The organism is Micromonospora sp. NPDC005252 (genome assembly GCF_042872475.1).
Taxonomy (GTDB): Bacteria; Actinomycetota; Actinomycetes; order Mycobacteriales; family Micromonosporaceae; genus Micromonospora.
In genome coordinates this window covers 459815-573494 of record NZ_JBIAKN010000002.1, presented here as the reverse complement: position 1 = coordinate 573494, position 113680 = coordinate 459815, and the positions used below count along the sequence as shown (strand labels likewise).

The window sequence follows — 113680 nt, the reverse complement described above, 5'->3', positions numbered from 1 at the left end:
GCTTCTGGCGCGATCGAGACCACTACACCCAGGATCGAGCACGATCTTGGCGCGGCGCGGCGCGGCGCGGCGCGGTCAGCGGTGGGCGCTCGGCGCGGCGGGCCGGGCCAGCCGGGTGCGTACGGCAAGTGCCACCGGCAGCAGGGCGGGACCGACCAGGCCGACCACTGCCGCCGTCGCGGCGAGCGTCGTCCAGTTCGGGGGGAACGCGGCCGGCATGCCGTCCGCGGCCCCGGCCAGCGGTTGCAGGACCAGCAGGCCCACCGGGGTGAGCAGGATCAACAGGGCCCAGCCGCCTCGGTGGTCGCCGCGCAGCGCCAGTCCCGCGGCGAGCAGCACGGCGACCGCGAGCACCGCCACGGCGGCGTTGTGCAGGGCCTGACCCGCCATCACCGCGCGGTAGGTCCAGGCGAAACTGGAAGGCGTCACGCTCGCCGCCGCCGCCAGACCGGTGACGGCGGCGACCAGCGGCGTCACCCGCAGCGACACCGGCCAATCGCGGGACGCGCCGAGCGCCACCAGCCCCAACCCGACCTGGGGGAGCAGTACGAACAGCGGCGGGCGGGGCAGGTCGGTGAGCGCGGCGGCGGGGATGAGCGCGACCGTGAGAGCCACCGCGAGCGCGACCGCGCGTCGGTGCCACAGGCCAGGTGTCAGCGCCTGCGCCGCCGCGGCGAGCAGCCAGCCGACCCACGCCACGATGCCGAGCGAGACGAACGGCCCGACCGACGGCTCACCGAAGCCCGGCGGTGCGGGGCGCAGTTCGAGCACCGTCCACATGCCGGCGAGCATGGCGGCGGTGAACAGGGCCACGGCGGCCGCGAGGCGTACGCCCGGGACCAGATGGATCACGCCGGCGGCGCGTACCCGCTGGCGGAGCCCGCCGCGCAGGAGGTCCGCGGCGTCCGCGGGCGCCGGCCAGCGGCGGCCCGGCGTGGCCAGGTCCAGGTACGTGCCGACGATCTCGGCGCCACGGGAGCGCCGGTACTCGGTGGGGTAGGCGAGCAGCAGCCACAGGTAACGTCGCTCAAGATCGGTCATGCCAACCCTCCGGCGATTCGCGGGGTGGCGGGCCGGGCGGTGCGGGCCCGCTCGGCCAGCCGCTTGGTGGCGGCCTCTACGTTGCGCCGGAGCCGCTCGGTCTCGGCGCTCAGGGTGGCGTCACCGGTGGGGGAGAGCCGGTAGTAGCGGCGCAGACGGCTGTCCACCACCTCCTCCCGGTCGACCTCGACGAGACCGGCGTCGACCAGCCGGTCGAGTGCGCCGTAGAGCGTCCCGGGGCGTAGCGACACGCGGTTGTCGGAGAGAACGGCGACCTCGCGGATCAGCCCGTAGCCGTGCATCGGCTCGGCGGCGAGCGCGGTGAGGATCAGGAAGGTGGGTTCGCGCAGTGGTGTATCCATCGCCGTAATATATCGGATGCGAAGGTATCCCGGTGGGCGGTCACGAAACGGGCCAGGCCGGCTCCGCGATCGCGGGGCCGGCCCGGCCGGTGGTGCGGGGACTGCTCAGCAGTCGTAGGCAGTTCAGCAGTCGTAGTACATGGCGAACTAACCGCGCTTGGCGGCTGACCTGGGGGAGTGGTCTCGATCAAGCCGCTGAGCAGGTCGTACGTCGTATATCAGCTTCCATCGTTATCCAGTGTTTCCGGGCGGCATCTGTACCCCTCGTGTACCTAACGATCTTGGGGTGGTGGTGTGTGCCGGTGGTTCCGAGGGGGATCGGTGCGGCATCCCGTCGCGCAGGCGCGGCCCGGCGCGGCCCGGTGGCCTCCGGTGTGCGACGGGTACCCGGTCGCGGCCGGGGCATCCCAGAGTCGCCGAGGGTCCGGGGCGAGTAGCCCCGGCCGCCGGAGGCCATCCCCGGGTCGTAGGGCCGGAGGCCCTGCCCGCCGGAGGCAGGTTCCCGAGGCGTGTTGCTTGGCGGCAACGCCGAAGAGCCGGAAGTCCGCCAGCGTGCGTCACGGCCTGGCTTGCGGCCTATCGGTGCTGGCGACGCTGGGCGCTCCACTGGCTCAGAAGGTGGGCAAAGAACAGGACAAAGAAGGCCAGCATCAGCACACCAAGGAGGTTGTGGGCCGATTCCTGCCAGCTTCGGGGCATCAACGCCTGCGCCTCGAAGAGGAGTCCGGCAAGACCGCAGCAGACGGCAGCCGACGCCCAGAGCCGAGGACGATGCACCACCCGACCGAATAACCTGGCAGTCTCGGCGCGTCGGCTGCGCACTAGAACAACACCGGCGAGCACGACCACAGCGACACTGCCGCCAACGACCAGCGCAATCATTACTGCCTGAGCCACATCCATGGTCGTCACGGCGCCAGGGTAGCCGTAGCACGCGATGCCCCAGGGTATGGGTGTCCCCGTCGTGGATCGTTGGTTCCGCGTTCAGCCCCGGTCACCTCCAATGAGGATGGCCGGGGCCTCGGCGTGTCCACTGGTCTCGCGGTGGCCACCGCCGGGCCGCGCCGGGAGCGAAGCGGCGAGGCGCGGACGGCCGGCGAAGGTGGCGGGCGAGCGGCCCGCAGGGCCGCCATGAAGACGTATGGAAAGTTCTCACGGGCAAGAATCCAGGCAAGATGTCCAGGCAAGAATCCAGGCAAGAATCCAGGCAGGACCACGCGGTCGGGACGGGGGGATCGACAGCGAGGCGAGGGGCACGCGGTGCTGAATCGCGCTCTTCGAGATCAAGGCGGTCCGCAAGCGGGCCGCGCCGGCCGGCCACGCTTCAGGATTGCCAGAGCCTTGAAGACCTCGGGGCTCCGCCCCGAACCCCGGCCCTCCTCAGAGATGCCGCCACGGATCACCCCGACGGGCACCACAAGGGCTACCAGCATCCCCGGACGGGGACAAGGTGGAAGCGCCCTACCGGACGAACGACCTTGGCCCCGTCCGGGGATGCTGGACGGTCTACGACTGCCCGACGAGGAGGTCCGCTCCACCTGGCCTGGCGCAGGTCGGTCCACTCCACCGCGTGTGGTCGGCGGCGGGCGGGATGGCCGCAGGCTCGGCACACATATGATGACGACGCCATCCCGTGACCAGCCGATCGGAAGCACGGCCAAATGACAGGTTTACCCGCTGCCGCACTGGTGTCGATCCTCGTTCTGCTCGCAGTGCTGGCCATCGACGTATGGGTTTACGCGGACGCCAAGGAGCGACTGAGGCGCGGGAACCCGGTCGCTGTCTCGCTTGGGTCTTTCCGACTGGAGACCCCGGAGGCGTGGTTCCTGGGCTGTCTGATCCTGTGGGTTGTGTTCTTCCCGCTCTACCTGACAGCCACGGGGCGGAACCCCTTCGCTCACAGCAAGGCCTGACAACAACAGGGTGCAGTCGTGCTGTGGGCCAGCAACGGTGCTGAGCCCGGTCGCGGCTGGGGACTAGGGGTCATTGCGGCGCCACCTACGACCACGCCTGCCGGACATCCCCCCGCTACGGAGCGCTACTTTCTCGCGGCCGGTTGCGGGCTGCGCCTGGGTGAAATCCTCGGCTTGGAGGTGGACGACATCGACTTCGACGTGCGGGAGGTGCACGTCCGACGCCAACTCAAGGTGCTCAAGGGCCGTAAGCCGTTCCTCGGACCGGTCAAGACCAGCACCAGCGCCCGCACCGTCGAGCTTCCTGATGTCGTCGCGGTGGCGTTGCGTCAGCACCTGGCCGACGGGTGCGACGCGGTCGAGGTCGACGACGACGACGACGACACGGACCGTCGCCGGCCGGTCCGCCGGGCCGCACGCCTGCTGTTCAAGGGTGTCGGCGGTGAGCCCGTCAACGCGGCGACCTTCTCGCGGACGTGGGCGAGCGCCCCGGGGAGCGGTCGGGCTGCCGGCGCGGTGGGGGATTCACGGACTACGGCACTACTACGCGACGGTCCTGATCCACGCGGGCGCATCGGTGAAGACGGTGCAGCTTGCGTTGGGCCACAGCACACCGACCATCACGCTCAACACCTACGTCCACGAGTGGCCGGACGTGCTCGACCGGACGCGGCTGCTCATCGACGATGCGCTCAGCCAACACGAAACGGCGGCCACGCCGGCTGTGAGCCGGGCATGACCGCCGTCCGTGAGGTTGTACCCAACCTGTACCCAAGATCAGTAGCGATCCTGTTGGTGCAGGTCAGAGCCTTGATCAGGCTCAGCAGTCGTAGTACATGGCGAACTCGTGCGGGGTCGGGCGCAGACGCACCGGGTCGACCTCGTTGGCGCGCTTCCAGTCGACCCAGGTGGAGATCAGGTCGGGCGTGAAGACGCCGCCGTCGAGCAGGTAGTCGTGGTCGGCCTCCAGCGAGTCGAGCACCGCCGGCAGCGAGCCCGGGACCTGCTTGACGTCGCCCCACTCCTCCGGCGGGAGGTCGTAGAGGTCCTTGTCGATCGGCGTCGGCGGCTCGATCTTGCTCTTGATGCCGTCCAGGCCGGCCATCATCATGGCCGAGAAGGCCAGGTAGACGTTGGCCGACGGGTCCGGAACGCGGAACTCGACGCGCTTGGCCTTCGCGTTGCTGCCGGTCACCGGGATGCGGGTGCAGGCGGAGCGGTTGCGCTGCGAGTAGACCAGGTTGACCGGAGCCTCGTAGCCGGGCACCAGGCGACGGTACGAGTTGACCGTCGGGTTGGTGAAGGCCAGCAGCGACGGCGCGTGGTGCAGCAGGCCGCCGATGTACCAGCGGGCGGTGTCGGACAGGCCGGCGTAGCCGGTCTCGTCGTAGAACAGCGGCTCACCGTTGAGCCAGAGGCTCTGGTGGGTGTGCATGCCGGAGCCGTTGTCGCCGAACAGCGGCTTGGGCATGAAGGTCGCGGTCTTGCCGTTGGCCCAGGCCTCGTTCTTCACGATGTACTTGAAGAGCTGGAGCTGGTCGGCGGCGTGCAGCAGGGTGGAGAACCGGTAGTTGATCTCGGACTGACCGGCGGTGCCCACCTCGTGGTGCGAGCGCTCCACGGTGAAGCCGGTGTCGACGAGCCGACGCACGATCGAGTCGCGCAGGTCGGCGTAGTGGTCGACCGGGGGCACCGGGAAGTAACCGCCCTTGTACGCGGTCTTGTAACCGCGGTTGCCGCCCTCCTCCTCGCGGCCGGTGTTCCACGCGCCCTCGACCGAGTCGATGTAGTAGAACGACTGGTGCGCCGAGGTCTCGTGGCGGATCGAGTCGAAGATGTAGAACTCCGCCTCGGCGCCGAAGTAGGCGGTGTCGGCGATGCCGCTCGCGGCGAGGTACGCCTCGGCCTTCTTCGCGACGTTGCGCGGGTCGCGGGTGTAGGCCTCGCGGGTGAACGGGTCGTGGATGAAGAAGTTGAGCGCGAGGGTCTTCTGCGCCCGGAACGGGTCGATGAACGCGGTGGCGACGTCCGGGAGCAGGAGCATGTCCGACTCGTGGATCGCCTGGAAACCGCGGATCGACGAACCGTCGAACGCGAGGCCGTCGGTGAAGAGGTCGTCGTTGACGGACTCGACCGGCAGGTTGAAGTGCTGCATCACGCCGGGCAGGTCACAGAAACGAACGTCGACGAACTTCACGTCCTCGTTCTTGAGGTATCGCAGCAGTTCCTCGGGATTGGCGAACACACATCCTCCTGGCACGTCCACGGGGTGGCTAGGCTCCTGGCGACGCTATGGCCGGGGGGTTGCCCGGCCATGTCTTGAGTGTTTCTGCCGTGTTACGTCCCTCGCGGAGCGTCAGCGACGCTCCTGTCCACGCACTCAGCCTGCGCGAACGCCGTACCGGCTGTGCCAGTGTAATGACACTTGATGCCATTGGCCCGAATCGGCACGCAGTGGTGACGGCGATCCGAGGCCCCGATTCGGACGCGGATACCCTTGATCGCTGTGACCAATCCGCACGTCCCGGCAGCGCCGGCCACCGATCCCACCTTCACCCCGCCGAGCCTGGGTCGACGCTTCGGAGCGTTGATCATCGACTGGGTGCTCTGCCTGCTGGTGGCCAACATCTTCGCCGATCCGGTACGCGACGGCTGGGCTCCGGTGCTGGTGCTGATCCTGGAGTACGGCATCTTCCTCGGCCTCTTCGCCCAGACGCCGGGCATGTACATCACCAAGGTCCGCTGCGTGAACTGGCACGACGGAGGCCGGATCGGCGTGCTCCGCGCGCTGGCCCGGGGCGTGCTGCTGGCGCTCGTCGTCCCCGCGCTGATCATGGACGAGCACCGTCGGGGCGTGCACGACCGCCTCGTCGACTCGGTCATCGTCGACGCCCCGCGCGGCTGAGCCGACCCCCGCAGGGCCGGTCCGCCCTCGCACGACCCGCAAGATCGCACTCGATCCTGGATGCAGTGGCATCCGCCGCGCACGAGGCCACTACATCCAGGATCGAGCACGATCATGGCCGGGAGCCGGGAGCCGGGTCATGAGGGGGTACGCGAAGGAGCCGGACCCGTGCGGGTCCGGCTCCTTGACGCGTACACCTGGGGTCAGCGACCCCGCGACTGGCGGGAGGCGCCTGGCGGCCGCATGTTCTTCGGGATCGCGCCCTTGGGCATCTGCGGACGGGCGGTGAGCGCCTTGAGTCGCTTGTCCAGGGCGTTGACGTCCTTGCCGCTGAGCGCGCGGGGCAGCCGCAGCAGCGTCGTGCGCAGCTTGCGGATCGGCAGCTCGCCCTCCTGCTGACCGATCACGTAGTCGTGCAGCGGGGCGGAGCCGATGACCTTGGCGAGCCGTCGCTTCTCCTGCCCGAGCAGGCCGCGCACCCGTTGCGGGTTGCCCTCGGCCAGCAGGATCACGCCCGGCCGGCCGATCACCAGGTGGACCATGTCCATCTGGGTGGTCGAGCTGACGGCAGGGGTGACCCGCCAGTCGCCGCGCATGTTGTCCATGATCTGCGCCGCCGCGCCGGGCTGCCCCTCGGCGGCGTTCATCATCGCCTTGTTGGACCGCAGGTTCAGCACGATCAGCACCGCGAGCAGGGCGAACAGGATGCCCAGCGGCAGCCAGATCCAGCTCCAGAGGATCACCGCGACCACGGTGAGCGCGAGCGGGATGAGCACCGCTGCGGCGACCAGCGGCGCGAACCACCGGTCCTGCTTGGCGGTGAACTGGAACACCATCCCGATCTGCTTCAGCCGCTGGCCGAACGAGACCTTCTCCTGGGGCTTTGCCATGCCGCTGAGTCTAGTGGTCCCCGCCGGCCGCGTTGATCCGCGTCCGGGTGCCGGCCGGCTGAGTACCTTACGTCGCCTCAGGCGCTCCGACCGGGCGGGTAAGGAGGGTACGGCCGGGCAAGATGAGGCGGTGTGCCCATGCCGAGCCGGGGCCTTCGCGCGAAGAGTCGTCAGCAGATGACGACGAGGCGACGAAGGAGCCCGACATGTTCGGCAACGACGTAGATTTCCTGCTCTCTGTGCACCGTACCCACGCCGCTGAGCTGCGGGCCGAGGCTGCGGCGCAACGACTGGCGCGGTCGGTGCCGCGCCGCTCGGGTCGTACCTGGCTGGGCCGCCGCCAGCCGGCCCGCCGCGCGGGTGACGACCGCCGGTGACCACGACCGCCGTACCCACCACGCCCAGCGGGCCCGGGCCCGTCCCACCGGCCGACCGGCACGACGGACCGGCGCCCGGGTCCGGGCCGTCGGCCGGCGGGCCCGGGTCCGGGGCAGCCGCCCTGTCGCCGCGGCGCCGGCCGATCGGCGGGGCCGGTGTTCCATCCGGTCATGGCATGCTCGGTCCCGTGACCGTACGTGCCGCCAGTTCCGTCCTCGTCGGCCGCCAGCGTGAGATCGCGACGCTGCGGGACGCGCTGGGCCGGGCCGGGAAGGGCGATCCGGCCACCGTGCTGGTCGGTGGCGAGGCGGGCGTGGGCAAGACCCGGCTGCTGGAGGAGTTCGCGGCCGGGGCCACCGCCGCGGGCGCCCGGGTGCTGGTCGGTCAGTGCCTGGAGTTGGGTGAGGCGGGCCTGCCGTTCGCCCCGTTCGCCGCGGCGCTGCGCGCGGTGTTGCGCGCCGACGGCGCGGAGGTCTTCGCCGGCTACGAGGCGGAGTTCGCCCGCCTGCTGCCGGAGTTGGGCCGGGTGCCGGCGGGGTCGACCGCGCCGAGCGCGCGACCACTGACCGACGCCCCCCGTGGATACCTGTTCGACCTGGTCGCCGAGCTGTTCCAGCGGCTCGCCGACGCCCGGCCATTGCTGCTGATCATCGAGGACCTGCACTGGGCGGACCGTTCCACCCGGGACCTGATCGGCTTCCTGGTCCGGGCCGCGCGGCCGGGCCGGCTGCTGCTGGTCTGCACCTACCGCACGGACGAGTTGCAGCGTGGGCATCCGCTGCGCCCGTTCCTCGCCGAGCTGGACCGGGCGCGGGGTGTCGAGCGGGTCGAGCTGGGTCGGCTGGACCGCGACGGCACCGGCGCGATTCTCGCCGACCTGCTCGGCGGCGAGCCGTCGCCCCGTGCCGTCGACGACATCCACGACCGTACGCAGGGCAACCCCTTCTTCATCGAGGAGCTGGCCGTCGCCGGCTCCCCGCTCGGCTGCGCGGCGCTGCCCGAGACGCTGCGCGACCTGCTGCTGGCCCGGGTGGACCGGTTGCCCGAGCCGGCTCAGCGGGTGCTGCGGATCGCCGCTGCCGGCGGCACCCGCTTCGCCCACGGTCTGCTCGCCGAGGTCGCCGGCCTGCCCGAGGCCGAGCTGGAGGACGCGTTGCGCGCCGCCGTCGCGGCCCAACTGGTGGTGGCCGACCCGGACGGCGACTACGAGTTCCGGCACGCCCTGGTGCGTGAGGCCGTGCACGACGAGTTGCTGCCCGGTGAGCACGCCCGGCTGCACGCGCGGTTCGCCGCCGCGATCGAGGCCCAGCCGCACCTGGTCGTCGCCGGCCGCGCTCCGGCCGAGATCGCCCACCACTGGTACGCGGCGCACGACCATCCCCGTGCCCTGGTCGCCGCGCGGGTCGCGGCCTGCGCCGCCGCCGACCGGTACGCCTACGCCGAGCAGCGTCGACTGTTGGAGCGGGCGTTGGAGCTGTGGGAGCTGGTGCCCGACGCGGCCGACCTGCTCGGCATGGACCACCTGGCGTTGCTGGAGCAGACCCTGGACGCGGCGGTGACGGCCGGCGACTTCAGTCGGGCCATCACGTTGACCCGCGCCGGCCTGGCCGAGGTGGACGCCGACGCCGCGCCGCTGCGCGCCGCCCGCCTGCTGGACCAGCGGGGCCGGCTGATGGCCCTGCTCGGCAAGAGCGACGGCAGGCGGGAGTTGGATGAGGCGTACCGCCTGGCGGCCAGCGGGCCCTTCGGGGTGGAGCGCGTCCGGCTGCTCGCCGACGTCGCCGCCCACCTGGTCAAGATCGATCCTGAGCAGGCGGCCCGGGTCGCCGCCGAGGCGAGCACGGACGCCGAGGCGCTCGGCGAGGAGCTGGCCCTGCTGCCGACCCGGATCGCCCTGCTCTGCCACCAGCAGCTGGACAACCGGTTGGCCGAGCTGGGCAGCGCCGAGGCCGTGGCCCAGGCGGCCGGGGACACGGCGGCTCTCGTGCTGGTCAAGGTGTTCCAGTCGGACGTGCTCTGCGAGCTGGGCCGCTACGCCGAGTCCGCGCAGGCGGCCGACGCCGGCCTGGCCGAGGCGCGGCGGGTGGGGATCAGCCGCTCGACCGGGGCGTACCTGCTGTCCAACCGGGCCGAGGCGCTCATCGCGCTGGGTCGGTGGGACGAGGCCGAGACGGTCTGCGCGGAGGCCGCCCGGATCGACCTGTCCGGCGTCACCGGGCTGCACTGGTTGCAGTTGGGGGCCGGTCTGCGGCTGGCGCGGGCGCACCCGGGGGCCGACGAGATGGTCGACCGGGCGTTGGCCTTCCTCGGCCGCCCCTACCTGTGGCCGAACCACCGACTGCCCCTGCACGAGCTGGGCATCGAGGCGGCGCTGGCCGCCGACGACAAGGTCGAGGCGGTCCGCGCGGCCCGGGTCGCGGTGGCCGACGACAGCCTGCCGCAGCTGCCCCGCGAGGGTTGGCCGGTGCTGAGCGCCGCCGCGCGTACCGCCGCCCGGGTGGGTGACGGGGAGCTGGCCGCCGCCGTCGGCGCGCTCGCGGCCGACCTGCCGGCGCGACACCCGGCCGCGCGGGCGCACGCTGCCCAGGTCAGCGCCCTGCTGGCGGCCGACGACGAGGCGTTGCCGGCGTGGCGGGCGGCGGTGCAGGCGTGGCGCACCGACGGGCAGCCGTACCCGCTCGGCCGGGCGTTGCTGGCGCTGGCCGAGGCCGCCGCCGCCGCGGGCGAGCGCGACGAGGTGTCGGCGGCGGTCACCGAGGCGGCCCAGACCGCCCGGCGGCTGGGCGCGACGCCGCTGGCCGAGACGGCCGCCACCCTGGCGCGGCGGGTCGGCCTGCGGGGGACGGGCAACGGCGGGGCCGGGGCCGATCTGCTGACGTCCCGGGAACGGGAGGTGCTGCGGCTGGTCGCCGAGGGGCACAGCAACAGCCGGATCGCCGAGCGGTTGTTCATCTCCCCGAAGACGGCAAGCGTGCACGTCTCCCGGATCATCGCCAAGCTCGACGTGACCAACCGCGGGGAGGCCGCCGCGCTGGCCCGCCGTCTCGGCCTGCTCGCCGAGCCCGCCGCGCCCCGCTGAGGGCGCCGCGGTCTCCTCAGCCGCGCGGCAGGTAGATCCGCCAGCCGTCGAGGGTGACCAGGTCGAGGTCGCCCGGGTCGGTGCCGAGCCGCTCGTCGAGCCGGGCCGCCAGCGGCGAGCCGGTCGGCGCGACCCAGGCCGGCGCCGCCGCGCGCTCCACCTCCCGGCGGTACGCGGGGTAGCGGTCGAAGCCGGGGCGCAGGGTGTCGTCGACGACCGCGCAGACGACGTCCTCGGCGCTCGCGAAGGTGAGGCGGTTGCAGGTCCAGTAGCCGGCGCGGACGTGTCGTACGCCAAGGTGGCGCAGCGTGGCCACCAGCTCGGCGTGCCGGGCCTCGGCGGCCCGGGTCGCCGGGGCCGTCAGCGCCGCCTGACCGGTGGCGTAGGCGGCGGTGAGCAGCGTGGCAACGAGGACGACCAGCGCCGCCGGCCGGGCCGCCGTCCACCCGGGGCCAGGCCGGGCCAGCGTCCAGACCGGCCAGAGCAGCGCCGGCACGGAGATGAGCAGGGTGGACAGGTAGCGCGCACTCTCCGCCGGGGTGAGGCCGGAGGAACTGCTCAGGGTGTACGCGCCGAGGGTGGCCACCGCGGCCAGCACGAGAGCCAGCCGCATGGCCGCCGCGACCCGGGGCGCCGAACCGTCCGCGCCGGGTGAGCCGTCCGTACCAGGTGAGCCGTCCCCACCGCCCGAGCCGGGTGGGCGGTGCAGCGTCCGCCAGGCCGTGCCGGCGGCGACGACCAGCAGCACCGGCAGCGCGTACGCCCACCACAGTTGCCAGCTGGCGCAGGATCCGGGGCCGCAGAACCCCATGCCGAGCGGCGGCCCGAGCAGCAGCCCGCCGTGCAGCCGGTCCGCCCAGCTCGCGGTGGCGTCCGCCCCGCCGGCGGCGAGCACCGCGTGCAGCGGGTTGCGGCCGGTCAGCAGGCTGTGCCCCAGCAGCGGGGCAGCCCCCAGCACGGCCGCCGCCCCGAGCAGCGCTCCGGCCCGCCCGCGCAGCTCCCGGTGGCGGAACCCGACCAGAACCGCCCCGGTCGCCACGACGTACGGCAGCACCAGCGGGTCGACCCAGAGCATCAGCCCGGCCAGGAACCCCCAGACCGCCCAGCGGGCGAGTCGCCACCCCGGCCGGCCGGCGGCCAGGTCGACGGCGAGCAGGGCGAGCGCCACCCCGGCCGCGTTCATCTCGGGGTAGCCGCCGCCGGCGATCAACTGGTTCTTGACCACCCGGTCGGCGCCGAGTGCCAGCAGCGCCACCGCCAGCAGGGCGAACCAGCGGTCCCCGGTCAGCCGCAGCGTCAGCCGCCAGGTCAGCAGCAGGAACAGCGCGTACAGCAGCAGGGTGGGCAGCCGCAGGCCGAACAGGGACGGGCCGGCCAGGGCGAAAACCGGCGCGGCCAGGTACGCCTCCAGCGTGCCCATGTACTGCTGACCGTAGAACCAGACCGGGAAACCCTCGCCCCGGGCGATGTGCAGCGCGGCCAGCCCCATGGTGGCCTCGTCGCTGTTCGTCGGGGGAGTGGCGTGGCCCAGCAGCCAGAGCCGGTAGCCGACCCCGGCGAGCACTGTCAGGGCAGTGAGCCAGCCGACCAGGCCGAGGCGCGAACCGGGCCGTGGACGCGGTCGACCCGCGCCGCGCGGCTGTTCGCGTACCCCGGCGGTCATCGCACGATCATGACACCCGGACGCCGCACGGCCCGTGCGGCGCTGTCGGCGGGTCAGCCGGCGGTGGCGACCGGGGTGGCGGCGCGGGCGTCGAGCGCCTGCTTGTAGAGCCGGCCGGCCCGGTACGACGAGCGCACCAGCGGCCCGCTCATCACCCCGGCGAAGCCGATCTCCTCGGCCTCCTCGCGCAGCTCCACGAACTCCTCCGGCTTGACCCAGCGGGTCACCGGGTGGTGCCGGGGGGAGGGGCGCAGGTACTGCGTGATGGTGATCAGCTCGCAGCCCGCCTCGTGCAGGTCGCGCAGCGCCTGGGAGATCTCGGCCCGCTCCTCGCCCATGCCCAGGATGAGGTTGCTCTTGGTGACCAGGCCGTCGGCGCGGGCCTGCCGGATCACGTCCAGCGAGCGGTCGTAGCGGAACGCCGGCCGGATGCGCTTGAAGATGCGCGGCACGGTCTCCACGTTGTGGGCCAGCACCTCGGGCCGGGAGCCGAAGACCTCGGCCAACTGCTCGGGCACGGCGTTGAAGTCGGGGATGAGCAGCTCGACGCCGCAGCCGGGCTGCAGGGCGTGGATCTGCCGGACGGTCTCGGCGTACAGCCAGGCGCCGCCGTCGGGCAGGTCGTCGCGGGCGACGCCGGTGATGGTGGCGTACCGCAGGCCCATCGAGACGACCGACTCGGCGACCCGGCGCGGCTCGTCGGCGTCGAACTCGGCCGGCTTGCCGGTGTCGATCTGGCAGAAGTCGCAGCGCCGCGTGCACTGGTCGCCGCCGATGAGGAAGGTGGCCTCCCGGTCTTCCCAACACTCGTAGATGTTGGGGCAGCCGGCCTCCTGGCAGACGGTGTGCAGCCCCTCGCGCGAGACGAGCCCGCGCAGCTGGGTGTACTCCGGGCCCATCTTGGCCTTGACCTTGATCCATGGCGGTTTGCGCTCGATCGGCGTCTCGGCGTTGCGCGCCTCGATCCGCAGCAGGCGACGCCCCTCGGGGGCGGCCGTTGCGGTACGCGCTGCCTGGCCGGTCGTCGGCGCGGAGTGCTCGATCGTCACGAAAACGAGCCTACGCCGGATGGCGGGCGTCTATGTGCGTCAGGCGACCGGCGTCACGCCCCGAACGTTGTGACGCCTGACACCGGCAAGCCGAAAATTGGCGTCACACGCGCAGGGTCTGGTGCTGCCGGCCCGTGCGCCACGGACCTGTCAACACTCGGCGAGCCGGTCGCGGAGCCGGGCCGACTGCGGGCCGTTGAGGTCCAGTGCGAGCGCCGCCCGGTACGCCGTGGCGGCCTCGTCGGCCCGGCCGAGGCGGTGCAGCAACTCGCCGCGGGTGGCGTGGAACCACGGGTAGCCGTCCAGCCCGACGATCGCTTCCACCAGAGCCAGCCCGGCGGCGGGGCCGTCCCGCTCGCCGACGGCGGCCGCCCGGTTCAGCCGTACCACAGGTGTGTCGTGCACGGTGAGCAGGACGTCGTACCAGGAGATCACCGCGTCCCAGGGCGTCTGGTCGTAGGACGGGGCGAGGGCGTGGCAGGCGGCGATGGCGGCCTGGACGACGTACCGGTCGGGATTGTCCGGGGTGCGGCGCAGCGCCTGACCGACCAGCGCGACGCCGGTGGTGATCGCGGCCCGGTCCCAGTGCGCGCGGTCCTGCTCGGCCAGGAGCAGCGGCCGGCCGCCGTCGTCGACCCGGGCCAGCCGCCGGGAGTCCTGCAACAGGAGCAGGGCCAGCAGGCCGAGCACGGTCGGCTCGTCCGGCATCAGCTCGACCAGCAGCCGCGCCAACCGGAGACCCTCGTTCGCCAGCCCGACCCGGATCAGGTCGTCGCCGGCACCGGCCGTGTAACCCTCGTTGAAGATCAGGTAGACGGTGGCGGCGACGCCGGCAAGCCGGCCCGGCAGTTCCTCGGCCGTCGGGACGCGGTAGGGGATGCCCGCCCGGGTGATCTTCTGTTTTGCCCGGGTGAGCCGCTTGGCCATGGTTGCCTCGGGCACCACCAGGGCGCGGGCCACCTCGGCGGTGGCCAGCCCGCCGAGGGTGCGCAGCGCCAGGGCCACCTGCGCGTCCAGGGACAGCGCCGGATGGCAGCAGGTGAAGATCAGCCGGAGCAGGTCGTCCCGGACGACCTCGGGCGAGTCCGGTGCGGGATCGAGCAGCGCCACGGCCTCGGCCTCCTTCCCGGCGCGGCGGGCCTCCCGGCGAATCACGTCGACCGCCCGCCGCCGTGCCACGACCAACAGCCAGCCGCGTGGGTTGTCCGGTACACCGTCTCGCGCCCACACCCGCAGGGCGCGGACGATCGCGTCCTGCGTGGCGTCCTCGGCGAGGTCGACGCTGCCGGTGACGCGGATCAGCGTGGCGAGGATCCGGGAACGCTCGGCCCGGATCACTCGCGCGGCCGCGTCACCGGCTGTCGCCGCCTCGCCGGTCAGGGTCACAGCGGGATGACGGGGCGTACCTCGACCGCGCCGTTCCAGGCCGCGGGCATCTTCGCGACCGTCGCCACGGCCTCGTCCAGGTCCGCGCATTCGAGCAGGTAGAAGCCGGTCAGGGCTTCCTTGGTCTCGGCGTACGGGCCATCGGTGGTGAGCACGTCGCCGCCCTTGCCGCCGGGGACCCGCACGGTGGTCGCGGTGGCCGTCGGGTAGAGCGCGCTGCCGCCGCGGATCACCGCGCGCGCGGCCTCGCCGAACTCCCGGTACTCGGCCATCTCGGCGGCCTGCTCGGGGCTGCTCCAGTCGACGTCCGCGGTGTAGGTCAGCGCGATGTAGGTGGGCATGTCCGCTCCTCGCGTCCGGGCCGGGCGGTGGACGCCGGCCTCAGGTGTCGAGTCGGCGCTGGTCGCCGACCCCACCATAGGGACGATCGGCCGGACCCTCCACGGGACACTCGGTGCGGAATTTCTGGTCGACGGTCGGCCCGCCGGCCGAAAGTTCAGACCTCGACGAGGGTGGCGAGTCGGCGTTCGACCACCGGGAGCACGTCGGCGACGCTGATCGGGCGGCCCAGTTCGGCGGTGAGCGAGGTGACGCCGGCGTCGCGGATGCCGCACGGGACGATCCGGTCGAAGTACGTCAGGTCGCAGTCGCAGTTGATCGAGAAGCCGTGCAGGGTGACGCCCCGGGCCACCCGGATGCCGATGGCGGCCACCTTGCGGGCCGGCCCCCGGTCGTCCTCGGGCACCCAGACTCCGCTGCGCCCCTCGACCCGACCGGCGGCCAGGCCGAACTCGGCGCACACGTCGATGAGCAGCTCCTCGGTGCGGCGGACGTAGGCGACCACGTCCACCGGGTCGGGCAGCCGCAGGATCGGGTAGCCGACGAGCTGCCCCGGGCCGTGCCAGGTGATCTTGCCGCCCCGGTCCACGTCGACGACCGGGGTGCCGTCCATGGGGCGGTCCCAGGGCTCGGTGCGCTTGCCCGCGGTGTAGACGCTCGGGTGCTCCAGCAGCAGCACGGTGTCGCCGCGCTCGCCCGCCACCACCGACTCGTGCAGGCGCCGCTGCTCGTCCCAGGCGGCCTGGTAGTCGAGCAGGCCGGCGCGGACGGCCGTCAGGCCGGAGGTCGTCGTCGTCACGGCGTCCAGCCTAGTCCCGTTCTCGGCGATCATCCCTGGTGAGCCGCCTCACCGGCCGCCCAGCGGTGCCCCCGGCTCAGGTGCTCGGCACGGGGTCGGCCGGGCGTCCACGGCGCAGGCGGCGGACGAGGAGGGCGATGGCGGCCAGCGTCGGCACGGCCAGCGCGAGGTAGAGCCAGAGCGGGGCGGCGAACGGCGACGGCCGGGGCTCCGGGCCGCCGAACGCGGCCCGAGCCAGCAGTTCGCCCGGCACCGCCAGATCGGTCGACCCGGGCGGTGCGGTGACCAGCACGTCCCGGCCGCCGCCGGGCGACACCGCGGCGAGAACGGCCCGCCGGTCGTCGCCGTCCGCCACGACTGACTGCTTCACCACCGGGTCGACCCCGCGCCAGCCGACGATCTCCGTGGTCGACGCGGCGACCGGCAGCGGTTGGCCGACGGCGTGGCCGGTGGCGGCGTCCAGGAACTCGATCCGCCAGGTACGTGCCGCCACCTGTTCGGAGGTGCAGCGGAGGCCGGCGCAGCCGTCGAAGGCGAGCAGCGCGATCCGCCGGCCGTCCGGGTGCCAGGCGGCCGGACCGGCCAGCATCCGCCGATCGCCCAGCTCGACCTGCCAGCGAACGCTGCCGTTGGTCGGGTCGACGACCACCAGCCGTTGTCGTTCGGCGATCGACGCGGGCACGTCGGCCGGGCCGGCCACCGCCACCAGATCGCCGCCCGGTGACCAGGCCGCCGCGGTGTGCGCGGCGAAGGTGCCGGCCGCGACCACCCGCTCGGTGCCGCGGTACGGGTCGAGGACGAGTAGGTCGTCGGGCTTCTCCGGGTCGTTGAGCTGCTGGTTGTCCGGCCCGTAGCTGATCACCGCGTCGTCGTTGCTGCGGGTGCTCAGGACCCGATGCCCGTCCGGCGACCAGGCCAACGGTTGCATCCCGGTGTGGATCGGGCGGTGCTGCTGCCCAGTGGTGAGGTCCAACAACTCGCCGGACGGCCGCAGGTAGTGCCGCCCGTCCGGGGAGAGCAGCCCGTGGTCCTCGCCGACGTGCAGGGGGATCAACCGGTAACCGCCGTCCCGGCCGACCAGCACGCCGGTCGACTCCAGGAATCGGGTGCGGCTGGTGAAGAAGACCAACGCGGCCGGCCCGGCCGGGCGCTGCTCGACGGTGGCCTGCCACAGCCACGGCTGGTGCACCTTCGCCGGCACCGTGCTGCCGGTGGCTGTGCTGCCGGTGGCCGTGGCTGCTGGCACGCTGAGCGCCACCAGCGCGAGCGCGACACCGACCGTGACCCCGCGCCGCAGTCGTCTGCCCGTCGTTCTCATCGCCCCATTAGAAGCCACGAAGACCGATGACGAAGCCCCGTCCGTCGTGCCGTTCCTATTGGTCAGCCGGTGGGATGCGCCAGAGCCACACGTCGTCGACCCGCTGCGGCTCGCCGAACAGGGCGGTGGCGGTACGCCGGACCGCCGCCTCGTCGACTCCGAACTTCGCGCCGTGCACCTCGTCGGCGAGGACCACCGTCTCGATCCGCCAGTGCCGCAGGTCGGAGCTGACCTCCCGTTTCGTGCCGTCGGTGATGATCGGCATCAGCCCGGTGCGGCCGGCCTCGTCCATGAGCGCGCTCAGCGTGCGCGGCACCGGCCCGATCCGGCCCCGCCCGTCCGGACCGCCGGGGCCGAGGAAGAAGCCGCCGGGGATCGCGAACTCGCCCTGCCGGTGCGACAGCGCGTACGCCTGCCAGCGCTGGCCGTCCGGGTAGACGTCGACGGCCAGCGGCACCGGAGTCAAGGTGTTGCCGTCGGAGACGTACTGCCGCCAGGCGCCGGACGTGATGAAGTGCGGGATGGGCTCCCGCTCCCGGGTCAACAGCGGGGTGGGCAGCAGCGGCAGCAGGGCCACCGCGAACCCCAGCGCCCAGGCCAGCTCCGTCGAACGGTGCCGGGGCGGCGCGGCCCGCAGCTGGTCGAGGGTGTACGCCAGCAGAACCCCGATCACCGGTGCCACCACCAGGGCCAGCCGGGCGGGCAGCGCGGCATTCACCACCGGCAGCTGCCCGAGCACGTCGAACGGCATCGGCAGGTCGGTACGGCGTCCGTCGATCTTCGCCACCGGCCCGAAGGACAGCACCGTGAAGATCACCGCGACGACGCCCAGCGCCCAGAGGACGGCCCGACGGCCGGGGTCGGCGCGTCGCCAGAGCGCGACGAAGCAGACCACGGTGAGCACGAGCAGCGGGATCCCGAAGAACGAGTTCTCCTCGGTGGGGTTCGGCGCCAGCGAGGTGCCCAGCCCGACCTCCCCGGCCAGTGAGCGGCGCGGGAAGGCGGCGAAGGCGGCGATGTCCTCGGAGTGGATCACCGGGTCGAAGCCGGTGCCGTGGAACCGCTGCGGCCCGGCGAAGTGCAGCCACAGCGGGTACGACAACAGCACCCCGGCGACCACCGCGGTCACGCCGAGCCCGCGGACGAAGGTGGGCAGGGCGGCTCGGGCCTCGGCGCGGTGGGCCGGGTGCAGCGCCCAGACGGCGACGAACACGCCGAGCGCGAGGGCGGCGAAGAACAGGCCCTCGGCGGCGATCGAGAAGGCCACCGCGACCACGACGCCGAGGATCACCCCGTCGCGCAGCCAGTGCCCGGGGCGGCGCAGCGCGAACAATCGCCAGATCAGCAGCGGCACCAGCCAGCCGGCGGTCCAGTTCAGGTGGGCGTTGGCGTGCGAGACCATGCCGGGGGAGTAGGCGATGAACAGGCCGCCGACACCGGCGGCGAGGCGGCTGCGCACCACGTGGCGCGAGAGCAGCCAGTACCAGGCCAGCGCGGTGGCGAGCAGGTTCAGCGTGAGGATCACCAGGAACGTCGCCGGTGGCCCGATGAGGTACGTGAGCGGGGCGAAGACCACCGCGTACACCGTGATCGAGGTGTTGACCGCGAGGTTCACGCCGTCCGGGACGTTGATCAGGTACGTGAAGAAGGGGTTCTCCCCGTGGGTGACCGCATGCCCGCCGAAGGCCAGCAGCCACTCGAACAGCGCCTGGTCGCTGGAGTTGACGGTGATCGCGCGCACGTTCGGGTCCCGCCACAGGCCGCTGGTCACCCAGACGGCGAGCGCGAGCGCCAGCAGCACGACGATCAGGTCGGCCCGGCGGTCCCGGAGGGCGCGCGGCGGCGACGCGGGTGCGGGCCCGGTGGCCAGCGACGGGGAGGACGGCACGCAGCGGACGTTACCAACCGGACCTGGACGAGCCGGTCAGACCGGCGGTTGTTGTCGGCTCCGCTGCCCTCGCGGTGGCCGTGGTTCGTCGTACACAACGGCTGCCGTGAATGTGTGAGTGGGCCCCATGTCATAGCTCCGACACATCGTCGTAACGTCTCGGCAACTCGACCGTGACCCAGTTCACAGTCTGCCCCTCTCAGGAGGCCGCCGTGCGCCGCTCCTCGTCCACCCTCAACCGGCTGCTCGGTGCGGTCGCCGGGCTCGTCCTCGCCGCAGCGGGCGCGATCACCCTCGCCACGCCCGCCCAGGCCGCCACCCTCACCCAGGTCACCGGCTTCGGCTCCAACCCGGGCAACCTCGCCATGTACGCCTACCGGCCGGACAACCTGCCGGCCAACTCCCCGGCCGTGGTGCTGCTGCACGGGTGCACCCAGAACGCCTCCGGCTACTTCGCCGGCTCCGGCTGGCAGAAGTACGCCGACCAGTGGAAGTTCACGCTGATCGTCGCCCAGCAGCCGTCGGGCAACAACGCCAACTCCTGCTTCAACTTCTTCGAGAGCGGCGACACGACCCGGGGTCAGGGCGAGGCGCTGTCGATCAAGCAGATGGTCGACCACGCCAAGGCGAACTTCGCGGTCGACGGTTCCCGCGTCTTCGTCAGCGGCCTCTCGGCGGGCGGGGCGATGAGCGCCGTCATGCTGGCGACCTACCCGGACGTGTTCGCCGCCGGATCGATCATCGCCGGCATCCCGTACCGCTGCGCCACGAGCATGGTCAACGCGTTCAGCTGCATGAACCCGGGCACGGACAAGACCCCGGCCGCCTGGGGCGACCTGGTCCGTGGCGCCTACTCCGGCTACACCGGCCCGCGCCCCCGGGTGGCCATCTGGCACGGCACGTCGGACACCACTGTCACCCCGCTCAACGGCACCGAGTCCCGCGACCAGTGGACCAACGTGCGGGGGATCTCGCAGACGCCGGCCAGCACGTCGTCGCTGCCCGGCAACACCAGCCTGGAGGTGTACGGCAACGACGAGGTACGCCTCTACCGGGTCTCCGGCATGGGCCACGGCACCCCGGTCGACCCGGGCTCCGCCGCGGACCAGTGCGGCACCGCTGGCGCGTACTTCCTGGACACCATCTGCTCGACGTACCGCGACGCGCTCTTCTTCGGCCTGAACGGCGGCGGCAGCACCCCCACCCCGACCCCCACGGCCACCACCACGCCGACCCCCACGGCCAGCCCGACGCCGACGCCGACCCCGACCACGCCGGCGACCTGCGTGACGGCGAGCAACTACGCGCACGTCACGGCCGGCCGGGCCTACCAGTCCGGCGGCTACGCCTACGCGAACGGCTCCAACCAGCGCATGGGCCTCTACAACACCTTCTACACGAGCACCCTCAAGCAGACCGCCCCCAACTACTGGGTAATCGGCTGCTGACCAACCCCACCCCCCGCCCGCCCCGCCCCCGCCGCCCCGGTGATCAAGAGGTTTGCGTCAGAATCCGGCCCCCGGATGACGCAAACCTCTTGATCACGCGGGAGGGGTCAGGGAGGGGTCAGGGGGTGAGGGCCGCCTGGAGGGCTTGCGGGAGGGTGGGGTGGTGGTACGGGTAAGCGGCCTTGGTCAGGACGGCGGGGTGGACTCTCGTGCTGGTCAGGGCCTCGTGGGCGAAGCCGCCGAGCGCCACCTTCAGGGCCAGGGCGGGGATCGGGATGATCGCCGGCCGGTGCAGCTGCCGGGCCAGCTCCCGGGTGAACTCGGCGTTGGTCACCGGATGCGGCCCCACCACGTTGACCGGGCCGGCGATCTCGTCGTGGGCCAGCAGGAAGAGTGTCGCGTCCAGCCAGTCGGCCATCGAGATCCACGGCAGCCACTGCCGGCCACTGCCCAGTCGCCCGGCGATGCCCAGCTTGAACGGCAGCAACTGCGGCTTGAGCAGCCCGCCGTCGCGGTGCAGGGGCAGGCCGGTGCGCAGTCGCACCACGCGTACGCCGGCGTCCTCGGCCGGACGGGTCGCGGCCTCCCACACCCGGCAGACGTCGGCCAGGAAACCCTCGCCGGCGGGCGCGTCCTCCTCGACGACCCGGTCGCCCGTGTTGCCGTACCAGCCGACGGCCGACGAGTTGAGTAGAGCTCGGGGACGGTCGGCGGCCGGCAGCCCGGCGATCGTCGTCGCGAGCGTGGTGCTGCTGTCCACCCGGCTGGTGCGGATGAGCCGCCGGTAGTCGTCGTTCCAGCGCTTGTCGCCGACGCCCGCGCCGGCCAGGTTGATGACGGCGTCCGCACCGGCGACCGCAGCCGGGTCGAGATGGCCGGCCGCCGGGTCCCACTGCCGCTCCCGCGGGTCGCGCGCCGGTCGGCGCACCAGCCGGGTGACCTCGTGTCCGTCGGCGGCGAGCCGGTCGCCCAGCCGGGTGCCGAGAAAGCCGGACGCGCCGGCCAGAAGGATCCGCATGCCCTTATCTTCGTCGAAAACGCCACCCCCGGATGCGCCCTGGCCCCACTCCTCGCCGATCTTGCACTTGGTGTCGTCGTTATGTCGAGCGAGGCCCGATTCGTCGCCACAGAAAGTGCAAGATCGACGATCTTGGGGGAGCGGGTCAGCCGTGGCGGAGGTCTTTGAGGAGGCCTTCCACCTCGGCGTACGCCTCCGGGGGGAGCGGGCCCAGGGTCAGGGTTGCCAGGTTTTCGTCGGCCTGGGCCACCGTGCGGAGGCCGGGGATCGGCACCGTGCGCGGGCTGCGGGCCAGCAGCCAGCCGAGCGCGCCCTGCGCGAGGGTCCGCCCGTCCGCGGTGAGCGCCGCGCGGACCTGCTCGACCCGTGCCGCCCACCGGGGCGTGGGCCGGCCGTCGGTGAACCACTGCAACCACTCGGGCGCGCGACCGCGCACGTCGTCCGCGCCGAGCGCCCGGGTCGACCCCGTGAGCAGGCCCATCGCCAGCGGCCCCCGGTTGAGGCTGGCCAGGTCGTGGCGGTCACAGACGGCGAGGACCGCCGCGTTGTCGCTCAGCACCGACTCGTCGTGCTGAATGGCGACGCAGCGCGCCCCGGCCGCCGCGAACGCCTCCGCCGAGGCCGGGTTGTCGGTGCTCCAGCCGTACGCCCGGATCTTGCCCTGGTCGACCAGGTCCTCCAGGGTGCCGACCAGGTCGAGCGCGGCGGGCACCGGCAGCTCGTTGATGTGCAGTTGGTAGAGGTCCACATGGTCGGTGCCGAGCCGCCGCAGCGAGTCCTCCAGGCTGCGCACGGCGAACGCCGGGCTGGCGTCGGTGCCGAGCGCCCGCCGGGTGGCCTCGTCGCTGACGTTGCCGAACTTGGTGGCGATCACCGCCTCGGCCCGGCGACCCGCCAGGGCCCGACCGAGGACGCGCTCGCTGTGCCCGGCGCCGTAGTTGCTGGCCGTGTCGAACAGGGTCACCCCGAGATCGAGAGCGCGGTGGATGGTACGGATCGACTCGTCGTCGTCCACCTCTCCCCAACCGAACGGCTGGCCGTCGTCACCCCAGAGCGGGCCGCCGATCGCCCAGCACCCCATCCCGATCGCGCTCACCTCGATGCCGCTGCGTCCCAGCGTTCGTGTCGTCGTCATGCGGACCAGCCTCCAACCTGGAGTGCGCTCCAGGTCAAGGGGTGGCTACCATGCCGAGACATGACCGGTTACGCCCCCGCGGAGGCCGCCCGGCGCAGCGGCTTCAGCCTGGACACGCTGCGGTACTACGAGAAGATCGGCCTGCTGGCCGACGTGGGTCGGACGGCGGGCGGCCGGCGCGTCTTCACCGACGACGACCTGAGCTGGCTGGTGCTGTTCCGCTGCCTGCGCGACACCGGGATGCCGATAGCCCAGATGTGCCGGTACGCGGCCCTGGCCCGCGAGGGTGAGCACACCGTCGACGAGCGGCGCGAGCTGCTGCAACGACACGCGGCGCAGGTCGAGGAGCAGATGCGCCTGCTCCAGCGCCAGTACGACCACCTCCGGGAAAAGATCCGCTTCTACGAGCGCCTGCCCGGCCCGGGCGCATCCGGCGAGGACCAGGCCGTCGTGCGGCCGGCGGGGTCAGGCCGAGGAGGTCCTCGGTCGTCCCGGGCCGGCCGGTGAGCGCGTTGAGCGCGGTGACGAGCCGTTTCTCCTCGTACCGGAAGTGCGACTCCAGCAGCGCGGCCAGCCCGTCCAGCTCGGCGCGTACCTGGGCGGTCGGCAGCGGCCGGTCGTCGCTGAGCACCTGCTCGATCCGCCCGAGGATCCCCGCCACCACCTCGTGGTCGGCGATCAGGTTGGCCAGGACCGGGCGCAGCTCGGGAACCTCGTCGGCCAGGACCCGGAACGCCCCGGCGTCCTCACCGGTGTGGTGGCGGCCGAGCGCGGCGCAGAAGGTCAGACAGTGGGCCCGCAGGTCCCGCGACGGGCGGGCGTCGCCGGTGGGGGAGTCGCCGAGGTCGGCCCGCAGGCGGGCCAGCTCCACGCCGAGCCAGAGGTGGATCTCGATCATCTGATTTCCGACGGCGGCGAGCCGGTCGGCGGGTGAACTGGTCGGGTGCACGTTCGTCCCATGCTGTCCCCGCGCCTCCATGCCCACGGCGGCCTTCGTGCCGGGTGCACCGCGACGCTGACCGCAGTCTAGCGTTCCGGTGTGCCTGGCTCGTCGGGCTCCGGGGGGTCGTGCCAGCGGGCCCGCCAGGCGGCCTCGTTGGCCTCGTGCGTCGTCCGTTCCTCGAACACGGCGGCCCGCAGCGCGTGCCGGGAGCCCGACATCACCAGCACCTCCACGGCCACCAGTCCGACGCAGATCACGGTGGCGAGAGCGAGCGCGCCCAGGGCCGGCAGGTGCTGGCCGACCGGCAGGGCGACCGTCAGCACCACGATCACGCCGACGCGGGTCCACGTGGCGGTGTGCAGGGTGCGGAGCTGGAACAGCATGTTGACGGCGAAATAGAAGATCAACCCACCGAAGAGCATGGGTACGGCGGGTCCCTCGATCCGTTGAGCGGGCCCGCCGGCCGGGTCGGTGACCTGGTGCAGGATCTCCTCGCTGCCGATGGAGAAGAGGATCACGGCGGCGATCATCGGTAGGTACAGGTACGCGTACGCGTCGCGGGCCATCGCCACGCGCGGGCCGCCCTCCGCCGCGTGCAGGGCGATCCGGGCGGCCGGCCCGACGAAGTCGAAGTGCGCCCACCACAGCGCGGCGGTGAGCACGATGCCGAGCGCGGCGGCCGCCACCGCAGGCCAGGTGACCGGTTGGCCGAGCAGGTTGCCGCCCACGCCCACGGAGATCACCGACTCGCCCAGCGCGATGATCAGGATGAGGTCGTAGCGTTCGGTCCAGTGTTCGGCGCTGGTCACCCCCCAGCCCCAGGTGCCGACAATGAAGCCGGTGGCGAACTGGACCACCACCACGGTGATCCACAGGCCGTCGCGGACCAGCGCGGCCCGGCTGGGGTCGCCGATCAGGGGCGGGAGGAGCGCGGCGGCCAGCAGCAGGACGATGCTCGCCGCCAACTCCGGCGCGAACCGGCGAAGCTGCCGGCGCTCCTGCGGGGTGTCGCGCACCACGTGCTGATACAGGATCCAGTGGATGCCGCGGACCACGACGTAGCTGATGGCCACCAGCATCGGGCCGGCGGCGCCCGCCTTCGGGTCGCTGAACGCCTGCGGCAGCGCGAGCGCGAACGAGAACAGGGCCGCCATCGCGATGACCATCAGCACCGGGACGTAGCCCTCGCCGAGGCGGACGCGGGTGGCGACCAGGCTGTGCACCACCCAGCACCACCAGAGCACGGCGAGCACCAGGCTGGCGTGCAGCAGCTGCCGGCCGGAGACGTTCGCGGCGGTGGCCCGGGTGATGATGAAGAACGAGAAGACGAAGACCAGGTCGAAGAAGACCTCGAACTTGTCCACCCGGGCGCCGGGGGCGATCGGGACGGCTGGTCCTAGTTGTCCACCCCGCCGGTAGCCGCCCACGGTCCCACTCTGGCAGCGTCTGGCCTGCTCGGAGGACGGAACGGGTCAGCCCGCGTCGCGGGACCGCAGACCGTCCATCAGCAGGTCGAGCAGCCGGTTACCTCCGGTCCGGGACGGGAAGACGCCTGGACCGCGGCCTGAGGCAGCCGTTCGCGGTTGCGCAGCGCGTCCGCCCGCACCGGGCGGGGGCTGGTTACCGGCGGGCCGACCGGCCCGCCCCACCCGGGACAAGGATGGATCATGACGACGAGCAACCCGATCACCACGTCGTTCGCCCATGACTCCACGGCCATGGACGTGATCCGGGGCGTGGACCTCGTCGGCCGGCGGGCGGTCGTCACCGGCGGATCGTCCGGCATCGGCGTGGAGACCGCCCGTGCCCTGGCCAGCGCCGGCGCGGAGGTCACCCTGGCCGTCCGCAACCCCGACGCCGGCCAGAAGGCCGCCGACGACATCACCGGCGCCACCGGCAACGACCGCGTCCAGATCGCCCCGCTCGACCTCGCCGACCAGGATTCGATCGCCGACTTCGTGGCCAACTGGGACGGCCCGCTGCACATCCTGGTCAACAACGCCGGCATCATGGCCGCGCCCCTGAGCCGCACCCCGCAGGGCTGGGAGATGCAGTTCGCCACCAACCACCTCGGGCACTTCGCGCTCGCCACCGGGCTGCGCCCGGCGCTCGCCGCCGCCGACGGGGCCCGGATCGTCTCGGTCAGCTCCGCCGCCCACCTGCGCTCGCCGGTGGTCTTCGACGACATCCAGTACGACCGCCGCGAGTACGAGCCGTGGCAGGCGTACGGGCAGTCGAAGACGGCGAACGTGCTCTTCGCCGTGGAGGCGACCCGCCGCTGGGCCGACGACGGCATCTTCACCAACTCGCTGATGCCCGGCGCGATCCGCACCAACCTCCAGCGCTACGTCAGCGAGGAGGAGCTGAATCGGTTGCGCGCGGGCAACGCGGCGGCGTGGAAGACCGTCGAACAGGGTGCCGCCACGTCGGTGCTGGTCGCCGCGTCGCCACTGCTCGACGGCGTGGGTGGGCGCTACTTCGAGGACTGTCAGCAGGCCGCCCCCGCCCGGCCCGGCGGACGCACGGGCGTCGCGGAGTACGCGCTGGACCCGGAGGCCGCCGAGCGGCTCTGGCAGGTCTCGACCGCGCTGCTCAAGGGTTGAGCGGCGGAGACGAAAGGGCGCCCCGGTCGACGACCGGGGCGCCCTTTCGGCGTTGGCGGGGGATCAGGCCAGGCCCAGCTCCGACTCGAAGTTGCCGGCCTCCAGCCGCTCCTTGACCGCGGTCAGGAAGCGCGCCGCGTCGGCGCCGTCGATCAGCCGGTGGTCGTAGGACATGGCCAGGTAGACCATCGACCGGACCGCGACGACCTCGCCCAGCTCCGGGTCGTTGACCACGACCGGCCGCTTGACCACGGCACCCGTGCCGAGCATCGCCGACTGCGGCGACGGCACGATCGGGGTGTCGAAGAGCGCGCCCCGGCTGCCCGTGTTGGTCAGCGTGAAGGTCGCCCCGGCCAGCTCGTCCGGGCTGACCTTGTTGGTCCGGGTCCGCTCGGCCAGGTCCGCGACACGCTTGGCGATGCCGCCCAGGTTGAGGTCGCCGGCGTTGTGGATGACCGGCGTCAGCAGGCCCCGCTCGGTGTCCACCGCGATGCCGAGGTGCTCCGCCTCCGGGTAGGTGATCGTGCCAGCCTCAAGGTCCATCCGGGCGTTGACGATCGGGTACGTCTGGAGCGCCTCGACGGCGGCGAGGGCGAAGAACGGCAGGAAGGACAGCTTCACGCCGTGCCGCTGCACGAAGGAGTCCTTCGCCTGTGCCCGCAGCTTGGCGACCCGGGTGACGTCCACCTCGACCACAGTGGTGAGCTGCGCCATCTCGTGCAGCGACTCGTGCAACCGCTTGGCGATGGCCTTGCGGATCCGGGGGAGCTTCTCCGTGGTGCCCCGCTTGCCGCTCGGCTGCGGCTTCGCGGCCGGCTTGGTCGCGGCCGGCGCGGTGGCGGCCGGCTGTGCGGCCGGAGCCGGCGCGGCCTTGGCGGCCTTCGCCTTCTCGGCCGCGTCGAGGACGTCCTGCTTGCGGATCCGGCCGCCCACGCCGGTGCCGTTGAGCGAGCCCAGGTCGACGCCGTGCTCGCTGGCCAGCTTGCGGACCAGCGGGGTGACGTACCCGGCGGCCTCCTCGCCGCCACCCGGCGCCGGGGCGGACGGGCGCTGCGGCGCGGCGGTCGGCCCGGACGGCTGAGCCGCCTGCTCGGCCTGCGCCGGCTGCGCCGAGGTCTCCGCCTCGGCGGCCGGCTCGTTGTACGACATGCCCGGGGTGGGCTCCTCGACCTTCGGCTCCGGCTTCGGCTCGGCCTTCGGCTCGGCCTCCGCCTTCGGCTCGGGCTTCGGCTCGGGCTTCGGCTCGGGCTTGGCCTGAGCGGGGGCCCCACCGGCGACGCCGATGATCGCCAGGTCGGCGCCGACGTCGGCGGTCTCGTCCTCGGCGACCTTGATCTCCAGCACCGTGCCGGCGACCGGCGACGGGATCTCCGTGTCCACCTTGTCGGTGGAGACCTCCAGCAGCGGCTCGTCGACCTCGATGGTGTCGCCGACCTGCTTGAGCCAGCGGGTGACCGTACCCTCGGTGACGCTCTCACCCAGGGCCGGCATCTTCACCGCGGTGCCCTCGCCCGACGACGCGGCCGGAGCCGGCGTCTCGGCCGGGGTCTGGTCCTGCGCCACCTCGTCGGCGGTGCCCTCGGCGGCGGCCGTCGGCTCGGCGGCCGGCTCCGCCGACTCGGCCGGGGCCTGCTCCTGACCGGCGGCCTCGCCGCCACCGGTCGACTCGCCCTCACCGGCGATGACGGCCAGCTCGCTACCGACCTCGGCGGTCTCGTCCTCGCCGACCACGATCCGGCTCAGCACGCCCGCCGCGGGCGACGGGATCTCGGTGTCGACCTTGTCGGTCGAGACCTCGAGCAGGGGCTCGTCGACCTCGACCGTGTCGCCCTCCTGCTTGAGCCAGCGCGTGACGGTGCCCTCGGTGACGCTCTCGCCGAGCCGGGGCATGGTGACCGATACCGGCATGTTCTCCAGACTCCTTCATTCCCCTGGGGGATCTTCGCCCGTCGCCGGACGCCGCGGTTTAAGTGATCAGGCGTGCGAGTGCAGCGGCTTGCCGGCGAGGGCCAGGTGCGCCTCGCCCAGGGCCTCGTTCTGGGTCGGGTGGGCGTGCACGAGCTGGGCGACCTCGGCCGGGTAGGCCTCCCAGTTGTAGATGAGCTGCGCCTCACCGATCAGCTCACCCACCCGCGCGCCGACCATGTGGACGCCGACGACCGGGCCGTCCTCGACCCGGACCAGCTTCACGAAGCCGGTGGTCTTGAGGATCTGGCTCTTGCCGTTGCCGCCGAGCGAGTAGTTGTACGCCTGGACCTTGTCGGCCCCGTACTGCTCCTTGGCCTTCGCCTCGGTCAGGCCCACCGACGCCAGCTCCGGGTCGCAGTAGGTGACCCGCGGGATGCCGACCTCGTCGATGACGGCCGGGGTCTGCCCGGCGATCTCCTCGGCGACGAAGATGCCCTGCTGGAAGCCCCGGTGCGCGAGCTGGAGGCCCGGCACGATGTCGCCGACGGCGTAGACGTTCGGGACGCTGGTGCGCAGCCGCTCGTCGGTCAGCACGTAGCCGCGGTCCATCGTGACGCCCTGCTCCTCGTACCCGAGGTTGGCGGTGTTCGGGCCGCGACCGACGGCGACCAGCAGCAGCTCCGCCTCAACGGTCTCGCCGCCGGAGATGGTCAGCTTGACGCCGTTCTCGGTCTTCTCGACCTTCTCGAACGGCTTGCCGACCTTGAAGTTGATCTTCCGCTTGCGGAACGCCCGCTCCAAAGCCTTGGACGACTCCTCGTCCTCGGCGGCCACCAGCCGAGGCAGCGCCTCGACGATCGTCACGTCCGCGCCGAAGGACTTCCACACACTGGCGAACTCGACGCCGATCACACCGCCGCCGAGGACGATCACCGACGAGGGGACCCGGTCCAGGGTCAGCGCGTGGTCGCTCGTGATGATCCGCTCGCCGTCGACCTCCAGGCCGGGCAGGCTCTTGGCGTACGAGCCGGAGGCCAGGACGATGTTGCGGCCGGTGTAGCGCTTGCCGTCCACCTCGACCACGTTCTTGCCGACCAGCTTGCCGGCGCCGGCCACGAAGGTGATGTTCTTCGAACCGCCCACCAGGCCCTGCAGACCCTTGTACAGCCGGGAGATCACGCCGTCCTTGTACGAGTTGACGCCGGCCATGTCGACGCCGACCAGCTCGGCCTTCACACCGAACTGCTCCGACTCGCGGGTCTGGTCGGCGATCTCCGCCGCGTGCAGCAGCGCCTTGGTCGGGATGCAGCCGTTGTGCAGGCAGGTCCCGCCGAGCTTGCCCTTCTCGATCAGCGCGACGGACAGGTCCAGCTGGGCGGCGCGCAGCGCCGCCGCGTAGCCGCCGCTGCCACCTCCGAGGATGACGATGTCGAAGGTCGCTTCGTTCGGCTCGCTCACGTCCAACTCCCAGGTCGCGTCACTGCATCGGGGGTCACGGAGGGGTAACACGGACACACCCCACCTCGGTCATCTTGTCACCACCGGGCACAGGGTGCGTAGTGAGGTGCCCAACGACACGTCATCGACACGTACCCTTGGCACCATTGTCGATGACATGACGTGGGGGAGCGGTTCGGTGGGGTTGTTCCGGCGCCGGAAGCAGGCGCGTGTGCTGAGCCACGACCGCGCGGCCGATCCCGGCGATCTGGACCATCTCGCGAACTTCATCCGCAGCCGGCGCGGCGTCGAGGCGTTCATCGAGCCCCGGACGACGGTCACCCAGACCACAGTCATCCTGATCGCCGACGACGGGGAGTGGACGCGCCGCCGCATCGACGGCCCGGACGGCGCGCGGCGCTTCGCGTACCGGATGGGCATCCCGGTGTACGACGTCCGGCTGATGGGCTACCCGCAGCGGATGCGCGACTTCAACGAGCGCCGCAAGCGCCGACCCGACCAGTACTGAAATGCCGAGGGGCCCCGCAAGGGGCCCCTCGGCATTACGTCCGTCAGCCGTTGGCGGCGACGTCCTCGACCAGCTGGACGAGCGTGCGGACCGGCACGCCGGTGCCGCCCTTGGTCCAGTAGCCGGTCGGCTCGCCCGAGTGGTAGCCCGGCCCGGCGATGTCGATGTGCGCCCACGCCACGTCGTCGGCCACGAACTCGCGCAGGAACACGCCGCCCTGCAGCATGTGCCCGGCCCGGTCCATCCCGGCGTTGACCTGCGAGATGTCCGCCACGTCGGAGTCCATGCCCTTGCGCACGTCGTCCGGCAGCGGCATCGGCCAGGCCGGCTCGCCGACCGCGTCGCCGACCGTCCGGACCCGCTCGCACAGCTCGGGGGTGCCCATCACGCCGGCCACCCGCTTGCCCAGCGCGATCACCTGACCGCCGGTCAGGGTGGAGGTCTCGAACAGGTAGTCGGTGCCGTCGGCGCACGCGCGGGCGATGGCGTCGGCCAGGACCATGCGGCCCTCGGCGTCGGTGTTGAGCACCTCCACCTTCTTGCCGCTGAACATGCTGATTACGTCGCCCGGCCGGTAGCTGGTGCCCGACGGCATGTTCTCGGCCATCGGCAGGTACGCGCTGACCGCCACCGCCGGCTTCAGCGCCGCGATCGCCAGCATGGCCGCGCCCACCGCGGCGGCGCCCGCCATGTCGGACTTCATCTCCCACATGCCCTGCGCCGGCTTGATCGAGATGCCACCGGTGTCGAAGGTGATGCCCTTGCCGACCAGCGCGACCCGCTTGCCGTTGCCGCCGTCCTGCGGCGTGTAGGTGAGCTTCACCAGTCGCGGCGGGGCCTCCGAGCCCTGCCCGACCGCGATGATGCCGCCGTACCCGCCCGCGGCCAGCGCCGCCTCGTCCAGCACCTCGACGCCGAGGCCCGCGTCGCGGGCGGCGGCGGCCACGGCGTCGGCGAACGACGGGGGCCGCAGCTCGTTCGGGGCGGTGTTCACCCAGTCCCGGCTGAGCCGGACCGCGCCGGCGACTGCCTGCGCCCGGGTGATCTCCGCCTGGGCGGCCGGCTCAGCGGCGTCCGGAACGGCGATCAGCACCTCGGCCACCGGCTCCCGCCGGGTCGGCTGCGGACGGGTCTTGTAGCCGGCGAACCGGTACCCGCCGAGCAGCGCGCCCTCGGCGACCGCGCGCAGCGCGGCCGGCGCGTCCGCGTCGTCGGGCAGCGGCATGCTCAGCGCCACCTTCGGCGCACCCGCCAGGGCCCGGACCGCCGCGCCGGCGGCGCGGCGCAGCGTCTCCGGCGCCGGGGCGGCGCCCGTCGGCTCCGGGCCGAGCCCGACCGCGACGACCAGCGGGGCGGTGACGGTGCCCAGCGTGGCCAGCTTGATGACCTCACCCGCCCCACCGGTCGCGCCGAGCAGCGCGAGGGTCTCGGTCAGCTTGCCGTCGAAGGCGACGGCGATGCTCTCCGCGCCGCTGGCGAGCAGCAGGTTGCCGGCGAGGCCGCTGGTGGCGCCCTGCTCTCCGGTCTGGCTGTGCACGCCGATCACGATCGCGTCGACGGCGAGCTCGGCCGGGTCGGTGTCGACCAGGCTCAGGTTGGTGGTGCGGGGTGATGTCACTGAAGCTACTCCGGGCGGGCCGGGCCGGTCGCGGCGTCGCGTACCAGCGGTGAAGGTCTCCGGCGGAACCTACCCGCCGGACGTCAGGGCTGTCCCGTCGATCACACCAACGGGGTCCCGCCGATGCTAACCAGCGGCGTTACCCCCGGTAAGTTGCCACCCATGACCGACGTGACCTCCGACGCCGCCGCGACCCGGCTGCGTCGTTCCCCGCTGCACGAGCGGCACACCGCCGCCGGCGCCAAGTTCGCCCCCTTCGGGGGCTGGGAGATGCCGCTGGAGTACGCCGGCGGCGGGGTGCTCAAGGAGCACGCCGCGGTGCGTACGGCGGTGGGGGTCTTCGACGTGTCGCACCTGGGCAAGGTTCGGGTGGCCGGCCCCGGCGCGGCCGACTTCGTCAACTCCTGCCTCAGCAACGACCTGCGCCGCATCGGGCCCGGCCGAGCGCAGTACACGCTGTGCTGCGACGACGCCACCGGCGGCGTGGTGGACGACATCATCGCCTACCTGTACGCCGAGGACCACGTCTTCCTCATCCCGAACGCCGCGAACACCGCCGAGGTGGTGCGCCGACTGCGCGCCGCCGCCCCGGAGCGGATCACCATCACCGACGAGCACGAGGCGTACGCGGTGCTGGCCGTGCAGGGCCCCCGCTCGGGCGAACTGCTCGCCGCTCTCGACCTGCCCACCGAGCACGGCTACATGAGCTTCGACGCCGCCAGCTTCACCGACAGCCTCGCCGAGGTGGAACTGACCGTCTGCCGTACCGGCTACACCGGCGAGCTGGGCTACGAGCTGGTCGTGCCGGCGGAGCACGCGGTGACCGTGTGGGACGCGCTGTTCGCCGCCGGCAAGGCGTTCGAGCTGCGCGCCTGCGGGCTGGCCGCCCGGGACACGCTGCGCACCGAGATGGGCTACCCGCTGCACGGGCAGGACCTCTCGCTGGACATCACCCCGGTGCAGGCTCGCTCGGGCTGGGCGGTCGGGTGGGACAAGCCGGCCTTCTGGGGTCGCGACGCGCTGCTCGCCGAGAAGGCCGCCGGCCCCCGACGTACGCTCCGCGGCCTGGTGGCCGTCGACCGCGCCATCCCGCGCCCCGGCATGACCCTGCACGTGGGCGACAAGCAGGTCGGCACGGTGACCAGCGGCACCTTCAGCCCGACCCGCAAGCAGGGCATCGCCCTGGCCCTGCTGGACACGGACGCCAACCTGGCCGACGGCGACGAGGTGCAGGTCGACATCCGAGGCCGCCAAGCCCCCCTGCGCCTCCAGAAACCCCCCTTCGTAACCCCCTCAACCCACTAACCCCACCCCACCCCTCCCCAACCCACCCCACCCCACCCCTCGACCTGGTTGATCATGAAGTTATTGCCACGACACGCCGATGCCGGTGGCAATAACTTCATGATCAACGCGGGTGGGGTGGGGTGGGGAGGGGGCAGGGGGTGGGGTTAGGGGGTTGGGGTGGTGGGGGGTTCGCCGGAGTCCAGGACTGCCTGGGTCCAGCCGCCTTCGATGACTCCGGTCGCGTTCAGGACGGCCCAGTCGACGACGTCGGTCGCTTCCACCACCACGGGGGTGCCGATGCGTACGCTCTCGTCGGTGTTGGCGTCGCTGGCGCTGACGCCGACGATCCGCTCCGGGGTCTCCCACGAGGTGACGCCCGCCCAGACGTACTCCGGGCCGTCGTCGCCCGGAAGGCCGTACTTGACGACCAGCTGCGACTCGGCCGGTAACTGGCCGGCGACGAAGCGGGCCCGCGCGTCGCCCAGGGCGGCCCGGGCGGTGGCGACCGCGTGGCTCATCGCGTCACCGGAACGGGCGTAGCGTACGTCCGGCTGGATGCCGGAGAACAACGTCGCGCAGGCGGCTGCGTAGTAGCGCCCGTCCGGGCCGGGATGCCCGGCCGGCGGACGCAGGCTCAGGAACGAGTCGGCCTCCGGGTCGGTCGCCGGGTCCAGCTCCAGGCGCAGCAGCACCGGGGCCGTCGCGCCATGCTGCTCCGGGTTGCCGTACGCCACCGCGATGTCGTGCCCGGTCACCGTGGCCAGCACCGGCAGCTGCACGAACGCGGGCACCTCCTCGCCGGTGAGCCCGTCGGTCCAGTCCCGCAGCAGCCGCCGGGCCGCCCCGGTCATCACCGCACCCCAGGCGCGGGTCAGATGGTCGGGCACCCCCTGGGTCTGCAACTCCAGCAGACCGAAGCGCCGCAGCCCCTTCGTGGTGAACCACAGCCCCTCGGTGTCCGAGGAGTACGGCACCAGCACCCAGTCGATCAGCCGGATCCGGCCCTGCTCGTCGGGGAGTGAGCGCAGCGCGGTCGCCGGGTCGAGGAACTGGAGGCCGAAGACGTCCACCACGTCGCCGTCGACGGACTCCGCCACCGCCGCCGCCACCGCCCGGGCCGCCCACTCGTGCGCGGGCGGCCAGCCCGGCCGGTACTCCGCCTGGACCACGACCAGGTGTGTCGCCGCGGCCAGCCGGGCCAACTGCGCCTCGGTGGCGCCGAACGCGGTGAGCAGATCCGGCGGGAGCGCGGGGAACTCGGCGATCGGCCGGGTGTCCACGCTCATCAGCGGGCTGTCCAGCATCTGGCGGGCGAGCCCGTGCACCGGCTCGGCCAGTCGGCCGGTCAGCGCCGCCACCGCCGTCTTCGCGCTGACCTTCGGCAGCCCCGCCATCGGCACCAGGTAGGTCGCGCTGAGCGACTCCGGCACCGGTACGGGCAGGAAGTCGTCCGTGATGAGCATGTGGGTTCCCCCGGTGGCCGTGCCGGTGCTGTCGAGCCGAACGCTACCCGGCCGGCCGCGCCGGCTTCAGGCGGACAGCACCACACCGAGGTAGACCAGCGTGGTGACCACCTCGACGGTCGCGCCGAGCACGTCGCCGGTGATCCCGCCGAGCCGGCGTACCACGTGGGCCAGCAGCGCGACCGCGACGGCGAGCGCGGCGCCGACGGCGAGCGGCCCCTGCCACGGGCGGCCCGGCACCGCGGGCACCGCCAGCAGCACGACGGCGACCGCGCCGACGGCCAGCGCCACCGGGCCGACGGTTCCCGCCACCAGGGCCCCCAGCCCGTCCGGCCGGGCCGCGGGCACGCCCCGTCGGCACGCCACCGTCACACCCAGCCGCCCGGCCGCGGTGGCCGCCACCACCGCCGCGAGACACGCCGGCCAGGACCGGCCGGCCAGGTCGGCGAGCGCCGCGGCCTGCACCAGGAGTACGACCACCAGCGCGACCACACCGAACGGTCCGACGTCCGGCTTCTTCATGATCTCCAGGGCGGCAGCCCCCCGCCGGTACGACCCGAGCGCGTCCACGGTGTCGGCCAGCCCGTCCAGGTGCAGCCCTCGGGTGAGCAGGGCGGCGGCGCCCACCGTCACGCCGGCGGCCACCAGCGGGGGAGCGAGCAGGCCGGTCAGCAGCAGGACGCCGCCCAGCAGTACGCCGAGCAGCGCGCCGACGGCCGGGGCGAGCGCCATCGCGGTACCCGCCACCGGGCGGTCGATCCGGCCGGCGCGTACCGGCAACGTGCTGAAGGTGGTGACCGCCAGCCGGGCGCCCGCGACGAGCCGCGACTCAGCCGGCACGCCAGCCCGACGCCGGCTGCTCGTCCGCCCCCGTGCGGGTGGGCCCCGGCCCGGCCGGCTCCGGCTCGACGAACTCCGGGTCGGTGTAGTCGGGCCCGGTGTACGCCGGCTCGGCGTCGTCGGGCTCGGCGTCGTCGGGCTCCGGGTCGGTCTGCGGCTCGTCGGCCCGGTCCGCGTCGGCGTCGCCCGCCAGCGACGGGTGCACCGGCAGCGCGGCGGCCAGTGCCAGCACCGAGCGCAGCAACGGCAGCGCGACCAGGGCGTTGGCGCCCTCGCCGAGGTCCAGCCGCAGGTCGAGCAGGGGCGTGAGGCCGAGCACGTCGGCGGCCAGCCGCACCGCCGGGTGCTGGCCGTGGTCGGCCAACAGGCACCAGTGCCGCGCCTGCCCGGCCAGGTCACGGCTGACCATCCCGGCGGCCAGCCCGACCGGCCCGTCCAGCAGCACCGGCACCCGGCGGGCGGTGGCGCCCAGCAGCACGCCGGTGGCCACCGCCACATCGCCGCCACCCAGCTCGGACAGCACGTCCTTCGCGCCGCGTGGCGAGCGGCGGGTGCGGTGCAGCGCGTCGCGCACCGCCGCGCAGCGGACCATCCAGGCCGCGTCGTCGATCTCACCGGAATCGGTGATCACCCGGCCCAGCACGGCCGGTGGTTCCGCGCCGGCCGTGGCCGCCAGCACCGCCGCCGCGGCCGCCTCGGTGCCGGCGCCGCACGCCCCCAGGACAAGCAGTTGTACGCCCGCGTCGGCGGCCTGCTCGGCCAGCCGCCAGCCGTAGCGCAGCGCCGACTCGACCTGCTCGCCGGTGAGCGCCGGCTGGGTCTCCATCGGCGCGGAGGCGGGGGTGTCCACCACCTGCAGGCTCGCGCCGCTCTCGGCGGCCAGCCGGGCCAGCGCACCCCGCCCGGCGCGGGCCTGTGCGGCCCGACGCGCCGACTCGCCCGCGACGGTGCCGGCCGACGCGCCACCGGCGTGGTCGCCGTTGAGCAGCAGCACCCGCACCGAACCCCAGGCGGCCGGCGTCGACGTGCCCTGGGTGGCGGCGGCGAAGCCGACCACCCGGTCCAGCACGCCCAGCCCGGCACCGGGTACGTCCAACGTGGCCAGCCGGTCCACCGCCTGCGGACCGGCGTAGTCGTCGGGCATCGGCAGCTCCATGCCCGGCTGGATGACCAGCCCGGTGGCCACCATCGGCAGCGCCATCGTCGGCGCGGCCCAGGGGTTGCCGGGCTCCTGGTTCGGGGCGACCGGCGGGGTGTGGGTCAGCACGTCCGGCAGTTGGACCTCGGGGGTGGGCTCGGCGTCGAGCAGGCTCGTGCCGGCCTGGAATGCGCCGGTCTGGCTCGCGGCCGGCGACACAGGGCTCGCCGACGCGCTCACGGTCGCGGCGGCGGCAGCAGCAACGGCGGTGGTGGGTGCCGGCTTCAGCCAGGCCGGTTGGCCCGCGACCACCAGCACCACTGCGTCGCAGGCATCGGCGACCGCGCGGTTGGCCGCGCCGAGCGCGTCGGTGAACGCCCGGCCCAGCGGGGTGGTCGGCACCAGCGACAGCCCCACCTCGGGGCTCACCAGCACCACCCGCGCCGCGCAGGTGCGGATCGCCTCGGCCAGCTCGGCGATCGTCGCCACGTCGTCGGCGGGCTGGTACTCCGGGTCGAGCAGCACGGTCACCCAGCCGCCCAGGTCGTCCACGAGAAGCGTCTCGTTGGGCTCGGCGGATTCGAGCACGTCCGCCAGCCGACGCGGCTCTCCGGCGGTCTCCTCGGTGGTCCAGCTGCCCGGTCGGCGGGCGCGGTGCGTCGCCAGCCGGGTCGCCCACTCGGTGTCCTCCGGGTCGCCCTCCGGCGCGGTGGCGATGTAGCGAACCACCGGCGCGTCGGCGACCAGGGACTCGGCGAACTCGGACTTGCCGGACCGGATACCGCCGAGCACCAGGACCGTGTTCCACCCGTCAACGGACATGTCCGTACCTTAGTTCTCATGCCCCGGGTCTGGGCACGTCGCCCCAGCCCTGCCGACGATCGAAAGTCCGTTCCGCGTCCATTGCAGGCAAGCGTCCGCTTCCCTCCTGCGCCGTCCGCAGCGCCCCCGCGAGCGCCGGCAATCTTGGACAGTTTCCGTCAGCTCGGAACGGAAAGTGTCCAAGATCTAGCCCGCCCCGGTGTCCGGGGGCGAGGAGCGTGGCGCAGCGTTGTGGGTGGTCAGCCGCAGTGTTCGAACCCGCTGCCGTAGCTGACCCCGCCGGTGGCGCCGCCCCACTTCACGCACGCGCCAGCGGCGGAGGCCCGCACCGGGCCCGCGTAGTAGTCGAACGAGCCGCTGTCGGTGCTGCGGGCCCGTCCCTGCACCTCCAGATACGCCGACGCCGCCGTCCTGGCCCCGACCGCGGTGTCCTTGAGGGTGACCACGCAGTTGTTGCCGTTGCCCGAGTGGTAGAGCAGGTAGACGCGACCCTGACGACGGCCGCCACCGTCGGTCAGCGTCGCCGAGTCGATCACCTGATAGCCGCTGCCGCACGCCTGCGCCGCCGTGTACGGGTTGGGCCGGCCCGCCGGGCTGCCACTGGACGTCGGTCTGCCGCTGGCCGCCCCGGTCGGCGTGGTCCCCGGTGCCGCGCTGCGGGTGACCGGGCTGCCGCTGGCGGGCGTACCCGATCGGTCGCCGCCGGTCGGTGTGGCGGTCGCGGTCCGGTCGGCGCTCGGCGTGCCACTGGCCCGGGGTCCCGGGGTGGTGGTATCCGCGGTCGGCAGCGCGACGCCGGTGCCCGACGTCGACTCACCCGTCAGCGCCGCCGGACCGGTCGTCCTGCCCGGCCCGGCGTCCGGCCGCAGCGCCGCCACGGCACCGCCGACGAGCGCGATCAGAATGATCGCGCCCACCCCGACCAGCAGCGGCCCGCGTCGCCGGCTTGACGACGTCGGCAACGGATCCTCGCGGGTCGGCCCGGTCTCGGTTGGCCGGATCTGGACCATCCCGGCCCGGAAGGCCGGTGGCAGGGCCGGATCCGTGGTCGGGACCGGCGGCGTCGGCGCGCGGGTCGGCACGGGCGGCGTGGGACTCGAAACGGGCGGAACCGGCGGCGCGACGGGCGGCGGGGTGGTGGCGCCCACCACGGGCGGGGCGGGTGCGGCCACCGCCCACGGAGGGCGGGCGGAGGGCGGGATGCTGGCCAGGGTCGCGTCGCGGGCATCAGCGGCGGCAGCGGCCAGCTCAGCGGCGCTGGCGTACCGGTCCGCGGGCCGCTTGGCCATCGCCCGCGCGACCACCGCCGCCACCGCGGGCGGCGTGTCCGGCGGCAGCGGGGCCGGCTCGTCCTGGGCGTGCCGCAACGCCACCGCGAGCGGGTTGTCGCCGTCGAACGGTGGCTGCCCGGCCAGGCAGAAGTACGCCACCGCCCCGAGGGCGTAGAGGTCCGTGGCGGCGGCGACCGGCTGACCGGTGGCCTGCTCGGGAGACATGTACGCGGCGGTGCCGAGCACCATGTTCGCGGCGGTCAGCCCGGCCATGCTGCGGGACCGGGCGATGCCGAAGTCGACGAGCACCACCCGACCGTCCGCCTTGACCAGCAGGTTGCCGGGCTTCACGTCCCGGTGCACGATGCCGGCGAGATGGGCGGTGTGCAGGGCGTCGGCGGCCTGCGCCAGCACCGACATGGTGGTCGCCGCGTCCAGTCGACCCGCCGTGCGTACCCGGACCGACAACGGCTCGCCCTCGACGTACTCCATCACCAGGTAGTCGACCCGGCTGCCGTCGGCGAGCGCGGCCTGCCCGACGTCGTGCACCGCGACCACGCCGGGGTGCCGCAACGCCGCGAGCATCCGCGCCTCGGCGCGGAAGCGGGCGGTGAACTCCGGATCGGCGACCAGCGACGGCAGCAGTACCTTCACCGCCACCTCGCGCTCCAACAGCACGTCGGTGCCCCGCCAGACCGCGCCCATCCCGCCCGTCGCCACCCGCTCGCCCAGCCGGTACCGGTCGCCGAGCAGCACTCCCCGTGTCAGCACCGAGCCACCGTACCGGCCCGCACCGACGGGGGTTGATCAACCCGTGGGTTGCCGCGGGGGGCGAGCGAGCGGCCGTTGCGCGCCGGGCCGACTACGCTGGCGGGGGTTCGTCCCACGGGGACTTCAGCGGCGAGGGGAGACGCGGCATGGCGTGGAGCTGGCGGTACGAGGGCACGGACGGTCAGACGGTGGAGGGCCCGGCGGAGTCGTTCGGCAGCCAGGCCGACGCCGAATCCTGGATCGGTCAGACCTGGCGTGAGCTCGCGGCGTCCGGCGTCACCTCGGTCGCGCTCGTCGAGGACGACCGGGTGGAGTACCGGATGAGCCTGCTGCCCACGGCCGAGTGATGGCCTACGACCGGCCGGGCGCCGACGGGCTGGTGCTCGGCGTGCCCAAGGCGGCGTTCCGGCCCAGCCCGGTCTTCCTCGGCCTGGTCGCGCTCTTCGCGGTCAGCGGGGTGCTGGCCTGGAACGGCTACGGCAGCGTCCGCTTCGACGTGTTCCTGTTCGTGGTGTCCGGCTGGCTGGTGTCGCTCTGCCTGCACGAGTACGCCCACGCTGTGGTGGCCTACCGCGCGGGCGACCGGGACATCGCCCACCGCGGTTACCTGACGCTCAACCCGTTCAAGTACACCCACCCCCTGCTGTCGATCGTGCTGCCGGTGGTGGTGGTGCTGCTCGGCGGCATCGGCCTGCCCGGCGGCGCGGTGTGGGTGGACCGGCACGCCATCGGGGGGCGACTGCGGCACACCCTGGTCAGCCTCGCCGGCCCGGCGACCAACGTGCTGTTCACGTTGCTGCTCGTGCTGGCGGTGCGACTCGGCACGTCCTCGGGTGGCCCGGTGGAGTTCTGGGCCGGGGTGGCGCTGCTGGCGTTCCTCCAGCTCACCGCGAGCGTGCTCAACCTGCTGCCGGTGCCCGGCCTGGACGGCGGCAACATGATCCAGCCGTGGCTCAATCCGCAGTGGCGCAGGATGTACGACCTGTTCGCCCCGTACGGCTTTCTTCTGCTCTTCGCGCTGCTGTGGAACCCGCGCATCGGCGGCTGGTTCTTCGACGCGGTCTTCGCCGTGGGTGACCTGCTCGGCCTGCCGTCGTGGCTGTACGCCGCCGGCCTGGACCTGATCCGGTTCTGGCGGAGCTGAGTCGAGCTGAGTTGTCCGGTCCGGCCGGCGCGGGTGCGCCGACCGGACCGGACCCGCGTCAGGGCCGCTCGGCGGGAGACTCGGTCTTGGCCGGGTCCCGCTCGGTGACCGGCTCGACGATCTCGTCGATGGCCTTGAGCAGCTCGGCGTCGAGCTTCACCCCGGCCGCCTTCACGTTGTCGTGCACCTGCTCGGGGCGGGACGCGCCGATGATCGCCGACGAGACGTTCGGGTTCTGCAGGACCCACGCCACGGCCAGCTGGGCCATGCTCAGCCCGGCCTGCTCGGCGAGCGGCTTGAGCTGCTGCACCCGGGTCAGGACGTCGTCGTTCATGAACCGGGAGATGAAGTTCGCGCCCGACTTCTCGTCGGTGGCACGGGAACCGGCCGGCGGCGGCTGCCCCGGCAGGTACTTGCCGGAGAGCACGCCCTGGGCCATCGGCGACCAGACGATCTGGCCGATGCCCAGCTCCTCGCTGGCCGGCACGACCTCGGTCTCGATGACCCGCCACAGCATCGAGTACTGGGGTTGGTTGGAGACCAGCGGGACGTGCAGCTCCCGGGCGAGCGGGTGGGCGGCCCGCAGCTGCTCGGCGGTCCACTCGGAGACGCCGATGTAGTGCGCCTTGCCGGAGTGCACGACGTCGGCGAACGCCTCCATCGTCTCCTCCAGCGGCGTGCTGTGGTCGTACCGGTGGGCCTGGTAGAGGTCCACGTAGTCGGTGCGCAGCCGCCGCAGGGAGCCGTTGATCGACTCCATGATGTGCTTGCGGGACAGGCCGCGGTCGTTGCGACCCGGCCCGGTGGGCCAGTAGACCTTGGTGAAGATCTCCAAGCCCTCGCGACGCTCGTTCTGCAGCGCCCGGCCGAGCACGTCCTCGGCCCGGGTGCCGGCGTACACGTCGGCGGTGTCGAAGGTGGTGATCCCCGCGTCGAGGGCGGCCCGGACGCAGGCGTTCGCCGCGTCCTCCTCGACCTGTGAACCGTGGGTGATCCAGTTGCCGTACGAGATCTCGCTGACCATCAGGCCAGAACGGCCCAGGTGTCGGAATTCCATGCCCCGACCATAACTCCGGTGGATCACGATCGCCGAGCGACGACTCAGAGCACCGGGTTCGCGTCGGTCAACAGCCGGTCGATCTCCTCCAGCACCGCCGCGCGATCGGGGTGCACCAGGTCGATCAGCGGCCCACCCCGCCGGTCCAGCGCGCCCCACCGACCGCTGCCGCTGACCACCAGGAACGCCACCGGGTGGATGACCACCATCGGGTACGACGGCTGGACCAGCACCGCGCCGGTCCGGTCCACCACACCGCGCCGACCGGCCACGTCGACGACCACGAGACCCTCGTCGGTGAAGCCGTCGACCGGACCCGCGTCGGTCAGCTCGGTGACGAAGCCGTGGTATCGGGTCGGCACCACGATCCGGCCGGTCCGGTCGACCGCACCCCACCCCTCGCGCTTCACCGCGGCCAGCCCTCGGCGGAACGGCCGTACGTCGGCGAAGTTGGGCGGAACCTGCACCGCGCCGGTCGGGTCGATCGCCGTCCACCCGCCGTCGGTGAACACCCAGGCCAGGCCGTCGCTGAACGGGCGCACCGCCCGGTACGAGGGCGGGATCACCGTCGTACCCAGCAGGTTGATCAGGGACCACCGGTCGGTGTCCGGCCGCCGGACCCAGGCCAGCCCGTCGTGGAAGGGCTGCGCCTCGGCGTACCGGGCGGGAATGACAACGTCGCCGGCGTGGTCGGTGTAGCCCCACAGCGGTCCGTCCCGGTCCGGCTGCGGGGGCTGGTCACGGTCGAGCACCTCTTCCCGACTCCGGGGGTACGGCCCGAAGCCGTCGGCCGAAGCCCGCGCGGTGACCGCGTCGAGGGCCACCCGGATCCGGTCCAGCAGTTCGGCGTCGCCGGCCCCGCGCAGGTCGAGCGCCCGCTCGAAGTGGTGGCAGGCCTCCATCAGCCGGCCCTGGTCATAGCAGCACCGCCCGGCGTGCTCGTGCAGGGCGGCGCGCAGCCGGTCGGGCAGTTCGATCGAGTTGGCCTCGGCGAAGAGCTGGTCGGCCTCGGCGTAGTCCCCCCGCCAGCGCAGCACGTGGGCCAGCCGGGCCTGGGCCAGCGCGGTCCGGCGCAGCTCGCCGGTGGCTTCCGCGTAGGTGAGGGCGAGCCGGCCGTCGGCCAACGCGTCGTCGAGGTCGCCGAGGATCCGCGACGCGACCGCGCGCAGACTCAGCAGCCGCGCACGGGCCTTGTTGTCGACGGCCGAGCCCAGCTTCTCGGTCAACCGCCGCCGGATGGCCCGCATGGCGTCCGGCTCCGTCAGCTCCTCGCGCAGGGTCACCGGATCCAGCCGCCAGCGGTAAGCGGCCAGGACCTGCTCCGGGTCGCCCTGATCGGCCAGCGAACGACGGGGCGGCTCCGGCGCCGTGGCGGGCGGCGTCGACACCGGCGCGTCCTGGTCGGACGACCCGCTGCGCGGCCCGGGAATGCCAGCGAGCGGTACGGCGGAGACGGGCGCGGCGGGTGGCGCGGACACGGGCGTCGCCTGTGGCGCGGAGACGGGTGCCTGCGCGGCCGGCGGTGCGGAGACGGGCGGTGCGGAGACGGGCGGTGCGGAGACGGGTGCCTGCGCGGCCGGCGGTGCGGAGACCGGCGGTGCGAGTGCCGCCGGGGGCACGGGCTCCGGTGCGGGCGGTGCGGACACGGGCGCCGCCGCAGTGGGCCGTTCCGCTGCCGGCTCGGGCGGCGGCGTGCGCGTCGCCTCGGTCGCCGGACCGGACCCGGCCGGGTCGGCATCCGGGTCCGGGCTGGCGGTCGATGGGTACGCGTTGCTCGACGCGGGCGGCGCCGATGCCGGCCGGTCCCACGGTCCGGCGTCGGCGAGGCGGTCCCGCGACGCGTCGGTGGATGCGTCGGCGGTCGGCGCGCTCGTCGGGCCAGTGACCTGGCGGATGTCGTCGGGGGCGAGGTCGCTGTGGTGCCCCGACGCCTCTGTGTACGGCTCACCGCCGAGCGGACGGTGGATGTCGCCCGACACCGGCTCGGCGGCCGCCGCTGCGTCGTCGGCATCGTCGACCAGGTCGTCCGACCAGGCGCGTGGAGCACCGGAGACCGGGTGTGCCGGCGGTCCGGAGATCGGCTCCCGTCCGTCGGTCGGGGTCGGTTCGGTGGAGGGCTCCACGTGGGTGGCGAGGTCGTCGACCCGAGGGCGACGCTCAGCGTCGGCCACCTCCATCGGGGTGGCCGAGGCCGGCGGTGCCGAGACAGGCCAGGCCGAGTCCGGCGGCGCGAGGGCTGGCGGGGCCGAGACGGGCCAGGCCGAGTCCGGCGGCGCGGAGACAGGCGGTGCCGAGACAGGCTGCGCCGAGGCGGGTGGGGCGGGGCGTACGGCGATCGGATCGGCTGGTGGTGCGGACACCGGCCGGCTCGGTGGTGGGGAGACCGGGTCGGCGAGCGGTCCGGAGATCGGTGTCGCAGCGGTCTCGACGGCCGAGTCGGGCCGCCGGTCGGCTGCGGGGTCGCTGACCAGCGGTTGAGCGGACGCCGCCGACGGGACGTGCGCGTCCTCGGCGTGTGGCGAGCCGGCCGACCCGTCGCCGGGCTTCCAGTCCTCGGTCGTCTCGGCGACGGTGGTGGTCTCGGGTTCCTCGGTCGGCCGCTGGTCCGCTGGTGTCTCGTCCTGGTCGGGCACGACCGGCTGGGCGCCCGGGCTGAACCAGGCTGCCGGCCCCCGGGCCGACGCCTCCGCTGGCTCCGCAGCGGTCGGCACTGGCGCTTCCGAGGGCGCCGGGGGCACGTAGCGACGCGGTACGCCCGGGGCGATCGGAAGCGCCGGCTCGGCATCCGGCGCGGGCGCCGAGGACGTCGGCGTCACGGGGGTGGGGGGCTGCTCCGGCCGCTGCCAGGACGGTGGGGGAGCGACCGGCGGGCGGTCATCCGCAGGCGGCGAGGGCCGCTGCCCAGGTGTGGGTTGTGGGGGCTGGTCCTGCGGGGCGGGACGGGCGGGCGGCGCCGGGTGCGAGCGGTTGTCCGGGCCGGGATAGCGCGGTGGCGCGGTGGCGCGAGGGTCGGCAGTCGAAGCCGGTTCGGTGGGTGTGCGGTGCTCGGGCCGCTGCGGCGACTCCGGCCGCTCGTCCGAGGACGGAGGATCCACCGGGGCGGGCAGGAACTCCAGCCGCAGCCGGGCGGCCGGTGGACCGGAGACGGGGACGTCCGCCGGGGAGACCGGTGCGGCGGACACCGGCCGGTCGCGCTCCGGACGACCGGACGACGTGGATGGTTGCCACGCGTGGTCCGCCGAGGCGGGGGAGACGGGTGCCGCGGACACCGGCCGGTCCGGGCCGGGCGCGGCGGGCGAGACGGGTGCCGGCGACACCGGTCGCTCCGGCGAGGCCGGACGAACCGGGGTCGCCCGGCCGGTGCCTGGCGCGGCCGGGGAGACGGGTGTGGGCGGGACCTGGGTGGCCCGGCCGGAGGTGGGCGGCGCCGTCGCGGCGGGACGCGCGGGCCGTTCGTCGTACCGGGGCGGCTCCGCCGGTGGCCGTGCGGGTCGCGTCGCCGGCCGCGGCGGGACCTCCGGCTCAGCGCCGCGGTGCGGCTCGGGCCGGTAGCCCGGCTCCCGTCTGCGGTCCGGGTGCACCGGACCGGGCGGCGGCCAGGGCAGGCCGCCACCCGACCGGGGGCCGGGCTGCGACCGCGGCTCCTCGCGGTAGGTCTCCTCGCGGTACGGCTCCTCGCCGTACCGCTCCGGCCGGGCGTTCTCGCGCGCGCGACGGTCCGGGTACGCCTCGGTGCGGGCTGCCGCCTCGCGGGGTTGCTGCCGGTGCGGCTCGACATCGGGACGGCGGCGCTCGTCGTCGCGGCGGGGCTGTTCCGGTGCCTCCGGTTCGGGGCGGCGCCGCCGTCCGCCCTCGGACGTCTGTGGCGTCCCGAATGCCTCGTCCGGCCGGCGCTGCCGGTCGGTGGACGCACCGGGGCCAGCGTCCACGCGGGACCGGCCGTCGGCAACGCCCCGCTCCGGGCGGCGGGCGTCGTCGGGTAGGCGTTCTGAGCGGCGGGCGTCGTCGGGTAGGCGTTCCATCCGGCGGGCGTCGTCGGGCAGGCGGTCCGGGCGGCGGGCGTCGTCGGGTAGGCGGTCGGGGTGGCCCTCGGCCCGGTAGCGGGAGCGGCTGTCCACGGGTGCCCACTGGCCGGCCCCCTCGGCGGCCCAGCCGTCGGTCGGGCGGCCGTCGTGGCCCCTGGCCGGTGGGGTGCCGTACCCGTCGCCGGGGTGCCGGTCGTGACTCGCGGCCGGCCGCTCCGACGTGCCGCGCCGGCGCGGCGCCTCGTCCGGCTCGGGCACCCAGCCGGAGTCACTGCGCGGTGCGGGGGAGTAGGGCCCGGGGGAGACGGGTGGCGCGGTCGGGTACGCCCGGTCCCGGTCGGCCGGCTCCTGTCGGGGCGGGCGGCCGTCGTACCGCTCGGAAGTGGGCTGCTCGCGGTGCCAGGCGGCCTCCCGAGCCGGTCCCCGGTCGTCGTTGGGTCGCCGGTCGGACCAGGCGGTCCGCCGGTCCGACTCGGGGGAGCGGCGCTCCTCCCGTCGGGGCGGCTCGGGGAGCGGCCGGCGGTACGGCTCATGGTCGTACTGCGGGGTCTCGGGTCGTCCGTGGTGCGTCGTGTCGACCGGGCGCTCGTCGCTGCGTGACCAGCCGTAGGAGGGTGTCCCGCCCGGCTCGTCGTCCGCCCCCCACCGGCCGTTGGGGGCAGACTCGCCCGGAGGCTCGTCGGCCCAGGAGCGGCCGAGGTAGGTGCCGTCCGGTCGGGTGGGCGCGAGCGGCGGCACCTCGGTACGACCGACAACTGTCGCCCGTCCGCGCGGCGGTGCCGGCTGGTGGGTGACGCCGATGTCGCCGGGGTAGCGCTGGCCGGGGAACTGGGGGTGCCACTCGGTGGTCGGCTCGACCACCCAGGACGGTTCGTTCGGGTCCCGCCACCGGTCGGTGTAGCGGCCGTTCATCCGTTGAGCCCGTCGCCACACCCGGCCGCGTGGCCGCTCCCCGTCGACGGTGAGGTGGCCGCGGTGGTGCCTCGCTGGCCCATGGGCGTCCGGTCGCCGCCTGCCACGCCCCGGTGGCCGGCTCGCGTCCGCTCGCTCACGGCGTTGTCACCTCGTTGCACATTGTCGCGCTGGGGCCTCGCGTGCCGGTCGGGTCGCCCATTCCGGCAGGGCGTGGCTGCGGATGGAGGGTAACGGCGTGGGCTCGTTCACCGCCACTGTGGCACCGCCCACGAGCGCAAACGTTATCCGATGGTTCCGGACATTTGGGTCGATAACCCAATCTGACCTTTGACGATACCCCACCCGCCGGCCGGGTGGACCGGAGCATCGGGTCAGGGATGCTCCATGACGAGGACGGCGAAGGTGCCGGGGACCAGCGCCTCGTACCGGTGCGGTGTGTCGCCGGGGAACGTCGCGTAGTCACCCGGACCGAGGTCCACGGTGCCCGCCTCGGGGCCGACGCGCAGCCGTCCGGCGGCCACCACCACGTGCTCGACGCTGCGGGGGGTGTGCCCGTCCGCCTCCCGGACCGCGCCCGGCTCCAACTCGATCAGGTAGACGTCCCGGCGCAGGTGCGCCGTGCCGGCGCTGAGCAGCGTCCCGGCGAAGTCGGCCTGTTCGGAACGGACCCGGGGCCCCTCCCCGGCGCGGATCACCCGGATGTCGACGTCCGCCGGCTCCACGAGCCGGCTGAACGGTACGCCCAGCGCCACGCCGAGCGCCCAGAGCGTCTCGACGCTCGGGTTGCCGGTCCCCGACTCCAGGTGGGAGATCGTCGACTCGGTCACCCCCGCCCGATGGGCCAGCTCGGCCAGCGAGATCCCGAGGCGCTCCCGTTCGCGGCGCAGGGCGGCAGCGATGGTGGCCAACGGGGCAGCCGGTTCTCCAGGCATGCGTGTTCGCTCCATTGGATCAACGTGCGAGGTGACGAACAACTGGCGACCTGTTCACCGTGATGAACTACGCGCACGCTACAACGAACGGCCGCTGCCCGGATGCTTCCCGCTGCGCTTTGCCCCCAACGCGGCCGGAGCCGCCACTGGGGCGACGCGGGCTCGGGAAGCCGGGATCAGACCTTGTCGCCGAGCTTGACCTGAGGAGCCGGAGCGCGCATCCGCCGGAAGGTGATCGACCGCATCACGGCGTAGAGGTAGAGCGAGCCCATCCGCTGGTCGGTCTTCGGGAAGCGCTCCCGGACCAGCTTGCCGATCTTGCGGCAGATCAGCAGCGAGTCGACGACCACACCCAGGGCCAGTGCGCCCCAGAGCACGTTGGAGATCAACCGCACCGGCGCCGGCATCGCCGCGTTCGAGCCGATCAGCACGATCAACGCGCCGCCGAAGAACCAGGTGCCGACGGTACGCCGGGAGTCGACCACGTTGCGTGCCAGCAGCCGCTCCGGGCCCCGGTCGCGGGGGCCACCCTCGCGGCGGAACTCGGCCGCGGCCTCGGTACGCAGCTGGCGGCGCCGCTCCCGCTCCTCCTCCTTGGTGAGGGGGCGGGTGGGGCCGGCCGGGCGACGGCCGACGGTCGGCCGCTTCGGCGTCTCCCGACCCTTGGCCGGGGTGTAACCCCGGGGACGGTCGGCGGTCTCCTCGGGGGTCACCGAGGTGACGGCCTCGTCGACGAGGTCGGTGGACTTGCGGCGAAAGAGCGACGGCACGCGGCAAGGGTAGCCAACGGTTCGCGCCCGGTGCACATCGCGGTGCACCGGGCGCGGAAGGTCTGACGAGGTTACGGGCGCTCGGCGTGCGCGCCGAGGTCGGCGAGCTTCGCCTCGAAGTCCTCGTAGCCTCGGTTGATCAGGTCGACGCCGTACACCCGGGAGGTGCCCTCGGCCGCGAGCGCCGCGATCAGGTGGCTGAAACCGGCCCGCAGGTCGGGGATGACCAGGTCGGCGGCGTGCAGCTTGCTCGGCCCGGCGATCACCGCCGAGTGCTTGAAGTTGCGCCGGCCGAAGCGGCACGGGGTGCCGCCGAGGCAGTCCCGGTAGACCTGGATGTTGGCGCCCATCGAGTTCAGCGCCTCGGTGTAGCCCAGCCGCTGCTCGTAGACCGTCTCGTGCACGATCGACAGGCCGCGGGCCTGGGTCAGCGCCACGACCAGCGGCTGCTGCCAGTCGGTCATGAAGCCGGGGTGGACGTCGGTCTCCAGCGCCACCGCGTTCAGCTCGCCGCCGGGGTGCCAGAAGCGGATGCCGCCCTCCTGGCCCGGGTCGCCCAGCTTCGGCGGCCGGGTGTCGGTGACCTCGTACTCGCCGCCGACGGACCGGAAGATGTTCAGGAAGGTCATCATGTCGGCCTGCTGCGCGCCGAGCACCTCGACGTGGCCACGGGTGGCCAGCGCGGCCGCGGCCCAGCTGGCGGCCTCGATCCGGTCGGGGATCGGCCGGTGGGTGTACCCGTGCAGCTTCGGCACGCCCTGGATCTCGATCACCCGGTCGGTGTGGACCTTGATGATCGCGCCCATCTTCTGCAGGATGCAGATCAGGTCGATGATCTCCGGCTCCACCGCGGCGTTGCGCAGCTCGGTGACGCCCTCGGCCATAACCGCGGTCAGCAGCACCTGCTCGGTGGCGCCGACGCTCGGGTACGGCAGGGCGAACTTGGTGCCGTGCAGGCCGTTCGGCGCGGAGAGGTGCAGCCCCTCGGGCCGCTTGTCGACAGTCGCGCCGAACTCCCGCAGCGCCTGCAGGTGGAAGTCGATCGGGCGCGGGCCGATGTGGCAGCCGCCCAGATCCGGGATGAACGCGTGCCCGAGCCGGTGCAGCAGCGGCCCGCAGAACAGGATCGGGATCCGGCTCGAACCGGCGTGCACGTTGATCTGGTCGGTGCTGGCGCTCTCCACGTTCGCCGGGTCGAAGACGAGCTCGCCGTCCTCGGCGCCGTCGGTCACCTTGACGCCGTGCAGACCGAGTAGACCCCGGACCACCTCGACGTCGCGGATCTTCGGCACGTCGAACAGCCGGCTCGGGCTGTCGCCCAGCAGTGCGGCGACCATCGCCTTCGAAACCAGGTTCTTCGCGCCGCGCACGCGGATCCGCCCTTCGAGCGGAGTGCCTCCATGCACGATCAGGACGTCGTCGGTCAACGCAACCTCCAGCGCTTCGGTGCTGCTGTGTTGATGGTGGGGAGCCTGAACTCTGTCGCTACCCCGGATGCGGCCATATCGAAACGGCCCGCTTGCGTCCTCGCCCCGGCAGCATAGCCCTCGGTGACGAAAAAGGACTCGGTCACACCAGCGTGTGTGGCATTAATCGGTGATCCGGCACTTTTGCGTACCAAGGGCGTCACGGATCGTGATCACGCACCCGGCAGCGCGAGCATCTGGTCCAGCGCCACCCGGGCGTGGTGCGCGGTGTCGGCGTCGACAGTGATCTGGTTGACGACCCGGCCCGCGACCAGCTCCTCCAGGGCCCAGACCAGGTGCGGCAGATCGATCCGGTTCATGGTCGAGCAGTAGCAGACCGCCTTGTCCAGGAACATGATCTGCTTGTCCGGGTGGGCCAGCGCCAACCGGCGGACCAGGTTCAGCTCGGTGCCCAGCGCCCACGCCGAGCCGGCCGGCGCCGCCTCGATGGTCTTGATGATGTACTCGGTCGAACCGACGTGGTCGGCGGCCGTGACCACCTCGTGCCGGCACTCCGGGTGGACCAGCACGTTGACCCCGGGAACCCGCGCCCGCACGTCGTCGACGCTCTCCAGGGTGAACCGGCCGTGCACCGAGCAGTGCCCTCGCCACAGGATCATCTTGGCGTCCCGCAGCTGCTCCGGCGTGAGCCCGCCACCGGGCTTGTGCGGGTCGTAGAGCACGCAGTCGTCCAGCGACAGGCCCATCTCCAGCACCGCCGTGTTGCGGCCCAGGTGCTGGTCCGGCAGGAAGAGCACCTTCGAGCCCTGCTCGAACGCCCAGTCCAGGGCGCGCTTGGCGTTGGACGAGGTGCAGACCACGCCGCCGTTGCGGCCGACGAAACCCTTGATGTCGGCCGAGGAGTTCATGTACGTCACCGGCACGGTCTCGCCGGCGATGCCCAGCTCGGCGAGCGTGTCCCAGGCGGCCTCGACCTGACCCAGCACGGCCATGTCCGCCATCGAACAGCCGGCCGCCAGGTCGGGCAGGATCACCCGCTGGGCGTCCGTGGTGAGGATGTCGGCGCTCTCGGCCATGAAGTGCACGCCGCAGAAGACGATGTACTCGGCGTCCGGCCGGGCGGCGGCCTCCCGGGCCAGCTTGAACGAGTCGCCGGTCACGTCCGCGAACTGGATCACCTCGTCGCGCTGGTAGTGGTGCCCCAGCACGAAGACCTTGCTGCCCAGCTTCGCCTTCGCCGCCGTGGCACGGGCCACCAGATCCGGGTCGCTGGGCGCCGGCAGGTCGCCCGGACACTCGACGCCGCGCTCGGTGTCGGGGTCGCTGCCCCGGCCGAGCAGCAGCAGAGCCGTCGCCGTGTTGGAGGGTTCCACCCAGGTCGAAGTCACGTAGCCCATGGTCCCACAGCGCGAGCGCGCCGCAGCTCCGCTCGGTGTGGGCTGCCACACTGCTCGACATGCGCGTGCTGCTCTGCCCGGACAAGTTCGCCGGCACCCTGCCCGCACCGGAGGTCGCCGCCGCGGTGGCGGACGGCTGGCGCAGCGTCGCCGACGGTGACGACCTGCTGATCCGGCCGCTCGCCGACGGCGGGCCGGGCTTCGTGGAGGTGCTCGCCGAGGCGCTCGGCGGCCGGCGGGTGACGGTGTCGACCGTCGACCCGCTGGGCCGGCCGGCGGCCGGTGAGATCCTACTCACCGCCGACGGCACGACGGCCTACCTGGAGAGCGCGCAGGCGTGCGGCCTGCACCTGCTCTCCGCAGCCGAGCGCGACCCGAAGACCACCACGTCGTACGGGCTGGGTCTGCTGGTGACCGCCGCCGTGGAGAGCGGGGCCCGGACGGTGGTGATCGGGCTGGGCGGCTCCGCCACCAACGACGCCGGCGCCGGCATGCTCACCGCGCTGGGCGCGACCCCGCTCGACGCCACGGGTGCGGCGCTGCCGTACGGCGGGGCGGCGTTGGCCCTGGTCGACGCCCTCGACGGCGCTCCCCGGCTGCGCGGCGCCCGGCTCGTCGCCGCCACCGACGTGGACAACCCGCTGCTCGGCCTGCACGGCGCGAGCAACGTGTTCGGCCCGCAGAAGGGCGCCGACCGCGCCGACGTCCTGCTGCTCGACGCGGCCCTGGAGCGTTTCGCTGCGGTGCTGGAGCGGGACCTTCCCGGCTGCCCGCCGGGGCTCGGCGCGCTGCCCGGCGGTGGGGCCGCCGGCGGCCTCGGCGCGGCCATCCTCGCGCTCGGCGGCGCCTGCGAGTCGGGCATCGGCCTGGTCACCCGGGCCACCCGGCTGGACGCCGCGCTCGACACCGCCGACCTGGTGATCACCGGGGAGGGGTCCTTCGACCACCAGTCGTTGCGCGGCAAGGTCGTCGCCGGGGTGGCCGGGGCCGCCCGGGACCGTGGGGTGCCCTGCGTGGTGGTGGCCGGCCAGGTCAGCACCGGCCGGCGGGAGGCCGCCTCGGCGGGGGTGACCGACGCGTACAGCCTGGTCGAGCACTTCGGTGGGGAGCAGGCCGGCGGGCTCGACGCCGCGCTGAGCCGTCCCGCCGACGGGCTGCGCGAGCTGGGCGCCCGACTGGCCCGGCAGTGGAGCCGCTGAGCGCTCGGCCCACCCGGTCCAGGCCGTCTCGTCCGGGCCGACCTGGGGCGCTGGTCCCGCCACGCGGGTACGTCCGGCCGGGGCGGCGTACGATCGGAACTGGACCACAACCGGGAATCACTGGACGGCGCGCGGCGTTGGCCAGTGCGTCCGGACCCAAAACCGCGCAGGGAGACTTCCACGTGACCACGCCAGCGCAGACCGAGTCGACCGAGGCCCAGGCCCCTACTTCCGTCGTCCTCACCGACGTCGCGGCGCAGAAGGTCAAGGCCCTGATCGAGCAGGAGGGCCGCGACGACCTGCGGCTCCGCGTCGCGGTGCAGCCGGGTGGCTGCTCCGGCCTGCGGTACCAGCTCTTCTTCGACGAGCGTTCGCTCGACGGTGACGTCGTCAGCGACTTCGGTGGCGTCGAGGTCGTCGTCGACCGGATGAGCGCCCCCTACCTGTCCGGCGCGACGATCGACTTCGCCGACCGGATCGACGCCCAGGGCTTCACCATCGACAACCCCAACGCGGGCAACTCCTGCGCCTGCGGCGACTCGTTCAACTAAGTCGCGCACCACGCACCACCGACGACGGGGCCGTCCTGCGGGACGGCCCCGTCGTCGTGTCGGGGTGACGGTGGGAGCGGTCCCGGGTGACCCCCGGCGGACGGGTGGACGGGCGGTTGCCGTTGCCCGACCGACCGGACACGTCCGGGTTGCCGGGCCGGTAGGCTGACCGCGCCCTGCTCCCGACCCTGAGGGTTGACATGAAGATCGCCGTGACCGGCTCGATCGCCACCGATCACCTGATGAGCTTCCCGGGTCGCTTCGCCGACCAGCTCATCGCCGATCAGCTGCACAAGATTTCCCTCTCCTTCCTGGTGGACGACCTGGTTCTCCGCCGTGGCGGGGTCGCGGCGAACATCTCCTTCGGCATGGGGCAGCTCGGGATGCGCCCGGTGCTGCTCGGGGCGGTGGGCGCGGACTTCGCCGACTACCGCTCCTGGCTGGAGCGGCACGGCGTGGACTGTGACTCCGTGCACATCAGTGAGGTGGCGCACACGGCGCGGTTCGTCTGCACCACCGACACCGACATGTGCCAGATCGCGTCGTTCTACGCGGGTGCGATGAGCGAGGCGCGCAACATCGAACTGGCCCCCGTAGCCGACCGGCTCGGCGGGCTGGACCTGGTGCTGGTCAGCGCGAACGACCCGGAGGCGATGCTGCGGCACTCGGCCGAGTGCCGCAGCCGTGGGTACGCCTTCGCCGCCGACCCCTCCCAGCAGCTCGCCCGGATGCCCGGCGAGGACGTGGTGGCGCTGATCGAGGGCGCCGAGTACCTGATGACCAACGACTACGAGAAGTCGCTGCTGCAGAGCAAGGCGCAGCTGACCGACGACCAACTGCTGGACCTGGTCAAGGTGCGGGTCACCACGCTGGGCAAGGACGGCGTGGAGATCGCCGGCCGCGGCATCGACCCGATCCACGTGCCCATCGCCCGGGAGATCCGGGCGGTCGACCCGACCGGGGTGGGCGACGGCTTCCGGGCCGGCTTCTTCACCGCGCTCTCCTGGGGCCTCGGCCTTGAGCGGGCCGCCCAGGTCGGCTCGCTGCTGGCCACGCTGGTCCTGGAGACGGTGGGCACCCAGGAGTACGACGTCCGCCGCGACCTGTTCGTCAAGCGCCTCGCCGAGTCCTACGGCGACACCGCCGCCGACGAGATCCGCCCCCACCTCCTCCCGTAACCCGACCCACCCCGCCTCACCCCGGCGATCTTGCACTTTCTGTCGCTGTTTCGCGGCTTCTGCGCGGTCTTGTCCGCGCAGAAACTGCAAGATCGCGGGGGTGAGGGATGGGTCAGTGTGTGCGGCGGATGTCGTAGGCGGGGCCGTCCGCGCCGGTCACCGCGCCGAGGAACTCCTGGCCGCGCATCCGGCACCAGGCGGGGATGTCCACCGCCGCGGCCGGGTCGTCGGCGAGCACCCGGACCACCGTGCCGACCGGCACCTGCGGCATCCGGCGGGCGGCCGCGATCACCGGCAGCGGGCAGCGTTGACCCCGGCAGTCGATCACCTCGTCCGGCATCGTCACAGTCCCACCACCCCGGCGTCGGCGCGCAGCCCGGCGACGATCCCGGGCAGCTCGGCGAGGAACCGCTCGACGTCGGACTCGGTCGTGTCCCGGTGCAGGCTGACCCGGACGTTGCCGTGCGAGAGCACCCCCATCGCCTCCAACACGTGCGACGGCCGCAGCGTGGACGACGTGCAGGACGAGCCGGACGACACCGCGAACCCCCGCCGGTCCAGCGCGTGCAGCAGCGTCTCGCCGTCGACGTACAGGCAGGAGAAGGTCACCAGGTGGGGCAGGCGCAGCACCGGGTCGCCGACCACCTCGACGTCGGGCACCTCCGCCGACACCCGCGCCCGGATCCGGTCCACCAGCGGCGCCAGCCGGGCCCGCTCGGCCGCGGCGTCGGCCGCCGCCGCGCGCAGGCTCGCCGCCGCCGCCACCACCGCGGGCAGGTTCACCGACCCGGGGGTACGCCCACCCTCCCGCTCGTCGGCCGGCCAGGGCGACTCCCAGCGGGTGCCCTTGCGGACCGCCAGCAGCCCCACCCCGGGCGGCCCGCCCCACTTGTGTGCGCTGGCGCTGAGCATCGACCAGCCGGCCGGCAGGGGCACCCGCCCGACCGACTGCGCCGCGTCGACGTAGAGCGGCACCCCGACGTCGGCGCAGACGGCCGCCGCCTCGGCGACCGGCTGCACGGTGCCCACCTCGTGACTGGCGGTGATCAGCGCGGCCAGCGCGACCCCGGGCGTCTGGACGGCCGTCGACCAGGCGGCCAGATCCAGCCGGCCCACCCGGTCGACCGGCACCGCGTGGGCGATGCCGCCGGCCGCGACGTGCCGCTCGGCGGCGTGCAGGACGGCGGAATGCTCGATCGCGGAGTGCACAAGCGTCGCCCCGGCCCGGTGCCGTCCCGCCAGGCCGCCGAGCACCGCGCCGTGGGCTGCCGTCGTACCGCTGCTGGTGAAGGACAGCTCGTCGGCGCGGACGCTGAGCGTCTGCGCGGACGCCTCGCGGGCGGCGTCGAGCAGTTGCCGCGCGCGGCGTGCCTGGCTGTAGAGCTTTCCCGGGTCGGCCCAGCCGTCTTCCAGAGCGGCCAGCAGCGCCTGCCGGGCGACCGGATGCAGCGGCGCGGCGGTCGCCGCGTCCAGGTAGACCGAGGAGGCGCTCACGGATCAGTACGCTATCGCGACGGTATGCCCAGGATCCCCCCGATGGGGGCGGACAGTGACCCCACCACGGCCGAGTCCGTCATGGTCGAGTAATCTGCGACCGTCGGTGACGCCTTTGCCGCCGGTGCTGAGGAAAGACGCACCGCGGCGCGCTAGGGAGGCAGGACCAGGTGGTCGCAAGGAGTTCGGAGGTACGGCCGTCGGCCGTACGGCACGGTGCTGCCCCAGGGGTCGGTGGACGCCGGGGACGCGGTGCTGGTCGGCTGGCCGGGCTCGGTCTCGGGGGCGTGGCTCTGCTGGTTCTGCTCACGGGCTGTGACGTGGGTCAGACGTTCGGCGGCTTCGGTTGGCCGCAGGGCGGCATCTCGGCCGAGTCGCACCGGATGTACGACCTGTGGATCGCCTCCTGCGTCGCCGCGCTCGCGGTCGGCGTCTTCGTGTGGGGCCTGATCTTCTGGTGTGTCGTGCGCTACCGCAAGCGCGGCAACGCGCTGCCGGTGCAGACCCGTTACAACCTGCCGATGGAGTTCCTCTACACCATCGCGCCGATCCTGATCGTCTCCGTGCTCTTCTACTACACGGCGATCGTGCAGACCGACGTCGACAAGCTGTCGAAGAACCCGGACGTCACGGTCGAGGTCGTCGCCTTCAAGTGGAACTGGCAGTTCAACTACCGCGACGGTCAGGGCACTGAGGCCCGCACCACCGCGTCGACGCTCGGCACCAGTGAGGTCATCCCGGTGCTCGTGCTGCCGACCAACCGGTCCATCCGGTTCGAGGAGACCAGCCGCGACGTCATCCACTCCTTCTGGGTGCCGGAGCTGCTGTTCAAGCGGGACGTCATGCCGGGCAAGATCCGCAACGTCTTCGAGGTCTCCAGCCTGGATGCCGAGGGCGCGTACGTCGGCCGTTGCGCCGAGCTGTGCGGCAGCTACCACGCGTTCATGAACTTCGAGCTGCGGGTGGTCTCGCCGGAGAAGTACGACCAGTTCCTCGCGGCCAAGCAGAGTGGCAAGTCGACTCAGGACGCGCTGGCCGCGATCGGCGAGCAGCCGTACGCGGAGACCACGCAGCCGTTCGACACCCGACGGACGCAGAGCAACTTCAACCCGGACGACGCTCCGGCCGGCACGGGAAGCTGAGGCAGCCGCATGAAGACCGAGTGGCGTATCTTCCTGATCATCGCCCTGTTCCTCTTCGGCGCAACCGTCCTCTACGGCGCCTGGACGCACGGTGAGTCCGGCAACATCGAGTGGGTGGGCACCGTCGCCCTGCTGCTGTCGTTCCTGCTCTGCTCGATGTGCGGCGGCTTCTTCTGGTTCGTCTCCCGCCGTATCGATCTGCGCCCGGAGGACCGGCCGGACGCCGAGATCTCCGACGGCGCCGGCGAGGTCGGCTTCTTCAGCCCGGGCAGCTACTGGCCGTTCGGTCTGGCGCTGGCCGCCGCGACCGCCGCGCTGGGCATGGTGTTCTGGCAGTTCTGGCTGATCGGCGCCGGCCTGTTGGCGGTCATCTTCGCCGCCTGCGGCCTGCTGTTCGAGTACTACACCGGCACCCGGCGCACCGCCGAGCACTGATCCACCCGGTCGCCGCGGCGCGACCGACCCCGTACCACCGCGAAGGCCCGCACCCCGTCGGGGGAGCGGGCCTTCGTCGTGGCGCACCGGGGTGCCGCCACGTCGGCGTTGTGGGGCCGATCGGGGCGGTGCGGGTCAGGCGGCGTGGCGGCGGGTGGGCTGGCGACGTCGGCGATCGGCCAGCCGGGTGACGGGGGCGGCGAACGTGGCGATCACCACGGCCGCGCCGCAACCGGTGCAGATCAGCTCGGGACAGTCGCTGCCGTGGCCGTCGACGCAGGGCGGCGCCTCGAACGGTGCCACGCCCTCGCAGACGTCGCAGTAGAGATCGCGGTGCGACACGGGCGTCTCCTCTCACTCCAGGCGAACCGCCCCCGAAATGCGACAGCGACGCACAAGGGAAGCGGAGAACTACTCGCCTGTAGTTTCCCACGCGGGTCCGACAAATCTCCGCGCCCGCCGGTCGGGCGCCGTTCCGCAGGCCCCGACGTCACCGGACGTGATCCACCCGACATCAGTGAAGTCGGGGTATCCGGGCCGGCCGAACACCCCGGATTCCAGGAACCCGGGTCGCTCACGCAGCACGCGCCTTCCGGGCCGGGGATCAGGCGGTGGTGGCGGTCTCGATCCAGCGGTCCAGAGTGGCCGCCGCAGCGCCCGAGTCGATGGAGTCGGCGGCGCGGTCCAGGCCGGCGCGCAGCGCCTCGGTCAGGTCGCCGTCCAGCGGACCCTGGGTCGCGAGCGCCGCCGCCGCGTTGACCAGCACCGCGTCGCGGACCGGGCCGGTCTCACCGGCCAGCAGGCGACGAGCCACGCCGGCGTTGTACGCGGCGTCACCGCCGCGCAGGTCGCCGAGGGTGGACCGGGGGACACCCAGGTCGGTCGCGTCCAGCACGGCCTCGCGTACGGTGCCGCCCTGCGCCGCCCACACCCGGGTCGGCGCGGCGGTGGTGAACTCGTCCAGCCCGTCCTCGCCGCGCATCACCAGCACCGAGTCGCCACGGGCGGCGAACACGCCGGCCATCACCGACGCCATCCGTGCGTCGAAGCAGCCGACGGCGCCGGCGCGGGGGCGGGCCGGGTTGGTCAGCGGGCCGAGGAAATTGAACACGGTGGGCACGCCCAGCTCCCGGCGGACCGGCCCGGTGTGCCGCATCCCCGGGTGGAACCGGGCGGCGAAGCAGAACCCGATGCCGGCCTCGGTGACGCAGCGCACGATGGCGTCCGGGTCGAGGTCGAGCGGGACACCGAGGAACTCCAGCAGGTCGGCGGTGCCGCAGGAGGACGACGCGGCCCGGTTGCCGTGCTTGACCACCCGGACGCCGGCACCCGCCACGACCAGCGCGGCCATGGTGGAGATGTTGACCGTGTGGGCGAGGTCACCGCCGGTGCCCACCACGTCCAGCGCCGTCGAGCGCAGGTCGTCGGGAAGGTCGACCGGGACGGCCCGGCTCAGCATGGTCTCCACCAGGCCGGCCAACTCGGCCGAGGTCTCGCCCTTGGCCCGTAGCGCCACGGCGAAGCCGGCGACCTGCGCGGCGCCCGCCGAGCCGGCCATGATCTCGCCCATGGCCCAGGCGGTGTCGGCGGTGGACAGCTCCTCGCCGCGCAGCAGCGAGTTGAGCAGGTGCGGCCAGGTCCGATCGCCCATGGCGGGCCTCCCGAGCGTACGAAGTGCGGGTGGGCTGGAATCGGCGCCGGCTGGTCCGGCGCCGTGTCGGTGCCGGAGAGCGGGGGACGTCAGGCGGGTGCGTGCGTCCGCAGCAGCTCGGCCACCGTGCTGCCGGTGGTCACCGGGTCGAGCGGGTGCACCAGCGTCGCGTCGACCTCGGCGTACGCGGCGAGCCATCGGTCCGCGGCGCGGGCGATCACCAGGCAGGTGGGCGGGGCGGCGTCGTCCCGATCGTCCTTGATCTGGCGGGCGATGCCGATGCCGCCGCCGGGGCTCGCCTCACCGTCGAGCACCAGCAGGTCGATCTCGTAGTCGTCGACCAGCCGGATGGTCTCGGCGTACGTCGACGCGTCGACGAACTCGATCTGCAGCCCGGGGGCGGGCCGGGTGCCGACAGCGAGCCGCATCCGGTCACGGACCTGCGGGTCGTCGCTGTAGAGCAGGACGGTGCACAGACGATCGCTCATGGCTGACAGGCTCCCACCTCGTAGCTGCCCGCCGATCGTACCGGTCGACGTGACGTAGCCGACATCCCGCCCGACGCTCGGCCGCTGGCGTACCGTCTGCGCAGCTCAGGTCGTCGCGGCGTCGGCGGCGCGCTCGCGGGCCTCCTGGCGGTCCAGCTCGCGGTCCACCCGGCGGGCCTCCCGCTCGGACTGCTTCACCCACTGCACGACCAGCACCGCGAGCATGGTCACACTGACGAACTCACCGCCGGCCCAGAGGATGCCGCCGGCGACCACCTGGTCGGCCTTGGGGTCGGACCAGCTCAGGTTGAGCGACGGGTACCAGTCGCCGCCGAACAGGGTGGTGCTCTGCATGATGGTGAGCCCGAGCACGGTGTGGAACGGCACGGAGAGCAGCATCAGCAGGGCCCGCGCCGGGTACGGCCAGCGGCCCGGGAGCGGGTCGAGGCCGAGCAGCGGCCAGAAGAACACGCAGCCGGTCATGATGAAGTGCGCGTGCACCAGCTCGTGTGCCCAGGCGTGTTCCAGGGTGAAGCGGTACAGGTCGCTGAAGTACAGCGCGAACGGGTTGACCACGAAGATGGCGAACGCCACCAGCGGGAAGCTGTAGACCCGGGCGACGCGGCTGTGCACGATCGCCAGGAGGCGCTTGCGCGGCCCGACGGGCAGGGTCCGCAGGGCCAGCGTCATCGGTGCGCCCAGCGCCAGGAAGATCGGCGACACCATGGAGAGCACCATGTGCTGGACCATGTGCACCGACAGCAGCGCGGTGTCGTAGGCGTGCAGCCCGCTGACCGTGACCAGCGCGATACCGCCGAGGCCGGGGCCGAGGAAGAACACCGTACGGGCGATCGGCCAGCGGTCCCCGCGGACGCGCAGCCGGTGCACCCCGTAGAGGTAGAGGCCGGCGGCGAGTACCAGGCCGAGGGCCAGCCAGCTGTCCAACCGGGTCTCGGTCAGCACCGCGCCGACGGTGAACGGTGGCGGGGTCGCCTCGGCCCCGGCGGCGAGCACCGACGGGCCAGCCGGAGTGGCCGCGAGCACATCGGCCGGGACGGCCGAGGTGGCGGCGAGGATCGGATCGACGTGCAGCACGCTTTTCAGGCTAGGCCAGGCGAACCGGACCCTGACGCCCGGGCCACGGAAGGCGCAGGTTTGCCACCCCGCTGATCGCCGGCCCCGGTCAGGGGCAATAATGACGGCGTGACTGCGGCCCCAGCCATTGACAAGAGCCGGATCCACTCTTTGACGCGACCCAACATGGTCAGCGTCGGGACGATCGTGTGGCTCTCCAGCGAACTCATGTTCTTCGCGGCGCTCTTCGCGATGTACTTCTCGATCCGCGCGGCTGCGCCGGAGCAGTGGGAGAAGCACACCGAGTCGCTGAACATCCCGTACGCGACCACCTTCACGGTGATCCTCGTGCTGTCCTCGGTGACCTGCCAGCTCGGCGTCTTCGCGGCGGAGAAGGGTGACGTGCACGCGCTGCGCCGCTGGTTCACCGTCACCTTCGTGATGGGCCTGATCTTCGTGCTCGGCCAGGTGAACGAGTACCGCCACCTGGTGGCGGACGGCGTCAAGATCAACGTTGACGGCTACGGCTCGATGTTCTACCTGACGACCGGCTTCCACGGCCTGCACGTGACCGGCGGTCTGATCGCCTTCATCATCTTCATGGTCCGCACGACCATGGGCCGGTTCACCCCGGCGCAGGCGACCTCGGCGATCGTCGTGTCGTACTACTGGCACTTCGTCGACGTCGTGTGGATCGGCCTGTACGCCATGATCTACTGGCTTCAGTGATCTTGGCGCGTCACGAACCGCGCCGCTGCTCCGTCCCCTGAGACAAGGTCCAACCGGTTAAGGACACAGCTCATGACTTCTGACAACGACCGCCGACGCGGCCTGCTCGCGCGGTTGCGCGGGCGGCCCGCCGCGCGCAGCAGGGGCCGCCGCCGGCTGGGCGCCGCGGTCCGGCTGTTCGCCGCGCTGATGCTCGCCGGCGGCGCCTACACCGTCTTCGCCCCCGGTGCCCAGGCGCAGGACAATCCGCCGCTGACCGGCGCCGCGGCCGAGGGCAAGGCGCTGTTCGACGTTAGCTGTGTGACCTGCCACGGACGCAACGCCCAGGGCGTCGAGGGCCGCGGGCCGAGCCTGATCGGCGTCGGCGCGGCCTCGGTCGAGTTCCAGGTCAGCTCGGGCCGTATGCCGCTGGCCCGCCAGGAGGCCCAGGCGCACCGCAAGCCGCCGGTCTTCACCGACGAGCAGACCCGTCAGCTCGGCCAGTACATCCAGGAGCTGGGTGGCGGCCCGATCGTCCCGGAGGGTGACGACCTCCGCGAGAACGGCAACGTCGCGGCCGGCGGGGAGCTCTTCCGGATCAACTGCTCGCAGTGCCACGCCTTCGGCGGTGGCGGTGGCGCGCTCTCGTCCGGCAAGTTCGCCCCGAGCCTGCACCCGGCGACCGACCGGCAGATCTACGCGGCGATGCTGAGCGGCCCGCAGAACATGCCGGTGTTCGGTGACAACCAGATCACGCCGGAGCAGAAGGCCGACATCATCGCCTACATCCAGGAGACGCTGAAGACCGACCAGGACCCGGGCGGGTTCAACCTCGGTCGGTACGGGCCGTCCACCGAGGGCCTGGCGATCTTCCTGGTTGGCATTGTGGCGCTCGTGTTCGCTAGCCTGTGGATTGCGGGTAAGTCGTGACCGAGCGGATCTTCAGATTCAGTGCCGTGGTGCCGCTCGGCGCCACCCGTAGCGAGGTGACGGCATGAGCACGCACACCGAGCACCAGGCCCCGCAGGGCCAGGAGCCGCTCGACGTGAACGACCCCCGGCTGACCCGGTTCGACATCGTCCGTGAGGGCGCGCGTCGGGACGACATCGAGATCGTGCACTACGAGCCGCAGGTGCTGCCCGGCACCAAGGCCGAGCGTCGGCTGACCCGGGTGGTGGCCGGCTTCTTCCTGATCACCGGCCTGGCGGCGACCGCGTTCCTGGCCATCTACATCTGGTGGCCGTGGCAGTACGCGCCGGGCCGCGGCGGCGACAAGTTCTACACCCCGCTGCTGGGCGCCACCCTCGGCATCGCGCTGCTCGCCGTCGGCTTCGGCATCCTGACCTGGGGCAAGAAGTTGCTGCCCAAGGAGGTCTCGATCCAGGACCGGCACGAGGGCGCGGTGGACGCCGACGGTCGCACCATCACCGGCCAGACCATGCTCTACATGGCCGACGAGCTGGGTGTGAAGCGTCGTCCCCTGCTCGGCATCTCGCTGCTGGCCGGTCTCGCGCCGGTCGCCGCGGTCGCGGCGGCGCCGCTGGTCGGCGGTCTGATCTCGCAGCCGCACAAGAACAACCAGATGTTCACCACCGGGTTCGCCACCGCCGAGGGCGGCGAGCGGATCCGCCTCGTCCGCGAGGACGGCCGCCCGGTTCGCCCGGCGGACATCAGCACCGGTGGTCAGCTGACGGTCTTCCCGGGCATCGAGCACGGTGTGAGCAACCGGCACGCCGACTCGCCGACGCTGCTGATCCACCTGCGTGACTCGGACGCGCAGGAGTCGCGCCGGGCCAACGAGCGGGTCGGCCACGGCGACTACATGTGGGGCAACTACGCGGCGTTCTCCAAGATCTGCACGCACGCCGGCTGCCCCGCGAGTCTGTTCGAGCAGCAGACCAACCGGCTGCTCTGCCCGTGCCACCAGTCCCAGTTCCTGATCACCGACAACGCCCGGCCCGTCTTCGGCCCCGCCAGCCGGCGGCTGCCGCAGCTGCCGATCGAGGTGGACTCCGAGGGCTTCTTCGTGGCGAAGTCCGACTACACCGAGACCGTCGGGCCTGATTTCTGGGAGCGGCCATGAAGCGTCGAAAGTTTGACCTGGCAGCCACGCCGGGCAAGGCCGCGGTGGGGGTGGACGACCGCTTCCAGGTGGCGACCCCGCTCCGTCGGCTGCTGAACAAGGTCTTCCCGGACCACTGGTCGTTCCTGCTGGGCGAGATCGCGCTGTTCTCGTTCGTCGTGCTGCTCCTGACCGGTGTGTTCCTCACCTTCTTCTACGAGCCGGCGATGACCGAGGTGGTCTACGACGGCAGTTACGCGCCGTTGCAGGGCACGCCGATGTCCGCCGCGTACGCCTCCAGCCTGGACCTGTCGTTCGACGTCCGCGGCGGCCTGGTGATGCGGCAGATGCACCACTGGGCGGCGCTGCTGTTCATGGCCGCGATCGTCGTGCACATGCTGCGGGTGTTCTTCACCGGCGCATTCCGCAAGCCGCGCGAGACCAACTGGATCATCGGCTCGCTGCTGTTCTGGGTCGGCTTCCTGGCCGGCTTCACCGGCTACTCGCTGCCGGACGACGGTCTGTCCGGCACCGGCCTGCGGATCGCCTCGGCGATCATGCTGTCCATCCCGGTGATCGGCTCCTGGCTCACGTCGTCGATCTTCGGTGGCGAGTTCCCCGGCACGATCATCATCAGCCGGTTCTTCATCGCCCACGTCCTGCTGATCCCGGGTCTGCTGCTCGCGCTGATCAGCGCCCACCTGGGCCTGGTCTTCAAGCAGAAGCACACCCAGTGGCCCGGCCCCGGCCGGACCAACGGCAACGTGGTCGGCGAGCGGATGTTCCCCCGCTACGCGCTGAAGCAGGGCGGCTTCTTCATGGTCGTCTTCGGCGTCATCGCGCTGCTGGGCGGTCTGTTCCAGATCAACCCGATCTGGCTGTTCGGCCCGTACGAGGCCTGGGTGGTCTCGGCCGCCAGCCAGCCCGACTGGTACGTCATGTTCCTCGACGGCTCGACCCGACTCATGCCGGCCTGGGAAATCAACATCCCGATCGGCGACCACTACGTCATCCCGCCGTTGTTCTGGCCGACGGTCGTGCTGCCCGGCATCCTGGTCGGCCTGTCGACGATGTACCCGTTCCTGGAGGCCCGGCACCTCAAGGACCGCAAGAGCCACAACCTGCTCCAGCGGCCCCGCGACGTTCCGGCCCGTACGGCCGTCGGCGCCATGGCCGTCTCCTTCTACGTCGTCTTGACGCTCTCGGGCGCCAACGACGTGATCGCCGACAAGTTCCAGATCAGCCTGAACGCGATGACCTGGGCGGGCCGGGTCGGCCTGCTGGTGGTCCCGCCGCTGGCGTACTACGTCACCTACCGGCTCTGCCTGGGTCTGCAGCAGCACGACCGGGAGGTGCTCGCGCACGGCGTGGAGACCGGCATCATCCGGCGCCTGCCGGACGGCCGGTTCGTCGAGGTGCACCAGCCGCTCAGCGCGGCGAACGGGCACGCGGACGGCCACGGTGAGCTGGACTACGTCGGCTGGGTGGTGCCGAAGAAGATGAACCGGCTCGGGGCCCTCGGCCCGGCGGTCCGGGGCTTCTTCTACCCGATCGAGAAGCCGGTCGAGGCGCCGGTCTCGCCGGGTCACCCGCCGGTCGAGCCCCGGCCCGAGCGCGCGGAGATCGGCAGCGGCGAGAGCCGCCACTGACCTCCCGACAGCACCGTCACGTGGCGCCCGCCGGACTTCCGGCGGGCGCCACGTCGTTGTCGGTGTCCCGTCGCCCATCCGAGCAGGAGTCGGACGGCCACGGCGGGACCGGTCGACCCCGCGCGTCGGGCGATCGCAGGAATAACCCCCGTGAGCCGGGTATCCGTGCGGTCCAACGTCTCAAGGGGGGGAAGCATGTTGGGTCTCAAACGCCTCGGCCTGTTGGCCGCGCTGGTGCTGGTAGGCGTCGCGCCGGCTGCGGCCGCGCAGGCCGCGGCACAGCCGTCGACGCAGGACACCCAGTATCTGCAGGCGCTGCACCAGGTGAACCTGTTCGAAATCACCGCCGGTGACCTGGCTCAGCAGAAGGGCCAGAACCAGGGGGTCAAGGACCTGGGCGCGATGTTCAAGACCGACCACACCCAGCTGGACCAGACGGTGCAGCAGACCGCGTCCCAGCTCAAGGTCGAACTGCCGAACGAGCCCACGACCGACCAGCAGGCGGTCATCGACAAGCTGAACAACGTCAGCGGCGCGGAGTTCGACCGGCTCTGGGTGACCAGTGAGCTGGCCGGTCACGTCCAGGCCATCCAGGCCACCCAGACGGAGATCTCGCAGGGCTCCGAGCAGTCGGTGGTCCAGTTGGCCCAGACCGCCCTGCCGACGCTGCAGACGCACTACGACGAGCTGGTCCAGCTCGCCAACCAGTTGGGCATCCCGGTCCCGCAGGCCAGCGCCAGCGGTACGCCCAGCCCGGGTACCTCGTCGCAGGCTCCGGGTGGCACCACCGAGTCGCCCGCTCCCGGTGGCATCACCGAGTCCCCGGAACCGGGCCTCGGCACCACCGAGCGGCCCGCTCCCAGCGAAAGCTGACGTAGCGGCAGCAGACGGCCGGTCCACCCGCACGGGTGGACCGGCCGCGCCGCGTCCGGCGCCGGCCGTCCACGCGGCCCGGCGGGTCAGTCGGCGTCGGCGAGGCCGATCGCGAACGTCTCCTCAAGGTCGAGCTGGGAGTACGCCCGGAACGCGATGTGCGACTCCGTGTTCAGCACACCCGGCACCTTGGAGATGCTGCCCGCGATGACCTGTGCGATCTGGTCGAACTCGCGGACCCGGACGATGGCGATGAGGTCGACGTGCCCGGCCACCGAGTAGACCTCGCTGACGCCGGTGACATTGGCGAGGGTCTCCGCCACCTCGGGGATCGCGTCGGTGGCGCAGTCGATCAGCACGATCGCGGTGATCACGGGGCAATTCTCCGTTCGTCGGCGTCGTTGCCCATGCTAGATGTTCCCGACGGGACCGGGGTCGGGTGCACCCGGCACCCGTCCTCGCGAGGCCGTCCTCCCGCGCCCGTCCTCCCGCGCCCGTCGCCGTTGCCCGGTGTCGGGTGCCCGGCGCTGTCGCCATCAGCCGTCGCTCCAGGTATGCCCACAGCTTGGGCAGGCGTGTCGCCAACGAGCGGTATACCTGTGAGTCATATTTATGACCCACAGGTATACCGCTAACACGAATCATCCCGCCGACGCGCCGACGCGGGTCAGCCGTGCTGGGCGGCTTGGACCGTGCCGGCGTCCCCGAACCGGATCGCGTCGTGCAGCCGTTCGCCGCTGCGCACGAGGGCGCCGGGCCAGACCACGGTGCGGCGCACGTCGCCGTCGACCCGTGCGCCCGCGCCGACCACCGACTCCACGCAGCGCCCGGTCACCGTGGCGGCCGGGTCGACCAGTACGTCGCCGCTCGCGGCGTGCAGGTTGGCCGCCAGGTAGTCGGCGGGGGTGCCGGTGTCGTAGAAGGTGCCCGGGTAGGGCACCACCTCCAGCGCACCGGCCGCCTCGGCCGGCCGCCACACCGCGCGTACCAGGTCGGAGAAGACCACCGGCAGGTCGCGGACCAGCCGCCACGGCAGCAGCGAGAACCCCGTGAAGCAGTGCCCGGCGAAGGTGCCGGGCGCCCTCGGGTCGGCGGCGGGCTGCCCGAGCAGGCGTACGGACTCCCCGTCCCAGCCGTCCAACAGCGCGGCCACGTCGGGGCCCGGGGGAGTGGCCGGGTCGGCCAGGTACGCGTCGGCGTTGCCGACCAGCACCGGCCGGCCGCCGATCCAGTCCCGCAGGTTGGCCACCCCACCGGCGGTGCCGAGCGGGTCACCGGGCTCCACCGACAGGTGGGCGCGATCGCCGACGTGCGCGACCACCTGGTCGGCGAGGTAGCAGGCGTTCACCGCGACGCGTGCGGGGCCGCTCAGGCCGAGGCCGGCCAGGCGGGCCAGCGCCCGGTCCAGCAGTGCCACGTTGCCGACCGGGCAGAGCGCCTTGGGCACCCGTGCGGTGAGCGGGCGCAGCCGGGTGCCCTCACCCGCGGCGAGCACGACCGCGCAGAGGTCCGCCGGCCCGCCCGCTTCGCTCACGGCGCGGTGTCGGGCACCGGAGGCGGGAACTGCCCGGCCAGCGGCCCGATGTCGTAGTAGGCGAGCAGCCGGGCCGTCGGCCAGGTCAGCTTGGGCAGGTCGTCCAGCGGATGCCAGGCGGCCTCGAAGACCTCCGCGCCGTCGACCGCCAGTTCGGTGCTGGACGCCGGCACCTCCGTCTCGAACACCATGTCCACCCAGCCCTTGGCGTGCACGATCGCGTTCGGCACCGCCGGGCGCAGCCGGGACGGTGGCAGCCGGATGCCGGACTCCTCGAACAGTTCGCGGACCGCGCCCACGACCGGAGGCTCGGCCCGGTTGAGCAGGCCGGCGGGCAGCGACCAGCCCTTGCCGGGGGGCTGGCGCAGCATCAGCAGCCGGCCCGCGCCCGTCGCCTCGGAGTCACGGACCAGGGTGACCGCCCCGACGATGTACTTGGGCACGGCCAGCTTGACCAGGCGACGGCGCACCGGCAGCGGCAATCGGTAGAAGGCCTGGTAGAAGATGGCCCGACCGGTGGCGCGGGAACGGGGGATCATGACCCCAGGCTAGTGGTCACGAATGTCCTTCGGACGCGCTGGGGCCGGGCGGGTCACTGTCGATGGTCGACCAGGTCGATGAGCTGGCGTACCACGGTGTCCGGTTCGATCACCCGGTCGAAGACCGCGACCAGCAGGGTCTCCAGGTCGGGATAGCCCAGCTCCTCGGAGAGCCGCAGCAGCGGCAGGTCACTGGCGAGGCCGCGGTTGTGCTGGCGCAGGGCGAGCCCGATGGTGGCCCGACCGAGGCGGACCTTGTCGCTGATCGTGATGCCCGGCTCGGTGTGCTCGGCGAACCACCTGTTGATCTGCATCTGCGCGTGCGGCGACTTGACGAAGCCCAGCCACTCCTTGCGCGGGCCGCGTGGTGCCACGCCGGCCTCGAAGCCGTTGTCGCCGTCGTTCTCGGTGAAGATCTCCACCACGTCGCCCTCGTCCAGCTCCGAGCTCAGCGGCGCGAGCCGGCCGTTGATCCGGGCGGCGAGGCAGTGGTCGCCCCGCTGGCTGCCCAGCTCGTACGCCAGGTCGACAGGTGTGGCGCCGGCCGGCAGCACCACCTGACGCCCGTCGGCGAAGACCTGGATCTGGCCCTCGGCGAGGTCGCAGCGCAGCGACTCGTAGAACTGTGCCGGGTCGGCGGCGTCCGGCTCCCAGTCGAGCACGCGGCGCAGCCAGTCCAACTGCTCGGCCCGGGCCGCCGTGCTGCCGCTGCCCGAGCGCGGGAAGCGGAAGTCGGCGGCGATGCCGTACTCCGCCGAGCGGTGCATCTCTTCGGTGCGGATCAGCACCTCCACCGTGCGGTCCTGCGGGCCGCAGACGCTGGTGTGCAGCGAGCGGTAGAGGTTGTTCTTCGGTGAGGCGATGAAGTCCTTGAAACGGCCCGGGATCGGCCGCCACGTGCCGTGGATCGCGCCCAGCGCGGCGTAACAGTCGGTGGCCGGGCCGTCGACCACCACCGAGATGCGGGGCAGGTCGTACGGGGCGGTGTGGCCGCCGGCGATGGTGTCCTTCCAGATCGAGTAGAGGTGCCGGGGGCGCGGGCTCACCTCGGCGTCGACCCGGCTGCGGCGCAGCGCCACCCGGGCCCGTGTCACCACCGCGTCGAGGTAGGAGTCCCAGCCGGGCCGATCGTGCACGTGCCGGGCCAGCCGGGCGTGCTCCTCGGGCTCCAGGTGCAGCAGCACCACGTCGTCCAGCTCGCGCTTGAGGGTCTGGATGCCCAGCCGGTCGCAGAGCGGGACCAGCACCTCCTGGGTCTTGCGGGCGATCCGTTCCCGGGACGCCGCGGAGCGCACTCCGAGCGTGCGCATGTTGTGCAGCCGGTCGGCCAGCTTGATGATCAGCACCCGGACGTCCTTGGCGGCCGCGACGATCATCTTGCGGATCGTCTCCGCCTCGGCGGCCTTGCCGTAGAACGCCTTGTCGAACTTCGTCACCCCGTCGACCAGGTGGGCCACCTCGCCGCCGAAGTCCTCCGACAGCGCCTGGAGCGTGTAGCGGGTGTCCTCGACCGTGTCGTGCAGCAGCGCCGCCACCAGGGTCGTGGTGTCCATGCCCAGCTCGGCGCAGATCTGCGCCACCGCGAGGGGGTGGGTGATGTACGGTTCCCCGCTCTTGCGGAACTGGCCGCGGTGCATGTTCTCCGCGATCGTGTACGCCCGGCGCAGCACGGCGGGGTCGGTGCCCGCGTGGATGCCCCGATGGGTGCGCACCAGGTGCGTGACCGGGTCGGAGTCGGTGGTCGGCCAGGTCAGCAACGACCGCAGTCGGCGGGTCAGGGGCAGCTCACCAGACCGGGTCGGCAGGGCGCCCCCCAGGGCGGCGCCGTGTCCGGCGTCGACGTCCACGAGGGACACCTCCTCACCCCGGCTCCGCGACCGCCGGACCGGGCGATCGGGAGCAGGCCCACGAAACGGGCAGGACTGCACTTCTCTAACAGCCTAAGGGAGTCGACGTAGTCCGATCGGTCAGTTGGTCATGAGCGTTCGGTCGAGAGTTGGTGCGACGCCCCGCTCTCGGCCTTCGCCAGCAGGTCACGGAAGCGGCCCGCCCCGCCCGCCGGCGAGGCCCAACCGGACGACATCTCGACCAGCCGGGTCTCCGGCCGCTCCAACCAGGACAGGATGCGCTCGGACTCCTCCGCCGTGGCCGACGGCACCGGGCCGTGCCCGCCCGACACCGTCTCGGCGGTGGCGCGGATGGCGTTCAGCGTGGGTCGCGGGTGGACGCCGGGCGGCGACACCCCGGCCCCGGCCAGGCGACCGTGCCGGACCAGGGCCAGCTCCCAGCCGCCCCGGGCGGCCGGTCGGGCGGCGGCCAGCTCCACGATCCCGGTCAGCGCCGCCAGCCGCTGCATCCGCACGGTGGCGCGCAGCACCGCGGCCAGCCGGGACCGCACCACGGCGGCCTCCTCGTAGCGCTGGTCGGCCGCGAGCACGTCGATCCGGGCCAGCAGCGCGTCCACCACCGGTTGCGGGTCGCTGGCGGTCGCGGTGCGGAACGGCCCGGCTGCTCTGTCGTCGTACTCCTCTGGAGTGATCTTGTGTTCGCAGGGCGCCGGGCAGCGACCCAGCTCGGCCAGCGCGCAGGCCGGCGTGACGGTGCGCAGCGAGAGCCGGTGCGTGCACTGGCGCAGCGGCACCGCGTCGTGGAAGCCGGCGGCGGCCAGCTCGGCGGCCCGCCGGGAGGTGAAGGGCCCGAGGTAGGCGGTGTCCGTGGGGGACAGATCCCGCACGATCGACAACCGGGGGTACGGCCCGTCGGTCAGCTTGAGCCAGACCATCCGCTCCGGGTATTTCGACCGCCGGTTGTACGGCGGGGCGTGCGCGGCGATCAACCGCAGCTCGCGGACCTCCGCCTCCAGCGAGTGGGCGCACTCCACCGCCTCGACCCGCTCGGCCGCGCCCAACATCTCGGAGATCCGGGCGCGCTTCTCACCGGCGGTGAAGTAGCTGCGCACCCGGGTGGCGATGTCGCCCGAGGTGCCGACGTAGAGCGGCCGGTCGTCGGCGGCCCGGAAGATGTAGACCCCCGGCACCTTGGGCAGCCCCTCGGCCAGGTGGCGCTTGCGGCGCTGCGTCGGGGTGACCGCGCGGGCGAACTCGATGGCGTCGCCGACGGTGTCCACCCGGTGCCCGCCGAGCCGGCCGATCAGACCGTGCAGCACGTCGACGGTGGCCTTCGCGTCGTCGAGCGCCCGGTGGGTGGGCTGGGTGGCGGTGCGGAAGTAGGCGGCAAGGGTGCCCAGCTTGCGGTTGGGCACCTCGTCGCGGGTCAGCACCCGCCGGGCCAACGCCGCCGTGTCCAGCACGCGCGGGTTGGGCCAGCGGTGCCCGTGCTTCGCGCAGGCGGCCTTGAGGAACCCCACGTCGTACGGGGCGTTGTGGGCGACCAGCACCGCGTCGGCGATGAACTCCAGGAAGCTGGGCAGCACCTGCTCGATCGGCGGCGCCGGCACCAGCATGGCCTGGGTGATGCCGGTCAGCACGGTGATGAAGGGCGGAATCGGCTGCCCCGGGTTGACCAGGGTCGCCAGCACCCCCAACTGCTCGCCACCGCGCACCTTGACCGCGCCGATCTCGGTGATGCCGCCGCCGTCCGGCGCGCCGCCGGTGGTCTCCAGGTCGACCACCACGAAGGTCGTCGCGTAGAGCGGTAGCGCCGGGTCCACCCCGCCCACCGCCGGGTCGAGACCGGCCAGTGACTCCTGGACGTACTCCGCCTGTGCCATCGGCGGCACGCTAGCGCCCCGGTCCGACACTCCCGTCGCAGCCGTCCCAGCAGTCACCATGGGGCTAGGATGAGAGATCGGCTCACTCACCGGGCGGTGGGCCCGGTCGCGGTGGGAGACTTGCCACATGCCCCTCACCGAGCCGTACGACGACCACCTCCCGCAGGAGGATCCGGTCGGGGGCGGCGGTGCCGTGGGCGACCCGGACAGCAGTGACACACCTGCCGATTCGGGTGCCGATCCGGCGGTCGAGCCGGAGCCGACGTTGCCCGAGCCGGTCCGGCAGCGGATCGTGGCGCTGACCGCCACCGTGCTGCCCACCCTGCCCGCCGACGAGGTGCCGGTGCCGCTGCGCCGGGTGGCCAAGTTCGCCCCCAACCGACGGGCCCGGCTCGGCACCCCGGCCATCGCCGCCCAGCTCACCGCCGACCCGCTGTTTCGGCAAAGGGTCACCGCCCGGGTGCTTGCCGACGCCGGCGACCTCGGCGCGGCCGTGGTCGAGGGCACCGCGCCGGCCGCCGCCGACCCGGTCGAGGTGGCCGCGCTGGCCTACCTGGCCCGACCCCGCGGCTGGCGGGAGCTGATCGACGCCAGCGGCGCCGCGGTCCGCGCCGAGGCGGACAGCGCCGTCGTCGCCGAGCTGGTCCGTGAGGCCGAGCAGCGGGCCACCCGCGCCGAACACGACCGGGCGGTGGCCCGGGTCGAGGCCGAGAAGCTCCGCGACGAGCTGGCGCGGGTCCGCGAGGAGCTGGGCCAGCTCCGCGAGGAGTCCCGTCAACTGGCCCGTACCCTGCGCGAGACGCAGGCCCGTGAGCGCAAGGCCAGCGAACTCCTGGCCACCGAACGCGGCCGGGCCGCACGCGCCAGCGCCGACGTGGACGCCGAACTGCGCCGCGCCCGCGCCCGGCTCGCCGAGGCCGAGGCCGCCGCCGGGGTGGCCCGGGCCAGCGCCAAGGAGGCGCGTTCGGTCGACGACGCCCGCCTCTGGCTGCTGCTGGAGACCATCGGTCAGGCCGCCGTCGGGCTGCGCCGGGAGCTGGCGCTCGACCCGGTGGACAAGCTCCCCGCCGACTTCGTCGCCGACGCGTTCGCCGAGCAGCCGGGCACCGCCCCGGCCGGCCCGGCCGCCCGTGCCCGCGACACCGACGACCCGGCCCGACTGGACCAGCTGCTCGCCCTGCCCCGGGCGCACCTCGTGGTGGACGGCTACAACGTCACCAAGCGTGGCTTCGGCGAGATGTCGTTGGAGCAGCAGCGCAAGCGCCTCATCACCGGGCTGGGCGGGATCGCCGCGCAGACCGGCGACGAGGTCACCGTCGTGTTCGACGGCGCCGAACGGATGCACGGGCTGCCGCCCGCGCCCCGCGGCGTCCGGGTGCTCTTCTCCCGCAAGGGCGAGACTGCCGACGAGCTGATCCGCCGCCTGGTCCGCGCCGAGCCGGCGGGCCGCCCGGTCGTCGTGATCTCGTCCGACCGCGAGGTCGCCGACGGCGTACGCCGGCACGGCGCGTACCCGCTGGGCGCCGACTCGCTGCTGCGCCGCCTCGCCCGCTCCTGACCGCGCGCCCGGGCCGAGCCGTCGGGGCGGGCAAGAATACGGCGAGGTTCCTGCAGGTTCGGTCGGCGACGGTGTCCGCATCGGCCCGGCACCGTCGGGCACCGGACAAAGGCAGGCGAACGGTATGAGAAAAAGACTGCTGGGCACCATCCTCGGCACGGTTGTCACACTGGCGGCGCTCCTCGTCGCCCCGGGACCGGCCCTGGCGGCCTCGGGTGGCGGCTGCACCGGGGCCTACCCGATCAGCTCGTGCATCTCGTACCAGGGCTCCAACCAGACCGTGGTGGGTGACTTCTACATGAACGCCACACCGGACCAGTCCCGGTGCACGGCGTACCTGCAGTTGCGGACCACGAACAACGGCAACACCTCCTGGATCTACTACGACCTCAACCGGACCGGCCGATTCGGGCCGATCAGCCGCAACGTCAACGTGATGAACAACTTCAAGGGCTCCGCCGTGGCGGTGGTCGAGGTCTACACGTGCAGCGGAACGTTGCACGGCATCTTCACCAGCCCTCGGGTGTACTACCCGTGACGTACGGATCCGGCCGCTGGTGCGTCAGCGCCAGCGGCCGGATCGCGTGTCAGCCGCAGCGGGAGACGGCGGGGTTCGGGTCGTGGCCGGTGTACATGTAGTCACCGGCGAGCATGCCGTTCGCGTTGCCGTAGAACGCGTTGTACCAGACGGTGTCGCCGTTGACCGACGATCCGGTCGCCCAGCAGTTCAGGTAGACCGACTGGCCCTTGGGGATCGTGAGGATGACCGAGCACTGCGAGTTGTTCAGCCACTGGCAGTAGCGCAGGTTCAGGTCCGTCTTCGTCTGGAAGTAGCCACCGGCGAACGCCGGTGTGGCGACCAGGCCGACCGCTGCGGTCACCGTGACGGCGCACGCGGCCAGGAGACGTCGTGGATTCATGTCTTCAACCTCCGGCGAGCGGTCAGTAGGAGCAGTACGGGGAGTCCATGATGTCGAGGGCCACCGCGTAGCCGTACGGCTCGAGGTAGGCCAGCTCGCCCGGGGAGACGCACACCCAGTCGCCGTTGGAGTAGAAGATCTTCGCGCCATCGTCGTTGCGGCTGTTGTAGACCCAGTCCGCGCCCCTGCTCCGGGACCCGAGGGTCTGGTAGTAGTTGTCCTGGAACGACGCGGTCGGCGGGGCGCCGTCGTACGGGTTCCCGGTCACCCAGAAGCAGACGCGGGGGTAGTTGCAGCCGAGCGCCGAGGTGGCCTGCGCCGGCGTGGCGACGAGCCCGCCCGCGGCCGTCGCGGTGGCCGCGAGGAGCGCGACGGCCGAGAGCCGGGAGCGTGTGGTCGAGGATGGTCCGCGCATTCGAATCCTCCGATGGATCAACGTGGACGGCCGGTTGCACCCGGCCCGGCAGGTGCGTCGGTGGACCCTCGTCGGGCGGTGGATCGGCCGTACCGCAACGATCGCAGCGGCCCCGGTCGAGGGAACAGGCGCTTGACCGGCAGTTGACCGGCGATTGGATCGACGACGATCGGGGGCCCGTGGGCTACCGCGGCACCTTGATCGACAAGAGGTCGGCGATGTCGTGGTGTCCGGCCGGCCGGGATACCCCGATTTCGCTGATCTGGAGTCGATCTAGCCCTCAACGGGGCGGTGCGGGCGGTTCTGTCGTACCCGGTGGATAGCGTCGATGTGACCGACGGTGCTCGGGCGACGACGACAGGGCGTCGACCGCGCATCGCCAGCGATCAGGAGGCGTGATGCTCATCGACTGCGACGGGTGCGCGAAACGGGCCGACGGCTGTTCCGGCTGCCCGCTGACCGCCCTGTTCGACGAGACGTCCCCGGCGGCCGGGCTGGTCGCCGCCGAGGTCGAGGCCATCGAGGTGCTCGCCCGGGCCGGCTTCGACGTCGAGGTGCTGGCCGCGCCCGCGCGGCCCGACGTCGCCGCACGCCGGGTCCGCCGGGTGGCCTGAGTTCCCGCACGGCCGTCCGCGTCGCCGGAGCGCGACACCGCGGGCGAAGCGGGCTTTTCGCGGGCCATAGGATGGGCGGTCACGGCGGGAGGAGCGGCGGGATGAACGGGGTACGACGCGAGCACGGCGGGCCCCGGTGACCCCGCGCGGTTGGGCGTTGCTGACGCTGGCCGGATTGACGGTGGCCCTGCTGGTGACCGCCGCGCTGTTCATTCCCTGGCACCGGCCACCGGCGCCCCGCGCCGACCAGCTCGCCGCGCTGCGCGATCTCCCGGCGGAGCAGGTGGCCAAGGGGCGTGCGTTCCGTGCCGCGCTGCGCCCCGGGAGCTACGCCGCGCTCGCCGTCGGGCTGCTGATCGCCGTCGCGCTCGGCCTCACCCCGCTGGGCAGCCGCCTGGTCGAGCTGGTGGGCCGGCCGTTCGGCGGGCACTGGGTCGCGCGGGCGGTGCTCGGTGGTCTCGCCGTGGTGCTCGTCGCCGACCTGCTCACCCTCCCGTTCTCCGCGTGGCGCCAGAGCGTGCTGACCCGCTACGGGCTGAGCACCAACGGATGGAGTGGCTGGGCCGTCGACCTGCTCAAGTCGTACGCGGTCAGCGCCGTGATCGGCGCGGTGGCGCTGTTCGGCTTCTACGCGGTCATCCGGTTCGCGCCGCGCTGGTGGTGGGCGTTCGGCGCGGCGGGCGCGGCCCTGCTGGTGGTGCTGCTCTCGTTCGTGCTGCCGGTGCTGGTGGAGCCGGTGTTCAACAAGTTCACCCCCATGGAGCAGGGTCCGCTGCGCACCGAGCTGATGAGCATGGCCGCCCGCGACGGGGTGCCGGTGCGCGACGTGCTGGTCGCCGACGCCTCGCGGCGCACCAGGGCGGTCAACGCGTACGTCTCCGGCCTCGGGCCGACCCGCCGGGTGGTCGTCTACGACACGCTGCTGAGCGAGGCCACCCCCGCCGAGGTGACCGCCGTGGTGGCGCACGAGTTGGGGCACGCGAAGGACTCCGACGTGGCGGTGGGCACGCTGACCGGGGCGCTGGGCGCCGCTGCCGCCGTGGTGGCGCTCTACCTGCTCGGCTCGTGGGGGCTGCTGCTGCGGTTGGCTGGCGTCGACTCGGTGGCCGATCCACGCGCGTTCCCGCTGCTGATCGCCCTGGTCACGGTGGCCGGCCTGGTCGCCACCCCGGTGCAGGCGCTGATGTCGCGGCGGGTGGAGGCGCGAGCCGACGCGCACGCGCTCGCGCTCACCCGCGACCCGGTGGCCTTCGAGTCGATGCAGCGCCGCCTCGGCTCGGTCAACCTCGGCGACCCCGATCCGCCGCGCTGGGAATACCTCTACTCGGCCTCGCATCCGTCCACCGTGGAGCGGATGGCCGCCGCCCGCGCGTACGCCCGGGAGGCTGGCCGATGAGCCGCACGCTGCTGATCACCAACGACTTTCCGCCCCGTCCGGGCGGCATCCAGTCCTTCGTGCACAACCTCGCCGTGCGTCAGCCGGCCGGGTCGGTGGTCGTGTACGCGTCGAGCTGGCGCGGCGCCGCGAAGTTCGACGCCGACCAGCCGTTCGAGGTGATCCGCGAGCGCACCCGGGTGCTGCTGCCCACCCCGCTGATCGCCCGCCGGGCGGCCCGCCTCGCCCGCGCGTACGACTGCGACACGGTGTGGTTCGGCGCGGCGGCCCCGCTGGGGTTGCTCGCCGGCGGCCTGCGCCGCCGGGCGGGCGTACGCCGGGTGGTGGCGCAGACCCACGGCCACGAGGTCGGCTGGGCGGCGCTGGCGGCTGCCCGGCCGGCGCTGCGGCGCATCGGTCGGGGTGTCGACGTGACCACCTACCTCGGCGAGTACACCCGCGTCCGGCTGGCCCGCGTGCTGGACGGGGTGACCGACCTGCGCCGGCTGGCGCCCGGGGTGGACGTGGACACCTACCACCCGACGGTGGACGGTGAGCCGGTCCGGGCCCGGTTGGGGCTGACCGACCGGCCGGTGGTGGTGTGCGTGTCCCGGCTGGTGCCGCGCAAGGGTCAGGACATGCTGATCCGGGCGCTGCCGGAGATCCGCCGCCGGGTGCCCGACGCGGCGCTGCTGATCGTCGGCGGCGGTCCGTACCGGGCGACCCTGGAGAAGCTGGCCCGGCAGATGGGCGTCGAGCGGGACGTGGTGTTCACCGGTTCGGTGCCGGCGGCCGCGCTGCCGGCGCACTACGCGGCCGGCGACGTCTACGCGATGCCCTGCCGCACCCGCAACCGCGGCCTGGACGTGGAGGGGCTGGGCATCGTCTACCTGGAGGCGTCCGCGACCGGTCTGCCGGTGGTGGCTGGGGACTCCGGCGGCGCCCCGGACGCCGTCCGTGAGGGCGAGACCGGGTACGTGGTCCGTGGCCGGGACGTCGCCCAGCTCGCCGACCGGGTCGCCCGACTGCTCGCCGACCGGGATCTGGCCCGCCAGCTCGGCGCGGCCGGCCGGGCGTGGGTGGAGCGGGAGTGGCGCTGGGAGGCGCAGGCACAGCGGATGGCGGCTCTGCTCGCCGGCTGACCGCCGCCCGTGTTCAGGTGCGGGCCGGCCGGGGCGGGGCGTAGCGGGGCACGTACTCCTGGTCGGTGAGCCGTTGGATCGCGGTCATCACCTCGTCGGTGATCGTCCGGATGTCGCGGGGCCCGGTGATGCGCCCGGCGACCGGGATCGGCGGACCGAACCGCAGGGTGACCGGGTGTCGGCGGGGCAGCCGCGCGTCGACCGGCAGGACCTCGGCGGTGCCGAGCACACCGACCGGGATGATCGGCACCTCGGCGTCGCGGGCGAGCCGGGTCATGCCGACCCGACCCCGGTAGAGCCGCCCGTCCGGGGACCGGGTGCCCTCCGGGTAGATGGCGACGAGACCGCCGGCGCGCAGCACCGGCACGGCCGCGTCGAGGGCCGTGAGGGCGGCCCGGCCGCCGGTGCGCTCGACCCGGATGGCGCCCATGCCGGAGACGACCCGCCGGCTGAGCCAGCCGCTCGGGCCTCGGCCGGTGAAGTACTCGGCCTTGGCCCAGAAGGTGACGTGGCGCGGCGTCAGGCAGCCGAGGAACACCTCGTCGGCGACGGACAGGTGGTTGCCGGCGAGGATGGCGCCGCCGTGGCGGGGCAGATGCTCCAGCCCCTCCACGCGGGGCCGCCAGCCCAGCCGCAGGGTGGTGCCGACGGTCAGTTTGCCGATGTCGTACAGCAGGGGCACGTCTTCTCCCGGTTCAGTGCGGCGCGGGGCCGAGGTGCGCGTCGAGCGCGGCCCGCAGGAGGGTGTCGTCGTCGGTGACGCCGGTGGCCAGCGGCAGGCTGCCCCAGGCCCAGAGCTGGGCGATGCCGTGCAGGTTGGCCCAGAGCGCGCCGGCCAGCACCGGGGCGGGCGCGTCGGTCGGCTGGCGTGCCTGGGCGACCAGGTCGACCAGGAGGGTGAACAGCGGCAGGCTCGTCTCGCGCAGCCGCAGACGACCGCTGGCCAGCAGGTCGTGGCGGAACATCAGCTCGAACATGCCGTGGTGCGCCGCGGCGAAGTCCAGGTACGTCCGGGCCAGCGCGACCAGGCGGGTACGCGGGTCCGGGCCGGCCGCGCGCAGCGTCTCCTCGACGCGGGCGGTGAGGTCGGCGAAGCCCTCCCGGGCGATGGCGGAGAGCAGGTCGACGTGGGTGGGGAAGTAGCGGCGCGGCGCGCCGTGCGAGACGCCCGCCCGGCGGGCGATCTCCCGCAGTGACACCGCCGACTGGCCCTCGCGCAGCACGAGGTCCACCCCGGCGGCCACCAGTCGGGCCCGCAGGCCCGCCTCCCCCTCGCTCATAGACAGTGTCTACCAGGCGGGCGTAGACGCTGTCTACTAATGGTGCGGGGGTTCAACGGATGCGGGCCAGGATGCGGTCGGCGGGGGCCGGCCGACCGAAATGCCAGCCCTGGGCGGCGTCGCAGCCGATCGCCCGCAGCCGCTCGGCCTGCCCGGCGGTCTCCACCCCCTCGGCGGTCACCGTCAGGTCCAGCGCGTGTGCCAGCGACACCAGCGAGGCGAGGATCCGCTCGTCGGTACGCCCCACCGCCGGCGAGCGCAGGCCGGCCACGAACTCCCCGGCCACCTTCAGCTCGGTGACGGGCAGGTCCCGCAGGTACGCCAGGTTGCTGTAGCCGGTGCCGAAGTCGTCGATGGCGATGCGTACCCCGAGATCGGCCAGCACCCGCAGCGCGCGCACGGGCTCCTTGGCGCTGCTCATCATCGTGCTCTCGGTGATCTCCAACTGGAGTCGCTCGGGCGGCAGACCGGTCTGGCGCAGCAGCGCCCGGACCTCCTGCACCAGGCCGGGCCGGTGCACCTGCCGGACCGCCAGGTTGACGCTCACGAACGGCGCCTGGACGCCCTCCGCCGACCACGCCTCCGCCTCCCGGCACGCCTCGGCCAGCACCCACCCACCCAGTTGCACGATCAGGCCGGTCTCCTCGGCCAGCGCGATGAAGCTGTCCGGCCGCAGGACGCCCAGCTCCGGATGGCGCCAGCGGACCAGCGCCTCCACGCCGAGCAGCCGGCCGTCGCGCAGCGAGGTCAGGGGTTGGTAGTCGAGGTAGAACTCGCCCCGCTCCAGCGCGGCCGGGATGGCCGCCGAGAGGGCGTAGCGGGCCAGCTCACGGCGGTTGCGCTCGGCGTCGTAGAGCGCCCAGCGCGCCCCGCCGGCCGACTTCGCCCAGTGCAGGGTGCTGTCGGCCGCCCGCATCAGGTCGCTGGGGGTGGCCCCGGCCACCTGCCGCTCGACGATGCCGATGCTCGCCGTGACCTGGAGTTCGTGCCCGTCGACCACCGCCGGTGTGCGGACCGCGGCCAGGGCGCTCTCGGCCACCTCCACCACGGCGTCGGTGCCGCTGGCGCCCTCCACCAGGATGACGAACTCGTCGCCGCCGAGGCGGGCCACCAGATGTTCACCGAGGGCCTGGCGCAGCCGCTCGGCCACCGTGGTCAGCAGCCGGTCGCCCACCTGGTGCCCCAGGCTGTCGTTGACGACCTTGAAGCGGTCCAGGTCGAGGAAGCACACCCCCATGCGCTGGGCGCCCCGGCCCGGCTCGTTGAGGGCGGCGGTGAGTCGTTCGGTGAACAGCGTCCGGTTGGGCAGGCCGGTGAGCGGGTCGTGGGTGGCCTGGTGGCGGAACCGGGCCTCGCTGGCCCGCAGCGCCCGCTCGGCCTGCGTCCGGGCCATCATGGCGGCCCGGCGGATCGACTCCTGCTCGTCGAGCGTCCGGTCGCGCAGCGCGCGGGCGTAGCCGGTCGCCACGGCGGCCAGCAACCGCGCCATCCGGTCCTCGACGTCCTCGGCCACCAGTCCCAGGTCCCGTACGAGCCGGAGCTGGATGACCTCGACCGTACGACCCAGCCCCTCCGCGGACGCGATGTGCGCGGCGACCAACTCGGCGCCGACCCGGTGCCCGGCCCGCAGGTCGAACGGCTCGGCGAGCAGCGCGCCGGCCAACTGCCCGGTGAGCCGGTGCAGCAGGGCCTCGAGCTGAGCCTGGGTCATCGGCAGGTAGCTCGTGCCGGAGACCGCCTTGGCCCACGCGCGGGCGAAGGTGCCCGGGCGGGTGGCCTTCCCGGGCGACTCAGTCACCGAGTCGTCCGACGCCGCCCATGAAGACCGCGCGTTCGGCGTCCTCCGCGCTCTCCGGGGTGTCCGGTCGCCACTGTGGCACCCAGACGACGCCCGGGTCGACCAGCTCGAACCCGTCGAAGAGCGCGGTCAGCTCGGCCCGGTTACGAATCCAGAGCGGGCTGTCGGTACGCCGGTAGACCCGCTCGGCCTCGGCGCGCTCGTCCTCGCTGCGCCCGTCGTCGCTGGCCTGCGACAGCACCAGGTAGCTGCCGGGCGCCAACGCGTCGCGCAGCGTCGCCAGCAGCTCCGCCGGGCGGTCGTCGTCGGAGACGAAGTGCAGGACGGCCACGATCATCACGGCCACCGGTTGGCTCAGGTCGAGCAGCTTGCGGACGTCGGGGTGCGCCAGGATCCGCTCCGGGTGCCGCAGATCCTCCTGTACGACCACCGCGCGGTCGTTGCCAGCCAGGATCTCCCGGCTGTGCGCCACCGCGACCGGATCGACGTCCACATAGACCACCCGCGACTCCGGGTCGATGCGCTGGGCGATCTCGTGCACGTTGCCGACGGTGGGAATGCCCGAGCCGATGTCGAGGAACTGTCGGACGCCGGCCTCGGCGAGGTGGTGGACCGCTCGGCGCAGGAACGCCCGGTTGGCCTGCGCCATCAGCGGCGCCTCCGGGACGGCGGCCACCATCGCCTGCGCGGCGGCCCGGTCGGCGGCGAAGTTGTGCGATCCGCCGAGGTAGTAGTCGTACATCCGCGCGACGCTCGGGCGCTCGATGTCGATGGTGTCGGGTGCCCAGTCCGGCCGCTGCATGCGCTCAACCCCTTGAGTCCGCGACGCGGGCGTCGTCGCCCGCGCGGGTATTCTGCCCCCGACGTACCCGCCAGACCATAGCGTGCCGCCGAATTCCCGCCGACGTCGGTCGATACACGAAGGTCCGCGCCGGCGACGAGCCGGCACGGACCTTCGATCGCGGTGTCCCGCTCGACGAGCGGGCGCGGGTCAGAACTTCGGGGCGTCCGGCGCTTCGAGCAGGCCGAGCCGCAGCGCGGTCATCAGCGCCTGTGCCCGGTTGGCGGCACCGAGCTTCTCGTAGAGCTTCGAGATGTGCGTCTTGGCGGTGGACTCGCTCACGAACAGCTGCTTCGCGATGCCCGCCACGCTCATCCCGTCGGCGAGCAGCCGCAGCACCTGACCCTCCCGGGGGGAGAGCTGCGGGCCGGACGGGGCGAGCCGACGCTTCATCGCCTCGGCCAGGTCGGCGGCGGTGAACGCGCTGGGCGAGGAGGCGGCGTGCCGCGCGGCGGCCACCACCTCGTCGGCCGGGGCGGTCTTCGGCACGAAGGCGCTCGCGCCGGCCTCCAGGGCGCCGAAGAGCTGGTCGTCGCCCGCGTACATGGTCAGCACCACGATGCCCATCGACGCGCTGGACTTGCGCAGCGCGCGGGTGGCCTCCAGGCCGCTGCCGTCGGGCAGCCGCAGATCCATGATCACCACGTCCGGCTGCAGGGCGCCGGCCTGGCGTACCCCCTCAGCCGCGGTCGCGGCCTCGCCGACGACCTCGAACTGACGGTCGCGCTCGAAGGCGTGCCGCAGGCCCTTGCGAATCAGGTCATGATCGTCGACAAGGAGAACCTTGGTGCGGGTGGCCGGTGTCGGACTTGTGGTCATCCTCGGGTTACTCCCCTTCTGGTGCTGCGCTGTCGCGCACGTTGTCGCGCCGGGACGAGGTGCCGAGAACCACCGCCACGGTCGTGCCGCTGGGTTGCCGCGGCCTGATCTCCAACCGGCCCCGGATACGTTCCGCCCTCTCGGCCATGATCGCAAGACCGTACCGTCCGTCGGGGCGCTGGTCAGCCATCCCCTGACCGTCATCCGACACTTCAATTTGAGCGTACGGGGGGTCCACCTCACACGTGACCCAGAGATTCGAGGCTCCGGCGTGCTTGCGGGCGTTGGTCACCGCCTCCTGCGCGATGCGCAGCAACTCGGCCTCGGTGGCCGCTGGCAGGCGCGCGGTGGACTCGTCCAGCGACAGGTGCACCCGCAAGCCGCCCGAGGCGCCCACCGTCCGGGCGTACTCGGCGATCGCCGCGGCCAGGCCGCCCTGCCGGTCCACCTCGCTGCGCAGCTCGAACAGGCTCAGCCGCAGCTCGGTGATCACCCGGGTCACCTCGCCGCGCAGAGTACGCAGCGCCTCGGCGGTCTCGTCCGCGTCGTCGAAGACGGTGGCCAGGGCGTTGTCGATGCCGTAGCCGACCATCACCAGCTCCTGCGCCACCCCGTCGTGGATCTCCCGGGCCAGCCGCTGACGCTCCTCGTTGGTGGCCAGCGAACGGACCTCGTCGAACAGCAGAGCCGCCTCCAGCCGCAGCGCGGCCGGCTGGGTCAGCCCGGTGACCCGGGACACCACCGGCGGCGGGTACGCCTGCGCGACGTCCGCCTCCAGCACCACCAGCCCCACCGTGCGCACCCCGGCGACCAGCGGGACGATCAGCGCCGACACGTCCCCACCCCGGTGGGAGCGCGACTGCGAGCGGGCGGCCGTGGTGGCCTGCTGGCTGGCCCAGGCGTCGGCGATCGCCGAGTCCGCGTCCAGGGTCGTCTCCCAGTCCACCCGGTCCACCCCGGCCTGGGCGAGCACCACGAGCCGGCCCCCGCCGCTGGCTGACAGCACCGCGCCCCGGTCCGCCCGGGCCACCGTGCGCAGCTCCTCCAGCAGGTGCTCGGAGATGCCGCCCGGGTCCAGGGTCGCCCCCGGCAGTTGCCGGGCCACCGTCCGCAGCTGGGTCAACAGCCGGGTCGCCTCGGCGTACGGCTGGGGCTTGCCGTCGGCACGGACGGCCATCACCCGGTGCAGGGTGCCGGCGGCGTAGAGCCCGAGCGCGGCGAGGATCAGCCACTGCGCGCAGACCGCGAGGTAGCCGACCTGGCCGAGCTGACGCCCGCCGTCGACCTGGGTCAACGCGCCGCTGACCAGCAGCGTGCCGGCGGTCACCGCGAGCAGCGCCGCGCCCTCGCGGAAGCGGCGGCGCAGGGCGGTGACGGTCACCGGCACCGCCAGGTAGGGCAGCACAGCCGAGGCGCCGAGCCCGTCGACCGTGCCCCCGATCGACGCGACAGCGGCGACCTGGCTCGCGGCCAGCCCCAGCACCACCACCTCGGCCACCCGGCTCAGCGGCCCGATCAGCCGGTGCTGCGGGGCGAGCAGGGAGGGCGCTCCGGCGACCGCCAGCAGCGCGATCCACCACAGCTGGGTGACGTCGCGAGTGGCGAACAGGGTCAGGATCGCGACCAGCGCCAGCATCACCAGGCGGGCGGCCGCGGCGAGGGGATGCGGATGTGGTGGGGCGGATGCGGATGCGGGCACGTGACGGATGGTAGTCAGCTGCGGTAGATGTCGGCGATCTCCGCCGCGTACGTCTTGTGGACGACCTGTCGCTTGACCTTCAGCGACGGGGTCAGCTCACCGGTCGCCTCGGTGAAGTCGCGGGGCAGGATCCGGAAGACCTTGATCGCCTCGGCCTTCGACACGGACTGGTTCGCGGTGTCGATCGCGGACTGGACCTCGGCGCGCAGGCCCTCGTTCTCGCGCAGCTTCTCGACCGGGGTGTCCGGGGGCAGTCCGGCGCTCGCGAGGAACGTCGGCAACGCCTCCTCGTCGATGGTGACCAGCGCGCCGATGAACGGCTTCGCGTCCCCGACGACGACGCACTGGCTGATCAGCGGGTGGGCGCGGACCTGGTCCTCCAGCACCGCGGGGGCGACGTTCTTGCCGCCCGCGGTCACGATCAGCTCCTTCTTGCGGCCGGTGATGCTCAGGTAGCCGTCGGCGTCGAGCTGGCCCAGGTCGCCGGTGCGGAACCAGCCGTCGGCGCTGAGCGCCTCCGCGGTCGCCGCCTCGTTGTGCCAGTAGCCCTGGAAGACCAGGTCGCCGGAGATCAGGATCTCGCCGTCGTCCTCGATCCGGACGGTCACGCCGGGCAGCGGCCGGCCGACGGTGCCGATCCGGGTGCCGGTGGGCAGGTTCGCGGCGGCGGCGGGCGAGGTCTCGGTCAGCCCGTACCCCTCCAGGATCGTCACGCCGACGCCCCGGAAGAAGTGTCCGAGCCGGGGGCCCAGCGGCGCGCCGCCGGAGATGGCGTCGCGGCACCGCCCGCCGAGCGCGGCGCGCAGCTTGCGGTAGACGAGCCGGTCGAAGACCGCGTGCTGGGCGCGCAGCGCCAGGCCGGGCCCGCGCGGGGTCTCCAGAGCCTCGCTGTACGCGATGGCGACCTGCTCGGCGCGGGCGAAGACGCCGCCCTTGCCGTCGGCCTCGGCCTTCTGCTTGGCCGCGTTGTAGACCTTCTCGAACACCCGTGGCACGGACAGCACGAAGGTGGGGCGGAACTCCTGCAGCTCGCCGACCAGGTTCTTGGTGTCGGCGCAGTGCGCCAGGGTGGCCCGGGCCTGCACCACGCCGATCTGGATGAGCCGGGCGAACGCGTGCGCCAGCGGCAGGAAGAGCAGGGTGGCCGCGCCGGCGTTGAACAGGTTCGGCAGCACCGGCACCGCGTTGGCGATGTCGGCGTACATGTTGCGGTGGGTGAGCACGCAACCCTTGGGGCGGCCGGTGGTGCCGCTGGTGTAGATGATCGTGGCCAGGTCGCTGGCCCGGACGGCCTTACGGCGCTGCTCGACCTCGGCCAGCTCGACGGCGGCGCCGGCGGCGACCAGCTCGTCGACCCCGCCGCGGTCGATCTGCCAGAGGTGGACCAGCTCGGGCAGGCGGTCGCGGACGCCGGCGACCAGGTCGGCGTGCGCGTCGGTCTCCACCACGGCGGCGACCGCGCCGGAGTCGGCCAGGATCCAGGCGGCCTGCTCGGCGCTGGAGGTCTCGTAGATCGGCACGGTGACCGCGCCGACCGTCCAGATGGCGTAGTCGAGCAGCGTCCACTCGTAGCGGGTCCGGCTCATCAGCGCGACCCGGGCGCCCGGGGAGACGCCGGCGGCGATCAGGCCCCGGGCCACCGCCACCACCTCGTCGCGGAACGCCAGGCAGGTCACCTCGGCCCAGGTCGTGCCGCTGCCGTCGGCCGAGCGGGTGGCGCGGGCGAACTGGACCGTGTCCGGCGCGGCCTCGGCGTTGTCCCAGACCGGATCGGTGAGGTTGGCCGCGTCGCCAACGGTGACGATCGGCGGAACGGAGAACTCGCGCACCTGCACTCCTTCGTGCTCGCACTGGCCGGCCGCTGCCCATCCACGGTCTTCGGCTCTGTCGAAACCTACCCGGCGGGGGCGGCGCGGCGTGCGGGCGGTACCCGCCGGGTAGCCTCCCCCCATGGCGGACTCCTCCACCCAGTCGATCATCATCGGCGCGTCACCGGACCGGGTGGCGGCGGTCATCTGCGACTTTCCGAGCTACCCGGAGTGGACCGAGGCGGTGCGCCACGCCGAGGTGATCGAGGAGTACGAGGACGGCTACGCCAGCCAGGTGCGGTTCGCCATCGACGCCGGGGTGATGGCCGACGAGTACGTGCTCGCCTACGAGTACGCCGAGGACCTGTCCCGCGTCGAATGGCACCTGCTCGCCCCCTCGAAGATGCAGAAGAGCCAGCGCGGCTCGTACGACCTGGTGGCGAACCCGGACGGGAGCACCACTGTGACGTACACGCTGGAGGTCGAGCTGTCGGTGGGGATGCTCGGCATGTTTCGGCGCAAGGCCGAGAAGATGATCATGGACACCGCGTTGAAGCAGCTCAAGCGCCGGGTAGAAGCACCCGGTGCGGCGCAGTGACGCGTCCGGCGGCAGGGTAGAGGAGCCGAGGGTGGGCGGAACGGATCCGGGTTCGGCCCGGGAAGAGGCGGAGCGACTGGTCGCCACCCTGCTCGCGGGGGCGCGACTGGCCTCCGGCGGGTCGGTGGGCGGCGCGTTCGGCCCGCTGGGCGGGATGCTGGCCGGTGTCCTCGGTCACAGTGCCGCTGCGGGCGGCGGCGCCCACGGCGGTGGTGGTTTCGCCACCGGTTCGGCCGAATGCTGTGTCTGCCCGGTCTGTCGTGGCATCGCCGCGTTGCGTGACCCGAGTCCGGAATTCGCCGAACGCCTGGCCACCGGTGCCGGAGACCTCGCGGCCGGCGTGGCCAGCCTGCTCCGCGCGTTCGCGCCGCCGGAGCCACCCCCGGCGACCGCACCGCAGCCGTCCGCGCCGGCGCAGCCGACGTCCGCCGCGAGCAGCGACGACGAGGCCGCACCCTTCGCCCCGGCCGAGCGGTCCGCCGAGACCGACGACGAGCACGTGTGGCGCGATGCCACCCGCACCGGGCATGATTCTCAGCCGGCGCCGGAGCGGGATGTCTGGTCGGTCGCCACCCGGACGGCGGACCCACCCGCCCCGGCCACCGCAGCACCCGTCGACGACGCCGGGTCGGTGGTCGCGCCGGCGCCGACCAGCCGACCCGTGGTGCCCGCGTCGCGGGCGTCCGACGACACCGGCGCGGACGCGCCGGGCGGCGGCGCCTGAGCGCGGGACATCGCGATCCGGACCGGCGCGTCATCGGCGCGCGCGGACCGGACAGCACAGCAGAGGGGAGCGGCAGCGGTGACGCTGACCATCGGAGTCGACGTCGGTGGCACGAAGGTGGCCGGCGGTGTCGTGGACGACACCGGCACGGTTCTCGTGCAGAGCCGACGGGACACTCCCGCCGATGACGTCGGCAAGACCCGCGACGTCATCATCGAGCTGGTCGGCGAGCTGGCTGCCGGGCGGACGATCGAGGCCGTCGGGATCGGCGCGGCCGGCTGGATCGACGCCACCCGCTCGACAGTGCTCTTCGCTCCGAACCTGGCCTGGCGTGACGAGCCGCTGCGCGAGTACGTCAGCAGCGCCGTCGGCCTGCCGGTGATCGTGGAGAACGACGCCAACGTGGCCGCCTGGGCCGAGTTCCGCTACGGCGCGGCCCGGGACGCCGACGACTCCATGATCATGTTCACCATCGGCACCGGCGTCGGCGGCGGCATCGTGCTCGGCGGCGAGCTGATGCGCGGCGCGCACGGCGTCGCCGCGGAGCTGGGCCACATGCTGGCCGTGCCGGACGGGCACCAGTGCGGCTGCGGGCGGCTGGGCTGCATCGAGCAGTACGCCAGCGGCAGCGCCCTGGTCCGCTTCGCCCGCGCGGGCGCCCGGCAGGAACCGCAGCGGGCCGCGGCCCTCCTGGACCTGGCCGGCGGCGAGGCCGAGGCGATCACCGGCCACATGGTGACCGCCGCCGCGCAGGGCGGCGACCCGGTCTCCGCCGAGGCGTTCGCGCAGATCGGCCGGTGGCTGGGCACCAGCCTCGCCGACATGGCGCAGATCCTCGACCCGCAGACCCTGGTCGTCGGCGGCGGCGTGATCGACGCCGGTGACCTGCTGCTCGGCCCGACGCGCCGCTCGTACCTCGACGCGCTCGCCCAGCGGGGGCGCCTGCCGGTGGCCGAGGTGCTCCCCGCCGAGCTGGGCAACAGCGCCGGGGTGATCGGCGCGGCCGACCTGGCCCGCCGGATCTGAGACGGTCAGTGATGGGTGAGGCTGCCGGCGTACCGCTGCGCGTGGTGTCGTACAACATCCACGGCCAGCGCGACGACACCGCCGCGCTGGCGGCGGTGGTCCGGGCCGCGAGGCCGGACGTGGTGATCGTGCAGGAGGGCCCGCGCCGGTTCCGGTGGCGGCAGAAGTCCGCCACCCTGGCCGAGTCGTTCGGCCTGGTGGTGGCCGCCGGGGGTCTGCCCGCCCTGGGCAACCTGCTGCTGACCAGCCTGCGGGTGCAGGTGCGCGGCACCCGTTGCCAGCGCTTTCCGCTGACCCCGGGCCGACACCTGCGCGGCGCCGCGTACGCCGACTGCCGGGTCGGCGACGCCCGGTTCACCCTCGCCGGGTCGCACCTGTCCACCGACCCGACCGAGCGGCCCGCGCAGGCCGCCGAGTTCCGGCGCGGGCTGGACGCGGCGAGCAGCCCGGTGGTGGCCGGGGCCGACCTGAACGAGGGTCCGGACGGGCCGGCGTGGACCACTGTGGCGCGTGGCCTGACCGACGCGGCGATCGCGGCCGACCGGGCGGACCGGCTCACCTACTCGTGCGCCGACCCGCGCCGCCGCATCGACGCGCTGTTCGTCGATCCCCGGATCAGCGTGGTCGACTACGACGTGGTGGACACCCCGCAGACCCGCCGGGCCAGCGACCACTTCCCGGTCCTCGTCGACCTGCTGCTGCCCACCGCCGGCTGACCCCCACCGGCCGGTACCCGCCGATCGGTCCGCGCCAGGGCTGGACATCCGGCTCCGATGTGGAGAGGATTTCGCGGCGACCGGCACCCGTGCCGCACAAAAGGAGATGTCCCGGTGTCCACCTCCACCGACCACGGCCGGCCCGACCCGGATGCGACCCCGTCCGCGCAGAGCCCCGACGGCCGTCCGCTCTCCGACCGGGGCGACACGGTCTGCGTCATCGGGGCCGGGGCCAGCGGCCTGACGGCCATCAAGAACCTGCGCGAGCACGGGTTCGGGGTGGACTGCTACGAACGGGAGACCGGCGTCGGCGGCGCCTGGAACTGGCGACACGACCGCAGCCCGGTGTACGCGAGCACCCATCTGCTGTCGTCGAAGCCGTTCACCCAGTTCCCCGACTTCCCGATGCCGGACTCGTGGCCGGACTACCCGCACCACAGCCAGCTCCTGGCGTACTTCGAGCGGTACGCCGACCACTTCGACCTGCGGTCGCACGTCTGGTTCGGCACCGAGGTGATCCGGGTGGAGCCCGCCGAGGGGGACCGCTGGGACGTGACCACCCGCTCCACCGGCGGGTACGGGCCGGAGCGCACCTCCCGATACGCCGCCGTGGTCATCGCCAACGGGCACAACTGGTCGCCGAAACTGCCCCGCTACGAGGGGCTGGAGGAGTTCCGCGGCGAGATCATGCACGCGTCGTCCTACAAGGACCCGGCGCAGCTGCGCGGCAAGCGGGTGCTGGTGGTCGGCGCCGGCAACACCGGCTGTGACATCGCCGTCGAGGCCGCCCAGCAGGCGTCGCGGTGCTGGCACTCCACCCGGCGCGGCTACTGGTACGCCCCGAAGTACGTCCTCGGGCGCCCGGCCGACCAGGTCAACGACGCCCTGCTGGCGCTGCGGGTGCCGCTGCGGCTCCGCCAGTGGCTCTACCACTGGACGCTGCGCCTGACCGTCGGCGACCTGACCCGTTTCGGCCTGCCCAAGCCCGACCACCGGGTGTACGAGACGCACCCGATCGCCAACAGCCAGCTCGTCTACTACGTGGGCCACGGCGGGATCGGTCCGGTGCCCGACCTGGCCCGCTTCCGCCCGTACGCCGTGGAGCTGGCCGACGGCCGCGAGATCGACCCGGACCTGGTCATCTTCGCCACCGGCTACCTGCCGCGGTTCGAGTTCCTCGACGCGTCGGTGTTCGGCGACAGCGCCGGCACGGGCCGGCCCACGCTCTGGCTCAACGCCTTCACGCCGGGGCACCCCACGCTGGCGGTCGCCGGCCTCGTGCAACCGGACTCCGGGATGTTCACCCTGGCGCACTGGCAGACGGTGCTCTTCGCCCGGCTGTTGCGGGCCCGCCGGGACCGGCCCGAGCGGGCCGCGGCGTTCGCGCAGCGGGTGCGCGACCGGGCCGGGGAGCGCTACTCGGGGCAGGTCAAGGACAGCAGCCGGCACTGGTTCGAGGTCGGGCACGCCGACTACCTGCGCGCCGTCCAGCGCGCCCTGCACGACCTGGAGGCCAAGTGAGCGCGACGAGTGAGCTTGCGAGCCCCGCAGTCGCGAACGGAAGGCGAGTTCAGTGACCGAGCTGCGGATCATGCGGGGCCGGGAGTGGTCCCGGCCGGTCCGGCCGGCGCGACGCGAGGTGCTCAGCGCCATTCCCGAGGTGGAAGAGGGGCGTCCTCCGCTGCTGTTCGTTCCCGGGTTCGGGCACGGCGCGTGGGCGTTCGCCGAGCACTGGCTGGGTCACGCCGCGTCGCGGGGCTTCCCGGCGTACGCGCTCAGCCTGCGGGGGCACGGCGGCAGCGAGCCGGCGCCGGAGGCGACGCTGCGCGCGTACGCCCACGATGTGGTCCAGGTGGCCGCGAGCCTGCCGCGCCAGGCGGTGCTGGTGGGGCACGGCGCCGGGGCGCTCGTGGTGGCGCACGCGTTGGCGCGCTACCCGGCGCGCGGCGCGGTGCTGGTGGCGCCGGTCTTCGGCGGCTGGGGGGTGCTCTCCGCGGCGGTGCGCCGCAACCCGGCCGGGACGCTGCCGGCGGTGTTCGGCGGGCCGCTGCGGCTCAGCCGCACGCAGTTGTTCAGCCGCGAGTTGCCCGACGAGGAGGCTCGGCGGTACGTGGCGCGGCTGGGTCGGGCCGGTCGGCGGGCGCAGTGGGCGCTGCTGGGCGAGCCGGAGGCCGAGCCGGCCGTGGGCACGCCGCCGGTCCTGGTGCTGGGCAGCCCGGACGACCGGGTGGTGCCGGCGTCGACGTTGACGCGGATCGCCCGCCGGTACGGTTCGGCTCCGCTGCTCTTCCCGGGCATGGGGCACGACCTGATGCTCGACGCGCGTTGGGCCGAGCCGATCGACGCGATTCTGGACTGGCTGGAGAAGGAGCCCGCCTCGCGGTGAGTGGTCGCGCCGGTCAGCCGCCGCCGTGCTGCGTCGCGGAGGTGGCCCGGGTCGCCGGGCGCGGCACCAGGGGGGCGCCGTCGGCGCTGGTGAGGCGGCCGACCAGGGCGCCGTGCTCGTCCAGCGCGCTCAGGTAGGAGCGCGCCCAGGCCCGGATGTCGTGCTGGTGCAGGTGGGCGCGCATGGCCCGCATGCGTTCGGTGACGTCGGCGGGGCTGGCGCGCAGCGCCGTTTGCAGCGCCTGCTTGAGCCCCTCCAGGTCGTGCGGGTTCACCAGGTACGCCTGGGACAGCTCGGCGGCCGTGCCGGCGAACTCGCTGAGCAGCAGCGCGCCCGTGTCGTCCACCCGGGCGGCGACGTACTCCTTGGCGACCAGGTTCATCCCGTCGCGCAGCGGGGTCACCGCCATCACGTCGGCGACCCGGTAGAGCGCGGCCAGCTCGGCCCGGTCGAACGGCTGGGTGAGGTAGTGGATGGCGGGCTCACCGACCCGGCCGAACTCGCCGTTGATCCGGCCCACCTCGCGCTCGATCCGTTCGCGCAGGATCTGGTACTGCCCGACGCGTTCCCGGCTCGGCATGGCGACCTGCACCAGCACCGTGTCGCGGACCTTGACGTCGCCGCTGGCGAGCAGCTCGCTGTACGCCTTGAGGCGCTGCTCGATGCCCTTGGTGTAGTCCATCCGGTCGACGCTGAGGATGACCTGGCGGGGGTCGCCGAGATCCTGGCGCAGGCGGCGGGCCCGCGCGGCAACGTCGGGGCGGGCGGCGAGGGCGGCCATCTCGGCCGTATCGATGGACACCGGGAAGGCGCCGATGCGCACCACCCGGTCGTCGATCCCGATCCGGCGGTCGGTGGCCGGCAGCTCCAGCACCCGGGTGACCAGTTGGGCGAAGTTGTGCGCCGCCTGGGCGCGCTGGAAGCCGACCAGGTCGGCGCCGAGCATGCCGCGCAGCAGTTCGGCCCGACGGGGCAACTGCATGAACAGCTCCGGTGGCGGGAACGGCACGTGCAGGAAGAACCCGATGCGCAGGTCGGGGCGGAGCGCGCGCAGTTGCCCGGGGACCAGCTGCAGGTGGTAGTCCTGCACCCAGACCACGCCGCCCGGCTCGGCCACCTCGGCGGTCGCCTCGGCGAAGCGCTGGTTGACCCGCTGGTACGCCTCCCACCAGCGGCGGTGGTGCTCGGGTTGCTCGACGGCGTCGTGGTAGAGCGGCCAGAGGGTGGCGTTGGAGAAACCCTCGTAGTGGTCGCGCAGATCCTCCTGGCTGAGGGCGACGGTGTGCATGTGGACGCCGTCCACGTCCGGCAGGGCGGGCGCGGCCCCGGTGCCTCCGGCCCAGCCGACCCAGGTCGCCGGGGTGTGCCGGAGCAGGGGGTGCAGCGCGCTGACCAGCCCACCCGGGCTGCGGCGCCACTCGCAGGCGCCGTCGGGCGCTTGGCTGTCGTCGATGGGGAGGCGGTTGGCCACCACCACGAGGGAACTCTGTCGCATCTCGGGCATTCCGATCAGCAGAGGACTGACCGCCACGAGCAAGGAAAAACCGGTCAGTCAGCGGGGGAAGTGACGTACAGCGGTATTCCTACTGACAGTAAGTTACACCATTGTTACGCCCCGGACGGGGGCGTCCTCGTCCCGGAATGCGGTCGGCGGGCGCGGGAGTCAGACGACGGCGCCGTTGTCCGGGTCGTCGTCGTTCTCGTCGCCGGGGCGCAGGCGCCAGATCAGCGTGACGAAGCCGGCCAGGATGCCGGTGAACCCGAACAGGATGACCGCCGAGCGGTCCACCGGGAGCAGCGACGGGAAGAGGAAGAGCACGAAACCGACGACCACCGCGAGCGCGCCGACCACCGCGTACTTGGAGATCCGGGGCAGTGGCGGGGGTGGCGGCGGGTGGTAACCCTCGTCCTCGTCGTCGTCGGGCAGGTCGGCGCCGAAGGTGTCCAGACCGTCCAGCAGCGAGGGCTCGTCACCGCGGGTGCCCCGGCCGACCGAGATCCCGGAGAAGTCGGTGGCCGACGGCAGCCGGCGGACGTCGGTGGCGGTCGGCCCGGCCTCGTCGGCGCCGGAGCGGGCGAGCGGACCAGCCGTCGGCTCGTCCCGGGTTTCCCGGTCGTCGCGCTCGTCCACGTCCTCCGCTGCCGGCCACGGGCGCTCGTCGGCGGTCGAGGTGGCGTGGAAGCCGGCCACGATCCGGGCCCACTCGGCGTCGATGTCCGGCTCGTCGCGGGCCGGCGGCTGCTCCGGGGCGCTCTCGTCGGCGAGCTGGGTGAGGTAGTCGCGGGCCGTGGTCAGGTGCGAGCGGTCGACGTAGAGCCGGTCGACCGGGCGGGCCGGAACCGTGGTGGTGCGGGTGACGGGGTTGAGGTCGGCGGAGGGTTGCAGGTAGGCGGCGATCCCGCCGGCGGCCAGCACGTCGAGCAGGTGCTCGCCGACGCGCGGATCGACGTCGCCGACGACGGCGTACTCGCTCGCGTCGAGCCCGTTGTCCCGCCGTCCCCGGCGGGCCCCACCCGCTGACACCCGGACATCCTCCTCAACGCGCCTTCCGACGCGGCCACCCTGCCCCCTCGACGCCCGTACGCACGCCGTGCTCTGAATCGTGACACGTCGGAGGCCGGTTCCGGGAGTGCGTTGTGTCGCGTCTTCCAAAGTCACGGCTGCTGTCGCAGGTCGCGGCGGGCCACCTATGTCCGTTCTTGCGCGACACGTGCGATCTCGGTGATCGTTGACGGCGGCGACTCCACGCCGGGGACGGAGGGGGCATACGTGACCGCTGAGGAGTACGAGGAGCCGGACGTCCCGCCGAGGTTCCAGACGTTCGCCGACCGTCACCATCTCGAATACCGGCAGACACCGCCCGGGATCGCGCTCTACCTGGGTCTGGGCTCGACCCTGCTGGGGTTGCTGTTCAGCACGGCACCGAAGATCCCCGACGACCGGATCCTCGGCTACCTGATGCTGGGCGGCGGCGGCATGCTTCTCGTGGCCTCCCGGGTGCTGCACCAGCGCATGCGCAGGCGCGAAGAGGAGCTGTACCGCGAGTTCCTACGGTGGAAGAGCGAGCGGGGCGAATAGGGGTGGGTATGGATCCGGCACTGGCGGTGACACGCTGGCTGGCCGGTCCCGTCGCGAAGTTCCTCGACGCCGACGGTAAGACGCCCGAGGAGCGCCGCGCCGAGGTGATCGAGGAAGCGGGCCTGGCGGGTGAGGAGATCGAGGACGTCGCCCTGCGGCACATCGCCCGGGGTGCGGCCTGGTCCATCCTGTTCGGGATGGTGTTCGCCGCCGGCGTGCTGGTCCTCGTCCCGGTGTCCGCGTTCGCCGGCGAGCGGACGAAGGATCTGGTCTTCGACATCGTCGGCTGGGTGATCTTCTTCCCGTTCTGGATGGCGGCGGTGCACGGGGTGCGGATGTTGGTGAGCTGTTACCTGCCGGAGCGCTGGTGGGATCCGGGCAACCGTCTGTGGCGGGTGGCGCTGCTGGCCCAGACACCGGAGTACATCCTCGGCGTGCTGGCGACCGCGGCCGGCGCGCGGTGGTGGTGAGCGTCCGTCCGTTGTGGTCCGAGCGCCCGCTTCGTAGGCTCGTCGGCGACGACGGCGCTCCCGGGTTCCGGCGCGGTCGCGGGCCCACCACGGAAAGGACACCGGTGCTCTACTGGCTGCTGAAGTACGTTCTCCTCGGTCCGCTGCTCAAGCTGATCTTCCGCCCGCAGGTGGAGGGCCTCGCTTCTGGCGCGATCGCACCCACGACTGAGCGGTGAAGCCCTGGAACACGTTCTGCGGGGTGCTGGACAAGTGGACCAGAGGCATGTCGCGAACCTCATGCAGGCAGACGTCCTACAGGCGGAGCTGGCAATGGTGAACTCGGGCGACTCGGGGCGAAGTCTGTCGGTGTTGGGGCTCATGCTCCTTTTCACCGTGATCCTGTTGCCCGGCATCGTGAGCGAGGGAGGTTGGCGTGCCTGGATCGCGGTGCCCTCCAGCGTCGGACTCGTCGTTGTCTTCCTGCGTGAACTCGCTGCTGTGATCCAACGACGACGGCATCGTCCTAAACCGGAGCGGCCGGACGCCTGACGGCGGACCGTGCTCAGCGGATGTCGGATTTGGTCGTGAGGCCGGGCACGTGTCTGGCCTCAGGACTAGGTCCGTCGTTTGCGGTGGCCAGCGTGGCTTCGCCGGGTGCCTTCCCGCCCTGCGGAATCTGACTGCGTCACGAACCGGGCCTGTCGAGTCCGGCACGGGCGGACCTTGATCGAGGCCCCGAGCACCTGACGAGATCGAAGCGGTCGTTCGTCCGTTGTGGGTAGAGCTGAGGCTTCGTAGGCTCGTCAGCGACGGCGGCGCTCCCGGGCATGGTGTTGTCGCGGGCACACCACGGAAAGGACACCGGTGCTCTACTGGCTGTTGAAATACGTGCTCCTCGGTCCGCTGCTCAAGCTGATCTTCCGCCCGCAGGTGGAGGGCCTGCGCAATGTGCCGGCGACCGGCCCGGTGATCCTGGCGAGCAACCACCTCTCCTTCTTCGACTCGATCTTCATCCCGTTGATCGTTGCGCGGAGGGTCACCTTCGTGGCCAAGGCGGAGTACTTCACCGGCAAGGGGATCAAGGGCTGGTTCATGAAGATGTTCTTCGTCGGCACCGGGACCATCCCGGTGGACCGCTCCGGCGGTCAGGCCGCCCGCGCCGCCCTGGACACCCAGTTGCGGGTGCTGCGTGCTCAAGGAGTGGCCGGCATCTACCCGGAGGGCACCCGCTCCCCGGACGGGCGGCTCTACCGGGGCAAGACCGGTGTGGCGCGGCTGGCCCTGGAGAGCGGCGCGGTGGTGGTGCCGGTGGCGATGCTCAACGCCGACGAACTCCAGCCGCCCGGCAGGCTCCTCCCACGGGTCGGCCAGGTGCGGGTCCGCTTCGGCGCGCCCCTGAACTTCTCCCGCTACGCGGGGTTGGCCGGCGACCGGTTCGTCGAGCGCGCGGTCACCGACGAGGTCATGTACGAGTTGATGGAGCTCTCCGGCCGGGAGTACGTCGACATCTACGCGCAGAAACTCAAGACGCCAGTCGCCGCCTGAGTCGGGTCAGCGGCTGAGGCTCCCTAGCCGCCGAGCCGGGTGAGCCTGCTCAACACGCGACCGCCGGCCCGGTCGGGCTGATCGGCCGGCCGGCCAGCGCCAGCAGGCCCGGGGCGTCGTTGCGCAGCGCGAAGGTGCGGACCTCGGCTCGCGGCTCCCGGGCGCCCGCCGGGTCGCCGGCGCGGGTCAGCTCCGCCGCCGCCAGCGCCAGCGCCAGCACCCGGTCGCTGACGTCCGGGATCCGTCCGTACGTCTCGGCGGCGGCCAGGTGCAGCTCGGCCGCCCGCCGGTGGTCGCCGTCGGCCGCCGCCACCGCCGCCGTCACCGTCCGCAGCGCCGCCTCCGACCACGGCGTGCGATGCCCGACCCGGTCCAGCATCGCCCGGACCCGCACGGCGGTGTCCCGCCCGGCCAGGGCGGCGGCGTACGCGGCGGCGGCGATCCACTCCCCGCTGGCCAGCGCCGGCACCGCCGACCAGGACCGGTCCAGCTCGTCGATCAGCTCCGCCGCCTCGGCGTCGCGGCCCTGCAGTGCCCGGCACAGCGCCGCCATGCTCAGCATCGTCCACCGCAGGCGGTGAAAGCCGCTGCGCCGCGCGGTGGTCAGCGCGTCGGCCAGGTCGGCCGGATCCTCGTCGTCACGGAGCACCAGCAGACAGCAGCGCAACCCCCGTACCTGCATGTCCCAGCTGCCGGTCGGCGTGTCCACGAACGCCTCCGCCGCGGCGAGCAACCGGCCGAAGTCACCCTCGAACCAGGCCCGCATCGCCTCCGCCGAATAGCTGGTGGTCAGCGTCTGGCCGCTGGCCGTACGCGCCGGCGCGGCCGAGAGCAGGGCGTTCGAGCGCAGCCAGTCGCCCTCCTCGCGGATGGCCCAGGCCAGGTTCTGGGTGGCCCGGGGCAGCGCGAGCAGCTGGCCGGCGCGGCCGAACTCGACGATCGCGTGCAGCTCGTCCAGGCCGACCCGGTCACCGGCCTGGTAGCGGGCGGTGGCCGCGGTGATCCGCGCGTTGGTGCGCGTCTCGGTCAGGCCCAGCCGCTCCGCGATCTCCGCCGCGGTGTCCGCCGCCGACACGGCCGGGTCGCGCTCGTAGTTGAGCATGTGCAGGCGGCCCAACTCGGCGTACGCGTCGGCCTTCTGCGGGCTGTCCGGCAACGGCTCGAACAACTGGACCGCGCGATCCAGGCAGGCCAGGGCGTCGCCCCGGTCGGCGCGCAGCCAGGCCGCCTGACCGAGCAGCGTCCACGCCCGTGCGGCGCACGCGTCGTCGCCGTGCGCCGACAGCCGGTCCGCCAGCGCGTGCACCTGCTCCGGTCCGCCGCCGGAGAGGAACGCGTTGCCGTCGCGATAGAACGAGATCTCCGTGCTGAGCAGCTCCAGTTGGAGCCGCCCCACCGGGTCGCTGTCGTCGGCCAGGCCCAGCGCCCGACCCGCGTGGCTCGCCGCCGCGTCCAGCCCGTGCAGGGCGTACGCCCGGCGGGCCGCCCGGTGCAGCGCCTGCCGCGCCGGCCCCGCGTACCGGCGGACCTGCATGCCGAGCGAGCGGGCGATCTCGTGGGCCGCCCAGCGGTGGTGGGCGAGCACCTCCGCCAGGTCGGTGTCGCGGCTGTGCGACAGCGCGTCGAGCCAGTCCGCGGCCCGCTCGTGCCGGGCCACCCGCTCGGTGCGCGGCAGCCGCTGGTAGCAGACGTCGCGCACCAGCACGTGCCGGAACCGGAACTCCGCCTGCCCCGCCATCGTCGACGCGGCCTGCTCGTGCACGAAGTCGCGCTGCTCCAGCCGGCGCAGCGCACGCTCGACCGACTCGACCGGCTGCCCCAGCGCGGCGGCCACCGCGCCCGGCCAGAACTGCACCCCGACCACCGAGGCCGCCAGCAGCACCGAGCGGTCCTTGGCGTCCAGCAGGTCCACCCGGTTGGCGATCACCGCGTGCACGCTCTCCGGCATGGTCAGTTCGAGCTGCTTGTCCAGCGACCAGCCCCGCCCGGACTGGCGCAGCGCGCCCTGTTCGATGAGCATCCGGACGTACTCGTGCGCGTAGAGCGGATTGCCGCCGGCCACCTCGATGAGTGGGGTCAGCATGTCGGCGGAGAACGCCGCCTGGCCGAACAGGTGCGCGTACAGGGCGGCGATGCCGGTGTCGCGCAGCGGCGGCAGGGTGATGGTCACCGAGCCGGTGATGGTCCCGGCCCAGCTCGGGTCCCGGTCGACCAGTTCCGGGCGGGCGGTGCAGAGCAGCAGCAGCGGCGCCTCGCGGGCCGCCGCCCCGAGCAGTTCCACGAAGCGCAGCATCGCGTCGTCGGCCCAGTGCAGGTCCTCGAAGACCAGCACGGTGGGGCGGCGGGCGGCCAGCGCCAGCAGGAACCGCCGCCACGCGGACTCGGCCTCCTCCGCCGGCAGCGGCGTGCCGGGCAGCCCGACCAGCGGGCGCAGGGCGTCCACCACCCGGTCCCGCTCGCCCGGACCGATCAGCTCGCTCACGGCGGCGGCCAGCCGCTGCGCCGCGCTGGCGGCCGGGTCGGTGTCCAGGATGCCGGCCTCGGTCTTGACGATGTCGGCCAGCGCGGCGAACGTGACGTTCTCCCCGAACGGCGGGCAGCGCCCCGTCCGCCACGTCAGCGGCTCGTCGACCAGCCGGCCCGTGTGCCGGTACAGCTCGCGCAGCAGCCGGCTCTTGCCGATGCCGGCCCGGCCGAAAATCGTCACCACCTGCGGCAGCCGGTCGCGCAGCGACCGGTGCAGGGCGTTGACCAGCATGCCCAGCTCGTGCTCGCGGTCGACCAGCGGCGTGGTGTCCGGCTCCCGGTCGGTTGGCAGGCGGCGCAGCGGCGACAGCGCGAGCCACACCTCGGTCGGCGACGACCGGCCGCGCAGGGTGACCGGGGGCTGCTCCTCGTAGCGGATCGTGTCCCTGGTCAGCGCGTGCGTGGTGCCGCACACCAGCACCCCGCCCGGTGGTGCGACCGACTGCATCCGGGAGGCGGTGTTCACCACGTCGCCGGCCACGATCGCCTGCCCGCCGTCGCGGGCGGCCGCCACGTCGACAAGGGCCTCCCCGGTGGCCACCCCCACCCGGAACCGCATCTCGGTGCTGCCGGTCGGCGCGAACCGGGTGAGCACCCGTTGCAGCTCCAGCCCGGCCCGGACGCAGCGCAGCGCGTCGGTCTCGGTGGCGATCGGGGCGCCGAACAGTGCCATCACCGCGTCGCCGATGTACTTCTCCACCACCCCGCCGTACTGGCCGACGACCCGGCGGGCCGCGGAGAAGAAGCCGGTCTGCATGCCGCGGACCTGCTCCGGGTCGGCCCGCTCGACGTACGGGGTGAAGTCGATGAGGTCGACGAAGAGCACGCTCACCCGGCGGCGATCCTCCTGCGGCGCGACGGCGACCGGCCGGTCCGCGCCCGGCCGGGGCGACCCGCACGACGTGCAGAACGTGACGTCCGAGGCGAGGGGGCGCAGGCAGTGCGGGCAGACGGCACCGAGCTCGGCACCGCAGCCACCGCAGAAGCGGTCACCGTCGGCGGCCGTGCGTCCACAGCGCCCACACTGCGCGGCGATGACACACCCTCCATGGCGATCCGGGCCGACGCCCCCCGTCGTCCCGTCACAGGGAGTATCACCGCCCGCGCGGCTGTCAGGTACCGGCCTGTTGGCTTGTGGACAGTCCACCAAGGGTCCGACGGACTACATTCAGTCCGCCACATCTTCGATCAGCGACCAGAGGGGGACAGGTCAATGGTGTACGTCAAGCTGGAGAGCGACTGGACCGACGGCAACGGGGTCAACCACTCCGCGGGCGAGTCGGTGGACGTCGACGCCGCCACGCTCGCCACGCTCCAGGCCGAGGGCATCGTCAGCGAGCAGTCCCACGGCCCGGGCGGCGACGGCAAGGGCCCGGACAAGTGGGCCGGCCCGGGCAGCTCCGGAGTCTGAACCACGCGTCGGTGACGCGACGACACGGCCGGGCCGCCCACGGGTGACCCGGCCGTGTCGTGTTGTCGAAGTGCGCGGCCCGTCGACGCGGTTCAGCGGTCGTTCAGGCCGGTGCGGCCCGTCGACGCCGCTCAACGGTCGTTCAGGCCGGTGCGGCGGAGGTGCGGCTCAGCGGTCGTTCATGCCGGCGCGGCGGCGCAGCGCGGCCACGTCGGTGACCACGATCCGGCGCCCCTCGGTCCGCAGCCAGCCCCGGCTGGCGAAGGAGCCGATGGCCTGGTTGACGCTCTGCCGGGAACCGCCGGCCATCTCGGCGAGCTGGCTCTGGTTGAGCTCGATCGTGATCATCGGGGCCTGGCTCTCGCCGGCCAGCCGGACCAGTGTCTTGGCGACCCGGCCGGGCAGGTCGAGGAAGACGTGGTCGGCGTTCTGCTCGGTGAGCCGACGGATCAGGCCGCCCAGCGAGCGCATCACCGCGTCCAGGATGCGCGGGTTGGAGTGCACCAGTTCCATGAACGCGCCCCGGGAGAGCGCGAGCGCCGCGCAGTCCTCGATGGCCTCGGCCGACGCGGACCGGGTGGAGGCGTCGAGCAGGGAGACCTCGCCGAGCACGTCCGGCGGACGGATCACCGACAGCACCGCCCGCTCGCCGGTCGGCGCGGTGCGGAAGACGGCGACCGCGCCGCGGCGCAGCACGATCAGCGACTCGCCCGGGTCGTTCTCCACGAAGAGCAACTGACCCTTGCGGTAGGTGCGCGGGACGGCGGCCGCGATGACGCGCTGGCGCACCTCGGGCTCCAACCCGGCGAACATCTCGACACCCGTGAGCGCGTCACCCGGCTCCGGCAGGCGCATCTCCACGGCCCAACCCCTCCCGGTCATGGACCACACAATCGCTCACCGGGTGAACCTGATGGCCCTGACAAGGTGAACTGACACCGATTCGGCGTCCGGTAGCGGTACACATCAGATCATGACGGTCCGGTCGCTTGCTGTACACCCCTCGAAGCACTTCCGTGACCGTCGCGAGCTGCGGCGTACTCCCTGCGCCGGCTCCCGGTCGCAGGTCGGCGCTGGTCCGCGACGGACCGGCCGTGGGTCGCACCCGGGCCCCGCCGGGCGCCGCCGGCCGGCGGTGGGCGAGGATGGCCGGAATGGTCTACCGCTATTTCTACGACTGCGAGTTCATCGAGGACGGCCGGATCGTCGACCTCGTGTCGATCGGCGTCGTCGACGAGTACGGCCGCGAGTTCTACGCGGTCTCCACCGAGTTCGACGACTCCCGTGCCGTGCCCTGGGTCCGGCGCAACGTGCTGGACCGGCTGCCGTCTCCGGCGGACCGGGCCTGGCGTTCCCGGGAGCGCATCCGTGACGACCTGTACGACTTCCTCATGGAGCCGGTTCGGGACCGGCCGGGGGAGCAGCTGGAGCTGTGGGCCTGGTACGCGGCGTACGACCATGTGGTCCTCGCCCAGCTCTGGGGGGCGATGCCGGCGCTGCCCCGGGAGATCCCCCGGTTCACCAAGGACCTGCGGCAGCTCTGGGACGACCGGGGCCGGCCGACCCTGCCGGACGCGGACGCGGCCCGGCACGACGCCCTGGTCGACGCCCGGCACAACCTGGCCCGCTGGCGGGCGATGACGGCACGCTGACCGGTCGTCGTACCTTTGCAGGTTTGACCGGTTCTGTCCCGGGCAACGGTTCGACCAGTCGAGCCGAGGGAGACTGCCATGAGCAACGATCCGACCAGCGTCGCCGAGGCCCGGACGCGGGTCACCGAGCTGGTCCGCGCCGCACGGATCTGCATGCTCACCACGATCGCGCTGGACGGGCGGCAGGTGAGCCGGCCGATGGGGCTGCAGGAGGCCGAGTTCGACGGCGACCTGTGGTTCTTCGCCTACGCAGACTCCGCCAAGGTGCGCCAGATCCGGGTGAACCCGGAGGTCAACGTCGCCTTCTCGGACCAGAAGCACAACGCCTGGGTGTCGGTCTCGGGCACCGCCAATGAGGGCTTCGACGCCGAGCGCGCCCGGCGGCTGTGGAACCCGGTGCTCAGGACCTGGTTCCCGGACGGGCTGGACACGCCCGGCCTGACGCTGATCAAGGTGCACGCCAGCTCCGCCGAGTACTGGGACTCGCCGAGCAGCACCGTGGTCAATCTGCTCGGGTTCGCGAAGGCCGCCGTCACCGGCCACCCGCCGGCGACCGGCGAGAACCGCGAGGTGACCTACTGACCCGCCGCCCCCGGGGCGCGCTGTCGTCGCGCAGGTAGGCCGACTACAGTTCGCAGTGACGGCCCGCCCCGGGCCGGCAATGGCGCCGATGGTCTGACTTGACACATACCTGGGGCATATCGGGCTTTACCTGATGCTTCAGGAGGATGAGCGGATCATGCGTATCGGCGTGCTCACCGGCGGCGGCGACTGCCCAGGTCTCAACGCGGTCATCCGGGCGGTGGTCCGCAAGGGCGTCGCCACCTACGGTCACGAGTTCGTGGGCTTCCGGGACGGTTGGAAGGGCCCGCTGGAGGGTCTGTCCCGTCCCCTGGGCATCGCGGACGTCCGCGGCATCCTGCCCCGTGGCGGCACCATCCTCGGTTCGTCCCGGACCAACCCGTTCAAGATCGAGAACGGCGTCGAGCGGATCAAGGACAACCTCGCCAGCCAGGGCGTGGACGCGCTGATCGCGATCGGCGGCGAGGACACCCTCGGCGTGGCCACCAAGCTCTACGAGCTGGGCGTGCACGTCGTCGGCGTGCCGAAGACGATCGACAACGACCTCGGCGCCACCGACTACACCTTCGGCTTCGACACCGCGGTCAACATCGCGATGGAGGCCATCGACCGGCTGCACACCACCGCGGAGAGCCACCACCGCACCCTGGTCGTCGAGGTGATGGGCCGGCACGCCGGCTGGATCGCCCTGCACGCCGGCCTGGCCGGCGGCGCCAACGTGATCCTGCTGCCCGAGCGGCAGTTCGACGTCGACCAGGTGGCCGGCTACGTCGAGAAGCGCTTCCAGCACCAGTACGCCCCGATCGTCGTGGTCGCCGAGGGCGCCCAGCCGCTCGACGGTCAGATGGTGCTCGCCAACCAGGAGCTGGACTCGTTCGGCCACGTCCGCCTCGGCGGCATCGGCCAGTGGCTGGCCGAGCAGCTGGAGGCCAAGACCGGCAAGGAGGCCCGCACCGTGGTGCTGGGCCACATCCAGCGCGGTGGCACCCCGACCGCCTTCGACCGGGTGCTCGCCACCCGCCTGGGCCTGCAGGCCATCGACGCGGTCAACGACGGCGACTGGGGCAAGATGGTCGCGATGCAGAGCACCGACATCGTCCGGGTGCCCCTCGCGGAGGCCACCCGCGAGCTGAAGACCGTGCCGCTGGAGCGGTACGCCGAGGCCGAGGTCTTCTTCGGCAGCTGATCGACGGTAGGCGGCGCGGCGGGCCACGGGGCCGGCCGCGCCGCGACCCGACGTTCGGCGGCGTATCGGGCCCACCGCCCGCCACGCCGCGACCCGACGCGAGGGGGTACGGCCGAGATGTCAGCCGAGGTGCACACGGTCGCGGTGATCGGCGCGGGCAAGATCGGTGAGCTGATGCTCTCCGGGCTGCTGCGCTCCGGATGGCCGGTGGAGCGGCTGCTCGCCACCGCCCGCCGACCGGCCCGCGCCGAGGAGTTGACCGCCCGCTACGGCGTCCGGGTGGTCGACAACCTGGCCGCCGTCGACGAGGCGGCCGTGCTCGCGGTCTCGGTCAAGCCACAGGACGCCGCCGCGCTGCTGGACGAGATCGGCCCCAAGGTGCCCGCCGACAAGCTGGTCATCTCGCTCTGCGCCGGCCTGCCCACCAGCTTCTTCACCCGCCGACTGCCCGACGGCACCCCGGTGGTCCGCGTCATGACCAACACCCCGGCGCTGGTCGACCAGGCGATGACGGCCATCTCGGCGGGCGCGTACGCCACCGGGGAACACCTCGCCCTGGCCGAGGAGATGTTCAAGCCCCTCGGCCAGACGATCCGGGTGCCCGAGTCCCAGCAGGACGCGGTCACGGCGCTCTCCGGCTCCGGCCCGGCCTACTTCTACCTGCTGGTCGAAGCCATGATCGACGCCGGGATCCTGCTCGGACTGCCCCGGCAGGTGGCGCACGAGCTGATCGTGCAGACCGCGATCGGCTCCGCCGTGATGCTGCGCGACTCCGGTGAGCACCCGGTCAAGCTGCGCGAGGCGGTCACGTCGCCGGCCGGCACCACCATCTCCGCGATCCGCGAGCTGGAGAAGCACGGCGTACGCGCGGCGCTGCTCGCCGCGCTGGAGGCCGCCCGGGACCGCGCCCGCGAACTGGCCGCCCAGGCCGACTGACGATCGCCGAGCGGCCCGTACCGCCGACCGACATGTCGCGCGACTCGCGGGGGCATGCGCGACCCGGCACGTGCCGCATACTGGCGACGTGTTCACACTCGCCCAGGCCCGGCACCTGGTGGCCACCCTGCAGCCGCGTGTCGACGAGCTGATCCGGCTCCGCGCCGACCTCGCCGAGCTGCGCGTCGACCTGGCCGACCACGGCGTCAGCGCGCTCGGCGGGCTGGCCGAGGTGAAGGGGCTGGAGGCCCGGCTGCACGCCGTCGTCGAGGAGCTGCACCAGCACGAGATCCAGGTCAAGGGCATCGCGCCGGTGCTGCTCGACTTCCCCGGCGAGCGGGCCGGCCGTGCGGTGCTCTGGTGCTGGCTGGAGGGCGACTCCGACGTGCGCTGGTACCACCGCGCCGAGTGCGGCTTCGCCGGCCGCCGCCCGGTCTGACGCTGGCCCGCCCGGTCTGACGCCGGCCCCGCCAGGCGATGATCGACTCGGGATCCGGGAATCCGGGGCATCGGGCCGAGCCGGACACCCCGACATCCCGCAAGCCGAGTTGATCAACCGTCGGCGATCGCGAACACCACCACGTTGTCCCGGTAGTGCCCGCGCCGCCGGTCGAAGTCGCCCCCGCAGGTGACGAGACGCAGCTCCGCCCCGGGCGTCGGGCCGTAGACCACGGCCGTCGGGAACCGGTCCTTGCGGGTACGCAGCGACCCGGTCACCCGGAACGACAGCCACCGCCCGCCGCGCCACACCTGGACCCGGTCACCCGGACGCAGCTCATCGAGCCGGGCGAAGACCGCCGGGCCGCTGCGCGAATCCAGATGCCCGGCGAGCACGGCCGGGCCGGTGTCGCCGGGTGCCGGGCCGCCGCCGTACCAGCCGGCCGTGTCGAACTCGGTCGGCGGAACGAGGACGCCGGCGCGGTCCAGGCCCAGCACCGTGAGCGCCGAGTCGACGCCGATGCGCGGCACGCGTACCCGCGTGGGTGGACCCTGTGGTCGCGGCGGCGCGGCCACGGACGGGCAGCCGTCGGCGCAGCCGGGGTGCCAGCTCGCGGCCGGCGGCGGCGGGCCGGTCGTCGCCAGCCCGACCCCGGTGCCGGCGGCCAGGCAGACCGCCGCGCCGGCCGCGACCAGCGCGGCCAGCGGCGCCCGGCGGTCGCGGTGGCGTCGGATCGCGGCGGCGGGCCCGATGCTCACCAGGTCGTGCGCCGCCGCCGGCGCCACAGGAGCAGGCTCGCCGCGCCGGCCGCCGCGGCCAACCCGCCGGCCACCAGGGGGTACGCGCCGAACCCTGCGTCGGACGTGCCGCCCGCGCCGGTGTCCACACCGCCGGCCGGTACGACAGTGCCGCCCTCGGCGTCGCGGCGCAGCTCGGCCGTGAGCCCGCCCTGCTTGTCGTCGAGCACCAGCAGCGAGTAGACCGCTCCGCCGGTGAGCCGCACCTCCGCGTCGGTGCTCGGGCCGCCCGCGCCGGTGAGTCGCAGCTTCCAGGTGCCCGGCTCGACCTGCTGGTAGTCCGTGGTGGTGGCGAACTGCACGCCGTCGGCGATCGTCGGCCCGTCGGCGGCGGCCACGTCGAGGACGGGCGTCCGCACCGACGCCTGCACGACGCGCACCTTGGCCCGGCCCTGCCTGGGAGCGCTCAGATCGTCGGTGAGCACCCGCAGCCCCAGGTCGGCGTGCCGACCGACACCGGCCACCGTGTACGCGCCACCACTGGTCACCGCTACCTCGGTGGTGAGCACCGGCGGCTCGCTGGCGGGCGTGCCGGCCTCGCGCATCGCCACCGCGTACCGGCCCGGAGGGAGCTGAAGGTAGTCGGAGACCACGCCGTAGCCGACGCCCGGGAACACTCTCGGCTTCGCGGCGTCGGGGGCGGCCAGGTAGACGTCGACGGCCGGGGTGTCGGGGGAGAGGTGGGCGAGCCGGACGTATCCGACGGTGCCCGCGCTGGCCGGGGCCGCAGCGGCGGCGGCGAGGGCGGTGCCGAGCAGGAGCGCGCCAGCGCCGGCCAGCAGTCGGCGGGACGTGGTACGGAGCGTGTGCATGTCGCCTCCGGAAGGCACGTTCGGTGAGCGGGCGGCAACCCACGGACAGAGTCCCGTGTATGGGACTCCGGCGCAAGTTTTGCGTGCAATGTTTCTTCTGCCGCGTTGCCCGTGCCGCGTTGCCCGTGCCGCGCTGTCCGTGCCGCGCTGTCCGCGAGATCGCTGCCCGCGAGATCGTGCTCGATCCAGGATGTAGTGGTCTCGCGTCGGGAGGATGCCACTACATCCAGGTCAACACCGTTGCGTTTGGCGGAACGGCTGTTCGTCGACCGGCACTGCCTCGCCGATCATGGAGTTGTGGTGGGCCACAAAACGCCCGTACCCTGCCAAGGCAGGCACCACAATTCCATGATCGCCGGGGCTTGATCTACCAAGAGTCTTGTTATCCAGCACGGGTTGACCCCGCCGGCCACAGCCCTAACGCAACAGTGTTGACATCCAGGTTCGAGGGCGATCTTGCCGCTTCGCGAGGGAGATCCCGACTCTGGACGCGGGGTTGGTGCCGCTACCGCACCGCGAGGAAGCCGAACAGGTCCGGCACGCCTAGAGAGGTGGACTCGACGAACCGGACCGGTCGGAGGCCGGCGGCCACTGTCGCGTTGAGCAGGTCGGCGAGCGGCACGTGCCAGGCGCCGACCCGGACCCGGACGCCGTCGGTGTTCCAGCTGTCGAAGCTGCGTGACCGGTCCGCGTAGCGCTCGTCGACGACGACGCTCGGGTGCCGACCCCAGTCGGCGAACGCGCCCACGAAGCACGGGTGCACGCCCACGTGCACGAACCGCCCGCCCGGGCGCAGCACCCGGCCGACCTCACGCAGCACGCCCGGGTAGTCGGGCACGTCGGTGCTGGACAGGACGCACATCGCGGCGGGCAGTGAGGCGTCGGCGATCGGCAGGGCGGTCGCGTCCCCCCGGGCCGCCGGCAGTCGCCCGCGCGCGTGCCGCAACTGCCCGCCGGACAGGTCCACACCCACCGGTGTCCAGCCCAGGTCGCCAGGCACGGACGCGTGCGCGCCGGTGCCGCAGCAGATGTCGAGGCAGGGCCCCGCACCCGTGCCGAGCAGGTCGGCCACGGTCGCGTGCACCCTCCGGAGATAGTCGCCACCGCCCGAGATGAAGCCCTCGTACCAGTCCGCGTGAGCGTCGTACGCCGGTGTGCCCGTCGCTTCCATCCACCGATGCTAGGGACGCACGCCTGGCGCGTGGTCCCCGTTCTTCCGAGGGCAGACGCGGTCGGACCCTCGCAGCCGACTACTCCGCTTCGGCGACGAAGACGCCCTGCCCCTGTTGGCCGTAGACCAGGTTTCGTTGGTGCAGTTCGCGTACGGCCCGGTAGGCGGTCGACCGTGCCACGTTGTAGATCTCGCCAATTTCCGAGACCGAGGGCAGTTGATGGCCGGGCGGGTACTCCCCGGAGTTGATTCTGCGCGCGATGTCGTCGGCGACGCGAAGGTAGTGCGGTGGCCTGGTAGGCATGATCGGCTCTCCTGGACTTCAGCGAAGATCATGCTTCCAGCCGGGACCTGGGCAGGACAAGTGACGACGCGACTCGACTGAGCACAGTGAGAACATGACTACAGTGAGACAGTGGATACAGTGAGACAGCGGTCGGACGCTTCTGGACTTCAGCACCCCGAGGTTTTCGATCCATCCACCCTGGAGGGCGCGACGCATGGCCTCCGCCCTCCAGGGCTGGCATCTCGTGACCTCGGGAAAGGTGCGGACGATGGCGATCGACGAGCCGGTGTCCAGGGCGACCGAACTCTTCATGGCGGAGCGGGTCCTCGACGCGCACTGGTCCCGAGCGCGTGATCGGCCCTGGCAGACAGGCGGCTGCCTGGAGTGTCAAGGTCATCACGATTGTCCGCAGTTGGACTGGGCTCTCGGAATCGTGGCGGACGTCGCGTCGGTGCTATTCCAGAAATAGCGCCTGTGCCAGACGGTCGAGGTCGTGCTCGTCGGCGTTGGACTGCGCGGCCAACGGTCGACGGGACCTTCGCTCGGCCTTGCGTTCGCCTATTCTCGGGCGATGCGGGATCGCCGGGTGGCGCTGGCGTGGGCGGCGTTCGGCGTCGTCGCGCTGGTGTCCTGTGTGCTCGTGCTCAGGCGCGGCGACCGGCTCAGCGACCTGCACATCTACTACGGCGCACTGTCCGATCTGCACGCCGGCCGGCCGCTGTACGAGTACCGCGCCCGAAACGGCGGGCCGTTCACCTATCCGCCGTTCGCAGCCCTGGTGCTGGGCCCGATCACCGCCGTCAGCGAGGGCGTACTCCAGGGCGTCTGGCTGGTGGCGACGTGCGCGGCGGTCGTCGCCATCGCCGGCCTGGTCGGCGTCGCGCTGAGCACCGATCGGTCGCACCGCCCGCTGCTCGTCGCGGTGGCCGCCACGGTGCTGATGCTCTCGGCGCCGGTGCAGAGCAACCTGCGTTTCGGGCAGGTCAGCATTTTCATCGTGTTGCTGGCATTGCTGGACGGGATGGGCGTCGTCCCACCCCGGCTGCGCGGGGTGCTCGTCGGGGTGGCCGCGGCGATCAAGCTGACCCCGCTGCTGTTCGTCGCGTACTTCCTCGCGACCGGGCGCTACCGCGACGCCGGCCGCGCGGTGGCGACGCGCGGAGCCTGTGCCGGGCTGGCGGCGGTCGTGCTGCCCGGCGAGAGCTGGACTTACTGGACCCAGGCGGTCCGGCAGACCTCGCGGATCGGCAACCTGGCCTCGCTGGGCAACCAGTCGGTGCACGGGATGCTGTTGCGCCTCGGGGTCGACGAGGGGGCGCTGCCCGTGCTCTGGGCCGGGCTGGTGGCGGTGATCTGCGGGGCGGCGCTCCTGCGCGCCCGGCAGTTGGCCGGGCAGGGCCGCCCCGGGCACGCGGCGGTCCTCGTCGGCTGCGCCACGGTGGCCGCGTCCCCGGTGTCCTGGACCCACCATCAGGTGTGGCCGGTGCTCGCCGCGATGCTGCTGGTCGGCGCGTCCGGCATCACCCAGCGGGTGGCCGGTGCCGCGTTGCTCGCCGCCATGGTCGTCTCGCTGGGCGCGGTCCTCGGCCCGGTGTCGACGCGGCCGGGCGTGCAGTTCCTGTTCGAGAACGCCCGTGCCGTCGGCGTGTGCCTGCTGTGCCTGGCCGGCTTCGGTGGTGTCGCGGTCGCGACCGCCCGGAGCAACCGGCGATCCGCCGCCGGCCGGGCCTGGCTGCGGGTGGGCGTCTCGGCCGCGGTGGCACTCGCCTTCTTCGCCGTGCAACCGCTGCCCGCAGGAGCGGACCCGACGTTCAAGGCGTACGCCCTCGGCGACGTCGTCAATCCGCGGTATTTCTTCGTCTGTCGAAGCCCGGCCGAGTGCGCCGCCTATGCCACCGACGCGCCGGTCACCTTCGGCACCCGGGCGGAGAAGACGAAGGTCCGGGTCAACGGTGTGGTCTCCGCGCAGGTGGCCCGGCTGGCGTACTACTCCGCCCCGGGGGGGAGCGCCCCGGGACATTCCCCTGCTGGCGGCCTACCCCGGTACGCGGACGTTCTCGTTCCGGTCGGCGAGCATGGCGCAGGGCCGACTCGTCGCGTACGCCGTGGACGGCCAGCCCATCGCCAGCTACGACGACGAACTCGCCGCCGCCCTGGAAACGGCCACCCGGTAGGCGGTCGTCCCAGGACGGCGGCGGTGCTCAGCGGGTGGCGGCGGCCAGCGCGGCGCGCAGCTTCTCGGCGTCAGCCGGTGCGGGGCGCTGCCAGTCGGTCGGCGTGGCGGAGTAGGGCAAGCCGTACGCCGGGGTGTCCGGCTGGTAACGCCACCCCTCGGCGAGCGGGCCGACATCGACCGCGTCATAACCGATCCGGTCCAGGAAGGCGGTCACCTCGGCCTTCGCGGCGGCGTCGTCACCGGCGATCGCGAGCGCGCTGCGGTCGGCCGCCCCGGACGGCCGGGGGAGCTCGGCGAGGGCCTTGAAGTAGATGTTGTTGAAGACCTTGACGACCCGCGAGTCCGGTAGGTGCCGCTGGAGGAGTTCGCTGCTGGTGATCTTGCCGGCGTCCAACTCCGGGAAGGCGCCGTCACGCTCCGGGTAGTAGTTGTTGGTGTCGATGACGACCTTGCCGGCCAGCGGCTGCGCGGGCACCGCCCGGTACGCCTTGAGTGGCACGCTGACCACCACCAGGTCGCCGACCTGCGCCGCGTCCTGCGCCGTGGCGGCGCTGGCCCGCTCGCCCAGCTCGTCGACCAGGTCGGTGAGCGTCTCCGGCCCGCGCGAGTTGCTCAGTACCACGTCGTAGCCGGCGGCCACCGCCAGCCGGGCCACCGTGCCGCCGATGTGGCCGCTGCCGATCAGTCCCACAGTTGTCATGCTTCTTCCCAACTTCGTCCACCCACGACGCATTCCCGACCGGCACGGTGGGTTATTCCGGTTGACCGACGCCGAGCGGCTGCGCGGCCGGCCGGCGTGTGCCGGCGCGGACGCCTGGCTGCGCCGCGAGCCGGTTCTGCACAACGTACTGCGCACGCCCGTCGCTGACCGGCCCCGCGGAAATGTGCCACCCGACGGTGGTCGGTCCGGGCGACGCCGCCGCCGACCCCCCGCACCTGGTGATCAAGAGGTTTGCGTCAGATGGAGGCTCACCCCTGACGCAAACCTCTTGATCACCGCGGGCGGGTCGAGGGGGTGGGGGGTGGGGTCAGGCGGGGGTGGGGAGGGTTTTTTCGATCGCCGCGCGGAGGTCTTCGGAGTCGGGTTCGACCGTGGGGGCGAAGCGGGCGGCGACCGTGCCGTCCGGGGTCACCAGGAACTTCTCGAAGTTCCAGCGGACGTCCCCGGTGTGTCCGTCGGCGTCCGGAGTGTCCACCAGCGCGGCGTAGAGCGGGTGCCGGTCGGGCCCGTGCACGTCGACCTTCTCGGTCAGCGGAAAAGTCACCCCGTAGTTGACCTGGCAGAAGTCGCTGATCTCGGCGGCGGTGCCCGGCTCCTGCCCGGCGAACTGGTTGCACGGCACGCCCAGCACCACCAGGCCACGCTCGGCGTAGGTGTCGGCGAGGGTCTGGAGGCCGGCGTACTGCGGGGTGAGGCCGCACCGGGAGGCGACGTTGACCACCAGCAGCGCCCGGCCCCGGTACTGGGCGAGGTCGGCGGGCCCGCCGCTGAGGGCGTCGATCGGGATGTCGAAGACGGTCATGGGCCCGAGGCTACGCGTCGGCCCGCGACCCCCGACCGCTGACCGGCGGCTCGGTGCGGGCGCAGTCCACGCACCAGAAGAAATCGAAACATGGACATCTTGACGAACTGATGACGGCGTGAGTACCGTCTCACCATCTCTTTTGGAAAGTTTCCTAACAGTTCGGGAGACGCCTTATGAAAAGATCGCTCCGCCGGGCCCTCTGGGCCGGTGCCGTGGTCGCCGTGACCGTCGCGGCGGTGCCGATGACGACCGCGTTCGGTGCCGGCTCGGTCACCACCACGTTCGCCAAGGCGCAGGACTGGGGGACCGGTCACGAGACGAAGGTGACCGTGACCAACGGCTCCAGCGCCACGGTCGCCACCTGGCGCATCGAGTTCGACCTGCCGTCAGGCACCACCATCAGCAGCGCGTGGGACGCCGACGTCACGAGCAGCGGCAACCACTACGTCGCCGTCAAGAAGAGCTGGGCCGGCAGCCTCGCGCCCGGCGCCTCGTTCAGCTGGGGCTACAACGGCACCGGCGCCTACAAGGCGCCGCTGAACTGCACCGTCAACGGCGCACCGTGCGGCGGTGGCACCCCGACCACCCCGCCGACCACCACCGCGCCGCCCACCACGGCCCCACCCACCACGGCGCCGCCCACCACCGCTCCGCCCACCACGGCGCCCCCGACCACCACCCCGCCGAACACGGGCGGCAAGAAGGTCGTCGGTTACTTCGCCGAGTGGGGCGTCTACGGGCGCAATTACCACGTCAAGAACATCCAGACCAGTGGCTCGGCCGCCAAGCTGACCCACATCCTGTACGCCTTCGGCAACACCACGGGCGGTCGCTGCACCATCGGTGACAGCTACGCCGACTACGACAAGGCGTACACGGCGGCGGAGAGCGTGGACGGCGTCGCCGACACCTGGGACCAGCCGCTGCGCGGCAGCTTCAACCAGCTGCGCAAGCTCAAGCAGCTGAACCCGCACCTCAAGGTGATCTGGTCGTTCGGCGGCTGGACCTGGTCCGGCGGCTTCACCCAGGCCGCCCAGAACCCGGCCGCGTTCGCCGAGAGCTGCTACAACCTGGTCGAGGACCCGCGCTGGGCGGACGTCTTCGACGGCATCGACGTCGACTGGGAGTACCCGAACGCCTGCGGCCTGACCTGTGACACCAGCGGCCCCAACGCGTTCAAGAACGTGATCGGCGCCCTGCGGTCGAAGTTCGGGTCCAGCGCCCTGGTCACCGCCGCGATCACCGCGGACGGCAGCAACGGCGGCAAGATCGACGCCACCGACTACGCCGGTGCCATCGGCAACCTCAACTGGCTCATGCCGATGACGTACGACTACTTCGGCGCCTTCAACGCCCAGGGCCCGACGGCGCCGCACTCGCCGCTCACCTCGTACACCGGCATTCCGCAGCAGGGCTTCAACTCCGACGCGGCGATCCAGAAGCTCAAGAGCAAGGGCATCCCGGCCAACAAGCTGCTGCTCGGCATCGGCTTCTACGGTCGGGGCTGGACGGGCGTCACGCAGGCCGCACCGGGCGGCAGCGCCACCGGCGCGGCGCCGGGCACCTACGAGGCGGGCATCGAGGACTACAAGGTCCTCAAGAACACCTGCCCGGCCACCGGCACGATCGCCGGCACCGCGTACGCCAAGTGCGGCAGCAACTGGTGGAGCTACGACACCCCGTCGACCATCAACGGCAAGATGACGTACGCGAACAACCAGGGCCTCGGTGGCGCGTTCTTCTGGGAGCTCTCCGGCGACACCAGCAACGGCGAGCTCATCGGCGCCATCAAGGGCGGCCTCGGCTGAGCCGACGGTCGACGCACCACCCACACGGCGGGGAGGGGCCCGCACCGCCTCTCCCCGCCCGTGCCGTACCGGCCCGGTCGACGCCCAGCGTCGGCCGGGCCGCCGGCGTGGGGCGGGTCGGCCGGGCCGTCGGCCTTAGGCGGGTCGGCCGGGCCGCCGGCCTTGGGCAGGTCGGCCGGGCCGTCGGCCTTAGGCGGGTCGGCCGGGCCGTCGGCCTTGGGCAGGTCGGGCCCGATGTGGCAGACTCGCGGCTCGGCACGTCTCGATTCCCCGTCGACGGAGGTGGTCATGCGCCCGATCCACCGCAGGCTGGCGGCGGCCGCCACCGGCCTGGTGCTGCTCCCGGCCGCCCTGGTCGGCTG

103 protein-coding genes and 4 pseudogenes (1 of these 107 only partly in view) are annotated in these 113680 nt (G+C 72.8%); 48 read left to right on the top strand and 59 right to left on the bottom strand.

What is annotated here, in order from left to right; translation table 11 throughout:
- Positions 1-75 precede the first annotated feature (75 nt).
- The 3 genes from ACFYPH_RS08400 to ACFYPH_RS08390 all read right to left on the bottom strand — a co-directional run bounded on the left by ACFYPH_RS08400 (position 76) and on the right by ACFYPH_RS08390 (position 2315).
- Positions 76-1041, bottom strand: a complete 966-nt coding sequence (locus tag ACFYPH_RS08400; protein WP_387180176.1) for a hypothetical protein — start codon at positions 1039-1041, stop codon at positions 76-78.
- Entirely contained in the window at positions 1038-1403 is a 366-nt protein-coding gene (locus tag ACFYPH_RS08395) for a helix-turn-helix transcriptional regulator (protein ID WP_354862354.1), read from the bottom strand. Before ACFYPH_RS08395 ends, ACFYPH_RS08400 begins: the two co-directional genes overlap by 4 nt.
- A 576-nt stretch (positions 1404-1979) precedes the next feature.
- Complete coding sequence (locus ACFYPH_RS08390; protein WP_387180173.1) at positions 1980-2315, bottom strand: hypothetical protein; 336 nt, start codon at positions 2313-2315, stop codon at positions 1980-1982.
- A 776-nt stretch (positions 2316-3091) separates the two neighbouring features.
- On the opposite strand from ACFYPH_RS08390, the gene ACFYPH_RS08385 reads away from it, so the two are divergent.
- The 3 genes and pseudogenes from ACFYPH_RS08385 to ACFYPH_RS08375 all read left to right on the top strand — a co-directional run bounded on the left by ACFYPH_RS08385 (position 3092) and on the right by ACFYPH_RS08375 (position 4055).
- Positions 3092-3316: a hypothetical protein gene (locus tag ACFYPH_RS08385; RefSeq protein ID WP_354861376.1), complete on the top strand. Its 225-nt coding sequence runs from the start codon at positions 3092-3094 to the stop codon at positions 3314-3316.
- A gap of 18 nt (positions 3317-3334) precedes the next feature.
- Positions 3335-3742: pseudogene (locus tag ACFYPH_RS08380) on the top strand (tyrosine-type recombinase/integrase); the annotation flags it as partial.
- Entirely contained in the window at positions 3624-4055 is a 432-nt protein-coding gene (locus ACFYPH_RS08375) for a tyrosine-type recombinase/integrase (RefSeq protein WP_387180170.1), read from the top strand. The pseudogene ACFYPH_RS08380 and the gene ACFYPH_RS08375, both read left to right, overlap by 119 nt.
- A gap of 81 nt (positions 4056-4136) precedes the next feature.
- Here the strand turns inward: ACFYPH_RS08375 and glnA are convergent, their stop codons facing one another.
- Complete coding sequence (glnA, locus tag ACFYPH_RS08370; protein WP_354861378.1) at positions 4137-5561, bottom strand: type I glutamate--ammonia ligase; 1425 nt, start codon at positions 5559-5561, stop codon at positions 4137-4139.
- A 261-nt stretch (positions 5562-5822) separates the two neighbouring features.
- Between glnA and ACFYPH_RS08365 the strand changes: the two genes are divergently transcribed.
- Positions 5823-6221, top strand: a complete 399-nt coding sequence (locus ACFYPH_RS08365; protein ID WP_387180166.1) for an RDD family protein — start codon at positions 5823-5825, stop codon at positions 6219-6221.
- 203 nt (positions 6222-6424) lie between these two features.
- On the opposite strand, the gene ACFYPH_RS08360 is transcribed toward ACFYPH_RS08365, so the two are convergent.
- Entirely contained in the window at positions 6425-7111 is a 687-nt protein-coding gene (locus tag ACFYPH_RS08360) for a DUF4191 domain-containing protein (RefSeq protein WP_354861380.1), read from the bottom strand.
- Positions 7112-7317: 206 nt separating this feature from the next.
- On the opposite strand from ACFYPH_RS08360, the gene ACFYPH_RS08355 reads away from it, so the two are divergent.
- Positions 7318-7488, top strand: a complete 171-nt coding sequence (locus tag ACFYPH_RS08355; protein WP_354861382.1) for a hypothetical protein — start codon at positions 7318-7320, stop codon at positions 7486-7488.
- A 188-nt stretch (positions 7489-7676) separates the two neighbouring features.
- The gene (locus ACFYPH_RS08350) at positions 7677-10568 is read left to right on the top strand and encodes an AAA family ATPase (RefSeq protein ID WP_387180162.1); all 2892 of its coding nucleotides are present in this window, start codon (positions 7677-7679) and stop codon (positions 10566-10568) included.
- 16 nt (positions 10569-10584) lie between these two features.
- Here the strand turns inward: ACFYPH_RS08350 and ACFYPH_RS08345 are convergent, their stop codons facing one another.
- From ACFYPH_RS08345 to ACFYPH_RS08315, 7 genes are all read right to left on the bottom strand, one after another.
- On the bottom strand, positions 10585-12231 hold the full coding sequence (locus ACFYPH_RS08345; protein WP_387180159.1) for a hypothetical protein: 1647 nt from the start codon (positions 12229-12231) through the stop codon (positions 10585-10587).
- 53 nt (positions 12232-12284) lie between these two features.
- Entirely contained in the window at positions 12285-13280 is a 996-nt protein-coding gene (gene lipA / locus ACFYPH_RS08340; RefSeq protein ID WP_354861387.1) for a lipoyl synthase, read from the bottom strand.
- Between the two features lie 150 nt (positions 13281-13430).
- Positions 13431-14660, bottom strand: a complete 1230-nt coding sequence (locus tag ACFYPH_RS08335) for an RNA polymerase sigma factor (RefSeq protein ID WP_387180553.1) — start codon at positions 14658-14660, stop codon at positions 13431-13433.
- Between the two features lie 2 nt (positions 14661-14662).
- Positions 14663-15007 (bottom strand): YciI family protein, encoded by a 345-nt coding sequence (locus ACFYPH_RS08330; RefSeq protein ID WP_355069027.1) that lies wholly within the window; start codon positions 15005-15007, stop codon positions 14663-14665.
- A 155-nt stretch (positions 15008-15162) separates the two neighbouring features.
- Positions 15163-15804 carry a lipoyl(octanoyl) transferase LipB gene (gene lipB, locus ACFYPH_RS08325; protein ID WP_363940594.1) on the bottom strand — a complete coding sequence of 214 codons (642 nt, stop codon included), beginning with the start codon at positions 15802-15804 and terminating at the stop codon, positions 15163-15165.
- Positions 15805-15880: 76 nt separating this feature from the next.
- On the bottom strand, positions 15881-17122 hold the full coding sequence (locus ACFYPH_RS08320; RefSeq protein ID WP_387180156.1) for a hypothetical protein: 1242 nt from the start codon (positions 17120-17122) through the stop codon (positions 15881-15883).
- Between the two features lie 55 nt (positions 17123-17177).
- Positions 17178-19010 carry a DUF2079 domain-containing protein gene (locus ACFYPH_RS08315; RefSeq protein WP_387180154.1) on the bottom strand — a complete coding sequence of 611 codons (1833 nt, stop codon included), beginning with the start codon at positions 19008-19010 and terminating at the stop codon, positions 17178-17180.
- A 212-nt stretch (positions 19011-19222) separates the two neighbouring features.
- Here ACFYPH_RS08315 and ACFYPH_RS08310 point away from each other — a divergent pair, with 212 nt between their 5' ends.
- Positions 19223-20458: a PHB depolymerase family esterase gene (locus tag ACFYPH_RS08310; RefSeq protein WP_387180151.1), complete on the top strand. Its 1236-nt coding sequence runs from the start codon at positions 19223-19225 to the stop codon at positions 20456-20458.
- Between the two features lie 118 nt (positions 20459-20576).
- Here ACFYPH_RS08310 and ACFYPH_RS08305 read toward each other — a convergent pair whose 3' ends face one another.
- Together ACFYPH_RS08305 and ACFYPH_RS08300 are read right to left on the bottom strand one after the other, a co-directional pair.
- Positions 20577-21476 (bottom strand): TIGR01777 family oxidoreductase, encoded by a 900-nt coding sequence (locus tag ACFYPH_RS08305; protein ID WP_387180148.1) that lies wholly within the window; start codon positions 21474-21476, stop codon positions 20577-20579.
- Between the two features lie 145 nt (positions 21477-21621).
- Entirely contained in the window at positions 21622-22611 is a 990-nt protein-coding gene (locus ACFYPH_RS08300; protein WP_387180145.1) for an aldo/keto reductase, read from the bottom strand.
- Between the two features lie 60 nt (positions 22612-22671).
- Here ACFYPH_RS08300 and ACFYPH_RS08295 point away from each other — a divergent pair, with 60 nt between their 5' ends.
- Entirely contained in the window at positions 22672-23118 is a 447-nt protein-coding gene (locus ACFYPH_RS08295; protein WP_387180142.1) for a MerR family transcriptional regulator, read from the top strand.
- Between the two features lie 70 nt (positions 23119-23188).
- Here ACFYPH_RS08295 and ACFYPH_RS08290 read toward each other — a convergent pair.
- Both ACFYPH_RS08290 and ACFYPH_RS08285 read right to left on the bottom strand, forming a co-directional pair.
- A pseudogene (locus ACFYPH_RS08290) lies at positions 23189-23509 on the bottom strand (hemerythrin domain-containing protein); the annotation flags it as partial.
- A gap of 128 nt (positions 23510-23637) precedes the next feature.
- Positions 23638-24981, bottom strand: coding sequence for a low temperature requirement protein A (locus ACFYPH_RS08285; protein WP_354859731.1), 1344 nt, complete (start codon positions 24979-24981; stop codon positions 23638-23640).
- Positions 24982-25221: 240 nt separating this feature from the next.
- On the opposite strand from ACFYPH_RS08285, the gene ACFYPH_RS08280 reads away from it, so the two are divergent.
- Positions 25222-26157 (top strand): SDR family NAD(P)-dependent oxidoreductase, encoded by a 936-nt coding sequence (locus ACFYPH_RS08280; protein ID WP_387180138.1) that lies wholly within the window; start codon positions 25222-25224, stop codon positions 26155-26157.
- Between the two features lie 63 nt (positions 26158-26220).
- Here ACFYPH_RS08280 and sucB read toward each other — a convergent pair whose 3' ends face one another.
- The gene (gene sucB, locus ACFYPH_RS08275; RefSeq protein ID WP_387180135.1) at positions 26221-28065 is read right to left on the bottom strand and encodes a 2-oxoglutarate dehydrogenase, E2 component, dihydrolipoamide succinyltransferase; all 1845 of its coding nucleotides are present in this window, start codon (positions 28063-28065) and stop codon (positions 26221-26223) included.
- 66 nt (positions 28066-28131) lie between these two features.
- Positions 28132-29523, bottom strand: a complete 1392-nt coding sequence (gene lpdA, locus ACFYPH_RS08270) for a dihydrolipoyl dehydrogenase (RefSeq protein WP_387180132.1) — start codon at positions 29521-29523, stop codon at positions 28132-28134.
- Positions 29524-29701: 178 nt separating this feature from the next.
- Here lpdA and ACFYPH_RS08265 point away from each other — a divergent pair, with 178 nt between their 5' ends.
- Positions 29702-30031, top strand: a complete 330-nt coding sequence (locus ACFYPH_RS08265) for a hypothetical protein (protein WP_354859740.1) — start codon at positions 29702-29704, stop codon at positions 30029-30031.
- Between the two features lie 43 nt (positions 30032-30074).
- Here the strand turns inward: ACFYPH_RS08265 and ACFYPH_RS08260 are convergent, their stop codons facing one another.
- Positions 30075-31649, bottom strand: a complete 1575-nt coding sequence (locus ACFYPH_RS08260; RefSeq protein ID WP_355068906.1) for a leucyl aminopeptidase — start codon at positions 31647-31649, stop codon at positions 30075-30077.
- 162 nt (positions 31650-31811) lie between these two features.
- Between ACFYPH_RS08260 and gcvT the strand changes: the two genes are divergently transcribed.
- Positions 31812-32954 (top strand): glycine cleavage system aminomethyltransferase GcvT, encoded by a 1143-nt coding sequence (gene gcvT / locus ACFYPH_RS08255; RefSeq protein WP_354859746.1) that lies wholly within the window; start codon positions 31812-31814, stop codon positions 32952-32954.
- Positions 32955-33100: 146 nt separating this feature from the next.
- Here gcvT and ACFYPH_RS08250 read toward each other — a convergent pair whose 3' ends face one another.
- The 4 genes and pseudogenes from ACFYPH_RS08250 to ACFYPH_RS08235 all read right to left on the bottom strand — a co-directional run.
- Positions 33101-34399 carry a DUF2314 domain-containing protein gene (locus ACFYPH_RS08250; RefSeq protein WP_387180128.1) on the bottom strand — a complete coding sequence of 433 codons (1299 nt, stop codon included), beginning with the start codon at positions 34397-34399 and terminating at the stop codon, positions 33101-33103.
- A gap of 66 nt (positions 34400-34465) precedes the next feature.
- Positions 34466-35239 (bottom strand): adenosylcobinamide-GDP ribazoletransferase, encoded by a 774-nt coding sequence (locus ACFYPH_RS08245; protein WP_387180125.1) that lies wholly within the window; start codon positions 35237-35239, stop codon positions 34466-34468.
- The gene (locus ACFYPH_RS08240) at positions 35229-37199 is read right to left on the bottom strand and encodes a bifunctional adenosylcobinamide kinase/adenosylcobinamide-phosphate guanylyltransferase (RefSeq protein WP_387180123.1); all 1971 of its coding nucleotides are present in this window, start codon (positions 37197-37199) and stop codon (positions 35229-35231) included. The genes ACFYPH_RS08245 and ACFYPH_RS08240 overlap by 11 nt, the downstream gene beginning before the upstream one ends.
- Before the next feature lie 566 nt (positions 37200-37765).
- A pseudogene (locus ACFYPH_RS08235) lies at positions 37766-39241 on the bottom strand (protein kinase); the annotation flags it as partial.
- 146 nt (positions 39242-39387) lie between these two features.
- On the opposite strand from ACFYPH_RS08235, the gene ACFYPH_RS08230 reads away from it, so the two are divergent.
- Positions 39388-39588 (top strand): hypothetical protein, encoded by a 201-nt coding sequence (locus ACFYPH_RS08230; RefSeq protein WP_030337978.1) that lies wholly within the window; start codon positions 39388-39390, stop codon positions 39586-39588.
- On the top strand, positions 39588-40385 hold the full coding sequence (locus ACFYPH_RS08225) for a site-2 protease family protein (protein WP_387180120.1): 798 nt from the start codon (positions 39588-39590) through the stop codon (positions 40383-40385). Before ACFYPH_RS08230 ends, ACFYPH_RS08225 begins: the two co-directional genes overlap by 1 nt.
- Before the next feature lie 58 nt (positions 40386-40443).
- Here the strand turns inward: ACFYPH_RS08225 and ACFYPH_RS08220 are convergent, their stop codons facing one another.
- The 6 genes from ACFYPH_RS08220 to nadA all read right to left on the bottom strand — a co-directional run bounded on the left by ACFYPH_RS08220 (position 40444) and on the right by nadA (position 50899).
- The gene (locus tag ACFYPH_RS08220) at positions 40444-41442 is read right to left on the bottom strand and encodes an aldo/keto reductase family protein (RefSeq protein WP_354859759.1); all 999 of its coding nucleotides are present in this window, start codon (positions 41440-41442) and stop codon (positions 40444-40446) included.
- Between the two features lie 44 nt (positions 41443-41486).
- Positions 41487-46379: a WG repeat-containing protein gene (locus ACFYPH_RS08215; RefSeq protein WP_387180118.1), complete on the bottom strand. Its 4893-nt coding sequence runs from the start codon at positions 46377-46379 to the stop codon at positions 41487-41489.
- Positions 46380-46753: 374 nt separating this feature from the next.
- Entirely contained in the window at positions 46754-47314 is a 561-nt protein-coding gene (locus tag ACFYPH_RS08210) for an XRE family transcriptional regulator (protein ID WP_355134963.1), read from the bottom strand.
- A 176-nt stretch (positions 47315-47490) separates the two neighbouring features.
- Positions 47491-48084, bottom strand: a complete 594-nt coding sequence (locus ACFYPH_RS08205; RefSeq protein WP_354859767.1) for a DUF3043 domain-containing protein — start codon at positions 48082-48084, stop codon at positions 47491-47493.
- Positions 48085-48155: 71 nt separating this feature from the next.
- On the bottom strand, positions 48156-49511 hold the full coding sequence (murA, locus tag ACFYPH_RS08200) for a UDP-N-acetylglucosamine 1-carboxyvinyltransferase (RefSeq protein ID WP_308195384.1): 1356 nt from the start codon (positions 49509-49511) through the stop codon (positions 48156-48158).
- A 212-nt stretch (positions 49512-49723) separates the two neighbouring features.
- The gene (nadA, locus tag ACFYPH_RS08195; RefSeq protein WP_363940486.1) at positions 49724-50899 is read right to left on the bottom strand and encodes a quinolinate synthase NadA; all 1176 of its coding nucleotides are present in this window, start codon (positions 50897-50899) and stop codon (positions 49724-49726) included.
- Positions 50900-50967: 68 nt separating this feature from the next.
- Between nadA and ACFYPH_RS08190 the strand changes: the two genes are divergently transcribed.
- The 3 genes from ACFYPH_RS08190 to ACFYPH_RS08180 all read left to right on the top strand — a co-directional run bounded on the left by ACFYPH_RS08190 (position 50968) and on the right by ACFYPH_RS08180 (position 53836).
- Positions 50968-52107 (top strand): glycerate kinase, encoded by a 1140-nt coding sequence (locus tag ACFYPH_RS08190; RefSeq protein ID WP_387180112.1) that lies wholly within the window; start codon positions 50968-50970, stop codon positions 52105-52107.
- Positions 52108-52289: 182 nt separating this feature from the next.
- Complete coding sequence (erpA, locus tag ACFYPH_RS08185; RefSeq protein ID WP_234587006.1) at positions 52290-52658, top strand: iron-sulfur cluster insertion protein ErpA; 369 nt, start codon at positions 52290-52292, stop codon at positions 52656-52658.
- 200 nt (positions 52659-52858) lie between these two features.
- Positions 52859-53836: a carbohydrate kinase family protein gene (locus ACFYPH_RS08180; RefSeq protein WP_387180109.1), complete on the top strand. Its 978-nt coding sequence runs from the start codon at positions 52859-52861 to the stop codon at positions 53834-53836.
- 112 nt (positions 53837-53948) lie between these two features.
- Here the strand turns inward: ACFYPH_RS08180 and ACFYPH_RS08175 are convergent, their stop codons facing one another.
- Together ACFYPH_RS08175 and ACFYPH_RS08170 are read right to left on the bottom strand one after the other, a co-directional pair.
- Entirely contained in the window at positions 53949-54182 is a 234-nt protein-coding gene (locus ACFYPH_RS08175; protein ID WP_354861572.1) for a sulfurtransferase TusA family protein, read from the bottom strand.
- Positions 54179-55330 (bottom strand): cysteine desulfurase family protein, encoded by a 1152-nt coding sequence (locus ACFYPH_RS08170; RefSeq protein ID WP_387180105.1) that lies wholly within the window; start codon positions 55328-55330, stop codon positions 54179-54181. Before ACFYPH_RS08170 ends, ACFYPH_RS08175 begins: the two co-directional genes overlap by 4 nt.
- A 170-nt stretch (positions 55331-55500) precedes the next feature.
- Here ACFYPH_RS08170 and coxB point away from each other — a divergent pair, with 170 nt between their 5' ends.
- Complete coding sequence (gene coxB / locus ACFYPH_RS08165; protein ID WP_354861569.1) at positions 55501-56472, top strand: cytochrome c oxidase subunit II; 972 nt, start codon at positions 55501-55503, stop codon at positions 56470-56472.
- Between the two features lie 9 nt (positions 56473-56481).
- Complete coding sequence (locus tag ACFYPH_RS08160; RefSeq protein ID WP_354861567.1) at positions 56482-56907, top strand: cytochrome c oxidase subunit 4; 426 nt, start codon at positions 56482-56484, stop codon at positions 56905-56907.
- Positions 56908-57042: 135 nt separating this feature from the next.
- On the opposite strand, the gene ACFYPH_RS08155 is transcribed toward ACFYPH_RS08160, so the two are convergent.
- The 4 genes from ACFYPH_RS08155 to ACFYPH_RS08140 all read right to left on the bottom strand — a co-directional run bounded on the left by ACFYPH_RS08155 (position 57043) and on the right by ACFYPH_RS08140 (position 60141).
- Positions 57043-57249, bottom strand: a complete 207-nt coding sequence (locus tag ACFYPH_RS08155) for a hypothetical protein (protein WP_354861566.1) — start codon at positions 57247-57249, stop codon at positions 57043-57045.
- A 262-nt stretch (positions 57250-57511) separates the two neighbouring features.
- Positions 57512-58558 (bottom strand): anthranilate phosphoribosyltransferase, encoded by a 1047-nt coding sequence (gene trpD / locus ACFYPH_RS08150; protein ID WP_354861565.1) that lies wholly within the window; start codon positions 58556-58558, stop codon positions 57512-57514.
- Between the two features lie 89 nt (positions 58559-58647).
- Complete coding sequence (locus ACFYPH_RS08145; RefSeq protein WP_354861563.1) at positions 58648-59046, bottom strand: hypothetical protein; 399 nt, start codon at positions 59044-59046, stop codon at positions 58648-58650.
- A gap of 105 nt (positions 59047-59151) precedes the next feature.
- On the bottom strand, positions 59152-60141 hold the full coding sequence (locus tag ACFYPH_RS08140; protein ID WP_354861561.1) for a cytochrome c oxidase assembly protein: 990 nt from the start codon (positions 60139-60141) through the stop codon (positions 59152-59154).
- Between the two features lie 108 nt (positions 60142-60249).
- Between ACFYPH_RS08140 and ACFYPH_RS08135 the strand changes: the two genes are divergently transcribed.
- The 5 genes from ACFYPH_RS08135 to ACFYPH_RS08115 all read left to right on the top strand — a co-directional run bounded on the left by ACFYPH_RS08135 (position 60250) and on the right by ACFYPH_RS08115 (position 65412).
- Entirely contained in the window at positions 60250-60849 is a 600-nt protein-coding gene (locus ACFYPH_RS08135) for a heme-copper oxidase subunit III (RefSeq protein WP_354861560.1), read from the top strand.
- A 72-nt stretch (positions 60850-60921) separates the two neighbouring features.
- On the top strand, positions 60922-61758 hold the full coding sequence (locus ACFYPH_RS08130; protein ID WP_354861559.1) for a cytochrome c: 837 nt from the start codon (positions 60922-60924) through the stop codon (positions 61756-61758).
- 64 nt (positions 61759-61822) lie between these two features.
- Complete coding sequence (locus ACFYPH_RS08125) at positions 61823-62911, top strand: Rieske 2Fe-2S domain-containing protein (RefSeq protein ID WP_354861557.1); 1089 nt, start codon at positions 61823-61825, stop codon at positions 62909-62911.
- Positions 62908-64539, top strand: a complete 1632-nt coding sequence (locus tag ACFYPH_RS08120; RefSeq protein WP_387180098.1) for a cytochrome b N-terminal domain-containing protein — start codon at positions 62908-62910, stop codon at positions 64537-64539. Before ACFYPH_RS08125 ends, ACFYPH_RS08120 begins: the two co-directional genes overlap by 4 nt.
- Positions 64540-64734: 195 nt before the next feature.
- The gene (locus ACFYPH_RS08115; RefSeq protein WP_354861553.1) at positions 64735-65412 is read left to right on the top strand and encodes a DUF4142 domain-containing protein; all 678 of its coding nucleotides are present in this window, start codon (positions 64735-64737) and stop codon (positions 65410-65412) included.
- An 86-nt stretch (positions 65413-65498) separates the two neighbouring features.
- Here the strand turns inward: ACFYPH_RS08115 and ACFYPH_RS08110 are convergent, their stop codons facing one another.
- The 5 genes from ACFYPH_RS08110 to ACFYPH_RS08090 form a co-directional block, all read right to left on the bottom strand.
- Positions 65499-65786, bottom strand: coding sequence for an Lrp/AsnC family transcriptional regulator (locus tag ACFYPH_RS08110; RefSeq protein WP_007463184.1), 288 nt, complete (start codon positions 65784-65786; stop codon positions 65499-65501).
- A 293-nt stretch (positions 65787-66079) separates the two neighbouring features.
- On the bottom strand, positions 66080-66946 hold the full coding sequence (locus ACFYPH_RS08105; RefSeq protein ID WP_387180094.1) for a sugar phosphate nucleotidyltransferase: 867 nt from the start codon (positions 66944-66946) through the stop codon (positions 66080-66082).
- Positions 66943-67485, bottom strand: coding sequence for an NUDIX domain-containing protein (locus ACFYPH_RS08100; RefSeq protein WP_354861549.1), 543 nt, complete (start codon positions 67483-67485; stop codon positions 66943-66945). The genes ACFYPH_RS08105 and ACFYPH_RS08100 overlap by 4 nt, the downstream gene beginning before the upstream one ends.
- 53 nt (positions 67486-67538) lie before the next feature.
- Complete coding sequence (locus ACFYPH_RS08095) at positions 67539-69332, bottom strand: RelA/SpoT family protein (RefSeq protein ID WP_387180550.1); 1794 nt, start codon at positions 69330-69332, stop codon at positions 67539-67541.
- Between the two features lie 128 nt (positions 69333-69460).
- Complete coding sequence (locus ACFYPH_RS08090) at positions 69461-71215, bottom strand: DEDD exonuclease domain-containing protein (protein WP_387180091.1); 1755 nt, start codon at positions 71213-71215, stop codon at positions 69461-69463.
- 127 nt (positions 71216-71342) lie between these two features.
- Here ACFYPH_RS08090 and ACFYPH_RS08085 point away from each other — a divergent pair, with 127 nt between their 5' ends.
- Together ACFYPH_RS08085 and ACFYPH_RS08080 are read left to right on the top strand one after the other, a co-directional pair.
- A complete protein-coding gene (locus tag ACFYPH_RS08085; RefSeq protein WP_355066907.1) occupies positions 71343-72773 on the top strand; it encodes an NYN domain-containing protein in 1431 nt (476 codons plus the stop codon).
- Between the two features lie 124 nt (positions 72774-72897).
- The gene (locus ACFYPH_RS08080; protein WP_354858179.1) at positions 72898-73311 is read left to right on the top strand and encodes a hypothetical protein; all 414 of its coding nucleotides are present in this window, start codon (positions 72898-72900) and stop codon (positions 73309-73311) included.
- 49 nt (positions 73312-73360) lie between these two features.
- Here ACFYPH_RS08080 and ACFYPH_RS08075 read toward each other — a convergent pair whose 3' ends face one another.
- Positions 73361-73693 carry a hypothetical protein gene (locus ACFYPH_RS08075; protein ID WP_354858181.1) on the bottom strand — a complete coding sequence of 111 codons (333 nt, stop codon included), beginning with the start codon at positions 73691-73693 and terminating at the stop codon, positions 73361-73363.
- Between the two features lie 22 nt (positions 73694-73715).
- Positions 73716-74108, bottom strand: a complete 393-nt coding sequence (locus tag ACFYPH_RS08070; RefSeq protein WP_354858182.1) for a hypothetical protein — start codon at positions 74106-74108, stop codon at positions 73716-73718.
- Positions 74109-74506: 398 nt separating this feature from the next.
- Here ACFYPH_RS08070 and ACFYPH_RS08065 point away from each other — a divergent pair, with 398 nt between their 5' ends.
- The 3 genes from ACFYPH_RS08065 (at position 74507) to ACFYPH_RS08055 (ending at position 77239) form a co-directional block, all read left to right on the top strand.
- Entirely contained in the window at positions 74507-74722 is a 216-nt protein-coding gene (locus ACFYPH_RS08065) for a hypothetical protein (protein WP_354858183.1), read from the top strand.
- A 136-nt stretch (positions 74723-74858) separates the two neighbouring features.
- Entirely contained in the window at positions 74859-76118 is a 1260-nt protein-coding gene (locus ACFYPH_RS08060) for a M48 family metallopeptidase (RefSeq protein WP_387180086.1), read from the top strand.
- Entirely contained in the window at positions 76115-77239 is a 1125-nt protein-coding gene (locus ACFYPH_RS08055) for a glycosyltransferase family 4 protein (RefSeq protein WP_354858187.1), read from the top strand. The genes ACFYPH_RS08060 and ACFYPH_RS08055 overlap by 4 nt, the downstream gene beginning before the upstream one ends.
- Positions 77240-77252: 13 nt before the next feature.
- Here ACFYPH_RS08055 and ACFYPH_RS08050 read toward each other — a convergent pair whose 3' ends face one another.
- From ACFYPH_RS08050 to ACFYPH_RS08020, 7 genes are all read right to left on the bottom strand, one after another.
- Positions 77253-77921 carry a lysophospholipid acyltransferase family protein gene (locus tag ACFYPH_RS08050; RefSeq protein WP_387180084.1) on the bottom strand — a complete coding sequence of 223 codons (669 nt, stop codon included), beginning with the start codon at positions 77919-77921 and terminating at the stop codon, positions 77253-77255.
- Between the two features lie 13 nt (positions 77922-77934).
- A complete protein-coding gene (locus ACFYPH_RS08045) occupies positions 77935-78519 on the bottom strand; it encodes a TetR/AcrR family transcriptional regulator (protein ID WP_354858191.1) in 585 nt (194 codons plus the stop codon).
- 52 nt (positions 78520-78571) lie between these two features.
- A complete protein-coding gene (locus ACFYPH_RS08040; RefSeq protein ID WP_354858261.1) occupies positions 78572-80230 on the bottom strand; it encodes an EAL domain-containing protein in 1659 nt (552 codons plus the stop codon).
- Between the two features lie 79 nt (positions 80231-80309).
- Positions 80310-81119: an SAM-dependent methyltransferase gene (locus ACFYPH_RS08035; RefSeq protein ID WP_354858194.1), complete on the bottom strand. Its 810-nt coding sequence runs from the start codon at positions 81117-81119 to the stop codon at positions 80310-80312.
- Between the two features lie 189 nt (positions 81120-81308).
- A complete protein-coding gene (locus tag ACFYPH_RS08030) occupies positions 81309-81977 on the bottom strand; it encodes a response regulator transcription factor (protein ID WP_007072219.1) in 669 nt (222 codons plus the stop codon).
- A 7-nt stretch (positions 81978-81984) separates the two neighbouring features.
- A complete protein-coding gene (locus tag ACFYPH_RS08025; RefSeq protein ID WP_387180547.1) occupies positions 81985-83613 on the bottom strand; it encodes a GAF domain-containing sensor histidine kinase in 1629 nt (542 codons plus the stop codon).
- A gap of 77 nt (positions 83614-83690) precedes the next feature.
- Positions 83691-85505: an AMP-dependent synthetase/ligase gene (locus tag ACFYPH_RS08020; protein ID WP_387180081.1), complete on the bottom strand. Its 1815-nt coding sequence runs from the start codon at positions 85503-85505 to the stop codon at positions 83691-83693.
- A gap of 121 nt (positions 85506-85626) precedes the next feature.
- Here ACFYPH_RS08020 and ACFYPH_RS08015 point away from each other — a divergent pair, with 121 nt between their 5' ends.
- The 6 genes from ACFYPH_RS08015 to ACFYPH_RS07990 all read left to right on the top strand — a co-directional run bounded on the left by ACFYPH_RS08015 (position 85627) and on the right by ACFYPH_RS07990 (position 90934).
- Positions 85627-86082 (top strand): SRPBCC family protein, encoded by a 456-nt coding sequence (locus ACFYPH_RS08015; RefSeq protein WP_354858200.1) that lies wholly within the window; start codon positions 85627-85629, stop codon positions 86080-86082.
- Positions 86083-86113: 31 nt separating this feature from the next.
- Positions 86114-86806, top strand: coding sequence for a hypothetical protein (locus tag ACFYPH_RS08010; RefSeq protein ID WP_354858202.1), 693 nt, complete (start codon positions 86114-86116; stop codon positions 86804-86806).
- 78 nt (positions 86807-86884) lie between these two features.
- Entirely contained in the window at positions 86885-87832 is a 948-nt protein-coding gene (locus ACFYPH_RS08005) for an ROK family glucokinase (protein ID WP_354858204.1), read from the top strand.
- A gap of 11 nt (positions 87833-87843) precedes the next feature.
- Positions 87844-88548: an endonuclease/exonuclease/phosphatase family protein gene (locus tag ACFYPH_RS08000; protein ID WP_355066900.1), complete on the top strand. Its 705-nt coding sequence runs from the start codon at positions 87844-87846 to the stop codon at positions 88546-88548.
- A gap of 114 nt (positions 88549-88662) precedes the next feature.
- Entirely contained in the window at positions 88663-90069 is a 1407-nt protein-coding gene (locus ACFYPH_RS07995; protein ID WP_387180076.1) for a flavin-containing monooxygenase, read from the top strand.
- A 70-nt stretch (positions 90070-90139) separates the two neighbouring features.
- Positions 90140-90934, top strand: a complete 795-nt coding sequence (locus ACFYPH_RS07990) for an alpha/beta fold hydrolase (RefSeq protein ID WP_355135390.1) — start codon at positions 90140-90142, stop codon at positions 90932-90934.
- 13 nt (positions 90935-90947) lie between these two features.
- On the opposite strand, the gene ACFYPH_RS07985 is transcribed toward ACFYPH_RS07990, so the two are convergent.
- A complete protein-coding gene (locus tag ACFYPH_RS07985) occupies positions 90948-92429 on the bottom strand; it encodes a trehalose-6-phosphate synthase (RefSeq protein WP_387180073.1) in 1482 nt (493 codons plus the stop codon).
- 168 nt (positions 92430-92597) lie between these two features.
- Positions 92598-93458: a DUF308 domain-containing protein gene (locus ACFYPH_RS07980; protein WP_354858213.1), complete on the bottom strand. Its 861-nt coding sequence runs from the start codon at positions 93456-93458 to the stop codon at positions 92598-92600.
- 246 nt (positions 93459-93704) lie between these two features.
- Between ACFYPH_RS07980 and ACFYPH_RS07975 the strand changes: the two genes are divergently transcribed.
- From ACFYPH_RS07975 to ACFYPH_RS07960, 4 genes are all read left to right on the top strand, one after another.
- A complete protein-coding gene (locus ACFYPH_RS07975) occupies positions 93705-94013 on the top strand; it encodes a hypothetical protein (protein ID WP_387180070.1) in 309 nt (102 codons plus the stop codon).
- An 8-nt stretch (positions 94014-94021) separates the two neighbouring features.
- On the top strand, positions 94022-94483 hold the full coding sequence (locus tag ACFYPH_RS07970) for a hypothetical protein (RefSeq protein ID WP_354858217.1): 462 nt from the start codon (positions 94022-94024) through the stop codon (positions 94481-94483).
- A gap of 252 nt (positions 94484-94735) precedes the next feature.
- Positions 94736-95014: a hypothetical protein gene (locus tag ACFYPH_RS07965; protein WP_354858218.1), complete on the top strand. Its 279-nt coding sequence runs from the start codon at positions 94736-94738 to the stop codon at positions 95012-95014.
- Between the two features lie 315 nt (positions 95015-95329).
- Positions 95330-96010, top strand: coding sequence for a lysophospholipid acyltransferase family protein (locus ACFYPH_RS07960; RefSeq protein ID WP_354858220.1), 681 nt, complete (start codon positions 95330-95332; stop codon positions 96008-96010).
- A 49-nt stretch (positions 96011-96059) separates the two neighbouring features.
- Here the strand turns inward: ACFYPH_RS07960 and ACFYPH_RS07955 are convergent, their stop codons facing one another.
- Positions 96060-99683, bottom strand: coding sequence for an ATP-binding protein (locus tag ACFYPH_RS07955; protein ID WP_387180066.1), 3624 nt, complete (start codon positions 99681-99683; stop codon positions 96060-96062).
- Positions 99684-99749: 66 nt separating this feature from the next.
- Here ACFYPH_RS07955 and ACFYPH_RS07950 point away from each other — a divergent pair, with 66 nt between their 5' ends.
- Positions 99750-99947 carry a hypothetical protein gene (locus ACFYPH_RS07950; protein WP_354858223.1) on the top strand — a complete coding sequence of 66 codons (198 nt, stop codon included), beginning with the start codon at positions 99750-99752 and terminating at the stop codon, positions 99945-99947.
- A gap of 168 nt (positions 99948-100115) precedes the next feature.
- On the opposite strand, the gene ACFYPH_RS07945 is transcribed toward ACFYPH_RS07950, so the two are convergent.
- A complete protein-coding gene (locus ACFYPH_RS07945) occupies positions 100116-100808 on the bottom strand; it encodes a Crp/Fnr family transcriptional regulator (protein WP_007463121.1) in 693 nt (230 codons plus the stop codon).
- A 293-nt stretch (positions 100809-101101) separates the two neighbouring features.
- Here ACFYPH_RS07945 and ACFYPH_RS07940 point away from each other — a divergent pair, with 293 nt between their 5' ends.
- The 5 genes from ACFYPH_RS07940 (at position 101102) to ACFYPH_RS07920 (ending at position 104742) form a co-directional block, all read left to right on the top strand.
- Positions 101102-101599: a polyadenylate-specific 3'-exoribonuclease AS gene (locus ACFYPH_RS07940; RefSeq protein ID WP_374109293.1), complete on the top strand. Its 498-nt coding sequence runs from the start codon at positions 101102-101104 to the stop codon at positions 101597-101599.
- A 78-nt stretch (positions 101600-101677) separates the two neighbouring features.
- Positions 101678-102181: a pyridoxamine 5'-phosphate oxidase family protein gene (locus ACFYPH_RS07935; RefSeq protein ID WP_354858226.1), complete on the top strand. Its 504-nt coding sequence runs from the start codon at positions 101678-101680 to the stop codon at positions 102179-102181.
- Between the two features lie 157 nt (positions 102182-102338).
- On the top strand, positions 102339-103367 hold the full coding sequence (locus ACFYPH_RS07930) for a 6-phosphofructokinase (RefSeq protein WP_354858266.1): 1029 nt from the start codon (positions 102339-102341) through the stop codon (positions 103365-103367).
- 117 nt (positions 103368-103484) lie between these two features.
- Entirely contained in the window at positions 103485-104303 is an 819-nt protein-coding gene (proC, locus tag ACFYPH_RS07925; protein ID WP_387180062.1) for a pyrroline-5-carboxylate reductase, read from the top strand.
- 88 nt (positions 104304-104391) lie between these two features.
- A complete protein-coding gene (locus tag ACFYPH_RS07920) occupies positions 104392-104742 on the top strand; it encodes a DUF2203 domain-containing protein (protein WP_234586913.1) in 351 nt (116 codons plus the stop codon).
- A gap of 113 nt (positions 104743-104855) precedes the next feature.
- Here ACFYPH_RS07920 and ACFYPH_RS07915 read toward each other — a convergent pair whose 3' ends face one another.
- The 4 genes from ACFYPH_RS07915 to ACFYPH_RS07900 all read right to left on the bottom strand — a co-directional run bounded on the left by ACFYPH_RS07915 (position 104856) and on the right by ACFYPH_RS07900 (position 107826).
- Entirely contained in the window at positions 104856-105527 is a 672-nt protein-coding gene (locus ACFYPH_RS07915) for a class F sortase (protein ID WP_387180059.1), read from the bottom strand.
- On the bottom strand, positions 105497-106351 hold the full coding sequence (locus ACFYPH_RS07910; RefSeq protein WP_387180057.1) for a DUF4397 domain-containing protein: 855 nt from the start codon (positions 106349-106351) through the stop codon (positions 105497-105499). The genes ACFYPH_RS07915 and ACFYPH_RS07910 overlap by 31 nt, the downstream gene beginning before the upstream one ends.
- 505 nt (positions 106352-106856) lie before the next feature.
- Complete coding sequence (locus ACFYPH_RS07905; protein WP_387180055.1) at positions 106857-107522, bottom strand: class I SAM-dependent methyltransferase; 666 nt, start codon at positions 107520-107522, stop codon at positions 106857-106859.
- A gap of 79 nt (positions 107523-107601) precedes the next feature.
- A complete protein-coding gene (locus ACFYPH_RS07900; protein WP_354858235.1) occupies positions 107602-107826 on the bottom strand; it encodes a GntR family transcriptional regulator in 225 nt (74 codons plus the stop codon).
- A gap of 250 nt (positions 107827-108076) precedes the next feature.
- Here ACFYPH_RS07900 and ACFYPH_RS07895 point away from each other — a divergent pair, with 250 nt between their 5' ends.
- Together ACFYPH_RS07895 and ACFYPH_RS07890 are read left to right on the top strand one after the other, a co-directional pair.
- Positions 108077-108277, top strand: a complete 201-nt coding sequence (locus ACFYPH_RS07895) for a hypothetical protein (protein ID WP_354858238.1) — start codon at positions 108077-108079, stop codon at positions 108275-108277.
- A gap of 102 nt (positions 108278-108379) precedes the next feature.
- Positions 108380-109201: pseudogene (locus ACFYPH_RS07890) on the top strand (glycosyltransferase 87 family protein); the annotation flags it as partial.
- 808 nt (positions 109202-110009) lie between these two features.
- On the opposite strand, the gene ACFYPH_RS07885 reads toward ACFYPH_RS07890, so the two are convergent.
- Both ACFYPH_RS07885 and ACFYPH_RS07880 read right to left on the bottom strand, forming a co-directional pair.
- A complete protein-coding gene (locus tag ACFYPH_RS07885) occupies positions 110010-110684 on the bottom strand; it encodes an NAD(P)-binding domain-containing protein (protein ID WP_354858240.1) in 675 nt (224 codons plus the stop codon).
- A gap of 328 nt (positions 110685-111012) precedes the next feature.
- Positions 111013-111507 (bottom strand): glutathione peroxidase, encoded by a 495-nt coding sequence (locus ACFYPH_RS07880; RefSeq protein ID WP_387180051.1) that lies wholly within the window; start codon positions 111505-111507, stop codon positions 111013-111015.
- A 176-nt stretch (positions 111508-111683) separates the two neighbouring features.
- On the opposite strand from ACFYPH_RS07880, the gene ACFYPH_RS07875 reads away from it, so the two are divergent.
- Both ACFYPH_RS07875 and ACFYPH_RS07870 read left to right on the top strand, forming a co-directional pair.
- Positions 111684-113318, top strand: a complete 1635-nt coding sequence (locus ACFYPH_RS07875) for a glycosyl hydrolase family 18 protein (protein ID WP_354858245.1) — start codon at positions 111684-111686, stop codon at positions 113316-113318.
- A 288-nt stretch (positions 113319-113606) separates the two neighbouring features.
- Positions 113607-113680 carry the 5' portion of a nuclear transport factor 2 family protein gene (locus ACFYPH_RS07870; protein WP_355066888.1) on the top strand. Its footprint extends 439 nt past the window's final position, so the window shows 74 of its 513 coding nt (coding positions 1-74); its start codon is at positions 113607-113609; its stop codon lies beyond the right edge, outside the window.

Bases quoted from the DNA above. Each gene is read 5' to 3' on its own strand.
- ACFYPH_RS08400 (WP_387180176.1), bottom strand. From the start codon at position 1,041: ATGACCGATCTTGAGCGACGTTACCTGTGGCTGCTGCTCGCCTACCCC.
- ACFYPH_RS08395 (WP_354862354.1), bottom strand. From the start codon at position 1,403: ATGGATACACCACTGCGCGAACCCACCTTCCTGATCCTCACCGCGCTC.
- ACFYPH_RS08375 (WP_387180170.1), top strand. From the start codon at position 3,624: ATGTCGTCGCGGTGGCGTTGCGTCAGCACCTGGCCGACGGGTGCGACG.
- ACFYPH_RS08360 (WP_354861380.1), bottom strand. From the start codon at position 7,111: ATGGCAAAGCCCCAGGAGAAGGTCTCGTTCGGCCAGCGGCTGAAGCAG.
- ACFYPH_RS08355 (WP_354861382.1), top strand. From the start codon at position 7,318: ATGTTCGGCAACGACGTAGATTTCCTGCTCTCTGTGCACCGTACCCAC.
- ACFYPH_RS08345 (WP_387180159.1), bottom strand. From the start codon at position 12,231: ATGACCGCCGGGGTACGCGAACAGCCGCGCGGCGCGGGTCGACCGCGT.
- ACFYPH_RS08330 (WP_355069027.1), bottom strand. From the start codon at position 15,007: ATGCCCACCTACATCGCGCTGACCTACACCGCGGACGTCGACTGGAGC.
- ACFYPH_RS08320 (WP_387180156.1), bottom strand. From the start codon at position 17,122: ATGAGAACGACGGGCAGACGACTGCGGCGCGGGGTCACGGTCGGTGTC.
- ACFYPH_RS08305 (WP_387180148.1), bottom strand. From the start codon at position 21,476: ATGCGGATCCTTCTGGCCGGCGCGTCCGGCTTTCTCGGCACCCGGCTG.
- ACFYPH_RS08300 (WP_387180145.1), bottom strand. From the start codon at position 22,611: ATGACGACGACACGAACGCTGGGACGCAGCGGCATCGAGGTGAGCGCG.
- ACFYPH_RS08295 (WP_387180142.1), top strand. From the start codon at position 22,672: ATGACCGGTTACGCCCCCGCGGAGGCCGCCCGGCGCAGCGGCTTCAGC.
- ACFYPH_RS08280 (WP_387180138.1), top strand. From the start codon at position 25,222: ATGACGACGAGCAACCCGATCACCACGTCGTTCGCCCATGACTCCACG.
- sucB (WP_387180135.1), bottom strand. From the start codon at position 28,065: ATGCCGGTATCGGTCACCATGCCCCGGCTCGGCGAGAGCGTCACCGAG.
- gcvT (WP_354859746.1), top strand. From the start codon at position 31,812: ATGACCGACGTGACCTCCGACGCCGCCGCGACCCGGCTGCGTCGTTCC.
- ACFYPH_RS08250 (WP_387180128.1), bottom strand. From the start codon at position 34,399: ATGCTCATCACGGACGACTTCCTGCCCGTACCGGTGCCGGAGTCGCTC.
- ACFYPH_RS08240 (WP_387180123.1), bottom strand. From the start codon at position 37,199: ATGTCCGTTGACGGGTGGAACACGGTCCTGGTGCTCGGCGGTATCCGG.
- ACFYPH_RS08230 (WP_030337978.1), top strand. From the start codon at position 39,388: ATGGCGTGGAGCTGGCGGTACGAGGGCACGGACGGTCAGACGGTGGAG.
- ACFYPH_RS08225 (WP_387180120.1), top strand. From the start codon at position 39,588: ATGGCCTACGACCGGCCGGGCGCCGACGGGCTGGTGCTCGGCGTGCCC.
- ACFYPH_RS08220 (WP_354859759.1), bottom strand. From the start codon at position 41,442: ATGGAATTCCGACACCTGGGCCGTTCTGGCCTGATGGTCAGCGAGATC.
- ACFYPH_RS08215 (WP_387180118.1), bottom strand. From the start codon at position 46,379: ATGAACGGCCGCTACACCGACCGGTGGCGGGACCCGAACGAACCGTCC.
- ACFYPH_RS08210 (WP_355134963.1), bottom strand. From the start codon at position 47,314: ATGCCTGGAGAACCGGCTGCCCCGTTGGCCACCATCGCTGCCGCCCTG.
- ACFYPH_RS08190 (WP_387180112.1), top strand. From the start codon at position 50,968: ATGCGCGTGCTGCTCTGCCCGGACAAGTTCGCCGGCACCCTGCCCGCA.
- ACFYPH_RS08180 (WP_387180109.1), top strand. From the start codon at position 52,859: ATGAAGATCGCCGTGACCGGCTCGATCGCCACCGATCACCTGATGAGC.
- ACFYPH_RS08160 (WP_354861567.1), top strand. From the start codon at position 56,482: ATGAAGACCGAGTGGCGTATCTTCCTGATCATCGCCCTGTTCCTCTTC.
- trpD (WP_354861565.1), bottom strand. From the start codon at position 58,558: ATGGGCGATCGGACCTGGCCGCACCTGCTCAACTCGCTGCTGCGCGGC.
- ACFYPH_RS08145 (WP_354861563.1), bottom strand. From the start codon at position 59,046: ATGAGCGATCGTCTGTGCACCGTCCTGCTCTACAGCGACGACCCGCAG.
- ACFYPH_RS08130 (WP_354861559.1), top strand. From the start codon at position 60,922: ATGACTTCTGACAACGACCGCCGACGCGGCCTGCTCGCGCGGTTGCGC.
- ACFYPH_RS08125 (WP_354861557.1), top strand. From the start codon at position 61,823: ATGAGCACGCACACCGAGCACCAGGCCCCGCAGGGCCAGGAGCCGCTC.
- ACFYPH_RS08120 (WP_387180098.1), top strand. From the start codon at position 62,908: ATGAAGCGTCGAAAGTTTGACCTGGCAGCCACGCCGGGCAAGGCCGCG.
- ACFYPH_RS08115 (WP_354861553.1), top strand. From the start codon at position 64,735: ATGTTGGGTCTCAAACGCCTCGGCCTGTTGGCCGCGCTGGTGCTGGTA.
- ACFYPH_RS08100 (WP_354861549.1), bottom strand. From the start codon at position 67,485: ATGATCCCCCGTTCCCGCGCCACCGGTCGGGCCATCTTCTACCAGGCC.
- ACFYPH_RS08090 (WP_387180091.1), bottom strand. From the start codon at position 71,215: ATGGCACAGGCGGAGTACGTCCAGGAGTCACTGGCCGGTCTCGACCCG.
- ACFYPH_RS08085 (WP_355066907.1), top strand. From the start codon at position 71,343: ATGCCCCTCACCGAGCCGTACGACGACCACCTCCCGCAGGAGGATCCG.
- ACFYPH_RS08080 (WP_354858179.1), top strand. From the start codon at position 72,898: ATGAGAAAAAGACTGCTGGGCACCATCCTCGGCACGGTTGTCACACTG.
- ACFYPH_RS08075 (WP_354858181.1), bottom strand. From the start codon at position 73,693: ATGAATCCACGACGTCTCCTGGCCGCGTGCGCCGTCACGGTGACCGCA.
- ACFYPH_RS08070 (WP_354858182.1), bottom strand. From the start codon at position 74,108: ATGCGCGGACCATCCTCGACCACACGCTCCCGGCTCTCGGCCGTCGCG.
- ACFYPH_RS08065 (WP_354858183.1), top strand. From the start codon at position 74,507: ATGCTCATCGACTGCGACGGGTGCGCGAAACGGGCCGACGGCTGTTCC.
- ACFYPH_RS08055 (WP_354858187.1), top strand. From the start codon at position 76,115: ATGAGCCGCACGCTGCTGATCACCAACGACTTTCCGCCCCGTCCGGGC.
- ACFYPH_RS08045 (WP_354858191.1), bottom strand. From the start codon at position 78,519: ATGAGCGAGGGGGAGGCGGGCCTGCGGGCCCGACTGGTGGCCGCCGGG.
- ACFYPH_RS08040 (WP_354858261.1), bottom strand. From the start codon at position 80,230: ATGACCCAGGCTCAGCTCGAGGCCCTGCTGCACCGGCTCACCGGGCAG.
- ACFYPH_RS08035 (WP_354858194.1), bottom strand. From the start codon at position 81,119: ATGCAGCGGCCGGACTGGGCACCCGACACCATCGACATCGAGCGCCCG.
- ACFYPH_RS08030 (WP_007072219.1), bottom strand. From the start codon at position 81,977: ATGACCACAAGTCCGACACCGGCCACCCGCACCAAGGTTCTCCTTGTC.
- ACFYPH_RS08025 (WP_387180547.1), bottom strand. From the start codon at position 83,613: ATGCTGGCGCTGGTCGCGATCCTGACCCTGTTCGCCACTCGCGACGTC.
- ACFYPH_RS08015 (WP_354858200.1), top strand. From the start codon at position 85,627: ATGGCGGACTCCTCCACCCAGTCGATCATCATCGGCGCGTCACCGGAC.
- ACFYPH_RS08000 (WP_355066900.1), top strand. From the start codon at position 87,844: ATGGGTGAGGCTGCCGGCGTACCGCTGCGCGTGGTGTCGTACAACATC.
- ACFYPH_RS07990 (WP_355135390.1), top strand. From the start codon at position 90,140: ATGCGGGGCCGGGAGTGGTCCCGGCCGGTCCGGCCGGCGCGACGCGAG.
- ACFYPH_RS07985 (WP_387180073.1), bottom strand. From the start codon at position 92,429: ATGCGACAGAGTTCCCTCGTGGTGGTGGCCAACCGCCTCCCCATCGAC.
- ACFYPH_RS07970 (WP_354858217.1), top strand. From the start codon at position 94,022: ATGGATCCGGCACTGGCGGTGACACGCTGGCTGGCCGGTCCCGTCGCG.
- ACFYPH_RS07950 (WP_354858223.1), top strand. From the start codon at position 99,750: ATGGTGTACGTCAAGCTGGAGAGCGACTGGACCGACGGCAACGGGGTC.
- ACFYPH_RS07940 (WP_374109293.1), top strand. From the start codon at position 101,102: ATGGTCTACCGCTATTTCTACGACTGCGAGTTCATCGAGGACGGCCGG.
- ACFYPH_RS07935 (WP_354858226.1), top strand. From the start codon at position 101,678: ATGAGCAACGATCCGACCAGCGTCGCCGAGGCCCGGACGCGGGTCACC.
- ACFYPH_RS07930 (WP_354858266.1), top strand. From the start codon at position 102,339: ATGCGTATCGGCGTGCTCACCGGCGGCGGCGACTGCCCAGGTCTCAAC.
- proC (WP_387180062.1), top strand. From the start codon at position 103,485: ATGTCAGCCGAGGTGCACACGGTCGCGGTGATCGGCGCGGGCAAGATC.
- ACFYPH_RS07910 (WP_387180057.1), bottom strand. From the start codon at position 106,351: ATGCACACGCTCCGTACCACGTCCCGCCGACTGCTGGCCGGCGCTGGC.
- ACFYPH_RS07905 (WP_387180055.1), bottom strand. From the start codon at position 107,522: ATGGAAGCGACGGGCACACCGGCGTACGACGCTCACGCGGACTGGTAC.
- ACFYPH_RS07900 (WP_354858235.1), bottom strand. From the start codon at position 107,826: ATGCCTACCAGGCCACCGCACTACCTTCGCGTCGCCGACGACATCGCG.
- ACFYPH_RS07895 (WP_354858238.1), top strand. From the start codon at position 108,077: ATGGCGATCGACGAGCCGGTGTCCAGGGCGACCGAACTCTTCATGGCG.
- ACFYPH_RS07885 (WP_354858240.1), bottom strand. From the start codon at position 110,684: ATGACAACTGTGGGACTGATCGGCAGCGGCCACATCGGCGGCACGGTG.
- ACFYPH_RS07880 (WP_387180051.1), bottom strand. From the start codon at position 111,507: ATGACCGTCTTCGACATCCCGATCGACGCCCTCAGCGGCGGGCCCGCC.
- ACFYPH_RS07875 (WP_354858245.1), top strand. From the start codon at position 111,684: ATGAAAAGATCGCTCCGCCGGGCCCTCTGGGCCGGTGCCGTGGTCGCC.